This is a genomic window from Pseudonocardia alaniniphila (genome assembly GCF_022524485.1).
Taxonomy (GTDB): domain Bacteria; phylum Actinomycetota; class Actinomycetes; order Mycobacteriales; family Pseudonocardiaceae; genus Pseudonocardia; species Pseudonocardia alaniniphila.
Window position 1 is genome coordinate 169,007 of record NZ_JAKXMK010000015.1, and the last position, 90,277, is coordinate 259,283.

General features: G+C 70.9%; 74 protein-coding genes and 2 pseudogenes (1 of these 76 only partly in view). 35 read left to right on the forward strand and 41 right to left on the reverse strand.

Going from position 1 to position 90,277, the window contains the following annotated elements:
• A protein-coding gene (locus tag MMF94_RS18540; protein ID WP_241038170.1) for a DUF6925 family protein crosses the window boundary here: on the forward strand, nt 1-637 show its 3' portion. The gene continues 374 nt to the left of window position 1, outside the view; the window shows 637 of its 1,011 coding nt (coding positions 375-1,011); its start codon lies off the left edge, out of view; it ends in the stop codon at nt 635-637.
• 34 nt (nt 638-671) lie between these two features.
• Here the strand turns inward: MMF94_RS18540 and MMF94_RS43395 are convergent, their stop codons facing one another.
• Together MMF94_RS43395 and MMF94_RS18545 are read right to left on the reverse strand one after the other, a co-directional pair.
• A complete protein-coding gene (locus tag MMF94_RS43395) occupies nt 672-794 on the reverse strand; it encodes a hypothetical protein (RefSeq protein WP_277398760.1) in 123 nt (40 codons plus the stop codon).
• A 33-nt stretch (nt 795-827) separates the two neighbouring features.
• Complete coding sequence (locus MMF94_RS18545; protein ID WP_241038171.1) at nt 828-2,021, reverse strand: Dyp-type peroxidase; 1,194 nt, start codon at nt 2,019-2,021, stop codon at nt 828-830.
• Between the two features lie 793 nt (nt 2,022-2,814).
• Between MMF94_RS18545 and MMF94_RS18550 the strand changes: the two genes are divergently transcribed.
• From MMF94_RS18550 to MMF94_RS18565, 5 genes and pseudogenes are all read left to right on the forward strand, one after another.
• Complete coding sequence (locus tag MMF94_RS18550) at nt 2,815-2,991, forward strand: hypothetical protein (RefSeq protein ID WP_241038172.1); 177 nt, start codon at nt 2,815-2,817, stop codon at nt 2,989-2,991.
• Nucleotides 2,966-3,178: pseudogene (locus MMF94_RS43765) on the forward strand (ATP-binding cassette domain-containing protein); the annotation flags it as partial. The gene MMF94_RS18550 and the pseudogene MMF94_RS43765, both read left to right, overlap by 26 nt.
• 747 nt (nt 3,179-3,925) lie before the next feature.
• Complete coding sequence (locus tag MMF94_RS18555; protein WP_241038174.1) at nt 3,926-4,780, forward strand: enoyl-CoA hydratase/isomerase family protein; 855 nt, start codon at nt 3,926-3,928, stop codon at nt 4,778-4,780.
• A gap of 13 nt (nt 4,781-4,793) precedes the next feature.
• Nucleotides 4,794-6,416: a class I adenylate-forming enzyme family protein gene (locus MMF94_RS18560; protein ID WP_241038175.1), complete on the forward strand. Its 1,623-nt coding sequence runs from the start codon at nt 4,794-4,796 to the stop codon at nt 6,414-6,416.
• Between the two features lie 24 nt (nt 6,417-6,440).
• The gene (locus MMF94_RS18565) at nt 6,441-7,634 is read left to right on the forward strand and encodes a tyrosine-type recombinase/integrase (RefSeq protein ID WP_241038176.1); all 1,194 of its coding nucleotides are present in this window, start codon (nt 6,441-6,443) and stop codon (nt 7,632-7,634) included.
• A gap of 22 nt (nt 7,635-7,656) precedes the next feature.
• On the opposite strand, the gene MMF94_RS18570 is transcribed toward MMF94_RS18565, so the two are convergent.
• On the reverse strand, nt 7,657-8,232 hold the full coding sequence (locus tag MMF94_RS18570) for a TetR/AcrR family transcriptional regulator (RefSeq protein WP_241038177.1): 576 nt from the start codon (nt 8,230-8,232) through the stop codon (nt 7,657-7,659).
• 94 nt (nt 8,233-8,326) lie between these two features.
• Here MMF94_RS18570 and MMF94_RS18575 point away from each other — a divergent pair, with 94 nt between their 5' ends.
• Genes MMF94_RS18575 through MMF94_RS18590 form a run of 4 tightly spaced genes read left to right on the forward strand, consistent with a single transcriptional unit; the run spans nt 8,327 to nt 10,680 of the window.
• The gene (locus tag MMF94_RS18575) at nt 8,327-8,926 is read left to right on the forward strand and encodes a dihydrofolate reductase family protein (protein ID WP_241038178.1); all 600 of its coding nucleotides are present in this window, start codon (nt 8,327-8,329) and stop codon (nt 8,924-8,926) included.
• Nucleotides 8,927-8,983: 57 nt separating this feature from the next.
• Nucleotides 8,984-9,340: an ArsR/SmtB family transcription factor gene (locus MMF94_RS18580; RefSeq protein ID WP_241038179.1), complete on the forward strand. Its 357-nt coding sequence runs from the start codon at nt 8,984-8,986 to the stop codon at nt 9,338-9,340.
• Entirely contained in the window at nt 9,337-9,978 is a 642-nt protein-coding gene (locus MMF94_RS18585) for an SRPBCC family protein (RefSeq protein ID WP_241038180.1), read from the forward strand. Before MMF94_RS18580 ends, MMF94_RS18585 begins: the two co-directional genes overlap by 4 nt.
• A gap of 60 nt (nt 9,979-10,038) precedes the next feature.
• On the forward strand, nt 10,039-10,680 hold the full coding sequence (locus tag MMF94_RS18590; protein WP_241038181.1) for an SRPBCC family protein: 642 nt from the start codon (nt 10,039-10,041) through the stop codon (nt 10,678-10,680).
• A 69-nt stretch (nt 10,681-10,749) separates the two neighbouring features.
• On the opposite strand, the gene MMF94_RS18595 is transcribed toward MMF94_RS18590, so the two are convergent.
• From MMF94_RS18595 to MMF94_RS18630, 8 genes are all read right to left on the reverse strand, one after another.
• Nucleotides 10,750-11,796 (reverse strand): ferrochelatase, encoded by a 1,047-nt coding sequence (locus MMF94_RS18595; RefSeq protein WP_241038182.1) that lies wholly within the window; start codon nt 11,794-11,796, stop codon nt 10,750-10,752.
• A gap of 7 nt (nt 11,797-11,803) precedes the next feature.
• Entirely contained in the window at nt 11,804-12,595 is a 792-nt protein-coding gene (fabI, locus tag MMF94_RS18600) for an enoyl-ACP reductase FabI (RefSeq protein ID WP_241038183.1), read from the reverse strand.
• Between the two features lie 32 nt (nt 12,596-12,627).
• Nucleotides 12,628-13,338, reverse strand: a complete 711-nt coding sequence (gene fabG / locus MMF94_RS18605) for a 3-oxoacyl-ACP reductase FabG (RefSeq protein WP_241038185.1) — start codon at nt 13,336-13,338, stop codon at nt 12,628-12,630.
• A 117-nt stretch (nt 13,339-13,455) separates the two neighbouring features.
• Nucleotides 13,456-14,442 carry a VWA domain-containing protein gene (locus tag MMF94_RS18610; protein WP_241038187.1) on the reverse strand — a complete coding sequence of 329 codons (987 nt, stop codon included), beginning with the start codon at nt 14,440-14,442 and terminating at the stop codon, nt 13,456-13,458.
• Entirely contained in the window at nt 14,443-15,399 is a 957-nt protein-coding gene (locus tag MMF94_RS18615; RefSeq protein ID WP_379660591.1) for a DUF58 domain-containing protein, read from the reverse strand.
• Nucleotides 15,396-16,448 carry an AAA family ATPase gene (locus MMF94_RS18620; RefSeq protein ID WP_241038189.1) on the reverse strand — a complete coding sequence of 351 codons (1,053 nt, stop codon included), beginning with the start codon at nt 16,446-16,448 and terminating at the stop codon, nt 15,396-15,398. Before MMF94_RS18620 ends, MMF94_RS18615 begins: the two co-directional genes overlap by 4 nt.
• Nucleotides 16,449-16,741: 293 nt before the next feature.
• Complete coding sequence (locus MMF94_RS18625; RefSeq protein ID WP_241038191.1) at nt 16,742-17,089, reverse strand: putative quinol monooxygenase; 348 nt, start codon at nt 17,087-17,089, stop codon at nt 16,742-16,744.
• Nucleotides 17,090-17,106: 17 nt separating this feature from the next.
• Complete coding sequence (locus tag MMF94_RS18630; RefSeq protein WP_241038193.1) at nt 17,107-18,513, reverse strand: C40 family peptidase; 1,407 nt, start codon at nt 18,511-18,513, stop codon at nt 17,107-17,109.
• Nucleotides 18,514-18,798: 285 nt separating this feature from the next.
• On the opposite strand from MMF94_RS18630, the gene MMF94_RS18635 reads away from it, so the two are divergent.
• Nucleotides 18,799-21,618, forward strand: coding sequence for an aconitate hydratase (locus MMF94_RS18635; protein WP_241038194.1), 2,820 nt, complete (start codon nt 18,799-18,801; stop codon nt 21,616-21,618).
• A gap of 281 nt (nt 21,619-21,899) precedes the next feature.
• Here MMF94_RS18635 and MMF94_RS18640 read toward each other — a convergent pair whose 3' ends face one another.
• From MMF94_RS18640 to egtA, 5 genes are all read right to left on the reverse strand, one after another.
• Nucleotides 21,900-22,379 carry a cupin domain-containing protein gene (locus tag MMF94_RS18640; protein WP_241038195.1) on the reverse strand — a complete coding sequence of 160 codons (480 nt, stop codon included), beginning with the start codon at nt 22,377-22,379 and terminating at the stop codon, nt 21,900-21,902.
• Between the two features lie 133 nt (nt 22,380-22,512).
• Nucleotides 22,513-23,484 carry an L-histidine N(alpha)-methyltransferase gene (egtD, locus tag MMF94_RS18645; protein WP_241038196.1) on the reverse strand — a complete coding sequence of 324 codons (972 nt, stop codon included), beginning with the start codon at nt 23,482-23,484 and terminating at the stop codon, nt 22,513-22,515.
• On the reverse strand, nt 23,481-24,239 hold the full coding sequence (egtC, locus tag MMF94_RS18650) for an ergothioneine biosynthesis protein EgtC (RefSeq protein WP_241038198.1): 759 nt from the start codon (nt 24,237-24,239) through the stop codon (nt 23,481-23,483). The genes egtD and egtC overlap by 4 nt, the downstream gene beginning before the upstream one ends.
• A 6-nt stretch (nt 24,240-24,245) precedes the next feature.
• Entirely contained in the window at nt 24,246-25,583 is a 1,338-nt protein-coding gene (egtB, locus tag MMF94_RS18655; protein WP_241038200.1) for an ergothioneine biosynthesis protein EgtB, read from the reverse strand.
• Entirely contained in the window at nt 25,580-26,848 is a 1,269-nt protein-coding gene (egtA, locus tag MMF94_RS18660) for an ergothioneine biosynthesis glutamate--cysteine ligase EgtA (RefSeq protein WP_241038202.1), read from the reverse strand. The genes egtB and egtA overlap by 4 nt, the downstream gene beginning before the upstream one ends.
• Before the next feature lie 226 nt (nt 26,849-27,074).
• Here egtA and MMF94_RS18665 point away from each other — a divergent pair, with 226 nt between their 5' ends.
• Nucleotides 27,075-27,644, forward strand: a complete 570-nt coding sequence (locus MMF94_RS18665; protein WP_241038204.1) for a TetR/AcrR family transcriptional regulator — start codon at nt 27,075-27,077, stop codon at nt 27,642-27,644.
• A gap of 1,592 nt (nt 27,645-29,236) precedes the next feature.
• Here MMF94_RS18665 and MMF94_RS18670 read toward each other — a convergent pair.
• The 5 genes from MMF94_RS18670 to MMF94_RS18690 all read right to left on the reverse strand — a co-directional run bounded on the left by MMF94_RS18670 (nt 29,237) and on the right by MMF94_RS18690 (nt 34,660).
• Nucleotides 29,237-29,464, reverse strand: coding sequence for a hypothetical protein (locus MMF94_RS18670; RefSeq protein WP_241038205.1), 228 nt, complete (start codon nt 29,462-29,464; stop codon nt 29,237-29,239).
• Nucleotides 29,465-29,613: 149 nt separating this feature from the next.
• Entirely contained in the window at nt 29,614-31,578 is a 1,965-nt protein-coding gene (locus MMF94_RS18675) for an ABC transporter ATP-binding protein (protein ID WP_379660589.1), read from the reverse strand.
• 86 nt (nt 31,579-31,664) lie between these two features.
• On the reverse strand, nt 31,665-32,468 hold the full coding sequence (locus tag MMF94_RS18680) for an enoyl-CoA hydratase/isomerase family protein (protein WP_241038206.1): 804 nt from the start codon (nt 32,466-32,468) through the stop codon (nt 31,665-31,667).
• A 25-nt stretch (nt 32,469-32,493) separates the two neighbouring features.
• The gene (locus MMF94_RS18685; protein WP_075942968.1) at nt 32,494-32,703 is read right to left on the reverse strand and encodes a helix-turn-helix domain-containing protein; all 210 of its coding nucleotides are present in this window, start codon (nt 32,701-32,703) and stop codon (nt 32,494-32,496) included.
• A 325-nt stretch (nt 32,704-33,028) separates the two neighbouring features.
• Nucleotides 33,029-34,660 (reverse strand): ABC-F family ATP-binding cassette domain-containing protein, encoded by a 1,632-nt coding sequence (locus MMF94_RS18690; RefSeq protein ID WP_241038207.1) that lies wholly within the window; start codon nt 34,658-34,660, stop codon nt 33,029-33,031.
• A 130-nt stretch (nt 34,661-34,790) separates the two neighbouring features.
• Here MMF94_RS18690 and MMF94_RS18695 point away from each other — a divergent pair, with 130 nt between their 5' ends.
• Nucleotides 34,791-35,579 carry an SDR family oxidoreductase gene (locus MMF94_RS18695; protein ID WP_241038208.1) on the forward strand — a complete coding sequence of 263 codons (789 nt, stop codon included), beginning with the start codon at nt 34,791-34,793 and terminating at the stop codon, nt 35,577-35,579.
• A 22-nt stretch (nt 35,580-35,601) separates the two neighbouring features.
• Here MMF94_RS18695 and MMF94_RS18700 read toward each other — a convergent pair whose 3' ends face one another.
• On the reverse strand, nt 35,602-37,149 hold the full coding sequence (locus MMF94_RS18700) for a deoxyguanosinetriphosphate triphosphohydrolase family protein (RefSeq protein WP_241038209.1): 1,548 nt from the start codon (nt 37,147-37,149) through the stop codon (nt 35,602-35,604).
• An 81-nt stretch (nt 37,150-37,230) separates the two neighbouring features.
• Between MMF94_RS18700 and MMF94_RS18705 the strand changes: the two genes are divergently transcribed.
• From MMF94_RS18705 to MMF94_RS18735, 7 genes are all read left to right on the forward strand, one after another.
• Nucleotides 37,231-38,442: a lycopene cyclase family protein gene (locus MMF94_RS18705; protein ID WP_241038210.1), complete on the forward strand. Its 1,212-nt coding sequence runs from the start codon at nt 37,231-37,233 to the stop codon at nt 38,440-38,442.
• A 75-nt stretch (nt 38,443-38,517) separates the two neighbouring features.
• On the forward strand, nt 38,518-38,967 hold the full coding sequence (locus MMF94_RS18710; protein WP_241038212.1) for a universal stress protein: 450 nt from the start codon (nt 38,518-38,520) through the stop codon (nt 38,965-38,967).
• A gap of 1 nt (nt 38,968) precedes the next feature.
• Nucleotides 38,969-39,949, forward strand: coding sequence for an adenylate/guanylate cyclase domain-containing protein (locus MMF94_RS18715; RefSeq protein WP_241038214.1), 981 nt, complete (start codon nt 38,969-38,971; stop codon nt 39,947-39,949).
• Between the two features lie 34 nt (nt 39,950-39,983).
• Nucleotides 39,984-40,811, forward strand: coding sequence for an arylamine N-acetyltransferase family protein (locus MMF94_RS18720; protein WP_241038216.1), 828 nt, complete (start codon nt 39,984-39,986; stop codon nt 40,809-40,811).
• A 156-nt stretch (nt 40,812-40,967) separates the two neighbouring features.
• Nucleotides 40,968-42,716 (forward strand): eCIS core domain-containing protein, encoded by a 1,749-nt coding sequence (locus tag MMF94_RS18725; protein WP_241038218.1) that lies wholly within the window; start codon nt 40,968-40,970, stop codon nt 42,714-42,716.
• A gap of 220 nt (nt 42,717-42,936) precedes the next feature.
• The gene (locus MMF94_RS18730) at nt 42,937-43,527 is read left to right on the forward strand and encodes a DoxX family protein (RefSeq protein ID WP_241038220.1); all 591 of its coding nucleotides are present in this window, start codon (nt 42,937-42,939) and stop codon (nt 43,525-43,527) included.
• Nucleotides 43,528-43,854: 327 nt separating this feature from the next.
• On the forward strand, nt 43,855-45,378 hold the full coding sequence (locus MMF94_RS18735) for a catalase (RefSeq protein WP_241038222.1): 1,524 nt from the start codon (nt 43,855-43,857) through the stop codon (nt 45,376-45,378).
• Between the two features lie 120 nt (nt 45,379-45,498).
• Here MMF94_RS18735 and MMF94_RS18740 read toward each other — a convergent pair whose 3' ends face one another.
• From MMF94_RS18740 to MMF94_RS18790, 11 genes are all read right to left on the reverse strand, one after another.
• Nucleotides 45,499-46,125, reverse strand: a complete 627-nt coding sequence (locus MMF94_RS18740; RefSeq protein ID WP_241038224.1) for a hypothetical protein — start codon at nt 46,123-46,125, stop codon at nt 45,499-45,501.
• On the reverse strand, nt 46,122-47,981 hold the full coding sequence (locus tag MMF94_RS18745) for an ABC transporter ATP-binding protein (protein ID WP_241038225.1): 1,860 nt from the start codon (nt 47,979-47,981) through the stop codon (nt 46,122-46,124). The genes MMF94_RS18740 and MMF94_RS18745 overlap by 4 nt, the downstream gene beginning before the upstream one ends.
• Before the next feature lie 333 nt (nt 47,982-48,314).
• Nucleotides 48,315-48,905 (reverse strand): hypothetical protein, encoded by a 591-nt coding sequence (locus MMF94_RS18750; protein WP_241038227.1) that lies wholly within the window; start codon nt 48,903-48,905, stop codon nt 48,315-48,317.
• A complete protein-coding gene (locus tag MMF94_RS18755) occupies nt 48,902-50,746 on the reverse strand; it encodes an ABC transporter ATP-binding protein (protein ID WP_241038229.1) in 1,845 nt (614 codons plus the stop codon). The genes MMF94_RS18750 and MMF94_RS18755 overlap by 4 nt, the downstream gene beginning before the upstream one ends.
• A gap of 739 nt (nt 50,747-51,485) precedes the next feature.
• Complete coding sequence (locus MMF94_RS18760; RefSeq protein WP_241038231.1) at nt 51,486-51,872, reverse strand: metal-sulfur cluster assembly factor; 387 nt, start codon at nt 51,870-51,872, stop codon at nt 51,486-51,488.
• Nucleotides 51,869-52,357 (reverse strand): Fe-S cluster assembly sulfur transfer protein SufU, encoded by a 489-nt coding sequence (gene sufU, locus MMF94_RS18765; RefSeq protein ID WP_241038232.1) that lies wholly within the window; start codon nt 52,355-52,357, stop codon nt 51,869-51,871. Before sufU ends, MMF94_RS18760 begins: the two co-directional genes overlap by 4 nt.
• 5 nt (nt 52,358-52,362) lie before the next feature.
• Nucleotides 52,363-53,640: a cysteine desulfurase gene (locus MMF94_RS18770; RefSeq protein WP_241038233.1), complete on the reverse strand. Its 1,278-nt coding sequence runs from the start codon at nt 53,638-53,640 to the stop codon at nt 52,363-52,365.
• The gene (sufC, locus tag MMF94_RS18775; RefSeq protein WP_241038234.1) at nt 53,640-54,425 is read right to left on the reverse strand and encodes a Fe-S cluster assembly ATPase SufC; all 786 of its coding nucleotides are present in this window, start codon (nt 54,423-54,425) and stop codon (nt 53,640-53,642) included. Before sufC ends, MMF94_RS18770 begins: the two co-directional genes overlap by 1 nt.
• 30 nt (nt 54,426-54,455) lie before the next feature.
• Nucleotides 54,456-55,655, reverse strand: coding sequence for a SufB/SufD family protein (locus tag MMF94_RS18780; protein ID WP_241038235.1), 1,200 nt, complete (start codon nt 55,653-55,655; stop codon nt 54,456-54,458).
• 40 nt (nt 55,656-55,695) lie between these two features.
• Nucleotides 55,696-57,123, reverse strand: a complete 1,428-nt coding sequence (sufB, locus tag MMF94_RS18785; protein WP_241038236.1) for a Fe-S cluster assembly protein SufB — start codon at nt 57,121-57,123, stop codon at nt 55,696-55,698.
• Complete coding sequence (locus MMF94_RS18790) at nt 57,120-57,890, reverse strand: helix-turn-helix transcriptional regulator (RefSeq protein WP_379660588.1); 771 nt, start codon at nt 57,888-57,890, stop codon at nt 57,120-57,122. Before MMF94_RS18790 ends, sufB begins: the two co-directional genes overlap by 4 nt.
• 214 nt (nt 57,891-58,104) lie before the next feature.
• Here MMF94_RS18790 and mptB point away from each other — a divergent pair, with 214 nt between their 5' ends.
• The 3 genes from mptB to MMF94_RS18805 are packed head-to-tail and all read left to right on the forward strand — an operon-like array spanning nt 58,105 to nt 61,405.
• Nucleotides 58,105-59,691, forward strand: coding sequence for a polyprenol phosphomannose-dependent alpha 1,6 mannosyltransferase MptB (gene mptB / locus MMF94_RS18795; RefSeq protein ID WP_241038237.1), 1,587 nt, complete (start codon nt 58,105-58,107; stop codon nt 59,689-59,691).
• Nucleotides 59,692-59,702: 11 nt separating this feature from the next.
• The gene (locus MMF94_RS18800) at nt 59,703-60,632 is read left to right on the forward strand and encodes an ABC transporter ATP-binding protein (protein WP_241038238.1); all 930 of its coding nucleotides are present in this window, start codon (nt 59,703-59,705) and stop codon (nt 60,630-60,632) included.
• A 56-nt stretch (nt 60,633-60,688) separates the two neighbouring features.
• Complete coding sequence (locus tag MMF94_RS18805) at nt 60,689-61,405, forward strand: ABC transporter permease (protein ID WP_241038292.1); 717 nt, start codon at nt 60,689-60,691, stop codon at nt 61,403-61,405.
• 16 nt (nt 61,406-61,421) lie between these two features.
• Here MMF94_RS18805 and MMF94_RS18810 read toward each other — a convergent pair whose 3' ends face one another.
• Both MMF94_RS18810 and MMF94_RS18815 read right to left on the reverse strand, forming a co-directional pair.
• Nucleotides 61,422-62,564, reverse strand: a complete 1,143-nt coding sequence (locus MMF94_RS18810; protein WP_241038239.1) for a DUF2332 domain-containing protein — start codon at nt 62,562-62,564, stop codon at nt 61,422-61,424.
• Complete coding sequence (locus MMF94_RS18815; protein ID WP_241038241.1) at nt 62,561-63,733, reverse strand: serine hydrolase domain-containing protein; 1,173 nt, start codon at nt 63,731-63,733, stop codon at nt 62,561-62,563. The genes MMF94_RS18810 and MMF94_RS18815 overlap by 4 nt, the downstream gene beginning before the upstream one ends.
• 311 nt (nt 63,734-64,044) lie before the next feature.
• On the opposite strand from MMF94_RS18815, the gene MMF94_RS18820 reads away from it, so the two are divergent.
• Nucleotides 64,045-64,734, forward strand: a complete 690-nt coding sequence (locus tag MMF94_RS18820) for a hypothetical protein (protein WP_241038243.1) — start codon at nt 64,045-64,047, stop codon at nt 64,732-64,734.
• Here MMF94_RS18820 and gad read toward each other — a convergent pair.
• Nucleotides 64,709-66,151, reverse strand: a complete 1,443-nt coding sequence (gad, locus tag MMF94_RS18825; protein WP_241038245.1) for a glutamate decarboxylase — start codon at nt 66,149-66,151, stop codon at nt 64,709-64,711. The genes MMF94_RS18820 and gad overlap by 26 nt on opposite strands.
• A 136-nt stretch (nt 66,152-66,287) precedes the next feature.
• Between gad and MMF94_RS18830 the strand changes: the two genes are divergently transcribed.
• Nucleotides 66,288-67,580, forward strand: coding sequence for a M23 family metallopeptidase (locus MMF94_RS18830; protein ID WP_241038247.1), 1,293 nt, complete (start codon nt 66,288-66,290; stop codon nt 67,578-67,580).
• 6 nt (nt 67,581-67,586) lie between these two features.
• Here the strand turns inward: MMF94_RS18830 and ctaD are convergent, their stop codons facing one another.
• Nucleotides 67,587-69,344: an aa3-type cytochrome oxidase subunit I gene (gene ctaD, locus MMF94_RS18835; protein ID WP_241038249.1), complete on the reverse strand. Its 1,758-nt coding sequence runs from the start codon at nt 69,342-69,344 to the stop codon at nt 67,587-67,589.
• 379 nt (nt 69,345-69,723) lie between these two features.
• Here ctaD and gnd point away from each other — a divergent pair, with 379 nt between their 5' ends.
• The 5 genes from gnd to lysS all read left to right on the forward strand — a co-directional run bounded on the left by gnd (nt 69,724) and on the right by lysS (nt 79,764).
• On the forward strand, nt 69,724-70,746 hold the full coding sequence (gene gnd, locus MMF94_RS18840; protein WP_241038251.1) for a phosphogluconate dehydrogenase (NAD(+)-dependent, decarboxylating): 1,023 nt from the start codon (nt 69,724-69,726) through the stop codon (nt 70,744-70,746).
• A complete protein-coding gene (gene zwf / locus MMF94_RS18845) occupies nt 70,743-72,134 on the forward strand; it encodes a glucose-6-phosphate dehydrogenase (protein WP_241038252.1) in 1,392 nt (463 codons plus the stop codon). The genes gnd and zwf overlap by 4 nt, the downstream gene beginning before the upstream one ends.
• Nucleotides 72,135-72,180: 46 nt before the next feature.
• Nucleotides 72,181-74,472 carry an FUSC family protein gene (locus MMF94_RS18850; protein ID WP_241038253.1) on the forward strand — a complete coding sequence of 764 codons (2,292 nt, stop codon included), beginning with the start codon at nt 72,181-72,183 and terminating at the stop codon, nt 74,470-74,472.
• A gap of 113 nt (nt 74,473-74,585) precedes the next feature.
• On the forward strand, nt 74,586-76,256 hold the full coding sequence (locus tag MMF94_RS18855) for an FAD-dependent monooxygenase (RefSeq protein WP_241038254.1): 1,671 nt from the start codon (nt 74,586-74,588) through the stop codon (nt 76,254-76,256).
• Nucleotides 76,257-76,350: 94 nt separating this feature from the next.
• Nucleotides 76,351-79,764, forward strand: coding sequence for a lysine--tRNA ligase (gene lysS / locus MMF94_RS18860; RefSeq protein ID WP_241038255.1), 3,414 nt, complete (start codon nt 76,351-76,353; stop codon nt 79,762-79,764).
• 105 nt (nt 79,765-79,869) lie between these two features.
• Here the strand turns inward: lysS and MMF94_RS18865 are convergent, their stop codons facing one another.
• Nucleotides 79,870-80,742, reverse strand: a complete 873-nt coding sequence (locus tag MMF94_RS18865) for a DMT family transporter (protein ID WP_241038256.1) — start codon at nt 80,740-80,742, stop codon at nt 79,870-79,872.
• Between the two features lie 148 nt (nt 80,743-80,890).
• Between MMF94_RS18865 and MMF94_RS18870 the strand changes: the two genes are divergently transcribed.
• Together MMF94_RS18870 and MMF94_RS18875 are read left to right on the forward strand one after the other, a co-directional pair.
• Nucleotides 80,891-81,868 (forward strand): COX15/CtaA family protein, encoded by a 978-nt coding sequence (locus MMF94_RS18870; protein ID WP_241038257.1) that lies wholly within the window; start codon nt 80,891-80,893, stop codon nt 81,866-81,868.
• Between the two features lie 58 nt (nt 81,869-81,926).
• Complete coding sequence (locus MMF94_RS18875; protein ID WP_241038258.1) at nt 81,927-82,898, forward strand: quinone oxidoreductase family protein; 972 nt, start codon at nt 81,927-81,929, stop codon at nt 82,896-82,898.
• Nucleotides 82,899-82,916: 18 nt separating this feature from the next.
• Here MMF94_RS18875 and MMF94_RS18880 read toward each other — a convergent pair whose 3' ends face one another.
• Nucleotides 82,917-83,975, reverse strand: a complete 1,059-nt coding sequence (locus MMF94_RS18880; protein ID WP_241038260.1) for an iron ABC transporter substrate-binding protein — start codon at nt 83,973-83,975, stop codon at nt 82,917-82,919.
• A 77-nt stretch (nt 83,976-84,052) separates the two neighbouring features.
• On the opposite strand from MMF94_RS18880, the gene MMF94_RS18885 reads away from it, so the two are divergent.
• Nucleotides 84,053-86,101: a S9 family peptidase gene (locus tag MMF94_RS18885; protein ID WP_241038261.1), complete on the forward strand. Its 2,049-nt coding sequence runs from the start codon at nt 84,053-84,055 to the stop codon at nt 86,099-86,101.
• 114 nt (nt 86,102-86,215) lie between these two features.
• Nucleotides 86,216-87,433, forward strand: a complete 1,218-nt coding sequence (fdhA, locus tag MMF94_RS18890; RefSeq protein WP_241038264.1) for a formaldehyde dehydrogenase, glutathione-independent — start codon at nt 86,216-86,218, stop codon at nt 87,431-87,433.
• Between the two features lie 92 nt (nt 87,434-87,525).
• Here the strand turns inward: fdhA and MMF94_RS18895 are convergent, their stop codons facing one another.
• Nucleotides 87,526-88,455: a hypothetical protein gene (locus tag MMF94_RS18895; RefSeq protein WP_241038266.1), complete on the reverse strand. Its 930-nt coding sequence runs from the start codon at nt 88,453-88,455 to the stop codon at nt 87,526-87,528.
• 176 nt (nt 88,456-88,631) lie between these two features.
• Nucleotides 88,632-89,555 carry a heme o synthase gene (locus MMF94_RS18900; protein ID WP_241038293.1) on the reverse strand — a complete coding sequence of 308 codons (924 nt, stop codon included), beginning with the start codon at nt 89,553-89,555 and terminating at the stop codon, nt 88,632-88,634.
• Between the two features lie 258 nt (nt 89,556-89,813).
• Between MMF94_RS18900 and MMF94_RS18905 the strand changes: the two are divergent.
• Nucleotides 89,814-90,277 (forward strand): annotated as a pseudogene (locus MMF94_RS18905) (transketolase); the annotation flags it as partial.

A 90,277-nucleotide genomic window follows, 5' to 3' on the forward strand; every position in this document is an offset into this window, starting at 1 on the left:
CGGAACGCCGACCGTGGACGCCTGCGTCCGCACGGCCGATCCCGAACTACTCGAGATCCTGCGCGCCGGCTGCGGCCGGCCGCTGTTCGAGCCCGGCTCGCCGCTCGCGGCCGCGCTGGTCGTGGCGGCGCCGCACCGCGTGTTCGACACCGCCCTCGGGAGGGTCGAGGTGTACGCCGCGATCCCGCCACCGGACGGCCGCTCGCCCGATGGCCCACACACCCACCTGCTGCCTGCGCTGATGCGGGCCGGACGAACGCACGGCGCGACGGTCCCGGTCCCGGACGGGTGGGTGCCGTGCGCGCACCTCTACCCGCCGCACCCGCTCACCGACCGCGCCGGGCTGCCACGGCCGTTCGACCCGGCGCGGCTCACCTCCTTCGAGGAGCTGCTGGCCCGCTACGGCGACCCCGCCCAGGCGGAGATCGCCACGGCGGTGCGGGCCGCCGTCCGGGGTGGTCACGGGCCCGCGGCCGGTCCACGCCCCACCGATCCGCCCGGCCGTGCCGCGCTCGCGGTGGCGCTGCGCAAACTCGCGCACACGGGCGCCCCTGAGGGCGTGCTCGCCGGGTGGCGTCGGTCCACGCCTGCACCGACCGACCTCCTCGACCCGGACGGGGACCCCAACTCGGGATGACGGGTATGCGGGTCGGACATCGGACATCGAGTTCTCAGATGGTGCCCGCGAACTTCTCCAGGCCGCAGGCAACGCCAGTCAATTGCACGCCCTCGACGAGCCGCATGCCGACCAGAGGTTCTTCGGCGATTCCTGAACGCCCGGCTGTCACCGACATCCCAGCCGTGTACACGAAGAGCGCTTCCGCACGTCACGTCTCGAACAGCCCACTGCCCCAGTAGTCCTCCCCGTGCTCTGTCAGTCCGCCAGGGCAGGCGAACAACCCCGAGGTGGTGTGTTGGATGAACGTGTCCAGCGCGTCGTGGGAGCCGAGCTTGCGCTGCAGCGTGACGAACGCCTCCGGGTCGGACTGGAAGGCGATGAAGAACAGCCCCGCCTCCTGGCCTTCGTGAAACGAGTAACTGCGGCGCAAGATCCGCAGACCGTTGTTGGCATCGGGACCGGCGAGCCGAATGTGGCAGTCGGCCGGGATCACCAGACTGCCGTCGGAGTTCGTCGCGGCGAAGTCGGGCCTGTCGAACTCGCCAGTACCGGTCAGCGGGGCGCCGGACGCCTTCTTGCGACCGAAGACCGCCTCCTGCTCGGGAACGGGTGCGCGATCCCACTGCTCGAGGCGCATTCGGATCCGCCTGGCCACGAGATAGGCCCCGCCGCGCATCCACGGCTGGTCCGCTCCATTCCCGACCCAGACGAACTGGTTGAGGGCGGAGGCGTCGTTGTTGCGGATGTTGTTGGTTCCGTCCTTGAACCCCATCAGGTTGCGCGGGGTGACCTGGTTCGAGCCGGTCGACGAGTCGCGGCCGAACCCGAACTGGGTCCAGCGACTGGCGACGACGCCGTTGCCGATCCGGGTCAGGTCGCGAATCGCGCCGAACGCAACGTTCGGGTCGTCGGCGCAGGCCTGCACCGCGATGTCCCCGTTGCTCCTACCGGAGATCAGCTGGTCGCCCGGCAAGGCAGGCAACGGCTTCAGAGCCGCGGGCCGCCGGGCGGCGAGCCCGAACCTGTCGTCGAACAGCGACGGGCCGAACCCAACCGTCAGAGTCAGTCGGGCCGGCGACCGCGGGGTGGTGTCGGCCGGGGTGTCACCGGGCACCGGTGCGCCCTGCGTCATGGCCTCGGCCGCAGCGGTCAATCTCTTGAGCATCGAGACCAGGGTTGCGCGATCGGTGGTCGTGACGTCGTAGGCGGCGAACGCCAGATTGCTCTGGACGTCCGTGACGATCCCGGCCTGGTGTTGACCTCGGAAGGCCACCGCGGACTCAGTCGCAGCGGACGCCGGTGCCGCGTCCAGGACCGAGGTGCTGCCGATGACGAGACCGGCGCCGGCCACGCCCGCTCCGGCCAGACGGCCGAGGAAGCGACGTCGGTTGAGCTCGGCCATGTGCCTCACACCACCCGACTCGCCACCGGCACCAGCGCGGCGGTGTCGGAGACGGCGTCGTGGTGTTGACACGTCGCAAGCGCGGCACCCGGCGTGCCTGGGCGATACATGGTCATGGAGCAGCCCTTCTTCGACGACGAGATAGGACAGGGGTGAGCAAGCGGCTTCCGCATGAAGATCAGCTGCGGCGCGGCAGCGGGGTCAGCGCGGCGCGGCCGGCGCCGTCAGGCCGGTCCGCGCCGCCGTGAACCCACACGCACCAGCAGCGAAACGACGTAGACGAGCCAGGCCACCCGACTAACGACGATGCCGACCAGCACCCCGAGGCAAGGCGCCACCACCCGCCTCCACCGGGAAAGTTGTCGCGAACTGCAAGAACAGCGCCTGAAAATCTCCAAGCTGAATTTACAAAGGCGTCGAACACGACACCAGCCCACTTCCGGGAGCATGGGTCGAGAAACCCTTGCAGGACTCACCCGCTGGGTCAAGTTAAGTTGCCCCAAGCCGAATGTCAATTGTCAATAGATTATCGGACTATTCACCATGAAGAAGAATCACATCGCTGTAGGGATGAATCGGATCGATTGCCCCGGTACTGGGCAGCGCGGGCGCGACGGGACCTGCGATCGGGCCCCCCGCGACGACGACCAGGACGGAACCGACGTCGTTGTTGGATCCCCGGCCGCGCGTCCCTCCTCGTCGAGCCGGTCCGCGTCGGTGTTGCCGGGTTCGTCGGGCTCGTCGGCCCACATATCGCGCGTCGCCTGATCGGCTACGACCACCGTCGAGCCCGGTGAGCGTATTGATCTCTGCCTGCACGCTACTGGTGGCCCACCTGCTGGCACAGATGGTGGCGCTCGCGCTGCCCGGAAGGCCGAGTGCGCTGCCGGTCGGCGCCGTGACCGCGTTGTTCGGTGCTCCCTATTTCCCGTTCCTCATTCGAGGTGGCCGGCAATCGAGGGAGGCCTGAGAAGTGCATATCCACGTGGACGACCTGTCGGTGTCGTACGCGTCGCACATCGTGCTCGGCGGACTTCCACCTACCGAACGGCAAGATCACCGTTCTGGTGGGATCCAACGGATCAGGGAAGTCGACGCTGCTCAAGGCCATCGCCCGGATCGTGCAGCCACCCGGGGGGGGCGATCGTGCCGGTGTGCCTGCCCTACGACCTTTCCGGGGAGGCGGGGGGATGACTTCTGAACCTGGATCGACACCTGGATCGACGAGAAGCAGGGTAAGCCGGCAGGTGAGCGGGACTCGTGCAGACCGGACCCTCCGTTCGCCGACATTCAAGGAGTTCTACGTGTCCATTGATTCACATTTTCGAATCCAGGTCACCGTCACGGGGATGACGTGTGACCATTGCGTGAAGTCCGTCGTGGAGAGCAGATCAGCGAGCTCGATGGCGTCGAGGCCGTCGAGGTCGGCCTCGACACCGGCTGCGTCACGCTGCTGGCCGCGCGCAAGATTCCCCCGCCGTCTCCCGATCAACCACCGCACCGCACTACGTCTCGGCAGAACGCGGATGGTCGTGCCGTTGGATCCGACGCCGGGCAGGGTCGACCCCGACGTGCCGCAGGTGGTGTTGATCGCCGAGGGCCCCGAGGACATTCCGACGCGGCGACGGGATGACCGTGCCCGTCGATCTCTGCACGACCGTGCTGCCCGCCCACTCCGTCGACGTGCCCTGCAGGCTCGGCCACACCGGCGGCACGGCCACCACGTCCAGCGGCTCCCCGGGTTGATGATCCGCGAAAGCCGCGCACCGGGTATTTGCGTTTTTGCGTCACAATTGGCCCGTCGACGGTGTGCCATTCCCCACCGGGCGCTGCCGACCTGGCCGGAATGCGGTTAGCGTCCGCGCTGTGGCCACCACGTTCTGCGCCTTGCGTCGGGCGATCACGTGACGTCAGGTAACGGCCACCGTGGATCACAGGTCCCGCAGTCGCCCTTCTCCGTCACCCCTGAGCAGTTCGAGCGGGTCAGCATGCACACCGGCGGCACCGCCGGGATCTGCTGGATCACGCTGGACCGGCCCGAGCGGCTCAACGCGTTCGACTGGCGCATGCTGGTGGAGCTCCGGGCTGCGCTGTGGCAGGCGACGTTCGATGACGAGGTACGGGTGGTCGTCATCACCGGGGCGGGACGGGGATTCTGCGCCGGGCGAGACATCAACGACCTGCGGTGGCAGCGGGGTCTGCCGGGCAACAGCTACCGCTCCTACGTGCGGACCAACCACGCCACGTTCGACGACGTCGAGAACATCGAGAAGCCCGTGATCGCGGCGATCAACGGGCCGTGCGCCGGCGGGGGCGTGGAGCTCGCGGTGTCGTGTGATTTCCGAATCGCCGCACAGAACGCGACGTTCGTACTTCCCGAAATCAGGATCGGGGTCATTCCGGCATCGGGGGCGTGTTCCCGCATGAGCCGCCTCATCGGTGTCGAACGGCTCAAGGAGATGGTCATGACCGGGCGGGAGTACACGGCCGAGCAGGCCGGGGCGATGGGCCTGGTCTCGCGGGTGGTGCCCGCCGACGCGCTCGTCGGCGAGGCGGAGTCGCTCGCGGTCGACCTCATGAAGGGTGCGCCGAGGGCGATCGGGCTCGCGAAACACGTGATCAACATGTGTGAGGGCACCGACCCCCACACCGGACGGGACGTCGAGCGGCTCGGCCAGTCCTGGCTGGCCCAGAGCGACGACTCCTGGGAGGGCCTGTCGGCGTTCCTGGAGAAGCGACCGCCCGACTTCCACGGCTAGCGGGGAGGAACGAGTGGCCATCCTGACGGACCCGTACCAGCAGGCGCTCCGCGTGGGCGACGTCCCGCGGCTGCACGCGACCAACCCGAGAACCCGGGATCGGGTCGCCGTGGTCGAGGGGGAACGCAGCCTCACCTGGAGCGAGCTCGACGATCGCACCACAGGACTGGCCGCCGGGCTGGCGAGCTACGGCCTGCGCAGCGGAGACCCGGTGGCGCTGTATGCGAGCAACCGGATCCAGTACATCGAGCTGATGTACGGGCTGGGCAAGGCGGGTTGCCCGATCGTGCCGATCAGCCCACGGTTCGTTCCCTGGGAGGTGGCGCGGGCCGTGCGGGTGACCGGGGCGAAGGCGATCGTCACCGACGTCCTCGACGCACTCGGCCCGGCAGGAGCCGGCGTACCGTCCGGCGAGCTGGCGGTGGCTCGACTGCGCGACGAGCCCGACCTTCCGATGGACGCGCTCGCCGGGGACGTCCGGCTCTATGAGGACGTCGTGGTCGACCCGGCAGGTGCGGCACTGCCCGATGTGGACGAGAGCGCACCGTTCCGGCTCGCACTCACCAGCGGCACCACCGGGTCGCCGAAGATCTGCGTCATCCCTCACCGCGCCACGGTGCAGGGCTGGGCGGACATGAGTGTCGAGTTCGGCATCGGCCCCGACGACGTCGAGCTGGTGGTCGGGCCGCTCTATCACGGCCTCGGGTTCACCTTCGCGCTCCAGCAGCTCTACGTCGGCGGCACGCTGAACGTCCATCGCCGGTTCGACCCGCGCCGGACGCTCGAATCGATCAGCCGCGACCGGCCCACCGTGCTCCCCGGCGCACCCGTGATCTTCGACCGGCTCGCCGACGCGCTGGAGAGCGCAGATGGCGGCGTCGACACCAGCTCCCTGCGCCTGGTGCTCACCTCCGGCGCTCGTGCCGGCGGCACCCTCAAGCGACGCCTCGCCACGGCGTTCCCCCGGGCTCGCGTGGGCGAGTTCCTGGCAGGCACCGAGATGGCCTGCGTCACCGTCAACATGCAGGACCCGTCCGGGCCGAAGGCGGAGTCCTGTGGCCGCGCGTTCTTCCGGGCCGAGGTAGCCATCCTGGACCCGGACGGCGGGTTCCGGCCGCAGGGCGAGGTAGGGGAGATCGCCAAGCGCGGACTCCTGAGCGGACCGGTCTACCTCGGTGACCCGATGCGCACCGAAGAAGCCCTCCGCGACGGCTGGTTCCGCACCGGCGACCTGGGCTACCAGGACGAGGACGGCTACGTGTACATCGTGGGGCGGCTGAAGGACGTGATCGTCAGCGGCGGGATCAACGTCTATCCCGCCGAGATCGAGGAGGCGATCCGCGGGCTCGCCGGTGTGCGGGAGGTCGCCGTCGTCGGCGTGCCCGACGACGAGTGGGGCGAGAGCGTCAAGGCCGTCGTGGTGCCCGAGGACGGTGCGCGCCTCACACCGGAGAGCATCGAGCAACAGTGCCGGGCGGCGCTCGCCGGCTACAAGGCGCCACGAGTGATCGCCTTCGTCGACGCGCTCCCCCGCACCCCCTCCGGGAAGGTGCTCAGCCGCGAGCTCACCGACACGGCCCACGGGTTCCGGCGTACCGGCCACGGCTGGCTGGCGATCACTGTCGAACCGGCCTGACGGTCGCGCCGCTACTCTCCACCGGTGACAGCGTCCGAGCCGTTGGTCGTCCTGGAAGCACTCGCCGGCCATCGCTTCGCCCCGGCGCTCGTCACACCGAATGCCACCGACTGGCCCGGCGTCGCCGATCCCGAGGTGCTGCGCGCCCAGCTCGTCGACTGGCTCGCGCAGTACGCGAACGCCGGCACCCGCCGGACCTACGCTTACGCGCTCGGGCTGCCCATCGCCTGGGTGGACGCGATCGGCGGCGCACCGGCCCGCGAGGCGCGCCGCGCCGCGCCCCCTCCGGCGCAGGCAGGACCGCTCCACGACCTGGCCTGGTTCCGCTGGTGCGCCCGGCAGGCCCTCGACCCCCGCGACGCCACGGCCCGGCACGTCAAGGCCTGGCTCCACGCGCTCGACGCCGCGGGCGCGCAGCGGCGTACCCGGCAGCGGATGCTCTCCACGCTGTCGGCGCTCTACGGGCACCTGGCCGAGACGGGCACCGTCGCGGCGAATCCGGCAGCGCTCAACCGCGCCCGGCTGGGGCTCTCGTCGACCGCCCGGGACGCCTCACCGACCGTGCGGCTCACGGCCGGGCAGCTCAAGGCACTGCTCGTCACGGCCGCCCGCCTCCCGTACTCGCGCAGCCCGCGGCTCGCTCGTCTTTACGCCCTGCGGGCCGTGGCCATGGTGGCGTTGCTGACGCTCGGACTCCGGATCTCCGAGGTGGTCGGGCTCGACCGGGGCGATCTCTACCGCAGCGGCGGGGACGACGTGCTCCGGGTGCTCGGCAAGGGCGGCCTGCACCGAGAGGTCTACGTCACCGACCTCGTACGTGACGCGCTGACGGCCTACCTGACGGAGCGCGACCGCGTCCGCGACGCCGCCGTGCCCGCCCGGCGTGGCCGCACCGGAGCCGGTGACGCGCCGATGCTCGCTACGCGCCAGGAAGGCCGCTGCTCGCGCGTCGACCTCTACACGCTGCTGCGCCGCATCGCGGCCGAGGCCGGCCCGGCGCTCGACGGTGTCGCCGACCGCGTGCACCCGCACGCGCTGCGGCACGCCTACGTGACGATCGCGCTGGAGCAGGACGCCCGCATCCAGCACGTCCAGGCCGACGTCGGACACGCCACGATCGCCACCACCCAGCACTACGACCGCGGCAGACGCACCCGGGCGAGCACGGCTGCCGACCTGGTGGCCGACGCGATCGCGGCCGCGCCCGCCCCCTCCTGAGGCACGGCCCGCCCCGAGACGGTCAGCTCTCCGGGAGCAGGCGCGTCGCCATCGCGTCGATCAGGGCGTCGAGACCGTGGGGCGTGAGAAGGTCGGGGACGGTGAGGTCGTCGACGATCAGCCCGAGCATGGCCAGATAGAGCAGCACCACTCCGGTGCGGTCGCCGGGCAGGCCGTTGCCGAGATGGAAGCCGATGTTCGCGTCGAGCTCGGCGACGGAGAAATCGGTCAGCTCCTCCTGCAGTTCGGGGCGTCGGGTGGCTTCGAGGCGCAGTTCCATCATGGCCAGGTGGGTGTTGCGTTCCCGGCGCATGCGCTCCACGAGCTGGCACAACAACGTCTTCACGAGCTCTTGCGACGGCGGGATCTTCATGGTGTCCGCCAGCTCCGACGGGTCGGGAGTCAAGCGCTCCCGCGTGCGCCTCAGTACCTGACCGAGCAGCTCGGCGCGGTTGGCGAAGTAGTTGGAGGCCGTTCCGGTCGGGACACCGGCCTCTTTGTCGACGGCCCGCAAGGTCAGCCCGCGCGACCCCTCGCGAGCCAGGACCTCGATCGAGGCGTCGAGCAGGGCAACCCGGCGAGCGGGGTTCTGGCGCATGAGGGTCTCCAGGACGGCCGATTGACACCACTTCAAGTGCAGTACTAACCTCAAACCACTGCAAGCAGAGTACATCAATCGTAGTGGGAGAACATTGCGCCAGCTCGTGTACTGCATCGCGTCCACCATCGACGGATTCATCGCCGGACCGGACGGAAGCGACCCCACCGGTCCCGACGGCTTCTGGCCGGTCGCCCAGGACTACATCCAGCACCTCGCCACCGAACTCCCGGAGATCCTCCCCGGGCCGGCGCGCACGGCGCTGTCCATCACCGCCGAGGGCACGCATTTCGACACCGTCCTCGAAGGGCGCCGGACATACGAGATCGGACTGAAGGCCGGGATCAACGACGCGTACCCGCACCTGCGCCACCTGGTGTTCTCCCGGACGCTCGCCGCGAGCCCCGACCCCGACGTCGAGGTGGTCGCCACCGATCCGGTGGCGAAGGTGCGGGAACTCAAGCAGGAGAACGGCAAGGACATCTGGCTGATCGGCGGGAGCGAGCTCGCCGGGGTGCTGTACCCGGAGATCGACCAGTTGATCATCAAGCTGGGGCCGCTGACCATCGGAACGGGAATCCCGCTCTTCTCGCGGGACACGGCGTTCGATCCCCGCCACTGGCAGCTCGCGAGCCACACCGTCGTGGCGAGCGGATCCGCCTTCCTCACCTACGTCAGCACACCGTCGGCGTAGCACCGCGCCGTTCTATCGGCCGTTGCTTATATAAGCAAGTGCTGCTATCTTTCCGGCGTGCACGCGTTCGACGTCCTCGGCGACCCGGTTCGCCGGCGAATCCTGGAGCTGCTCGCCGGGGGGGAGATGACCTCCGGAGCGGTGTGCGCCGCGATCCAGGAGGAGTTCGGAATCTCCCAGCCCGCCGTCTCACAACACCTGCGGGTACTACGAGACAACGGGTTCGCCTCGGTCCGTCCCGAAGGGACACGCAGGCTCTACCGTGTGCGGCCCGAGCCGCTGCGTGACGTCGACAACTGGCTCGACCACTTCCGGCGCTTCTGGACTCCCCACCTGGACGCGCTCGCCACCGAACTGGCCCGCGGACGGCGCGAGCGCCGCATCCGCGAGGCCGACGAGAGGACCGACCCATGATCGATGTCACCCACCAGATCAACGCCGTGACGCGCACGGTCGGCACGCGCACGCTCGAGGCGGGCGAGGCCCGCGTCGTCGCCATCAGCCAGACCTACAACACCGACCTCGACGATCTCTGGGATGCCTGCACCAACGCCGAGCGCATCCCCCGCTGGTTCCTACCGGTCACCGGCGACCTGCGCCTGGGCGGGCGCTACCAGTTGCAGGGCAACGCAGGCGGCACCGTGGAGCGCTGCGATCCCCCGCACGGTTTCGCGGCCACCTGGGAGTTCGCCGGGGAGGTGAGCTGGATCGAGGTCCGGCTCACCGAGGTGTCCGACGGCCGCACCAGGTTCGAGCTCGAACACGTCGCCCACGTCGACGACGAACGCTGGGCCGAGTTCGGCCCGGGCGCGGTCGGCATCGGCTGGGACGGGGCCGCCATGGGGCTCGCGCTGCATCTGGCGTCGGGCGAGCAGGTGGACGCTGCGGAGTTCGAGGCCTGGTCCGCCACGGAGGAGGGCAGGCGGTTCTTCACATCGACCAGCGACGCCTGGTGCGCGGCGAGCACGGCAGCGGGCACCGACGCCACAGCTGCCCGCGCCGCCGCCGACCGCGCCACCGCCTTCTACACCGGGGTGCCCGACCAGGCCTGATCCGTTGTCCCGCGGGCGGCGCACGCGTCGCATGCGCGAACCCGACAGAGAGGACCAACGATGATCGACGTCACCCGGCAGATCAACGCCGCGGATCGCACGGTCAGCGCGCGGATGCTCGACAAGGGCGAGGGCCGCACGGTCACCATCAGCCAGACCTACGCCACCGACCTCGACGACCTGTGGGACGCCTGCACCAACGCGGAGCGACTGCCGCGGTGGTTCCTCCCGGTGTCCGGCGAGCTGCGCCTGGGCGGGCGCTACCAGCTGGAGGGAAACGCAGGCGGCACCGTCGAGCGCTGCGACCCGCCCCACGGATTCCCCGCCACCTGGGAGTACGAGGGGTCCGTGAGCTGGATCGAGGTCCGGCTCACGGCGGTGTCCGAGGCATCCACACGGTTCGCGCTCGAACACGTCTTCTACATCGGCAACGACCACTGGACCGAGTTCGGCCCGGGCGCCGCCGGCATCGGCTGGGACATGTCGTTCCTGGGGCTCTTCCTGTACCTCTCGTCGGGCGGCACCGCCGACCCCGCACAGGTCGAGGCATGGTTCGCCACGGACGACGGCAGACGGTTCCTGACCTCGTCCGCCGACGCCTGGTGCGCTGCCGACATCACAGGTGGCGCCGACCCCGACGTGGCCAGAGGAATGGCCGACCGCTCGGGCGCCGCCTACGCCGCCGTGCCCGAGCAGGCCTGAGGCTCCCCCGCACGAGCGGCACGTTCGTCCCGACCTATCGGCCGAGCGGGCCTCTCGTACGCGGCCCGTTCACTCCGGGCGCGCCGGCCGCCGGGCCGGAACACAGCAGTCGACCGCGCACGGGGCCCCGTTGACCGTGCACCCACCCCCTGGCACCTCGCCCAGGCGCCGCGGAGCGGCCTCGTGCAGACACTCGGCCATCAGCTCCACCACCATGTCGGCGAACCGTGGGTCCGGCCCGGCCGTCGCCGCGCGAGCGAACGCCATACCCAGCTCGGTGGCGCGTTCCTTCGCCTCCGTGTCCAGATCCCACACCACCTCGACGTGGTCGGACACGAACCCGACCGGGGACACGATCACCGCGGGCACGCCACGAGCGTGCAACGCCTCGATGTGGTCGACGATGTCCGGCTCCAACCACGGCACCTGCGGCGGGCCGGACCGCGACTGCCACACCACGTCGAACTCCTCGACCCCCAGCTCCGCCGCGACCAACCGGGCGGCCTCACCGACCTGCCGCGAGTACCGGTGCCCGCCCTCCTCCGGCGGCCCGGCCGCGACGTCGGCGGCGACCGGCACGGAGTGGGCGGTGAAGACGAGCCGAGCGTCCTCACGGACGTCGGCGGGCAGCGTCGCGGCCGCCGCACGCACGGCGCTGGCGTTGGCGGCGATGAAGTCGGGGTGGTCGAAGAAGTGCCGCAGCTTCACCATGTCCGGCGCGCCCTCCCCCACCGCCTTACGTGCCCGCTCGATGTCCTCTTGGTACTGCCGGCACGCCGAGTACCCGCCGTAGGCGCTGGTGGCGAACACGAGCGCACGACGAACCCCCGCACGCGCCATCTCCGCGACCGTGTCCTCGACCAGCGGGTGCCAGTTGCGATTGCCGAAGTAGACCGGCAGGTCCGTGCGCTGCCGGAGCGCCGCGATGATCTCGCGGTTGCGCGCATTGAGCGGGCTCACGCCCCCGAAGTGCCGGTAGTGCTCCTCGACCGCGTCGAGCCGCTCGGGCGGGACACCACGGCCACGCACCACGTTCTCCAGGAAAGGCCGCACCTCGTCGAGGCCCTCGGGCCCGCCGAAGCTCAGGACCAGCAGCGCGTCCGCTTGTTCTCGCACGACCCGATTAGACACCGATGGCGTGGAACCCGCCGTCCGCCCACACCATCGACCCGGTGGTGACCGGCAGCCAGTCCGACAGCACGGCGCAGACGGTCTTCGCGACGGGAACCGGGTCGTTGACGTCCCAGCCCAGCGGCGCACGGCCGTCCCAGGCGTCCTCGAACGCAGAGAAGCCGGGGATGGACTTCGCGGCCATGGTGCGCACCGGCCCGGCGGCCACGAGGTTGACGCGGATGCCCTTCGGCCCGAGGTCACGCGCCAGGTACCGGGTGACCGACTCGAGGGTGGACTTGGCCACGCCCATCCAGTCGTAAGCGGGCCACGCCTGCCGGTTGTCGAAGTCCATTCCGACGATCGAACTGCCCGGCCCCAGCAGCGGCAGCACGGCGGTGGACAGCGACTTGAACGAGTAGGCGCTCACCTGGATCGTCGCGGCCACGTCCTCCCACGGCGCGTTCATGAACGCGCCCTCCCCCAGGCACGAGGCCGGCGCGAAGCCGATCGAGTGGAGCACGCCGTCGAGCTTCGGGCCGTCCACTTCGGACGACTCACCGAGGTACGGCGACACCCGCTCGACAAGGCTGTCGAGCTGGGACTGGTCCGACACGTCGAGCTCGACCACGGGCGCAGGCTTCGGCAGCCGCTGCGCGATCCGCTCCACCAGCCGCATCCGTCCGAAGCCGGTGAGCACAACTTCTGCGCCTTGTTCCTGGGCGATCTTCGCGGCGTGGAACGCCAGCGACGCATCGGTGATCACGCCGGTGATCAGCAGGCGCTTGCCCTCGAGCAGTCCCATGGCAGCCTTTCCGTGTTCAGGGAGCGGGTGGGCTAGTGGCCCATTCCGAGGCCGCCGTCGACCGGGATCACAGCGCCGGTGATGTATCCGGCGTTCTCCGAGCCCAGCCACGTGACGGTGGCGGCCACCTCGTCAGTGCTGGCGTAACGCCCGAGGGGAATCTGGCCGAGGATCTCGGCGCGCCGCGCGTCGGACAGGGCGCGGGTCATGTCGGTGTCGACGAACCCCGGCGCCACCACGTTGGCCGTGATGCCGCGGGAACCGAGTTCACGTGCGACGGAGCGGGCCAGCCCGACGAGACCGGCCTTGGACGCGGCGTAGTTGACCTGCCCGGCGCCGCCGGAGAGGCCGACGACGCTGGAGACGAAGACCATGCGGCCGCTCTTCGCCTTGAGCATGCCGCGGGAGGCGCGCTTGGCGACGCGGTAGGCGGCGGTGAGGTTGGCGTCGACGACCCGCGTGAACGACTCCTCGCTCATCCGCATGAGCAGCCCGTCGTCGGTGATCCCGGCGTTCGAGACGAGCACCTGCACGGGGCCGTGCTTGTCCTCGATCTCGGCGAACGCCGCGTCCACCGCAGCCGCGTCGGTGACGTCGCACTGAACGGGGAGCAGTTCCCCCGGCAACCCCTCGACGGGGCTGCGGTGCGTCACCGCCACCTGGTCGCCCTGCGCCGCGAACGCCTTCGCGATCGCGAGTCCGATACCGCGGTTGCCTCCGGTCACCAGCACGCTGCGTCCCACGGATGGTCACCCTATGGGCAGTGCCCCGACCCGCGGAAACCGGGCGACTCGCGTCGCGAACCGGGCGGCTGGCGGAGGGTTCCGCGAGCCGCCCGGTTCACAGGTCGCAGTCGAGATCTACGGGAACCGCCGGCCCAGGGCCAGGCCGCTGCCCACACCGGCGAACAACAGCAACGCGCCTCCGGCGAGCCACGGCCTGCTCGTGTCGACCCGCCGCACCTCGTAACCGATCTGCTCGCCGAGCTCGGCGTACACCTGCCGTAGCTCGTCCTCGGTGGCCGCCGTGAAGAACTGCCCACCGGACAGCTCGGCGATCTTCCGCATCGACGCGTCATCCACTGCCACCGGTGTGCGCTCACCCGGGTTGATCTCGATCGAGCCGTAGTCGGTGCCGAAGGAGATCGTGGAGACCGGGATCCCGGCCTCCGAGGCCGCGCGCGCCGCCGTGAACGAGCCGCGCGGCTCCTCCTCCGGCATCACGCCACCCGGCACCGTCTGTTTGCCGTCACTCATCAGCACGATCCGCGCAGGCGGCGGACCATCCGCCGCCGCACCGGCGATGGCCTGCGAGAACGTCTCCACCGACTGCAGCGCGGCGAAGATCGCCTCGCCGGTGGCGGTCGACTCCGACAGCTTCAACCCGTCGACGGCACGCTTGACCGGCTCCCGGTCAACCGTCGGCGAGACGAGCACCGCGGCCGTGCCCGCGAACGACACCAGCCCCAGGTTGATCCCGGGCGTCAGCTGATCGGCGAACGCCTTCGCGGCCGCCTGCGCCGCGGCGAGCCTGCTCGGTTCGACGTCCGTGGCCTGCATCGACAGCGAGACGTCGATCACCAGCACCACCGTGGCCCGGTTGCGGGGCACCCGCGCCTCGGCCTGGGGCCCCGCAAGCGCGATGGTGAGAACCGCCAGCGCCAGGATCATCGCCGCAGCCGGGACGTGCCGGTACCAGCCCGGGCGTTTCGGGGCCACCCGGTCGAGCAGTTCCAGGTTGGTGAACCGGACGGTGTCACGCCGGCGCCTGCGCAGCAGCAGGACGTAACCGGCGGCAAGCGCGCCCACCACGATGAGCAGCAGCAGCCACCAGGGGTGGGTGAACATCTACCGCCCACCCCCCGACCAGGCACGTTTGCGGGCCAGGACGAACCGCACGATGTCCGCGATCCAATCCGAGTCGGTGCGCAGCGTGAGATGCGCGGCGCCGCAACGGCGCAGCGCAGCCGCCACCCGTTCCCGGTGCTCGGCCGCCGCGGCCGCGAACTCCCGGCACAGCAGCGGACTGGTCACGACCTCGCGCTGGCGTCCCGTCTCGGGGTCGGCGAGCACCACCGTGCCGACGTCGGGCAGTTCCAGCTCACGCGGATCCAGCACCTCGACGGCCAGCAGGTCGTGCCGGTTCGAGAGCGCACGCAGCGACCGTTCCCAGTCGGGTTCGCCGAGGAAGTCGGAGATGACGACGGCCAGGCCACGGCGTCGCGGCGGGCGGCGCAACTGCTCGATCGCAGCCGCCAGATCGCCACGGGTGCCCTCAGGGGCTCGTTCGGTGCGGGCGACGCGGCGCAGCATCGCACGGGCGTGGCCGAGACCGCCTCGAGCGGGGATGCGGACCGTCTGCTCCCCCGTGCTGACGAGCACACCGATCCGGTTGCCCCCACCCCGGGTGAGGTGGGTGACGGCGGCGAGCGCCGCGATCGCGAGGTCGCGCTTCTCGCACGCCGCCGTGCCGAAGTCGAGGCTCGGCGACAGATCGAGCACGACCCAGGTCTCCAGCTCTCGATCGGCCACCGTCTCGCGGACGTGCGGCACCGTGGTGCGGGCGGTGACGGCCCAGTCCATGCGCCGGACATCGTCGCCGGGCTGGTAGCTACGTGCCTCTCCCGGCTCGCTGCCCGGTCCGGGGACCAGACCGAGGTGGTTGCCCTGCAGCAGCCCGTCGAGCCGCCCCCGTACGGCCAGCTCCAGCGTCCGCAGCGCCGCCTCGATCCGCCCGTCCCTGAACGACGGCGGCGCGATCGGCGGCCGCCGCGTCGGCTCGGCGGTGGGCTGCGCAGCTGTCACGTCGAGCTGCCGGCCGGGCTGTACGGCGCAGAGGGCGCACCCGGATCGTGCTGCGGCCGGGCGGTGACCTGCGGCAACGGAACGGTGGCGAGCACCCGGGAGATGATGTGGTCCATCGGAACACCGTCGGCGACGGCGTCGTAGGACAGCACCAGCCGGTGGCGCAGCACGTCGGGAGCGACGTCCAGGATGTCCTGCGGGAGGACGTAGTCGCGGCCGCGCACCAGCGCGAGCGCACGTGCCCCGGCCACGATGCCCAGGGTGGCGCGCGGCGAAGCACCGTAGGACACCCAGCCTGCGATGTCGGTGAGGCCGTGCTCGGCGGGGATCCGGGTGGCCACCACGAGCCGCACGACGTAGTCAACGAGCGCGTGGTGCACGAACACCCGCGAGGCCACCTTCTGCAGCCGCTGGAGCTCCGCGGGATCGATCACCTGGTGCGCGACGGGCGGCTCAGCACCCATCCGGTAGACGATCTCGCGCTCCTCCTCGACGCCCGGGTACTCGACGATGATCTTGAAGAGGAACCGGTCGCGCTGCGCCTCCGGAAGCGGGTAGACGCCCTCGTTCTCGATCGGGTTCTGCGTGGCCAGCACGAGGAACGGATCGGGCATCGGGAACGTCCTGCCGCCGATCGAGAGATGCCGCTCCGCCATCACCTCGAGCATCGCCGACTGCACCTTCGCCGGCGCGCGGTTGATCTCGTCGGCGAGCACGAAGTTGGCCACGACGGGCCCGAGTTCGACGTCGAACTCCTCGCGGCCCTGCCGGTAGATGCGTGTGCCGAGGATGTCGGCGGGCACGAGGTCGGGGGTGAACTGCAACCGGGCGAAGGTGCCGCCGACGACTTTCGCGACGGTCTCGACCGCGAGCGTCTTCGCGACGCCGGGCACACCCTCGAGCAGCAGATGGCCCTTGGCCAGCAAGCCGACGAGCATCCGCTCGACGAGCCGGTCCTGGCCGACGATCACGCGCTTGATCTCGAAGACGACGCGTTCGAGCCGCTCACCTTCGTGGGCGGGGCTGGGGACGGACTCCTGCACACTCACCACGCCATCCCACTCCGGCGTGCGTGAGACGACGGTGAACCCGGACGTCCGGCGCGCACCGCCCTACGTGTCCGAGAGCTTGCGGCGAGGCTCCCCGGTCGCCCGGTAGGCCGATCGATCCTGCCACGCGGTCCTCCCCCACGACAGTCCATGACCCGACGCCGGCCGGCGTCGGCGTTTTCGGTCCTGAGCTGGGCTTTTCGGGTGGTCAATGAAAGGAGGACGATTTGTAGGCGTCAATGTTTCATTGACATAGATGGTCAGCGCGCTGCTCTCATGGGCTGTCGTGAGCCCTACGGCACCAGCCGCAGTGGGCGATGGACGTGCGCGAAAGAGCGCTCCATCGCCCACTTCTCGAGATCCGGCCCCACCTCGCCGTGGAGATGGACAGCGGTCATGTCCGCGAGCTCCGCGATCCCCTGCAGCAGCATCGCGCAGTGCTGGTTGTGCACCACCGCCGCGTCTGCGTCCGTGTACTCCTCGATGACCACGAACTCGTGCGGGTCCGCACAGCCGTACCAGTCGTAGCGGAGGGTCTCGCCCTCCTCCCCCGCCGCGACGGCCAGCGCCGCCGCCGCCCTGACGAACTCCTCACGCTTTCCCGAACGGATACGTAGCTCCGCGCGAACAACGATCGTCATCGCCGTCTCCCCGCCGCTCAGAAGATTCGCGTGGCCTGCGGCAGCAGGCCTCTGGTGCGCAGTGGCACCACCCGGACGCTCGCCCCCGTGTAGGGGGCCTCGATCATCTTCCCGTTTCCGATGTACAGGGCCACATGGTGAATCGGGGCGCCCGGGTTCTGGAAGAAGACCATGTCGCCGGGTCGCAGGTCGGAGATCGGCACCTTCCGGCCCGCGTTGAACTGGTTGCGGCTCACTCGCGGCAACGACACCCCCGCGCCGTTGAACGCGTAGAGCATCAGGCCCGAGCAGTCGAACCCGACCCGGTCGAGCGGTGAGCCCAGACCGTCGGGAATCCCCCTGCTGGGGCCGCGCCCGTTGCCACCGCCCCAGACGTACTGCACGCCGATCTGCGACATCGCGCGGTCGATCACGCGCCGCACCGCGGCGCTGCCCCCGACGGCCGGGCCGGCGCCGTCCCGGCCCCCGAGCCTGGCCGCAGCGGCGTTGCGCTCGGCCCGTTCCCGCGCGGTCTGCTCCTGCGCCAGCCTGCGCTGCCACTCGTCGAACCGGGCACGTTGCTGACGCAGTCCGGCATCGGCCGACTCGGCGGCATCGAGCCTGTGCTGCACCTCGGCGCGCTCCGCTGCCACCGCCGCGAGCTGCGCCGCCTGTTCGCGCGCAGCCGCCGCCGCAGCAGCGAAGGCTGCATCGGCGGCGGCCTTCGCCGTCTGCGCCTCGGCCTCACGGGCGCGCGCCTCATCGAGCGCGGCCCGCGCAGCGGAGTCCGCATTAGCCTTCGCGACGCGTGCGCGTTCCAGTCCGTCCCGCGCCGCGAGCTGCGACCGGGCGATGAGGTCGTTGAACTCCGCCCGTGCGACGAGGTCCTCGGGGCTCGTGGAGTCGGTGAGCAGGCCGAGCGGTCCGACGTCGAGGCCCTGCTGGTACGTGGCGGTGACGAACTCGTCGAGCCGGGCGCGCGCCTCGTCGATCGCGGAGGACGCCGCCTGGGTCTCGATCCGCGCCGCGGCAGCGCGCCGCGCCGCAGCCGCCGCCGCGTCCTGCGCGGTCTGCAGGACGACGAGCGCGGCCTCGGCGGTCTCGCGCTGGGCGGCCAGCGCGGCCTGGAGGTCGTCGGTACGGCTGTCGAGCTCCGCGAGCTGGGCGGTCAGCCGGCCGACCTCGCCTGCCCGCTGGGCGACCGAGCTCCGGCTGCGCTGCAGCTCGTCGTCGCTCGGGTTCGGCGGTGGCGGCGGGGTGGGCTGGGCCAACGCGGTGGACGCGCCACCGCCGACCAGGGCCAGCAACACGACGAGGACGACGGCACGGTCCCGCCACCGCAACGGCCGGCCGTCCTCGTCCCGCCCCGGGCGCAGACGCGGCAGACCTCGGTACCGCACGGCAGCCGCCTCCGTTCCGTCGTCGTGCTCCAGAAGCGAGCGCACTGTGCCACCCGGACGGCCCAGAAACGGGTAGCCACACGCGCATCGCCACGAACAACGACCACACGGAGGAACAGGACGGAGCGCTCAGAGAGCGACGAGCCCGGAAACTCACCCGGTCGAGCGACGAACCCCGCGACTCGACCGGCTAGCAGGACAAGCGTACTGTTTACGGCGAGCGGGGCCGCTGCGCCGAGGACCTGTCGGTGCGCGAGACTCCGGGAACCTGAGGCACAGCGATATCCAGCGCGAGATCCCAAGCGCCCACCACCGCAGGAGGACAACGACGTGGCCAGCACGAACAGCTTCGGAGCGAAAGGGACGATTCAGGCAGGCGGGTCGGATCACGAGATCTTCCGGCTCGCAGCGGTGGAGGGCGCCGACCGCCTCCCGTTCAGCCTCAAGGTTCTGCTGGAGAACCTGCTGCGGACCGAGGACGGCGCCAACGTCACCGCCGAGCACGTGCGGGCGCTGGCGAACTGGGATCCCACCGCCGAGCCGGACACCGAGATCCAGTTCACCCCCGCCCGGGTGGTGATGCAGGACTTCACCGGCGTCCCCTGCGTCGTCGACCTGGCCACCATGCGCGAAGCCGTCACCGAGCTGGGCGGCGACCCCGCCAAGGTCAACCCGCTGGCTCCGGCCGAGCTGGTGATCGACCACTCGGTGATCATCGACATCTTCGGCCGCCCGGACGCCTTCGAACGCAACGTCGACTTCGAGTACCAGCGCAACAAGGAGCGCTACCAGTTCCTGCGCTGGGGCCAGGGCGCGTTCGACGAGTTCAAGGTCGTCCCGCCGGGCACGGGCATCGTGCACCAGGTCAACATCGAGCACCTCGCCCGCGTGGTCATGACCAGGGGCGGCCAGGCCTACCCCGACACCCTCGTCGGCACCGACTCCCACACCACGATGGTCAACGGCCTGGGCGTGCTGGGCTGGGGCGTCGGCGGCATCGAGGCCGAGGCGGCCATGCTCGGCCAGCCCGTCTCGATGCTCATCCCCCGCGTGGTCGGCTTCAAGCTCACCGGTGAGATCCCTGCCGGCGCCACCGCCACCGACGTCGTGCTGACGATCACCGAGATGCTGCGCCGCCACGGCGTGGTGGGCAAGTTCGTCGAGTTCTACGGCGAGGGCGTGGGTGCGGTGCCACTGGCCAACCGCGCGACCATCGGCAACATGAGCCCGGAGTTCGGCTCCACCGCGGCGATCTTCCCGATCGACGAGGAGACCGTCCGCTACCTCAAGCTCACCGGCCGTTCCGACGAGCAGATCGACCTCGTCGAGACCTACGCCAAGGAGCAGGGCCTCTGGCACGACCCGTCCCGGGAGCCGGTCTACTCCGAGACCCTCGAGCTCGACCTGTCCACGGTCGTCCCGTCCATCGCCGGGCCGAAGCGCCCGCAGGACCGCATCGAGCTGACCGACGCGAAGTCCTCGTTCCGCAAGTCGGTGCACGACTACACCGACGACGCGGAGCCGCAGCCCCTCGCGCACAACCATGTGGACGAGGCCGGCCGGGAGTCCTTCCCGGCGAGCGACGCCCCCGCGCTCGCCTTCTCCGACGACGATGACGACGACGACCAGCCGGTGGTGCACTCGGCCGCGAACGGCGGCGACGGCCGTCCGTCCCGCCCGACCACGGTCAAGACCTCCGACCGCGGCGAGTTCGTGCTCGACCACGGCGCCGTCGTGATCGCCTCGATCACCTCGTGCACCAACACCTCGAACCCGTCGGTGATGCTGGGCGCCGCGCTCCTGGCGAAGAACGCCGTCGACAAGGGCCTGGCTGTCAAGCCGTGGGTGAAGACGTCGATGGCGCCGGGCTCGAAGGTCGTCACCGACTACTACGAGAAGGCGGGCCTCTGGCCGTATCTCGAGAAGCTCGGCTACCACCTGGTCGGCTACGGCTGTACCACGTGCATCGGCAACTCGGGACCGCTGGCCGAGGAGATCTCCGCCGCGGTCAACGAGGCCGACCTCTCTGTCGTCTCGGTGCTCTCGGGCAACCGCAACTTCGAGGGCCGGATCAACCCCGACGTCAAGATGAACTACCTGGCGTCCCCGCCGCTGGTGATCGCCTACGCGCTCGCCGGCACGATGGACTTCGACTTCGAGGCCCAGCCCCTCGGCCAGGACCCCCAGGGCAACGACGTGTTCCTGCGCGACATCTGGCCCTCGGCCCAGGACGTGCAGACGACGATCGACGGCGCGATCAGCCAGGAGATGTTCACCAAGGACTACGCCGACGTCTTCGCAGGCGACGAGCGCTGGCGCTCGCTCCCGACACCCGAGGGCAGCACCTTCGCCTGGGACCCGGAGTCCACCTACGTCCGCAAGCCCCCGTACTTCGAGGGCATGGAGCCCGACCCGTCACCGGTGCAGGACATCTCCGGGGCGCGCGTCCTCGCGTTGCTCGGCGACTCCGTGACCACCGACCACATCTCCCCCGCCGGCTCCATCAAGGAGGACACCCCCGCCGGGCAGTACCTGCGTGAGCACGGCGTGGAGAAGAAGGACTTCAACTCCTACGGATCCCGCCGCGGCAACCACGAGGTGATGATCCGCGGCACCTTCGCCAACATCCGGCTGCGCAACCAACTCCTCGACGGCGTGTCCGGCGGCTACACCCGCGACTTCACCCAGGAGGGCAGCCCGCAGGCGTTCATCTACGACGCCTCGCAGAACTACGCCGCCGCGGGCACACCGCTGGTGGTGCTGGGTGGAAAGGAGTACGGCTCCGGCTCGTCGCGAGACTGGGCGGCCAAGGGCACCGCGCTGCTCGGCGTCAAGGCCGTGATCGTGGAGAGCTACGAGCGGATCCACCGCTCCAACCTGATCGGCATGGGCGTCCTGCCGCTGCAGTTCCCGCAGGGCGAGTCGGCGGCCTCGCTCAAGCTGGACGGCACCGAGACGTTCGACATCTCTGGCGTCACCGCCCTGAACGAGGGATCGACGCCGCGGACCGTGCACGTGAGTGCCACCAAGGACAACGGCGAGAAGGTCGAGTTCGACGCCACCGTCCGGATCGACACCCCCGGCGAGGCGGACTACTACCGCAACGGCGGGATCATGCAGTACGTCCTGCGCGGCATGCTGCGCAGCTGACCTCCACTCCCCCTCGACGGCGGGCGACCCGGTTCTCCGGGTCGCCCGCCGTCGTCGTTGTGGCGTGCGAGGTGTCGCCGACAGATTGACGAAACGCTGGCGTCAATGTTTCATTGACATAAGAGCTACCGCGCGGACGCCGGCTGTGATCGGCTCCCCGAGGAGAACCGGCGCCGGTGTGGCCGCTCGGACCTGAGTTCGCCGGAGGCCGAGCGGGGCGACACCGGACAGGCGGCCGGTGCGTCGAGACGAGGGGGATGCCCCGACGCCCGGCCGACCCGTCATCCGCTGGGAGCAGGATGGGCCGGGTCGACCCACGGCACGTGCTCGGGCTCCGCCACGCCCTCGATGTCCAGGTTCACCACGATCGGCTCCTGACCGCTGCGCGTCAGCACGCACTCCAGCGGCTCGTCGTCGAGCGCGTTGATCTCCTGGTGCGGCACGAACGGCGGCACGAAGATGAAGCCACCCGGGCCGGCCTCCGCCGTGAACTCGAGATGCTCACCCCACCGCATCCTCGCCCGGCCGCGCACCACGTAGATCACGCTCTCCAGCTCGCCGTGGTGATGGGCACCGGTGCGGGCACCGGGATGGATCGTCACGGTGCCGGCCCACAGCTTCGCCGCCCCCACCCGCGCGTGCGTGACAGCCGCGGCGCGATGCATGCCCGGCGTCTGCGGTGTGTTGCTGTCGAGCGCCTCCCCGGGGATGACCCGAACCCCGTCAGTCCGCCACGAACGACCCGCCCGATCGCTGCTCATGCCAGCAGGCTAACCCGATGTCCGGAGGGCCGGCCCGGCACCGAACCGCTTGCCCGGCACGCAGCACCACCGCTTCCTGCGCGCCGGGATCGTGCGGTTCGGCCTCCGGAAACGGGCCTGCGGAGGTGTCGGGTCAGGTGGCGGTTGCCAGCGTCAGCGCGAAGCGGTCGTCGGGGTCGGTCCAGGTGCGGGTGACGGTGAAGCCCGCCTCTTCGAGCATCGCGCGAACGCCGGGGGCCCTGAACTTGGCCGAGACCTCCGTCCGCATCTCCTCCCCCGCAGCGAAACGCACCTCCAGGCCCAGCTCGGCCAGAGTGACGGTGATCGCACGCTGCGCGACCAACCGCATCTCGATCCACTCGTTCTCCGCGTCCCACAGCGCGCGGTGGGTGAACTCCTCCACCGGGAAGTCGGCTCGCAGCTCGCGGTTGAGCACCCGGAGCACGTTGCGGTTGAACTCGGCCGTGACGCCTGCCGAGTCGTCATACGCGCGGACGAGCGTCTCCTCGTCGATCACGAGGCCCGTGCCGAGCAGCAGCTGCTCGCCCGGCTGCAGCACCGCACGAAGACGATCGAGGAACTCGGCGCGCTCAGCAGGCAGCAGGTTGCCGATGGTGCCGCCGAGGAACGCCACCATCCGGTGCTTGCCCCGCGGCAACCGGTGCAGATGGCTCGTGAAGTCGCCGACCACGCCGTGCAGCTCGAGGTCGGGGTACTCGACCGACAGTGCGTCCATGGCCGAGCGGAGGGCGGCCTCGCTCACGTCCTGTGGCACGTACCGGCGCAGCGACCCGGCGCGACCGAACGCGTCGAGCAGCAGCCGCGTCTTGGCCGACGACCCCGAACCGAGCTCGACGATCGTGTCGGCCCCCGACGTGATCGCGATCGCGTCGGCGCTGCGCTCCAGCAAGGCCCGCTCGGTGCGGGTGGGGTAGTACTCCGGCAGCTCCGTGATCAGCTCGAACAGTTCGCTGCCCCGTGCGTCGTAGAACCACTTGGGGGGCAACTGTTTAGGGATCGTCGTGAGGCCTGCACGCACGTCGGCGCGCAGGGCGGCATCGGCGTCGCCGTCGGTGAGGTGGATGTCCAGCAGCGCGGGGCTCATGGGACTCCTGTCATCGTGAGTTCGTCGACCCGGTAATGGCCCGGTCGGGCCACGACGAGATGCCGGTCGGGCACCGGGTTCCAGGTGGAAAGGCTGTCGATCGGCTCGGACGCGACCAGAACGGAGTCGGGGGTGGTGCGCACCGACAACGCGTGATCCCACGCCGTGGCCCAGATCCCACGGCCGTCCGTGAGCAGCAGGTTGAGCCGCGACCCGGGTGCCGCCGTGGCCACCGCGGCGACGACACCCGCCAGGACGCCGGCTGGATCCCCGCCATCGGACAGCCGGTGGCGCACCAGCGCCCAGAGCAGCGCCGAGTCTGTGGGTGCGTCCAGCATGATGAGGTCGGCCACCGGCAGACCGCCGGCGAGCTCGGCGACCGAGTGCGGCCACCCTCGCACCACGCCGTTGTGGCTGAACAGCCACCGCCCGTGGGCGAACGGTGCCGCAGCCGTCTCCGTGACGGGCATGCCGACCGTGGCCGACCGGACCGCCGCCAGCACGGCGGACGAGCGGGTGGCTCCCGCCATGGCGGCGAAGGAGGCGTCGGACCACAGCGGTGCGGCGCTGCGGTACCGCACCGCGTCGGCCTCGGGCGCCGGGTACCAGCCGGCGCCGAAGCCGTCGGCGTTGATCGTGCCGCCGGCGCGCATGTCCAGCGGCGCGTAGGACTGGCGCAGCAGCCCATGGGGCGCCTCGAGGACCAGCGACGACAGCGTCACTGGTGGCCCCAGGTAGGCCAGGTGGCGACACACCCGGGGCTACGCCGTCTCCGCCGGGGACACATCCCGGGCGCAGCGGAAGCCCGAGAAGATCTGCCGGCGAATCGGGTGGTCCCAGTTGCGGAACGTGCCGCGGATTGCAGCCGGGTCGGTGCCGAAGGAACCGCCGCGCAGCACCCGGTAGTCGCCGCCGAAGAAGACCTGGGAGTACTCGGGGTAGGGGAACACCTCGAACCCCGGATAGGGGTGCCAGCCCGAGCTGGTCCACTCCCACACGTCGCCGACGAGCTGCTGAACACCGAGCGGCGATGCCCCGAGGGGGAACGCCCCGGCAGCCGCGGGCTGCAGGTGGCGCTGCCCGAGGTTGGCGTGCTCGGCGGTAGGCGCATCGTCGCCCCACGGGAACCGCCGGGAGCGTCCGGTGGTGGGGTCGTACCGGGCGGCCTTCTCCCACTCCGCCTCCGTGGGCAGCCGCTTGCCTGCCCAGCGGGCGTACGCCTCGGCCTCGTGGAAGCAGACGTGGACGACCGGCTCGTCGGCGGGCACCCGCTCGACCACGCCGAACCGCCGCCGGTGCCACTCGCCCGAGCCGTCGCGCTCCCAGAACTCGGGTGCGGTGAGCCCGGCGGATACGCGGTGCGCCCAGCCCGCGTCGCTCCACCAGCGCTGGTCGTCGTAACCGCCGGCCGCGATGAACTCGGCGTACTCGCCGTTGGTGACGGCGGCCGTGTCGATGACGAACGCCGGGACCTCCACGACGTGCGCGGGACGCTCGTTGTCGAGCGCCCACGGCTCGGTGGACGTGCCCATCGTGAACGGGCCACCGGGGACGAGCACCTCGCGGGCGGCGAGCGCCCGCCCGGCGGGCGGGGCATCCGCGTGCAGTACCGGAGCGCCGGCACGCAACTGGTGGGTGGCGAGCATCGTCTCGTCGTGCTGCTGCTCGTGCTGCACGATCATGCCGAACGCGAAGCCGTGCTCCACGAGCCGGCGACCCGTGAGCGGGGTGCGCTCGAGGGTGTCGAGGGCCTTGTCGCGCACCTCGGCCACGTAGGCGCGAGCCTCTGCCGGGCCGAGCAACGGCAGATCGACGCGGCTCGCGCGCGAGTGCTGGAACGCGTCGTAGAGCCCGTCGATCTCCGGGCGCAGCGGCTCGCGACCACCGACGTCACGCACCAGCCAGAGCTCCTCCTGGCTGCCGATGTGCGCGAGGTCCCAGACCAGCGGTGACATCAACGGTGAGTGCTGGGCCACGAGATCGGCCTCGTCAACGGCGTCGGTGAGGGCGGTGCTGCGAGCACGGGACGCGGTGAGCAGCTCGGCGACGCGGGCGCGTAGCTCCTCGCCGCCCAGCGCGATCTGGTCGCTGACGGTCATGACGTCTCTCCCTCCGGGGGTGCCGGCTGGCGGGTGGAGTTCTCGGCAAGGTCGGGTGCGAGGTCTCCGACGAGGCGGTCGGCGGAGACATCGACGGCGGTGTCGGCAGGGCACAGGCCGCGCAGGACCTGTCGCTCCGTCATGTCCGCGAGGTCGTCGGCCACCCAGCGGGGAGCGCCGAGGGCGGTCAACCGGTCGCAGGCCAGCTCGAACAAGGTGGCCGCGGCTTGGGCGAGTGGCTGGTCGGCGAGCCCGAGCTGGGCGGCCTCGGTCCAGCGACCCTCTGCGGGCTCGCAGGCCTCGCGCGCCTTGCCCGTGACGACGGTGTCGGAGAGCAACGCGGCGATCACCGCGACGGGCAGCGCCCACCGGCGCCCCGGCTGGGCGTCGACGTAGCGCACCTCGAGATGCCCGTGCGGTCGGACCGGCGGGAACAGGGTGGATACGTGGTAGTCGAGGTCGGCGGTGGTGGGAGGCACCGGGAGGGCGCCGTTGACCCAGTCGGCGAACGTGACGCCGCTGGGCACCTCCCACGCCCCTTCCCTGCGCACGAGCAGCAACGGGCTGCTCAGCACACGGCGCGCCCACGCCGTGGCGGGGTCTTCCGTTTCGACCTCGGAGATCCGCGGGGGAACCGTGCGGGACGGGTCGGCCCGCTGCCAGCACGCCCATCTCGAGGACTTCCACCCCGTGGGCCTGCCGTGCAGCAGCGGTGAGTTGGCGAACGCTGCCAACAGCACCGGGCCGAACGCATGGACCGCGGCCCAGCGCTCAGCGACGTCGCCGTTCTCCCCCGCGTCGACGCACACCTGCACGGCTGCGGTGGAGCACATCGCGCTGCGGCCGTGCGGGCCCAACCGGTCGAACGCCTGCTCCATGGCTCGGTAGCGAGGAACGTCGAGGATGCGGACCGCAGGACGCACCGGGTCGGTGGCGCGGAGTTGGGGTTGAAGTCCCTGATCGGCGAGCAGGTGGTGCAGTGCGTCGGCATCGGCGCGGACGGTCTGCAGCAACCCTCCGAGATCCGGAAGGGGCGGGCTCGCGAGTTCGATCTGGCCACCCGGTTCGACGGTGACGGCCGAACCGGCGGGGAGCGGCAGTGCGGACGAGGACGGGTCGAGCGTGGTGGGGGTGTGCGGCCCGAGCGCCGTGACCAGCACGGCGGGATCAGGTGGCACCTCGGGAGCCGACGGCTGATGCAGCAGCCACTCGAGCTCTACCCCGACGAGTCGGGGAGGGCCGATCTTGAAACAGACGGACGCCACATATGCCTCAGCATCGGCACAGTCGCGTAGAACCGAAGGGCCCGCATCCGGCGGATCGGCAGCGGGAGCACCCACTGCCGTAGCCGTTGCGATGCCCACATCTCTCGCCACTCGCATGACGCTACCCGCGGGCTACGACGATTTCAGGGGCTCGACGGCCGTCACTGGTACGGAAGGGCAATTCTCAAGACGTACGTACGTCTCGCTTTCCGGTTATCCTGGTCTGATGCCCCGTGTCAGCGCCGACCAGCTCGCCGCGAGGCGTGAGCAGATCCTCGACGGGGCTCGCGCGTGCTTCGCCCGCCACGGCTACGAGGGAGCCACGGTGCGCAGGCTGGAGCAGTCCACCGGCCTGTCACGCGGGGCCATCTTCCACCACTTCCGGGACAAGGACGCCCTGTTCTTCGCCCTCGCCGAGCGGGACGCCGAACGGATGACCGAGATCGTGGCCGAGCAGGGCCTCGTACAGGTGATGCGGGAGCTCCTGACATCACCCGAACGCATCGACGCCGGCTGGACGGGCACGTTCCTCGAAATCGCGCGCCGGGGGCGTACCGACCCGGGCTTCCGTGACCGCTGGCGCCAGCACGCCGAGGCCCTCACCGCGGCCACCCAGGCACGGCTCGAACGGCAGGCGCGGGCCGGCACGCTGCGCGACGACGTACCCATCCCGGTGCTGGCGCGCTATCTGGAGCTGGTGCTGGAAGGGCTGGTCTCCCACCTGTCCATGGAACTGCCCGCAGAGCACCTCACCGGCGTGCTCGACCTCGTGGAGGGCGCCGTCCGCCGCCGCTGACGGCCGCGACGACCGCGAGCCCCGAGCGGGTCCGATCCCGCGACCTGACGGGGCCGCTCGTGCTGAACGCCACCCGGGATCCCGGGGTCCGGATCCGGTGATCAACGCCGGGCCACGCCTACCGGTCGGACCATGATCACCACTTGGGTACCGCCAGCCGCACCACACCCCGTTGCGGGCCCCGAAACGATGATCAACCTCGGGGTCGGGCGAGCTGACCGCTCCGGTTCGCCCTTGCCGGCATCGCGGCCACCCACATGAAACTCGACCGCGCCACGGCGGGAACCGAGCGCCTGAGCCAGGCCGTGTGGGCATGATCACCATTCTGGGACCGCCGACCGCACCGCACGCAGCTCCACGGCCCGAAGCGACGATCAACACCCACCGACGGCCGGCGCCGACCCGCTCGCTCCCGGCCGCGCGGACATGATCACCGATCCGGCACCAGCAACCGCGCCATACACGGCTCCAGCGCCCGAACCAACGATCAAGCCCACCGACAGCCTGGGCCTCAGCCCAATCCCCTTCAAGATCGCCAAACCGGGAGCAGCAACCCCGCCACGCACAGCTCCCGGACCCGAACCGACGATCAACCTCCGGGCGGGTCAATCCGGCCGATCCAGACCGCTCGGCAGGCCCTCGCGGCCCCACATCACGCGCGCCACCGCGCTACCGCGCGGACCCAGCGCCTGAAAGCCAGGCCGTGGGGGTGATCACCATCTTGGGACCGGCGACCGCGCCACACGCGGCTCCACGGCCCCAACCGACGATCAACACCTACCCGCGGCGGCACCGAACGGCACCCCAGTGCTGGCCGATCAAGATCCCCGAACCGGGAGCGGCAACCACACCAAGCACGGTTCCCAGGCCCGAACCGATGATCAAGCTCCGGGCAGGTCGAGCCGACGGCCGCCCCGCACCACCGCGCAGGCCCGCCCCGCTGCCGCCCACGACGCGCTCGACGCGACGCCACGTGTGCCCCAAGCACCCACGGGCGGTTGATCACCACTCTGGGACCCGCCACCGCACCACACACGGCTCCGAGGTCCGAACTGACGATCAAGGTCTACCAACAGACCGCACCGACCCGCCGCCGGCGATCATGATCACCATTCCGGGACCGGTGACCGCGCCGCACACGGCTCCGAGGCCCCAACTAACGATCAAGGTCTACCAGCGGACCGCACCGACCCGCCGCCCGCGGTCATGATCACCATTCCGGGACCGGTGACCGCGCCGCACACGGCTCCGAGGCCCCAACTAACGATCAAGGTCTATCGGCGGACCGCACGGCCCACGGCCCGTGGCCCGTGGCCCGTGGCCCGTGGCCCGTGGCCCGTGGCCATGATCGCCATTTCGGGACCGGCGACCGCGCCACACACAGCTCCACGGCCCCAACCGACGATCAACACCCACCGACGGCCAGCGCCGACCGGCACGCTCCCCGCCGCGCGGACATGATCACCGAACCGGGACCGGAGACCGCGCCACACGCGACCGCACGTCCCCAACCGATGATCAACGCCTCCGGCCCGGTCCCCGTGCTACTGCCGCTGCCGGGTTGTGATCAACCGGGGGCACGCCCGCGTCGGTCAGGCCCGCCCGCCGCCGATGCCCCGGGCGGGGTTCCACTCGCCGGTGTCGGGGCCCTCCTTGCCGGAGAGAACCGTTGCGCCGCAGGTCGCGGCGCCGGCGGGGTGGGTGTAGGAGTACCACCACGTCATGCTGCCGTCGGGAAGGGCCTCCGCGATGTGGGCCAGCCGGACAACTTCCTCGCCGTCGCTGATGCGGCCGTAGCAGCGCTCGCAGATCATGATCATGGTTGTGCTCCAGCGCGGCTGATCGCCGCCGACCGTTGAACCGTCAGGGATGGGCGCTGTGGTCGGCGTCGACTCTCCGGTCACCCGACTTCCATGCTCCTCCGTCGCCACGACGAGCGGACGTGGCGTCGCCCACGCATTTCGGCCGGTCAGCCGACCAGGTGCGCCTCTTGATGGCGCACCGTGCACCCCGGGATGCCGCACGCGATCCCGTTCGGCAGGGGTTCGACGGCCGGGTCGCCGAGGGTGTCGCCGTCGGCGAACTGGGTGCGGTAGAGCGCGGCGTAGCGGCCGGCCTCGGCGAGCAACTCGTCGTGGGTGCCGCGCTCCACGATCCGGCCCTGTTCGACCACCGCGATCTCGTCGGCGGCCCGGATCGTGGAGAGCCGGTGGGCGATGACGATCGCGGTACGGCCCACGAGCGCCTCGGCCAGGGCGGCCTGGACGGCGGCCTCGGACTCGGAGTCCAGGTGCGCGGTGGCTTCGTCGAGGATCACCACGCGCGGCCGGGCCAGCAGCAGCCGGGCGATCGTCAGTCGCTGCCGCTCCCCTCCGGAGAGCCGGTACCCGCGCTCCCCCACCACCGTGTCGAGGCCGTCGGGAAGTGCGTCGAGCAGGTCGCCGAGGCGGGCCCGGCGCAGGGAGTCCATGATCTCGCCGTCGCTCGCCTCGGGCGCGGCGTAGCGCATGTTGGCCCGGATGGTGTCGTGGAACAGGTGCCCGTCCTGGGTCACCACACCCACGGCGCCGCGCACCGCAGCGAAGGTCAGGTCCCGCACGTCGATGCCGGACAGCTCGACCGCGCCCTCGTCCACGTCGTAGAGCCGCGGCACCAAGGAGGCGAGCGTCGACTTGCCTGCTCCCGACGAACCGACGAGCGCGAGCAACCGGCCCGCGCCCACGTCGAGGTCGATGCCGTGCAGCACCTCCTCGTTGACGCGGTTGTCCAGCACGGCCACCTCCTCCAGGGAGGCGAGCGAGACCCGGTCCGCGTTCGGGTAGCCGAACCGCACATCGCGCAGCCGCACGCTGACGGGTCCGTCGGGCAGCTCCACGGCGTCCGGCTTCTCCGTGATCATCGGCTTCAGGTCGAGCACCTCGAAGACGCGCTCGAACGACACGAGCGCCGTCATCACGTCGACGCGGGCGTTGGCGAGCGCGGTCATCGGTGTGTAGAGCCTGGTCAGCAGGAGCGCGAGAGTGACGACCGTGCCGGGCTCGATCTGACCGGTCACCGCCAGGTAGCCGCCGAGGCCGTAGACGAGCGCCTGGGCCAGCGCCGACACGAGCGACAGCGCGGTGACGAACACGCGCGACACCATCGCGGTGCGCACCCCGATGTCACGCACCCGCTCCGCGCGCTCCCCGAACTCGCGCGCCTCCTCCTCGGGACGGCCGAAGAGCTTGACGAGCGTGGCGCCCGGCGCGGAGAACCGCTCGGTCATCTGCGTGCTCATGCTCGCGTTGAGATCGGCCGACTCACGGCGCAGATCGGCGATCGTGCGGCCCATCCGGCGGGCGGGCAGCACGAAGATCGGCAGCAGCAGAAGCGCCAGCAGCGTCACCTGCCAGGCCAGGCTGATCATCACGCCCAGGGCGAGCGCCAGCTGGACGGAGTTGCTCAGCACGGTGGCCAGCGTCGATGTGATCGCCGACTGCGCGCCCATCACGTCGTTGTTGAGTCTGCTCACGAGGGCGCCCGTGCGCGTACGCGTGAAGAAGGCGATCGGCATCCGCTGCACGTGCTCGAAGACAGCGCGCCGCAGGTCGACGATCAACCCCTCCCCGATGCGGGAGGAGAACCACCGCGACACCAGGCCGACCACGGCCTCGAGCACCGCGAGGGCAGCGATACCACCAGCGAGGCCGAGCACCGTGGCCGCGACCACGGACACGTCGCCGCGCGCGACGATCGCGTTCACCACGCGCCCGGCGAGTATCGGCGTCAGCACACCGATGGTGGCTGAGACGACCGTCAGGAGCAGGAAGGTCAGCAGCCAGCCGCGGTAGGGCTGGGCGAAGGCCCAGATCCGCGTGATCGTGCCCTTCTTCACCGACTTCGGGGCGTCTGCCGCGCGGACGACGCCCCGCATCATTCCCCAGGTCCGATCCACCGCGGCTCCTTACTTACACCGTTGCAACAGCTCTTCGGAGCGCTGCAACGCCGCCGCGGCGTCCTTTTACTCCCTGATCCCCACGATCATCCCTCACCTGCGGCGAGGCTCCGCAGACGGCGAAGCTGCGCAGCGCGTTCCGCCGCTAGGGCGGCGGCGGGGTCCAGGCCGTCCGCTACTCGCGCGAGCAATGCGTGGGTCTCAGCGCCGGCACCGGGCGGCGGGGCCAGGAGGGCGGAGACGAGGGCATCGACCTCGGCGTCCAGTTCCGCAACGGGAACCGCACGCAGTGCGAGGCCGCATGCCACCGCCTCCTCCGCTCCGACCCGCCGCCCGGTGAGGCATATCTCCACGGCGCGGGCGTAGCCCACGGCGTGGACCAGTGGGTGGGTGCCGCCGAGGTCCGGGACGATCCCCAAGGTGGCCTCCGCCATGCAGAACTGCACGTCGTCGGCAACAACCCGCAGGTCACAGGCCAGCGCGAGCTGGAATCCAGCTCCGATCGCGTGGCCCTGTACCGCCGCAACGGTGACCCGTGCGGGGTGACGCAGCCACGAGAAGCCGGCCTGGAAACCGGCGATGACGGCATCGGCGTCTCCGTCGGGCAGCTCCGCGATGCCGGCGATGCCGGGCATCCCATCGACTTCGCGTGCCCAGAAGAAGCGCCTGTCGAGACCGGCTGAGAAAGCCCGTCCTTCACCCCGCACGACTACTGCCCGAACCTCATCGGAAAGGGCTTCGCCGATCGTGCGCAACGCTTCCCACGTTGCCGGCGTCTGTGCGTTCAGCGCCTCAGGGCGCGAAAGCCAGATCGTTGCCCGGGGGCCGTCCACGTCGAGCGCCACTCCGCCGCGCTCGAGAAGGCCGGGGTCCACCGCCGCTGTCGTCATGCGGGCAGGCTAGCCCGCGGCAGTCTTACTTCTTCTTGGTGCGCGTCGCCCCGCCACGACCCCGCAAGGACACACCCGTCTCGCTGAGGACCCGGTGAACGAATCCGTAGGACCGCCCGGTCTGCTCAGCGAGCGCTCGGATGCTGGCGCCCTTCTCGTACTTCTTCTTGAGATCGGTGGCGAGTTTGTCACGCTGGGTGCCGGTGATACGTGCACCCTTCTTCAGGTCGGCCACGGCCGTTTCCTCCTCTGTCCGCCGCAGTACTTCCGCGCGCGGCTCGTTACCGGCCCCCCGGTGCGCGCAATGATCGCTTACCGAAAGACCTGTAACCAGGAGATCCACTCGATGATCGGTGAACGGTTGCGCCGAACGGACCACGCGGACGGGTGATCATTGACGCACCCCTGTGACCTCCCGGCCACTCCCTCGCCACCTGATTGTCGCCGAGGGTGAGCCCACTCAGGTTCATTTCCGACCCATGGATTACAGTCGGTGAACACGAGGTGCCGAATAACTTTGTCCGATCGGGTGGTCGCCCGAAGAGTGGCAAATCGCCCGATCAGGCCAACTGAACGAGTTCGAGATAGTCGGCCGACCAGAGGTCCTCGGTGCCGTCGGGCAGCACGATGACCTTGTCGGGGTGCAGCGCCTCGACCGCGCCGGGGTCGTGGGTGACCAGAACGACGGCCCCCGCGAAGCGCCGGAGCGCGTCGAGAACCTGTTCGCGGCTCGCCGGGTCGAGGTTGTTGGTCGGCTCGTCGAGCAGAAGGACGTTGGCGGCGCTCGAGACGAGCCCGGCCAGTGCGAGGCGCGTCTTCTCCCCGCCCGAGAGCGTGCCGGCGGGCTGCGAGAGCTGGTCGCCGGAGAACATGAACGACCCGAGCAACGTCCGCAGCTGCTGTTCCGGGGTGTCCGGCGAGGCGTGCCGGACGTTCTCCCAGACCGTGGCGTCGAGATCGAGAGTGTCGTGCTCCTGCGCGTAGTAGCCGGTGCGCAGCCCGTGGCCGGGCACGACCCGGCCTGCGTCGGGCATCTCGGTGCCGGCGAGCAGCCTCAGCAGCGTGGTCTTCCCGGCGCCGTTGAGCCCCAGCACCACGACCTTCGTGCCGCGGTCCACGGCGAGGTCGACGCCGGTGAACACCTCCAGCGAGCCGAACGCCTTGCTCAGCCCCTCCGCGGTGAGCGGGGTGCGCCCGCACGGCGACGGGTCGGGGAAGCGGATCTTCGCGACGCGGTCGGCGCGGCGCTCGGGTTCGAGGCCTGCGAGCAGCTGGTCGGCCCGGCGCGCCATGTTCTTCGCGGCGACGGCCTTCGTGGCCTTCGCGCCCATCTTCGCCGCCTGCGTGTGCAGCACGGCAGCCTTCTTCTCCGCGTTGGCGCGCTCGCGGCGGCGGCGCTTCTCGTCGGTGGAGCGCGCCTCCTGGTAGCGGCGCCAGTCCATGTTGTAGACGTCGACCTCGCTGCGCGTGGCGTCGAGGAACCACACCTTGTTGACCACCGCGGCCAGCAGTTCGGTGTCGTGGCTGATCACGACGAGACCACCGTCGTGGGCGGAGAGGAAGGAGCGCAGCCAGGTGATCGAGTCGGCGTCGAGGTGGTTGGTGGGCTCGTCGAGCAGCAGCGTGGTGGCGCTGGGCGCTCCGCCGCCGCCACCGTCGGAGGCGGCGAAGAGGATGCGGGCCAGCTCGACCCGGCGGCGCTGACCGCCGGAGAGGGTGGCCACCTGCTGGTGCAGCACGCGGTCAGGCAGGCCCAGGTGGGCGCAGATCCGGGCGGCCTCGCTCTCGGCGGCGTACCCGCCGAGGGCCGAGAAGCGCTCCTCGATACGGCCGTACTCGCGTACCGCCCGCTCGTTCTGGGCGCCGTCGACCAGCTCGGCCATCGCCGTCTGGGCCTTCTCCATCTCGCGCAGCATCTCGTCGAGCCCGCGCGCGGACAGCACGCGATCCTTCGCCGTGATGGTCAGGTCGCCCTCGCGAGGGTCCTGGGGCAGGTAGCCGACGGGGCTGTTGGAACCGACGCTGCCGGCGTACGGCTCGCCCTCGCCTGCCAGCACCCGCATCGAGGTGGTCTTGCCGGCGCCGTTGCGCCCGACGAGCCCGATGCGGTCGCCCGGCTGCACGCGCAGGGTGGCCCCGGACAGCAGGATCCGGGACCCGGCACGCAGTTCCAGGTCAGTGGCGGTGATCACGAGAAGAAACTCCAGAAGGTTCCGGCAGTACAGACGAGTGCCCGGGGAGCTGCTCGCCGCTACACGGTCCGGATCACGGCATCCAGACTACCGACCCGGGCTAGCGGATTCTGGAAGTAGGGTGCCGCACATGACCGATCTCACCGACCTGTCCGGCCGAGCAGCCCTCATCACCGGCGCGAGCCGCGGCATCGGGTTCGCCATCGCCGGCGAGCTGCTCTCCCGCGGTGCGTCCGTGACGATCACGGCCCGCAAGCCCGACGAGCTCGCCGCCGCGGGCGAGAAGCTGGTCGCCGACTTCGCAGGTGGCGACGCGTCGCGCGTGCTGACGGTGGCGGGCAACGCCGGCTCGGCGGAGGCCCGCGAGGAGGCCGTCACCCGCACCATCGAGACGTTCGGCAGCCTCGGGATCCTCGTCAACAACACCGGCATCAACCCGATCTACGGCTTCCTCATGGACGCCGACCTCGACGCCGTCCGCAAGATCTTCGACACCAACGTCGTCGCGGCGCTGGCGTTCGTGCAGCTGGCCTACAAGGCGTGGATGGGCGAGCACGGTGGTGCCGTGGTCAACCTCGCGTCCACCGCCGGGCTGCGCTCCACGGGTGTGATCCCGGTCTACGGCGCGTCCAAGGCGGCGCTGATCCGTCTCACCGAGGAGCTCGCCTGGCAGCTCGGGCCCGGTATCCGCGTCAACGCCGTGGCGCCATCGGTGGTGAAGACGAAGTTCGCCAGCATGCTGTACGCCGAGGGCGAGGAGAAGGCCAGCGAGCCGTTCCCGATGAAGCGGCTCGGCGAGCCCGCGGACGTGGCCTCGCTCGTCGCCTTCCTGGTGTCCGACGCGGCGTCCTGGATCACCGGCGAGACCGTGCGGATCGACGGCGGGATCCTCGCCACCGGCTCACGAGGCCCGGCCTGATCGCACTCGTGGTCCGCCACCGCTAGAGCACGGCCGCGTCGGTCCAGAGCCGGGCCGAGCGCCCGGTCAGCACGTCGAGCAACGCCGTGGCCTGTCCGTCGGTGAGCGAGGCGACGTAGTCCACCACCGCGCGGCCACGCGCCAGCCGCTCCACGTCGGCGGCAGGCGCGAACGCGGCGAACTCACCGCGGGCCAGCTCGACCAGGTCGCGCAGGCGCGGCGGCTTGCGGGTCTCGCTGTCGTCCTCGGCGAGCCAGTCGTGCAGCGCTCCGACGAGACCTGCCAGCACTGTGGCCTGCCCGCGCTGGTGCGAGGCGAGATCGGCGCGTTGCAGCACGAACCGGTGGTGCACGAACTTGAGCACCGCCACCTCGTGCCACTGCTCGGTGGCCAGCGCGACGTGCGCGGAACGGACCGGCGGATCGGTGAGCACCCGCACCCCGCCCACGAGCCGTGCGGTCCACCGCGCGGAGAACTCGGCGACGGCCCGTTCCGCGGCCATCGACCCGTCGAACGAGGAGGCCAGCAGCCCGTCCGCGAGCTCCGTACGGACGCGCTCGACGGCCGCGGCGAACGCCTCCGCGTCGTAGGCCCAGCCGTCCTTGTTCTCGAGCCTGCGCCGGAGCCGCTCCAGAGCGGCCCCGGGACGGTCGCCTCCGACCGCCGAGCCCGCCTGCTGCCAGCCGCGCAGCTCAGCAGCCACCCCGGCCTGCTGGAGCACGCCGACACGGTGGAAGTCCTCGAGGTCGTGAATCGCGTAGGCGATGTCGTCGGCGAGGTCCATCACGGCCGCTTCCACGGTCTGCTGCCACGGCCCGATCGCCCCGAACGCGCCGCGGCCGGCTCGCAGGTCGTCCAACTCGGTGGAGTAGGCCGAGAACTTCGCCGATCCGGCATCCGGAGCGCCCGGCAGCGGACCCCCACCCCGCGGTGGGAGCGCCGCCGCGCTCGGATGCGGATCGGGATGGCCCCGCCTCGCCCACGGGTACTTCAGAACTGCGGCCCGGACGGCGGCGGTGAGGTCCAGGCCCGTGCCGCCGGGGCCGTGCAGGTCGATCGTGGTGACGATCCGGAAGCTCTGTGCGTTGCCCTCGAACCCGTCGGGCAGCCCGAGCTGGTCACGTCCGAGCCGGTCGAGCACCTGCTCCCCGAGATGCCCGAACGGAGGGTGGCCCAGGTCGTGGGCGAGTGCCGCGGCCTCGACGACGTCCGCGTCGAGGCCGCCCAGCCGGTCGAGCACGGCGGCCGTGGTGGCGTCGGCGGTCAGTCGCTCGGCGATCGCGCGCCCCACCTGGGCCACCTGCAGGCTGTGGGTGAGCCGGTTGTGCACGAGCAACCCCGACCCCGTGGGGCTCACCACCTGGGTCACCCCGGCCAGCCTGGCGAAGAACGGCGAGGCCACGATCCGATCCCGGTCCACGCGGAAGGGGCTACGGGCAAGGGCTGCACCCGTCTCGGGCACCAGCGAGCGCCGGGCCGCCCGCGCGGCGTGATCCGGCCCGGCCCCGTCCGGCTCGTGACCTGTTGTCGGCCCCACTACCAGGTCGCCTGCCACCCCCAGATCGGTCATCTCAGCAGGCTAATCGCCGCGTGCGGCACGACTTGCGGACGGCAACGGGCGACTCGCCGGGTGGGGCGGTAGAACGAGTCCGTGCTCAGAGCGGACGTTCTCGTGGTCGGCGGCGGCCCCGCGGGCCGGTCCCTGGCCGCCGAGACCGCCGAGCGCGGGCTGCGCACCCTGCTGGTCGACCCGACTCCGGACGCCCCGTGGCGGGTCACCTACGGCTGCTGGGTCCGCGAGCTGCCCGCGGCGCTGCCCCCGTCGGCGGTGGCCGCCGTGGTGCGCGGTCGCGCCATCGCGCTCTCGCCGCACGATCTGGGCTGGGACTACGCCGTTCTGGACGTCGCAGGGCTGCGCGCACACTTGGACTCCCGCCTCGGGCGCTCCGGAGCCACCGTGCTGGCTGGACGCGCTGTCGATGTGGTGGTCCCCGGGACGGTCGCGCTGGCGGACGGCTCCCGGATCGAGGCCGGGATCGTCGTGGACGCCGGTGGCCGGCGCCAGCCGCTGCGCTCGGAATCCACTCACCGGCGTCCCGCCGCGGAACAGACGGCGTACGGCGTGGTGGTCGACGAGTCGCAGGCGGCCGGCCTCGTCGCCACAGGCACCGCGTTGTTCATGGACTGGCGCCGCGACCACGGCGAGGACGGCTGGCCGACGTTCCTCTACGCCGTGCCGCTCGGCCGCGGCTCGGTGCTGCTCGAGGAGACCTCGCTGGCACGTCGTCCCGGGCTTCCGCTGCCGGTGCTGCAGCGCAGGCTCCTCGCGCGGTTGGCCCGCCACGGGATCACACCTCAGTCCACCGCACCGATCGAGCGGGTGGTCTTCCCCGTCGACTCCCCGCTGCACCGGACACCCGGCGTGCTCGGCTTCGGGGCGGCGGCCCCGCTCGTGCATCCGGCGAGCGGGTTCAACCTCGCCGCGACACTCGGCCTCGCACCTGCGGTGGCCGACGCGGTGGCCACTCACCTCCCGGCGGGTCCCCACGCCGCGCTGGCCGCTGCCGACGCGACCATCTGGCCCGCGGCGGCACGCGCGGTGCACCGCCTGCGCCGCGTCGGGCTCGAGGCGCTGCTGCGCATGCCGCCCGACGAGGTGCCGGCCTTCTTCGAGGTGTTCCTCGGCCTGCCCGAGCGCCACCGTTGGGCCTACCTCACCGGGCGTCAGGACCTGCGCGGGATGGCGGCCACGATGAACGCGCTCTTCGCTCGTGCCGGCTGGCGGCTGCGACGGCGGCTCGTCGGGCCCGCGCTGCGCCCGCCCGCACCCCCCGTGATCGACGAGGTGACCACGATCGGGTGATCCCACCGCGTGCCGGGGCCACCCGCTACCGCCGGTAACCTCCGGGGCCGACGTTCCCCCGAGCCGGAGGCCTCCATGTCCGCCTACCGCACCATCGTCGTCGGCACCGACGGATCCGCCACCTCCTTCGCGGCCGTGGACCGCGCCGCCGCCGTCGCGGGCGACACCGGCGCCGAGCTCGTGATCGTGTGCGCCTACACCCCGACCGGACGGGACGACACCGCCGAGGCCGAGGACGTCCTCAAGGACGAGGCCTTCCTGGTCCGCGGTTGGACCCCGGCCGAGGAGACGCTGCGCTCCGCCGAGGACCGGGCACTCGCCGCAGGCGCCGGCCGGGTCCGCACGGTGGCCGCCGACGGCCCGCCCGTGGAGGTGCTCCGCAAGGCCGTCGCCGACGCGAACGCCGACCTGCTCGTCGTCGGCAACCGCGGACTCAACACGTTGAGCGGGCGGCTGCTCGGCTCCGTCCCGTCCGACGCCGCGCGCCGCGCGGGAGTGGACGTGCTGATCGTCCACACGACCTGACGTGGGCACGGCCGACCGCCCGCTCGACGAGGCGATCGAGGAGATCGTGCTGGGAGCACCGCGGCGCTACACGCGGCTGCGGATGAGTGAGGTGGCCGGCCTCGACCTCGACGAGGGACGCAGGCTGTGGCGGTCGCTGGGGTTCGCCGAGGTGGCGGACGACGCCGTGCTGTTCACCGAGCACGACATCGAGGCCGTTCGCCTGATGACCGGCCTCACCGAGGCCGGTGTGCTCGAACTCGACGTGCGCGAAGCGGTCGCCCGGGCCGTGGCACAGCAGATGTCGCGCCTCGCGGAGTGGCAGGTCGGCCTGGTGAAACGGCTCATCGAGAGCCGATCGGACGACGTCACGGCGCAGCAGGCGCTCGAGACCACCGCCGCGGTGCTGCCCGCTCTGGAGTCACTGCAGACCTACGTGTGGCGCCGGCACCTTGCGGCCACCGTCCACCGCGTGCTGGCCACCTCGGGCGCTCAGGAGGAGGCACCCGACACCTGGCCTCTGGTCGTCGGCTTCGCCGACATGGTGGGCTTCACCCGCACGACACGGCGCCGCAGCAGCGCGGAGCTCGGCGAGATGATCGAACGCTTCGGCTCCACCACCACCGAGGTGATCGCCGACGGACACGGCCGGATCGTCAAGACGGTCGGGGACGAGGTTCTGTTCGTCGCCGACGAGATCGCCGACGGGGCGGCGATAGCCCTGGGCCTGCGCGACCGCGCGCGCGGCGAGCCCCTGCTCCCCCGGCTGCGGATCGGGCTGGCAGCCGGTCCCGTCCTCGTGCGGTACGGGGACGTCTACGGCGAGGTCGTCAACATCGCGTCCCGGCTCACCACGCACGCCGACCCGGACTCCGTGCTCGTCGACCGGACGGTCGCCCAGAATCTCGCGGACGACCCCCGGTTCACGCTGCGCCCGCTGCGGCCCCTCACCGTTCGCGGGTACCGGCACCTGCATCCATGGATGATCGATAACTCCTCTTGACCCTGGGTTGGGTGCAGCGTCCAGGATGGCTGCCATGGCCACCACCGGCTCGGCGACGTCGGCGCTGACCTCGTACCTCGACAGGATCGGTGAGCCCGGCGCTCGCGATGCCGACCTCCCTGCCCTGCGGCGCATCGTCGCCGCGCACGCGGAGTCGATCGCGTTCGAGAACCTCGACCCGTTCACGCGCCGGGACGTGCGGCTCGACCAAGAGAGCCTCGCAGCGAAGCTCGTCCACGGCGGACGGGGTGGTTGGTGCTTCGAGCAGAACCTCCTCCTGCGCGGCGCCCTCGACGCGCTGGGTTACCGCACCACGGGCCTCGCGGCGCGGGTGCTGTGGGGACGCCCGGCCGATGCGCCCGCGACGCCGCGGAGCCACATGCTGCTGCACATCGACCTGCCGGAGGGGCCGCACGTGGTCGACGTCGGCTTCGGAGGTCTGACGCTCACCGGTGTGCTGGCGCTCGAGCCCGAGGTCGAGCAGGCCACCCCGCACGAGTCGTTCCGCCTGCGGCCCGACGGCGCCGGGTTCGTGATGCAAGCGCTGGTCGCGGGCGAGTGGCGCCCCCTCTATCGGTTCGATCTCACCGAGCAGTGCCTCGCCGACTACGAGGTGACGAACTGGTACCTCGGGCACCACCCGGCGTCGCACCTGCGTGCCACGCCGATCGCGGCGCGCCCCGGCACCGACCGGCGCTACGCCCTGAACGGCACCACCCTCACCGTGCACCACCTCGGCGGCCCGAGCGAACGCCGTACCCTGCAGACCCCGGCCGAGGTATGCGCCGTGCTGGAGGAGCACTTCCGGATCGACCTGTCCGGGTTGCCCGACCTCGACGAAGCGCTCGCCCGGCTCTTCTGAGCAACCCCGCCGATCGCGCGGGCAGCCACCGTCCGGATGGCCATTCGGGCAACGTGATTACCCGCCGAGATGCCCGGATGATTCCTGCCCGCCCGGCAGCCTGGCCCTAGTGTCACCGAGACGAGGGTGTTGATCACTCCTCGCGAAGGAGGCCCCGTGCGCCGTTACGAGTCGACAGCGGGGCGCGACATCGACCAGGCCGGGACGTCCCACCCCGCTCGTCCGTTCGCCCCAGCCCGGCCCAGCGGGGTCCCGGCCGCATTCCTGACCTTGCAGCGCAGCGCGGGGAACGCAGCCGTCGTCGCCTTCCTCCAGACGAGCCGGGCAGAGGAACCTGTCGAGGAACCGACGGTGCAGCGCTCGGGCGTCCTCGACGTACTGCCCTCCCCGGGACGGCCGCTCGACACCCCGGTGAGGCGCGACATGGAAGCCCGCCTCGGCGCGGACTTCCGCTCCGTCCGCATCCACACTGGACCCGCTGCCGGCCGATCCGCCGCCGCGATCGGCGCACAGGCCTACACCTCCGGCGAGCACGTCGTTCTGGGCCCCGGCGCCGGCGACCGCCACACGCTCGCCCACGAACTGACCCACGTCATCCAGCAACGACGAGGACCGGTCGCAGGAACCGTCCGCGGTGACGGGTTGAGGATCAGCGACCCGAGCGACCACGACGAACGAGCTGCCGAGGCGAACGCCCACCGCGCGCTGCGGCACCCACCCACCGAGCTCGGACAGAACGCACCCGAGCCCCCGCACGCCCGATCCGGGCCGGCACCGGGCCGGCTCACGGTGCAGCGCAAGGTCGGAATCGAGATCGAGACCGGATGGTACGTCGACACGGCGGACAAGCCGCTGATCGGCAAGACCAAGCCTGGCAAGCCACTGAAGAAGTACGACGTCGTCGGGGATCCGTTCGACGGCTTCAAGGTCACCGCCGACACCGCGCCCAACAAGCGGTCCGAGATCGAGTTCGTGGTCGACCCGCCGGTGGAGGAGGGCGACGAGGGCAAGCAACGCCTCGACACCGTGATGAAGAACCTCACCGACGTCGGCAAAGGCATGGAGCAGGCCGCACAGGGGACGGAGCACTTCACGCAGGACAAGGCCACGAACCGGAAGCCGGACAAGAACTTCGTGATCACCCCGCGAGGGCGGCTCGACGGGAGCCCGCAGGTCACCCTCGGTCTGGCGCTCGGCGCGATCACCCGGATGGCACCGCCCCCGCCGCCCGCACCCGCGGCCGGACAGCAGCCTGCGCCTCAACCGCCCCAGGACAGACCCGCACCCACCCCGATGCAGCCGGGTACGTCGTACCTCGCAGGGCAGGCCCGCCGCGTGACGGGCAAGGGTGCCATTCCGACACCCAGCGACGACCTCAGAGGCCTGATCGCCGTGATCTCGAGCTACATCATCAAGGGCTCGGTCACCGCCCAGCAGCTCGCCTACCCGAAGCAGATCGCCAACGTCCTCATGGCGCGCACCGACTTCGCCAAGCTGTTCCAGCTCCTGCCGGCAGCCGAACGGACGATCCTCGAGGCCGACAAGCAACTGTGGGTCGATCTGGTCGTCGATGCCGCAACAGCGGGCAAGTTCAGCGGCGGCGCCATCGACCCGGACAAGAACGTCATCGAGGCGGGCACCAAACGCACGGGCGTCCGCGACCTGACGATCAAGGACTGGCTGACGGCCATCGCCGAGAACGACGACAAGCTGAACAGCGTTTTCGCCCCCACCAACATGGGGGCGTTGAAGGACAGGACCGAGCAGGTCGGGCCGGACAACGCACGCCAGGAGGCCGGGATCTTCGAGTTCCGCGCCTCCCAGATGACGAAGCTTCCGCTCGACAAGTGGAAGGAGTTCGCCCTCATGGCGCACGACTACATCACTCGTCTGCACGGAGGCTGACCGCGCCGGGAGCTGCGGACCGGGGCAGCCCGACGCCCGCTATGTGAGTTCCTTGGTCACGATGCGGCGCCACCTCGGGGGTGCGGCGTTTAGCATGGCCGTCGTGCGGCTGGTCGACGCGGAGGTCGACCACCCCTGATCCGGCGTGGCGATGCCGACCCGTTCCAGAGGTCGACACTTCGCCGCCGTCCTCCGACCATCTGCACTGCGAGGTCCACACGTGAACCACGGCAACCAGGGCACGACGTCGCTCGCGGGCGGCACGACGGATCCTGTGACCGTCGAGACGCCCGCCGTCCGTGCCCCCGACGACCGCTACGGCGGCACGGGGTTCGACGTCGCGCTCCTGCTCCTGCGCCTGATCCTGGCCACGACGATCGGCGCGCACGGGCTCATCAAGGTGTTCGGCTTTCTCGGCGGGCCCGGGCTCAGCAGCTTCGCCCACGTCCTCCACGGCTACGGCTTCACCCGCGGGATCACCCTGTTGTCCTGGGTCACCGGGCTGACCGAGGTCGGCGCGAGCGTGATGCTCGTGCTGGGCCTGGTCACCCCGCTGGCGGCCGCCGGGGTGCTCGGGGTCCAGCTGAGCGTGGTCTGGGCCAAGCACGGCGGCGGCTTCTTCGAGGGCGCTGGAACGGGTTTCGAGTTCGAGCTCACCCTCGCCGTGATCGCACTGGTGCTGCTGCTCGCCGGCTCCGGCCGCCTGTCCCTGGACGCGAGAACCCCGTGGGGCAGGAGGCCGCTGTCCTTCGGGCTGGCGGGGCTGCTCGTCGCGATACTCGCCTCGATCGTGATCAACGTGGCGTTCTGACGGCCCCGGCAGGCCCTGCGACTGCTGGACTTGTACCCGTTACGCACGATCTGCCCGCGAAATCCACCCGGCGACGACGAGCCCGCAGGTTTTGGACGCGCGGCGACCGGGCAAGCGCTGGTGATGGTTTCGTCAGCGCCTGAGGCATGACTGCCGACACAGCGGTGTACCGCGGCCCGCACGGCTTCCGCGGCGGGCACCGCTGGCCGGCCACGCTCGAACGTGTCCACCCGCCGCTCCCCACGCTCGGGCGACGCCAGGACGAGGCCCCTCTGCTGAACGTGCACCCGAACTGCACGAGCCCCACCATCACGAGGAGGAACACTGGTGAGCGATCCCACTTCGAGGTTCACGACAACCGATGCCGGCATCCCGGCCGAGAGCGACGAACACTCACTCACCGTCGGACCGGGTGGTCCGATCCTGCTGCAGGACAGCTACCTGATCGAGCAGATGGCGCAGTTCAACCGCGAGCGGATACCTGAGCGGCAGCCTCACGCGAAGGGCAGCGGCGCGTTCGGCCGGTTCGAGGTCACGAACGACGTCAGCGCCTACACCAAAGCAGCGCTGTTCCAGCCGGGACAGAAGACCGAGATGGCCGCGCGGTTCTCGACCGTGGCCGGAGAGCGCGGCAGCCCCGACACCTGGCGCGACCCCCGCGGCTTCGCGCTGAAGTTCTACACGGCCGAGGGCAACTACGACATGGTCGGCAACAACACGCCGGTCTTCTTCGTCAAGGACCCGATGAAGTTCCAGCACTTCATCCGCTCCCAGAAGCGCCGTGCCGACAACAACCTCCGCGACCACGACATGCAGTGGGACTTCTGGACCCTTTCGCCGGAGTCCGCGCACCAGGTGACCTGGCTGATGGGTGACCGGGGGATCCCGCGCACGTGGCGGCACATGAACGGCTACACCTCGCACACCTACATGTGGATCAACGAGGCCGGCGAGGAGTTCTGGGTCAAGTACACGTTCAAGACCGATCAGGGCGTGGAGTTCTTCACCCAGGACGAGGCCGACCAGATGGCGGCTGCCGACACCGACTACCACACACGGGACCTGTTCGAGCACATCCGGGACGGGGAGCACCCGAGCTGGACGCTGTACGTGCAGATCATGCCCTACGGCGACGCGCCGGGTTACCGCTTCAACCCCTTCGACCTCACCAAGGTCTGGCCGCACGGCGACTACCCGCTGATCGAGGTCGGCCGGATGACGCTGGACCGCAACCCGACCGACAACCACACCGAGATCGAGCAGCTCGCGTTCCAGCCGAACAACCTCGTACCCGGCATCGGGCCGAGCCCGGACCGGATGCTCCTGGCCCGGTTGTTCTCCTACGCCGACGCCCACCGGCACCGCCTCGGCGCCAACTACCAGCAGATCCCGGTGAACGCGCCGACCTCACCGGTGCACTCGTACAGCAAGGACGGTGCGATGCGCATGGTGAAGGTCGCGGATCCGGTGTACGCGCCGAACTCGAAGGGCGGCCCGGCGGCCGACATGTCGAGGGTCGGGAAGATCCCGAGTTGGCACACCGACGGGGACATCACCCGCGCCGCCTACGTCGACCACGCGGAGGACGACGACTGGGGGCAGGCCGGCACGCTCGTGCGCGAGGTGTTGGACGACGCCGCGCGTGAGCGCCTCGTCGACAACGTCGTGGGGCATCTGCTCAACGGCGTCACCGAGCCCGTACTGGAGCGGGCGTTCGACTACTGGCGCAACGTCGACAAGGGCATCGGCGAGCGGATCGAGGCCGGGGTGTGCGCCAAGGCCGACGAGACGGACCCGAAAGCCGAAAAGCAGGGAAACCCTGCTCGTAGCTCGATGCAGGCCAAGGCATAGAACGGCCCGCAGGCCGGCTCGTCCCGATGCACGTACGGGCCGAGAACCCCTCCGTTCCACAGCCGGCGGGGCGGACGACGCAGTGATCGCGTCGCCCGCCCCGCCGGTGCGCTCAGGTCGTCAGGCGCTGATCCGGTCGTCGACCGGGTCCGGGTCGGCGATCGGATACGGCAGGTCACCGGGCAGCAGGAACTGCGGGACCTGCGCGAACCGCCAGCCGGTGCCGTGGCGGGTGAAGGTCCACACGACATCGAAGCGGTCGCTGGGCCAGTGCTCGGGCGGAGCCGGGCTCACCTCGCCGAGGTTCTCGATGATCTTGTGGAGGGATTCGTGCTTCCACGACACCAGGGCGGCACCGGGACGGGCCCGAAGCTCGCCGGCGAGTGCCGCCTCGTCACCGACGGCGTAGCGCTGGACCACGTCCAGGCCGAGCCGGGCGGCGAGCGGCGTCACCGTCTGCGCCGATCGTTTGCTGTGGCCCTCCCGGTGCGCCGGGCCGTAGACCGTGTCCGGCCGGTACAACCCCGACGGCGGTTCTCCCCGGGCGGGGGCGAACAGCCCGACCAACGCCCCTGCCCGGAGCCACCCGTTCACGGTGAGGGAGTGCTTGTCGAACTCCCCCTCCGGTGAGACGCCCTTCGGACTGCCCGAACGGCCGGGCTTCTCCGCGTGGCGAATGATCATGATCACCTGCTCGGCCTCGACAGGCTCGTCCAGCAGCCACATGTTGCTCGTAGCAGACATCATCCGAGCACCCCCGAAACCGCCTCTGCCACTTCCGGAGCCGGACGCGACGGGGCCTCGTCGAGCACGCCACCCCGGCGCAGGTGAACCGTGCGGGTGGCCAGCCTGGTCAGCGCCGGCTGGTGAGTGGTCATCATGACCGTCCGGCCCTCGACCAGCCGGGTCAGTGCCTGCACCACGACCTCCTCAGCCACCACGTCCAGTCCCGCCGTGGGTTCGTCCAGCAGCACCACCGGTGAGTCGACCAGCAGCGCGCGGGCGATGCCGACACGCTGGCGCTGCCCACCGGACAGCCCGACCCCACCTGCGGAGATCACGGTGTTCAGCCCGTCGGGGAGCCGGTCGGCGAACTCGGTGACCAGCGCGGCCTCGGCCACCCGGGCCACTTCCTCGTCCGTGGCGTCCGGCCGGCCGTAGCGCAGGTTGTCGGCCAGCGTTCCGGAGAACAGGAAGGTGTCCTGCAGGACCATCGCCACCTGCTGGTGCAGCCAGTGCTCGGGCACGTTCGGCACCGACAGGCCGTCGAGCAGCACCTTGCCCTCGGTGGGCCGGTACAGCCCGCCGATCAGCGACAGCACGGTGGACTTGCCGGCCCCGTTGTCCCCCAGCAGCGCCACCCGCTGACCCGCCTCGATCTTCAGATCCAGGCCGCACAGCACCGGACCGCGTCCGTAGTCCAGACCCACGCCGCGCAACTCGATCTCGCCGGTGACACGGGTGGGCAGCCCCTGGGCCGACCCCACGTGCGCACGAGGCTCGTCGAGGATCGCGCCGATCCGCTCGGCCGACGCGGCGGCCTGGGTGAAGCTCGGCATCAGCTTGGCCAGCGACTTCATCGGCTTGAGGATGTTCTGCAGGTAGCTCGTGACCACCACCAGCAGACCGACCGACCACCAGTTCTGCAAGGCGCCGTACCCGCCCACGAACAGCAGTACCGCGGTGCCGATCGCCGCCACCGACTCCAGCGCCGGGGTGAACCGGGCGCTCAGGTCCACGCCGCGCAGCCCGATGCTGAGCACCTTGTCGTTGGTCGAACCGAAACGCCGATCCTCCACCGCCTGGCTGCCGAACGCGTGCACCGTGCGAATACCCTGCAGCGACTCGGTGACAAAACCGGTCAAATCACCCACAGCTGCACGACGCTGACGCGAGTTCACCCGGGTCAGGCGCGCGTAACGAACCGCGGTGAGAAACACCAGCGGGGCCGCGCACAACGTGATCAGGCCGAGCCGCCAATCAACCGAAACCAGCACCACAGCGGTTCCCAGAAGCGCGAGGATTCCAGGCACCAGCGTGGAGAACAGGTCCGTCAGGCTGCCCTCGATACGCTCGGTATCGGTCACGACCCGACTGGTCAGCTCGCCGATCGAATTGCGATCATGGTAATCCTGTGGCAGCCGCTCCACGTAACCGAACACGTCCGAACGGATGCGCGAACTGATCCGCTCGCCCGCCCCGTTCATGAACAGGTCACCCAGATAATCGAACACGCCGGACGCCACCGTGATCAGCAGAACGGCGACCGCTGCCACTCCGAGCATGGCAATCGCCGACCCACCGAACCACTGGGCCACGTTGTGCAACGGCCCGCCGTGGTTCTCCCCCCTGAGCAGATCGTCGATGACCAGGGCCAACGGCCACGGCGTGGCCAGGTCGGCAGCCAGTTCCAGCCCCCGCATCCCCACACCGGTCAACAACCACCGCAGTTCCGGCTTCCCGTAGCTGCGGAACCTCCACAGCTGACGCAACGTCCCGATACTCTCCGGCGACCGCTTGTCCACAGTGCGCACCCAGCCGGGAATCGATTCGCCCTGCCCGCGATCCGGCAACTCTCCGGCTGCCGCCGCCTCCACGCTCATTGATTCACCACCAAGATCCGGCAATGGCGCCGCGCCATCTCCCCCATTTCGGACACAGCCGTCACTGCCACTCCCCTCATCGGCCTAGTCACATGTCGCTAGTCGGACCTCAAGCACATGGCTCGACTGATCAAGAACAGCAACATTAACGTTTGCTGAACGCCAGATAGGCGCACGCTAATTCATCATCCGCGAAGTCTGTGACATACCCCATACAGGGGTTGAATCCGCGCAAGATCTCAATCCGGCCGCAGATCCGAACAATCACGGTCGTCGATCTTCGCAGAGCCGCGGCAGATGGGGGCCGAATGCCGAGCTGCCACGGGCTCGATCTCAGGTCTTCCGAGTGTGGTCCGGATCGACGATCGGATAGGGCAGATCACCGGGCAGGAGCAACTGCGGCACCTGCGCGAACCGCCATCCGCTGCCGGCGCGGGCGAAGACCCAGACGACGTCGAATCGGTCGCCCGGCCAGTTCGCCGGTGGGGCCGGAGTGACCTCACCCAGGTGGCCCGCGATGTCGGGGATGGCCTCGTGGTGCCAGGACACCACCGTGGCGCCGGGGCGGGCGGCCAACTCCTTGGTCAGCCGCGCCTCCTCGCCCTCGGCGTATCGGTTGACCACGTCGAGCCCGAGCCGGGCTGCCAGCGGAGTGACCGTCTGGACGGATCGTTTGCTCTGGCCGCGCCCGAAGCCCGAGCCGTAGATCGTGTCCGGGCGGAGCAGGCCGGCAGGCGGTTCCCCTCGGGACGGAGCGAACAGGCCGACCAGCGCACCGGCGCGAATCCATCCGTCCACGGTGAGAGAGTGCTTGTCGACTTCCCCGTCCGGGGTGATGCCGCGCGGGCCATCGCCATGGCCCGGCTTCTCCGCATGCCGGATGACCATGATCACGTGCTCGTCGGGGGAACTGCCGCTCGTCATGCCGGCGTCCCTGTCACGAGTGCGTCGAGCGGCCGCGCGGGCCGCTCGTCGAGGACGCCGCCTCGGCGCAGGTACACGGTGCGGGTGGCCAGCCTCGTCAATGCCGGCTGGTGGGTCGTCATGATGACCGTACGGCCCTCAGCCAGGCGCGTCAGTGCCTGCACCACCAGCTCCTCGGCGTTGACGTCCAGTCCCACGGTGGGTTCGTCGAGCAGCACCACCGGTGAGTCGACGAGCAGCGCCCGAGCGATACCGACACGCTGGCGCTGCCCACCCGACAAGCCGATCCCGCCCGCGGAGATCACCGTGTTCAGCCCGTCGGGCAGCCGGTCGACGAACTCGCTGACCAGCGCGGCTTCGGCCACTCGGGCCACCTCCTCGTCGTCGGCATCGGGCCGGCCGTAGCGCAGGTTGTCGGCCAGGGTCCCGGAGAACAGGAACGTGTCTTGCAGGACCATCGCCACCTGCTGATGCAACCAGTGCTCCGGTACGTCGGGCACCGACAGTCCGTCGAGGAGGACCTGCCCCGCCGTGGGCCGGTACAGCCCACCGATCAGCGACAGCGTGGTCGACTTCCCGGCGCCGTTGTCGCCCAGCAACGCGATCCGCTCGCCCGCGCGGATCCGCAGATCCAGCCCGGTCAGCACCGGGCCGCGTCCGTAGTCCAGCCCCACCCCGCACAGTTCGATCTCACCGTTCACCCGGCGAGGCAGCCCGCGGGCGGGTCCGAGGTGCTCGCGGGGCTGGTCCAGGATCGCCCCGATCCGCTCGGCCGACGCGGCCGCCTGAGTGAAGCTCGGCAGCAGCTTGGCCAGGGACTTCATCGGCTTGAGGATGTTCTGCAAGTAGTTGGTGACCACCACCAGCAGACCGACCGACCACCAGTTCTGCAGCACGCCGTAGCCACCCACGAACAACAGCACAGCGGTGCCGATCGCCGCCACCGACTCCAGCGAAGGTGTGAACCGGGCGCTCAGATCCACCCCGCGCAGCCCGATGCTCAGCACGCGGCTGTTGGTCGACCCGAAGCGGTGGTCCTCCAGATCCTGGCTGCCGAACGCGTGCACGGTACGGATGCCTTGGAGAGACTCGGTGACGAAACCGGTCAGCTCACCCACCGCCGCACGTCGTTTGCGCGAGTTCACCCTGGTCAGGCGGGCGTAGCGCACGGCGGTCATGAAGACCAGCGGTGCCGCGCACAACGTGATCAGCCCGAGCCGCCAGTCCACCGACACCAGGACCACGGCGGTGCCCAGCAGCGCGAGGATCCCCGGCACGAGCGTGGAGAACAGGTCCGTCAGGCTGCCCTCGATCCGGTCCGTGTCGGTGACCACGCGGCTCGTCAGCTCGCCGATGGCGTGCTGGTCGTGGTAGCTCTGCGGCAGTCGCTCCACGTAACCGAACACGTCCGAGCGGATGCGCGAGCTGATCCGCTGCCCCGCCCCGTTCATGATCCGGTCGCCGAGGTAGTCGAACAGGCCGGACGCCACGGTGATCAGCAGAACGGCAACCGCGGCCACGCCGAGCACGGCCGGTGCCGACCCACCGAACCAGTCCGCCACCCGGTGAAGCGCGCCGCTCTTCTGCTCACCCCGCAGCAGGTCGTCGATCACGAGCGCCAACGGCCAGGGGGCGGCGAGATCGGCGACCAGCTCACAGCCGCGCATCACCACCCCGACCAGCAACGACCGCAACTCGGCCTGCCCGTAGGCACGGAACCGCCACAGCTGACGCAGCGTCCCGGCGTTCGACGGCACATGATCGGCGACGGCCACCGCTTCGGCCGCCGTGTATCCGGCCGACGCGTCCGCGGGCCCGGACGCCTGAGCCTGCGCGCTCATCCGCCCACCGCCGCGTGCCGGCAATGGCGCCGCGCCTTGTCACTGTCGTCGGGCATGGCGTCGCTCCTCTATCCGTCCAGCAGAGTCGGTGAATACGCGCTCAGCGCAGGCCCGCCCGATTCGGCGAGCCAGTAATTTCTGGGAAGCAGTTTCGGAAAAAATGCCCCGGCGGCTACGAAATGGACACCGGATGCTTCAGCCGACATCGTGTGCGATGTGTCAGATCAGCACGATCGACCGATCTCGAGGGAGCGAGGGAGCGTCCGTGGCGCAGGAGCGGTCGAGCCGGGGCGGCAGAGGGCCTGCACCCGCCCCGTCACACAGCGAAGCCGACGGACCGCACTGACCAGCACATCCAGCACGGCGGCAGGCTCAGGCGGCCGTAGGAGGACGGTCCGGCCGGGCCGGCAGAGAGCATCATCAGGGCCCGGGAAGCGGCACCCGGCAGCCGGCGGCCGATCATGGTGATCACCGTCGAATGGATTCCCGGCACGAACCGATGCCGGCTACCGCGCTTGTCGAGAGCGATCCCTCCACTCATCGACCTCCCCCTTGTTCACGATTGCATGGCAGTTACACGAGTCTTACTGAAGGAATCCTCAGCTTAGAAGATTCATTCACGACACAACTGTGATCTACCCCACGCAGAAAGATCACCACAAACAACGAACGGCACTTTCGTCCGGACCTACCGGACGAAAGTGCCGTTCGTTGTGTGCTGCGGTGGCAGTGCTCGGGCTCAGACGCGGAAGCCCAGTGCCCTGAGCTGCTCGCGGCCGTCCTCGGTGATCTTGTCGGGGCCCCACGGCGGCATCCAGACCCAGTTGATCTTGATGTCGTCGACCAAGCCGGCGGTGCCGGTGAGCGCAGCCCTGGCCTGCTCCTCGATGACGTCGGTCAGCGGGCAGGCCGCGGACGTGAGCGTCATGTCGATGGTGGCGACGCCGCCCGCGCTCTGGATGCCGTAGACCAGACCGAGATCGACGACGTTGATGCCCAACTCGGGGTCGACGACGTCGCGCATCGCCTCCTCGAGGTCCTCGATCGAGGGCTCCTCGGCGCGCTGAGCCGGCGGCTCGGGCATGCCTGCCGCGCCTCGCACTACGTCGTCGGCGGTCTCACTCATGACTGTGCCTCCTCCGTCTTGCGGGCATCATCGCGCGTTTTGCTCCGGCCGTCATGCGCGGTGCGGACGACGGCGTCCTTGAACGCCATCCATCCGAGCAACGCGCACTTCACGCGGGCCGGGTAGCGGGCCACACCCGCGAAGGCCACACCGTCGCCGAGCACGTCCTCGTCGGGCTCCACCTGCCCACGGCCCTGCGCCATCTCCTGGAACGCCGTGAGCACCTTCATCGAGTCCTCGACCGAGCGGCCGACGACGAGGTCGGTGAGCACCGACGCCGACGCCTGGCTGATCGAGCAGCCGAGCGTCTCGTAGGAGACGTCCGCGACCGTGTCGCCGTCGAGCTTCACGCGCAGCGTGATCTCGTCGCCGCAGGTGGGGTTGATCTGGAACGACTCGGCGTCGAACGGTTCGCGCAGGCCGGCGCCGTGCGGCGACCGGTAGTGATCCAGGATGATCTCCTGGTACATCTGTTCCAGCTGCATATGTGTCAGCTCACTCCGAAGAAGTCACGCGCGGCCCGCACGCCCTCGACCAGAGCGGTGACCTCGTCCGGTGTGTTGTACACGTGGAACGAGGCGCGCACGGTGGCGGCCACCCCGAAGCGACGGTGCAGCGGCCACGCGCAGTGGTGGCCCACCCGCACGGCGACGCCCCGGTCGTCGAGCACCTGGCCGACGTCGTGCGCGTGCACGCCCTCGACGACGAACGCGACGGCACCGCCGCGGTCGGTGAGATCGGTGGGCCCGACGATCCGGACACCGGGCACCTGCGACAAGCCGTCGATGGTCTGCTGCACCAGCGTCATCTCGTGGGCGTGGATCACGTCCATGCCGATCGCGTTCACGTAGTCGACGGCCGCCCCGAGGCCCACGGCCTGCGACGTCATCGGTACGCCGGCCTCGAACCGCTGCGGCGGCGGGGCGTAGGTGGTGTGCTCCATCCGCACGAGCTCGATCATCGACCCGCCCGTGAGGAACGGCGGCATCGCGTCGAGCAGCTCCGCACGCCCGTAGAGCACGCCGATGCCGGACGGCCCGAGCATCTTGTGACCCGAGAAGACCGCGAAGTCGACGCCGAGCTCGCCGAGGTTCACCGGCATGTGCGGCACCGACTGGCAGGCGTCGAGCAGCACCAGTGCGCCCACCTCGCGGGCGCGGCGCACCAGCTCCGCCACCGGCAGCACTGTGCCCAGCACGTTGGACTGGTGCGCGAACGCCACGACCTTCGTGCGCTCGGTGAGCTCGATCGAGTCGAGATCCACGCGCCCGGTGTCGGTGATCGAATACCACCGCAGCGTGGCGCCGGTGCGCCGGCACAGCTCCTGCCAGGGCACCAGGTTGGCGTGGTGCTCCAGCTCGGTGATCACGATCTCGTCGCCCGGCCCGAGTGCGAAGCGCTCCGACTCCGGCCCGAGGCCGGTGCGGATGCTCGAGTTGCTCATCGCGTACGCCACGAGGTTGATGCCCTCGGTGGCGTTCTTGGTGAACACGAGCTCGCCCGCCGTGGCGCCGATGAGCGCGGCGATCCGCGCCCGCGCCGACTCGTAGGCGTCGGTGGCCTCCTCGGCGAGCTGGTGCGCGCCGCGGTGCACGGCGGCGTTGTGCTGCTCGAGGAACGCCCGCTCGGCATCGAGCACCTGGCGCGGGCGCTGCGACGTGGCGCCCGAGTCCAGGTAGACCAGCGGGCGGCCGTCGCGGACGGTGCGGGCGAGTATCGGGAAGTCCGCCCGCAGCTTCTGGACGTCGACGCCCTCGACCGTGGTCATCAGACTGTGGCCTCAGCCACCGCCGTGTCGGCGGCCGACCCGGTGAACCGCACGTATCCGGTCTTCTCCAGCTCCTCGGCGAGCTCGGGGCCACCGGACTCGACGATGCGCCCGCCTGCGAAGACGTGCACCACGTCGGGCGTGATGTGCTGCAGGATCCGCGTGTAGTGCGTGATCAGCAGTACGCCGGTGTCGCCACCCGCCCGGTAGCGGTTGACCCCCTCGGACACGACGCGCAGTGCGTCGACGTCCAGGCCGGAGTCGGTCTCGTCGAGCACCGCGAACTTCGGCTTGAGCAGCGCGAGCTGCAGCACCTCGTGGCGCTTCTTCTCGCCGCCGGAGAAGCCCTCGTTGACGTTGCGCTCGGCGAAGTCCGGGTCGATGTCGAGGTCGCTCATCGCGCTCTTGACCTCCTTGACCCAGGTGCGCAGCTTCGGGGACTCACCGCGGATGGCGGTGGCTGCCGCGCGCAGGAAGTTGGCCGTCGAGACGCCGGGGACCTCGACCGGGTACTGCATGGCGAGGAACAGGCCCGCTCGGGCGCGCTCGTCGACGGTCATCCCGAGGACGTCCTGGCCGTCGAGGAGGACCTCACCGGAGGTGACCTCATACTTCGGGTGCCCCGCGATCGCGTAGGCGAGCGTCGACTTGCCGGAGCCGTTGGGGCCCATGATGGCGTGCGTCTCGCCGGCGCGGATCGTGAGGTCGACGCCCTTCAGGATCTCCTTGGGGCCGTCCTCGGTTGCAACCGAGACGTGCAGGTCCTTGATCTCCAAGGTGGACATTGGTGTCAGTGCTCCGTGTGGTTGGGTGCGTCAGGCGCCGGTGACGGCCAGCTCGGCCTCGATCGCCGCTTCCAGGCGCTCGCGCAGCTCGGGAAGGGTGATCCGGCTCAGGATCTCGCCGAAGAAGCCGCGGACGACGAGCCGCCGGGCGACGTCCTCCGGGATACCGCGGCTCTGCAGGTAGAACAGCTGCTCGTCGTCGAACCGGCCGGTGGCGCTCGCGTGGCCGGCACCGGCGATCTCGCCGGTCTCGATCTCCAGGTTCGGTACCGAGTCGGCCCGCGCGTGCTCGGTGAGCACCAGGTTGCGGTTGAACTCGAACGTGCGCGTGTTCTCGGCAGCCGCGCGGATCAGCACGTCGCCGATCCACACGGTGTGGGCGGTGAGGCCCTTCGCGCTCTGCAGCGCGTTCTTGTAGAGCACGTTGGAGGTGCAGTTCGCCACGGAGTGGTCGACCAGCAGCCGCTGCTCCAGGTGCTGGCCCGCATCGGCGAATCCCAGCCCGGCCAGCTCGGCGTCGCCGCCCGGGCCGCGGTACTTCACGGTGGGGCTGATCCGCACCAGGTCGCCGCTCAGCGACACCGACGTGGCCCGCAGGACCGCGTCGCGCCCGATCGACATGTGCTGCGCGCCGACGTGCACGGCGTCGTCGGCCCACTCACCCGTGACGACCAGCATGAGCCGTGACCCCTCAGCCAGTACGACCTCGAGGTTGTCGGCCACTGCGCCGGACCCGCGGTACTCCACCACCGCGGTGGCCTCGGTGTTGGGCGTGGTGCGCAGCTGCAGGTGGCCTGCGGCGGTGACGCCCACTCCCGGGCCGGTGACCGTGACGGTGACCGGTGCCGGGGTGCCGGACAGCGTGACGACCGTGGCCTCACGGAACGCGGACCAGGCCGCCGCGGCGACACGGTCGGCGGGGATGCCGCCCTCGCCGATCCGTGCGTCGTCGCGGTCGACGGTCTCGACCGTGACGCCCTCGGCGGCGGAGGCCTCGATCTTCACGATGCCGTCAAGCGCCGCGGTGCCGTCGTGCAGGCCGTGCAGCCGCCGCGTCGGCGTGAAGCGCCAGTTCTCCTCACGACCGCCGGGGACCTCGAAGGCCTCGACGTCGTAGGAGGTGAAGCGCTCACTCGCCGACGAGAGAGGCGACTCGCCCTGCCCCTTCTTCGCGCCTTCCAGCTCGGGGGCGAGGCCGGCGACCTCGGGTGCGGTCTCCGGAACGGTCATGATTCGTGATTCCTTCTCTGCAGGTGGGAAAGGCGTGCGGTCATCCGACCGAGCCCTCCATCTGCAGCTCGATGAGCCGGTTCAGCTCCAGCGCGTACTCCATGGGCAGCTCGCGCGCGATGGGCTCGACGAACCCGCGCACGACCATCGCCATGGCCTCGTCCTCGGTCAGCCCGCGGCTCATCAGGTAGAAGAGCTGGTCGCCGCTGACCTTCGAGACCGTGGCCTCGTGGCCCATCGAGACCTCGTCGTTGCGAACGTCGACGTAGGGATAGGTGTCGGACCGGCTGATGGTGTCGACCAGGAGCGCGTCGCACTTCACCGTGGAGCGGCTGTGGTGCGCCCGCGGGTTGACCTGCACGAGACCCCGGTACGAGGTGCGCCCACCGCCACGCGCCACCGACTTCGAGATGATCGTCGAGGACGTGTGGGGCGCCAGGTGCACCATCTTCGCCCCGGCGTCCTGGTGCTGGCCCTCGCCCGCGAAGGCGATGGACAGGACCTCGCCCTTGGCGTGCTCACCCATCAGCCAGACGGCCGGGTACTTCATGGTGACCTTGGAGCCGAGGTTGCCGTCGACCCACTCCATGGTGGCGCCCTCTTCGGCCTTGGCCCGCTTGGTGACCAGGTTGTAGACGTTGTTCGACCAGTTCTGGATCGTCGTGTAGCGGCAGCGGCCGCCCTTCTTCACGACGATCTCGACCACGGCCGAGTGCAGCGAGTCGGACTTGTAGATCGGCGCGGTGCAGCCCTCGACGTAGTGCACGTAGGCACCCTCGTCGACGATGATCAGCGTGCGCTCGAACTGGCCCATGTTCTCGGTGTTGATCCGGAAGTAGGCCTGCAGCGGGATGTCCACCTTGACGCCCTTGGGGACGTAGATGAACGACCCGCCCGACCACACCGCCGAGTTGAGCGCGGAGAACTTGTTGTCGCCGCTCGGGATGACCGAGCCGAAGTACTCCTTGAACAGCTCCGGGTGCTCACGCAGGCCCGTGTCGGTGTCGAGGAAGATGACGCCCTGCGCCTCCAGGTCCTCGCGGATCTGGTGGTAGACGACCTCGGACTCGTACTGCGCAGCGACACCGGCGACGAGGCGGGCCTTCTCGGCCTCCGGGATGCCCAGCTTGTCGTAGGTGTTCTTGATGTCGGGGGGCAGGTCCTCCCAGCTGGCGGCCTGCTTCTCCGTGGAACGCACGAAGTACTTGATGTTGTCGAAGTCGATGCCCGACAGGTCCGCGCCCCAACGAGGCATCGGCTTGCGTTCGAACAGGTCGAGTGCCTTGAGCCGGAAGTCGAGCATCCACTGGGGCTCGTTCTTCAGTGCGGAGATGTCGGCGACGACGTCGGCGGAGAGACCGCGACGTGCGGTAGCGCCGGCGGCGTCCGGATCGGCCCAGCCGAAGTCGTAGCGGCCGAGCGTCGCGAGCGTCTCCTCCTGGGTGAGTGCCTCAGGAGTGGTCGTCATTCGGACTGCCTCCCTCTCAGGGACGTACCTGTGGGGATCCCTGTCGAGATCGTGGTGGTAGTGGTGCAACCCCGCTGGATTTCGGGAGCTTCCAGCGGAACGTGGGTGGTGCACGCGGTGTCGCCGCGCGCGATGGTGGCCAGCCGCTGCACATGCGTGCCGAGCAGCTCGGCGAACGCCTGGGTCTCAGCCTCGCACAGCTCCGGGAACTCGGCCGCGACGTGGGCGACCGGGCAGTGGTGCTGGCACAGCTGCACACCCGACCCGGCTTCCCGGGCCTGTGCGGCGTAGCCGCGGGACGTGAGCACCTCGGCGAGCGCTCCCGCGCGTGCGTCGCGCCCGTCGGTGGCCGCGACCTGCTCGGCTTCCGAACCGAGCAGGTTCTCGACCCGGCTGCGCGCGAAGTCGCGCACCGCCGCCTCTCCCCCGTGCTCGGCGAGGTAGCGCAGCGCGGCCACGGCGAGGTCGTCGTAGCCGTGACCGAACCGGGCCCGCCCGGCGTCGCTGAGCAGGTAGAGCCGAGCCGGGCGCCCCCGGCCCCGCGGACCGCGGCGCGGCGCCTGCCGCACCTCGGCCTCACCGTCGGCGAGCAGGGCGTCGAGATGACGCCGTACCGCGGGAGCCGACAGCGAGAGCTCGGCGGCGACCGCCGTGGCCGTGATCGGCCCCTGCTCCATGAGCAGGCGGGCGACGCTCGCCCGGGTGCGGCCGTCACCGCTCGACTGCCCCTCATGGGCGTCGACCGACGGCTGTCCCCCGCTTTTCACAACACCAGTGTTGCGTATATCGGCGACTGGGGCAAAGGCGACGTGCGAGGGGTGACGACGCTCACGTGGGGGGAGACTCGCCGATGTCGCGGAAACGGGGTTCCTGGCCCGCATCCGGCGTCCAGGCGGATGGATCGCAAGGCGCCGCGAGGCGCCGCCCAGGGCGCCGGAGGCGGGTAGGACGACCTCGTTTCCCCGGCACTAGGCTGCACGCATGGTCGCAGGGGAGCTGGACGGCGCACGCGCTCCGGTTCCGGTAGAGGCACCCCCGCGCGACCCGAGCCGCGCCGCCCGCCGGCTGGGGCTGACCGGGACACTGCTGATGGGAGTGGGCGCTCTCGGCTCGGGCGCGCTCCCCGTCCCCAACCCGTTGTTCGGCCTGCGGCTGCTCGGCCTGCCCAGCCGCAACGCCACCATCGCCATCGCCATCACCTACGCCGGCATCGGACTGCTGGTGGTCGCCTGGCTGTGGATCGGGAAGATGCTGCGGTCGAACGGGGCTGTGGCGCCCGCTCCCAACCGGGCACAACTCGCCCGAACGGCCGTGCTGTGGGCCATCCCGCTGGCCGTGGCGCCGCCACTGTTCTCCCGCGACGTCTACAGCTACCTGGCGCAGAGCGCGATCCTCGCCCGGGGGCTCGACCCCTACGTGCTCGGGCCGGCGCAGGCCCTGGGCGTCGACGATCCGCTGACCCGCAGCATCCCCACCATCTGGCGCGACACCCCGGCGCCCTACGGGCCGTTCTTCCTCTGGCTCGGCCGCGGCATCACCGCGCTCACCGGCAACGACGTCGTCCTCGGCCTGTTCGCCCACCGCGTGCTGGCCCTCATGGGCGTCGGTCTGATCGTCTGGGCGATACCCAAGCTCGCCCGGCGCTGCGGGCTCGACACCGGGCTCGCGCTGTGGCTCGGCGCCGCCAACCCGCTGGTGCTGTTCCACCTGGTCAGCGGCATCCACAACGAGTCACTGATGATCGGGATGATGCTCGCCGGCATGGAGATCGGCCTTCGAGCAGGCCCACGGGTGCTCGACGCGCGGTTCTTGTGCGGCGCCCTGCTCATCGTGGGCGCCTCCGCGGTCAAGATTCCCGCGCTGCTGGCCCTCGGCTTCCTCGGCACGGAATGGGCCAGGCGCCGTGGCGGCCGGGTGCGCGACGTCGCCGTGTCGGCGGGGGTGCTCGGCGGGGTCACGGTCGTCGGCTACGGCGTGCTGGCACTCGTCACCGGTCTCGGGCTCGGGTGGGTCACCACGCTGGACACACCGAGCCTCATCCGCAGTTGGATGTCGGTGTCCACCGACCTCGGGCTCATCGGGGGCCAGGTCGGCATCGTGGGCGGCCTCGGTGACCACACCGACACCGTGCTCGTGCTCACCCGCGGCCTGGGTGGGCTCGCCGGGGGCGTCGTGGTCCTGATACTGCTGCTCGCCTCGCTGCGCGGGCGGCTCGACCCCGTCACCGGGATGGGCGTCGGCCTGGGCGCTGTCGTGCTGCTCGGACCGATCGTGCATCCGTGGTACCTGCTCTGGGCCGCGATCCCGCTCGCCGCCACCCAGGGCCTTCCCCGCTACCGGCGCGCCGCGCTGGCCGCCTCCGCCATCCTCGCCCTGCTCGTCCCGCCCACCGGGGCCGACTTCAACTTCCGCGCCTATCAGCTGCCCATGGCGATCGTGGCCGGGCTCGTCATGCTCGTGCTCCTGCTGCTCGTGCAGCGGCGTCAGCTCGCCGGGCAGCAGGGCGTGGACGTCGACGCGTGGCCGGGCCGCGTGCCGACTCCGGGTCCGGATCCCGCACCTCATTAGACTGCTCTGCTGTGAAGACTCCGCCGCCCCCTGTCGCGGTCCGGGGGCTGGTGAAGCGCTATGGCCGCACCACCGCGGTCGACGGGCTCGACCTCGATCTGGCCGCCGGATCGGTGCTGGCCCTGCTCGGCCCCAACGGTGCGGGCAAGACCACCACCGTCGAGGTCTGCGAGGGTTTTCTCCACGCCGACGCCGGCGAGGTGCGTGTGCTCGGTCTCGATCCGGCCACCGCCCCCGACAGCCTCCGCGCCCGCATCGGTGTGATGCCCCAGGGCGGGGGTGCCTATCCCGCCGTGCACGCCACGGAGATGCTGCGGCTCGTCGCCGCGTGCTCGGCGCACCCGCTCGACGTCGGGTGGCTCACCGGCGTGCTCGGTCTCGACGGCTGCGCCCGCACGCCCTACAAGCGCCTGTCGGGAGGCCAGCAGCAGCGGCTCGCGCTCGCCTGCGCCGTCGTCGGGCGCCCCGAGCTGGTGTTCCTCGACGAGCCGACCGCCGGCATGGACCCTCAGGGCCGCCGGGTGGTGTGGGACCTGGTCGAGGCGCTGCGCCGCGACGGGGTGGCCGTGCTGCTCACCACCCACCTCATGGAGGAGGCCGAGGCGCTCGCCGACGAGGTGGTGATCGTCGACCACGGGCGCGTGGTCGCGCAGGGCTCCCCCGCGGCGCTCACGGCCAACACCGACCAGCAGGAGCTGCGGTTCCGCGCCCGATCCGGCATGGACGTCGACGACCTCGTGGCGGCGCTGCCCGCCGGGTACGGGGCGGCCGAGCCGATCGCCGGGCGCTACGTCGTGCAGGGCCGGATCGACCCCACGGTGCTGTCGATCATCACGGCGTGGTGCGCGAGGCAGGGAGCGCTCGCCGACGACGTGCAGGTGGCCAAGCGCAGCCTCGAGGACGTGTTCCTCGAGCTGACCGGACGGGAGCTGCGCTCGTGACCCTCTTCCCGCCCGGCACCTTCACGCCCCGCCCCGGCGCCGGTTCGCCGCTGCGGATGCTCGCGGTGCAGTCGGCCACCGAACTGCGCCTCGCCATGCGCAACGGCGAGCAGGTGCTGCTCACCCTCCTCATCCCGATCGTGCTGCTGGTCGGCCTGAGCACCCTCGATCTGGTGCCGCTGCCGCAACCGCGGATCGCGGCGGTGCTCCCCGGCGTGCTCGCGCTGGCGGTGATGTCCAGCGCCTTCACCGGCCAGGCCATCGCGCTGGGCTTCGATCGGCGCTACGGCGTGGTCCGGCGCCTCGCCGCCACCGCGTTGCCACGCTGGCTGCTGGTCGCGGGCCGGCTGGTGGCGGTGCTGGGCGTCGTCGCGATCCAGGTGGTGCTGCTCTGCGGCCTCGCCGCCGCACTGGGCTGGCGGCCGGCGGCGGCCGGCGTGGGTTGGGCAGTGTTGCTCCTGGTGCTCGGCACCGCCGCGTTCGGATCGTTGGGGATCCTCCTCGGCGGGTCGGTGCGTGCCGAGATCACCCTCGCGGTGGCCAACCTCGTGTGGTTCGTGTTGCTGCTGGCCGGAGGGATCATCGTTCCGCTCGGGCTGCTACCGGGGCCGCTCGCGGCCATCGGCGCCGCGCTGCCGTCCGGGGCACTGGCCGAGGGTCTGCGCGCAGCCCTGTCGGCCGGGCACGCGCCGAGTGCCACACAGGTGCTCGTGCTCCTGCTCTGGACGGCTGCCGCATCCCTGCTGGCGGTGCGCACGGTCAAGCTGCGCTGATCGCGGGCGAGGTCCGCTAGCGCCATTCCAGCCAGCTGCCGCCGGGGTGGGCCCGGCCGAGCACCGATCCGGTGCGCAGGCCCCCGCGGATGCTGACCCGGCCGATCACGCCGAAGACGCCGCCGCGACGGACGTCCCGCACCCATCCCGCGGGCACGTCGAGGCCCTGAACGCTCTCTCGGGCCTCCGGGCCGAGTGGCACGAGCGGATCGACCGAGATCCATTCCAGGTCGCGCTCCCGCCCGAGCTCGCCGAGGATCCGGTCGAACCGCCGAAGCTCGGCGGGCGGCAGGAAGACGTGCACGTACGCGTCGACGAGGCACACAAGCGCGTCGGGCGGGGTGGACGCGACGACGTCGCCCAGAACGTCGAGCAGGTTTCCGCGCACCGAGCGCGCAGGGTCGGCACGTGCGACACCGGCCGCGGCCGCGAACCGCGTGACGGCACCGGCCTCCGACGGCACGCACGCCGCAAGCCAGTCGTAGGTGTGCGGATCGGCGACGTCGAGCGGCTCGACGTCGATCCCGACCCGGTCGGCGAGCACCGGGGGTTCGCGGGGCACCGGAGGCGCTCCCCCGGGCCGGACCTCGCAGGTCAGCTGCACCGCGGACGAGCGCTCCCCCACCGTCCGGTCCGGGCGGCCCTCGCTGCGGTAGGTGTAGTGGTAGCGGTCCAGGTGCAGGCCCAGGCCGGCACCGGTGCCGAGATCCACCAGCGCGAGCGGCCGCCCGTCCTCCTCCCCGATCGCGGCGAGGACGGGAAGCACATCGGCGCAGCGGGCCACCTCGTTCATCTGGTAGCGGTGGGTGGCGCACAGCTGTGCGAGAGCGTCCCGTTCCGTCCGCGCGAACTCCACGAGCTCGGCGCGGAAGCCGTCGTCACGCGGCGGCTGCCGGCCACCCGGTTCCGGGTAGAAGCGCGCCAGCGCGGGTCGGCGCCGCTGCACCAGGAACCCCACGGCCGCTCCGAGCAGGAGCGGTGGCAGGCGGTCGGGCGGGATCGCGGCGGCCAGATCGAGAAGCACGTCCTCCTCCGCGATCGCCGTCAGCGTCTCGGCCGTGAGCCACCAGCTCTCGGGGGCGTCCTCCGACGACCAGGCGGCGGCGACGGCGCGGGCCTGCCCGGCCACGACCTCCCGCGGGGTCATCGGCGCCGTCACGCCGCGAACCGTTCCGGGTACAGCAGCTTCGCGATCTGCAGGAACGTCTCCAGGCCGACCCCGTCGACGTTCGACGCCTTGTTGGCGACCACGACGATGGTGGCGCCGGTCTCCGGCAACTGGAACATCGCGGTGGTGAATCCGTAGATCGCGCCGTTGTGGCCGACGAAGCCGTTGATATCGATCACGCCCGCGCCGTACCCGATCTGCAGTGGCGGTGAGAGGCGCGTGTTCACGACGGCCATCTGTTCGGCGTGGGCGGCGGGGCTGAGCAGCGTGCCCGCGGCCAGCGCGCCTGCCCAGGCGCGCAGCCCCGCGACCGTGGAGATCATCGCGCCCGCGGTGCCCGCCACCGCCGGGTCGAGCGCGGTGACGTCGCGCTCCGGCGCCCCCGGCGGGACGATCATGTAGCCGCGCGACGCGGGCGGGGGTATCTCCGGTGACGTCGGGTAGCTCGTGCCCGGCAGGCCGAGCGCGTCGACGATCTCGCGCTGGATGAAGGTGCCGGCCGGCTCGCCCGTCACGTTCTCGATGATCTGCCCGAGCAGGATGTAGTTGGAGTCGCTGTACTGCCACGCCCCGGGCCGGCCCGGCGTGAACGCGGCCGGGCGGCTCCGCAGGATCGCGAGTATCTGGTCGACAGGGAACGGCGCGAGCGGGTCGACGTCGAAGGACGCCTTGAACTCCGGGGACCGGGTGTAGTCGTAGACGCCTGCCGTCATGTTCAGCAACTGCCGGACCGTGATGTCACGGCCGTTCGGGATCCCGGGAACGAACGACTGCAGCCGGTCGTCGAGAGCGAGCTTGCCCTGGTCGACGAGCATGAGCGTGGCGGTGGCGGTGAACGTCTTGGTGATGCTCGCGATCCGCACATGGTCGGTGAGGGCGAAGGCCGACCCGGTCGCGACATCGGACACGCCGTACCCCTGCACCAGACGGCCCCGCCCGGGGACCCAGACCCCGACGGCCATCCCCGGCACGGCGCCGGCCCGCATCTGGTCGTGCACGATCCGCTCGATCTCCGCAGCGGTGGCGGGCGCGAAGGGGCTGCCGGCGTCCACCGGTTCCAGGGGCACGAGCCCAGAGCCGCCGCCGGGCGACGTCGTGCAGGCGCCGACGAGCGCCAGAAGAGCCACCAGCACGGCGAACGACCTGCACGACCGACCCACGAGCCCCTCCTGCCTGCGCCGACGCAGCGCCGACATGCGCGCTCTCGGCAACCGTCCCACCCCCGTTAGCGGGGACCCGGGCTCGTCACCCAGGCGGAAGCCGGGCGGTGCACGCGGCGGCAACCCGGCCATCTCGGTGACTCCGATCCTGGTCAGCGGTGTTTCGTGCCAGGATCGAGCCACCGCTCCGGCGGATACCCGCTGGGCACGACACACGTCGGGGACCGTGGAGGCCCGGCTCGTCCCCGACAGGAGGTGCGCCCCTGTCCGGTTTCGACCTCATCTTCTCGGCCGAGCTGACGCGCCGCCACATGCTCGTCGGCTGGATACTCGCGGCTTTCCTGATCACGTTCCTCGTCACCCGAGCCGTCACGAAAGCCATCCGGCGTGGCAAGGGCCCGTTCAAGAACACGAGTGTGGGTGGGGTGCACGTCCACCACCAGGTCTATGGCATCTTCCTGCTGCTCGTGGTCGGGACGATCGAGTTCACCTACCGCCCCGACGGGCCCTGGGTGGACATCCTGGCGGTGCTCTTCGGCGCAGGGGCGGCCCTCACCCTCGACGAGTTCGCGCTGTGGCTGCACCTCGACGACGTGTACTGGGCACGGGAGGGCCGCAGCTCGGTGGACGCCGTGCTCGTCGCGTCCCTGATCTTCGCACTGCTGCTCGTCGGCGCCGATCCGTTCGACCCCGATACGGGCGACGGGGCCCCAGGCATCGCCGTGACCGTGCTGTTCAACTTCGGGTTCGCGTTCATCGCGATCCTCAAGGGCCGCACGCTGCTCGGCGTGATCGGCGTGTTCGTCCCGCTGCTGTCGCTCTACGCCGCTTTCCGCCTCGCCCGGCCCACGTCCGCGTGGGCCCGGCGCCGCTACGACGAGCACCGGATGGCCAGGGCGCGCGCCCGCTTCCCGGCCGGGCGGCGCAACCGCTGGGACCGGCTCGTCGACGTGTTCGCCTCGGCCCCGCCGCCGGTCAGCGACCTACACCGGACCCCGTAGACGCGGCGGAGGTGGAGGCCTTCACGCCGTGGGCGAAGGAGGCCGACTCCGGGCCGCGCTGCGGCGCCTTCTGCGACTCGAGCCGCTCCACGACCCGCCGCAGGTCGTCCATCAGCAGGTCGGCGAGGTCGTGCGACATCCCGTTGCGCACGACGATCCGCAGCACGGCGAGGTCGGTGACGTCGGCGGGGAACGTGTAGGCCGGGACGAGCCAGCCCTGCTCCCGCAGGCTCGCGGAGACGTCGAAGACCGAGTAGTTGGCGACGTCGTCGGCCAGGGTGAACGCGAAGACCGGGAGCTCGCTGCCGTCGGTGATCAGCCGGAACGGGCCGAGCTCGCCGATCCGCGAGGCCAGTGAGACGGCGACGTCGCGGCAGGTCTGCTGCACCCGCCGGAAGCCGTCCATGCCCAGGCGCAGGAACATGTAGTACTGCGCGATCACCTGCCCGCCAGGGCGCGAGAAGTTCAGCGCGAAGCTCGGCATGTCGCCGCCGAGGTAGTTCACCCGGAACACGAGGTCCTCGGGCAACGCCTCCGCATCCCGCCAGACAACCCAGCCGACGCCAGGGGGGACCAGGCCGAACTTGTGTCCCGACGTGTTGATCGAGGCCACCCGGGGCAGCCGGAAGTCCCACTCCAGGTCCGGGTCGCAGAACGGCGCGATCATCGCGCCGGAGGCGCCGTCCACGTGCACGGGGACGTCGAGGCCGGTGCGCTCCGCCACCGCGTCGAGGGCGGCGCAGATCTCGGCGACGGGCTCATAGCTGCCGTCGAAGGTGGAGCCGAGCACCGCGACCACGCCGATGGTGTTCTCGTCGCAGCGCGCCACCACCTCGTCCGCAGTCAGGTGGTAGCGGCCGGGGGCCATCGGCACCAGCCGCGGTTCGACGTCGAAGTAGTTGGCGAACTTGTCCCAGCACACCTGCACGTTGATGCCCATCACGATGTTGGGCCGATCCGTCGGCAGACCGGCAGCCCGGCGGGCGTGCTGCCAGCGCCGCTTGAGCGCCAACCCGCCGAGCATGCAGGCCTCGCTCGAGCCGGTGGTCGAGCAGCCCGGCGCCGTCGTCGGATCGGCGGCGTTCCACAGGCGCGACAGCATCCGCACGCAACGCAGTTCGAGGTCGGCCGTGCGCGGGTACTCGTCCTTGTCGACGATGTTCTTGTCCAGGGTCTCGGTCATCAACCGGCGCGCACCCGGCTCCACCCAGGTGGTGACGAACGTGGCCAGGTTGAGCCGGGCGTTGCCGTCGAGCATCAGCTCGTCGTGCACGACCTGGTAGGCGATCTGGGAGTCGATCCCCTCCTCGGGGAGCGCGTTGCGCGGCACGACCAGTGGCTCGGCCGCGAACACCGGGTTCACCGGGAGGGCACGGGAGCCCCCGTTGGTCTCGGACGGCGGATGCGCGAGCGGCATGCCGGCCAGCGTATGCGTCTGGAGTGACGCAATGACATCACCGTGGCGTAGTAACGCTATCGAGTCATGGTGATCCTTCTGCGACCCAGCAATACTCGTGAGTTCGGAGTGACTGTCGAGATTCCCGGGAGGAGCGATGACGACAGCAGCCCGCGCGTGCGTCGCCGTGCTGCTCGCGGGCGTCCTCACTGCGTGCGCGCCGACCGGCACGCCCCCCGCCCCCGCCCCGACCAGCACCGCGGCACCGCCGACCACCCGCGTGCCGACGCTCGAACCCGGCACCGGAGCAACGGTGCTCACCCCGATCGCGGTGTCCCCGGTCGCCGAGATCGCCCCGGTTCTGGGCGCCGACGACCGCGTGCACCTGGCCTACGAGCTCGCCGTCACGAATCCGAGCAGTGAGGAGGTTCATCTACGCAGCGTGACCGTCCTCGAGGGCACGCACGGCGACTCCACGCTGTCCACGCTCGACGCCGACGCACTGGGCAGGCTCTTCCGTCCTGCCGGTGACTCGCCAGGGCCGAGCCTGCGGCCGGGTGAGTCCGGCTACCTCTTCGTGGACGCCACCCTGGCGCCCGACGCGCCGTTGCCCCACCTCGTCCGCCACCAGTTCGCGGTGGCGACACAGCCCGCACAGGCCCCGGAGGACGTGGGCCCGCGCGACGCCGACCCCGCGCCCCCGCCGATGCGCGACCTCGAGTTCACCGGCGTGCCCGTCGCGGTCACCGGGCAGCCGGCGGTGACCCTCGCACCCCCGCTGCGCGGATCCGGGTGGGTCGTCGGCAACGGCTGCTGCGACACGATCACCTCGCACCGCGGGGCCGTCCTCCCCATCAACGGCACGGTGCACGCCGCGGAGCGCTTCGCGGTCGACCTCGTCCAGCTCGACGCCCAGCGCCGGCTCTACAGCGGTCCGCCCACCGACGTCACCTCCTACCGGTACTTCGGCGCCGACGTCCTGTCGGCTGCCGACGGCATGGTGGTGGCGGCCGAGGACGGGATGCCCGAGCAGACGCCCGGGAAGCGCCCCGACGGCGTCACCGTGCAGACGGCGGCCGGCAACCACGTCGTGGTCGACCTCGGCGGGGGCCGCTTCGCCCTCTACGCACATCTGCAGCCGGGATCGTTGCGGGTGCGGCCGGGCCAGCAGGTGCGCACCGGCGACGTCATCGGACGGCTGGGCAACAGCGGCAACACCGATGCACCCCACCTGCACTTCCACGTCATGGACGGGCCGTCGCCGCTCGAGTCGAACGGGCTGCCGTTCGTGCTGTCCCGGTTCACCGGCGAAGGCGTCGTGTCCGGCGAGGAGGCCCTGGAGGAGACGACACCGGGCGTGGCCCCGGTCATCCCGGTCGACGCCGGCAGGCTCGCCGGCCCGCACCGCGACCAGCTACCGCTCAACCTGCAGATGGTCGGCTTCGGCTGAACGGCGTCACCGCGAGCGCGGGTCGTCGGAGTCCGGCTGCTGCTCTTCGGCGACCTCATGGGTCAGCTGCTCCGACACGGCCGGCCGGTGCCCGACGTGCGCCTCCTCACGGAAGCGCTCCACCAGGTGCGGGTAGTGCAACTCGAACGCCGGACGCTCCGAACGGATCCGCGGCAGCTCCGTGAAGTTGTGCCGCGGCGGCGGGCAGCTCGTCGCCCACTCCAGCGAGTTGCCGAAGCCCCACGGGTCGTCCACCGTGACCACACGCCCGTAGCGATAGCTGCGGAAGACGTTCCAGATGAACGGAAGCACCGAGAGCCCCAGCACGAACGCCCCGACCGACGAGATCATGTTCAGCGTGGTGAACCCATCGGTGGGCAGGTAGTCGACGTAGCGGCGCGGCATGCCCTCGTTGCCCAGCCAGTGCTGTACGAGGAAGGTCAGGTGGAACCCGATGAAGGTCAGCCAGAAGTGGATCTTCCCCAGGGTTTCGTCCAGCATCCGGCCGGTCATCTTCGGGAACCAGAAGTAGATGCCGGAGTAGGTGGCGAACACGATCGTGCCGAACAGCACGTAGTGGAAGTGCGCCACCACGAAGTAGGTGTCCGAGACGTGGAAGTCCAGCGGCGGGGACGCCAGCACGATGCCCGTGAGGCCGCCGAGCAGGAACGTGACCAGGAAGCCCAGCGCGAACAGCATGGCCGACTCGAACGTCAGACTTCCCTTCCACAGCGTGCCGATCCAGTTCACGAACTTGATCCCGGTCGGGATCGCGATCAGGAACGTGGTCAAGGAGAAGAAGGCGAGCAGGACGGCCCCGGTCGCGAACATGTGGTGCGCCCACACCGCCGCCGACAGCACGCCGATCGAGAGGGTCGCGTAGACCAGGCCCTTGTAACCGAAGATCGGCTTTCGGCTGAACACCGGGAAGACCTCGGTGACGATGCCGAAGAACGGCAACGCCACGATGTAGACCTCGGGATGGCCGAAGAACCAGAACAGGTGCTGCCACAGGATCGCCCCGCCGTTCTCGGGGTCGAACGCGTGCGTGCCGAGCTGCCGGTCGGCCAGCATGGCGAACAGCCCGGCCGTGAGAATCGGGAACGCCACGAGGATCAGGATCGCGGTGACGAAGATGTTCCAGGTGAAGATCGGCATCCGGAACATCGTCATGCCGGGCGCGCGCATGCAGATGATCGTGGTGATGAAGTTGACGGCACCGAGAATCGTGCCGAGGCCGGCGACGATCAGGCCGGCGGTCCACAGGCTCCCGCCTGCGCCGGGCGAGAATGTCGAGCTGTGCAGGGGCGCATAGGCGAACCAGCCGAAGTCCGCCGCCCCGCCCGGGGTGATGAACCCGCTCAGCACGATCAGCCCGCCGAACAGGAACAACCAGTACGAGAAGGCGTTCAGCCGCGGGAAGGCGACATCCGGTGCACCGATCTGCAACGGCACGATGTAGTTGGCGAAGCCGAACAGGATCGGCGTCGCGTACAGCAGCAACATGATCGTGCCGTGCATCGTGAACAGCTGGTTGTACTGCTCGTTGGACAGGAACTGCTCCCCCGGCACCGCCAGCTCACCGCGCATCAGCAACGCCATCAGGCCACCGGCGAGGAAGAACCCGAACGACGTCACCAGGTAGAGGATGGCGATGTCCTTGGGATCGGTCGTGTGGAGCATTCTGACCAGCGTCGACCCCTTGACCGATCGGCGCGCCGGGTAGGGGCGTGCGACGACCGGCTTCGGTGAGACAGCGGTCATGAGCGGGCCTCCTGTGCATGCAGCTGCGATCGGCCGACATCCGCGTGCGTGGACCGTATGAGCTGCAGTACCGGAATGTCGACACCCGTTCGTTGGCACTCCGGTCTTTGTTGCGACTTATCGGGGTTCTCGATGGCCCTGACGCGGTAGTTTCGCGCCAGGCCCGCGCCGCGAGACCGCGGCCGAGGCCGGCGTCCGACGTGGGGCGCGACGGCCGCGACGGCCTGCCCGGTGACCCTGCCGGCCGGCGCCGGGCCGATGGGGGACCGCCCAGTGCGGCGGTGGCCGACGCCCTGAGCGACGGGGCGAAACGTGTCCGCTGCAGCCACACCGCACATCAGCACCAGGGCAGAACAGTCTCGCAGCAGAGGAGCCGAGCATGAGGATCGCGATGGTGGGCCTGGGCCGGATGGGCGCGAACATGGTGCGCCGCCTGCTCCGCGACGGCCACGAGTGCGTCGTCCACGACCTCTCCACGGAGGCCGTGCAGCAGATGGTCGCCCAAGGCGCAGAGGGCGCAGGCAGCCTGAAGGAGCTCGTCGACGCACTCGCGCCACCCCGCACGGTGTGGCTCATGCTCCCCGCGGCCGTCACCGGCAACACAGTGACCGACCTGCTCGACCTGCTCGAGCCCGGTGACGCGATCGTCGACGGGGGGAACTCCTCCTACCGCGACGACATCGACCGGGCCGAGGTGGCCGCCGTCCACAACATCGACTACGTCGACTGCGGCACCAGCGGCGGGGTCTGGGGGCTGGAGCGCGGCTACTGCCTGATGATCGGCGGCCCCGACCGGGCGGTGGACCGGCTCGACCCCATCTTCGCGTCGCTCGCTCCCGGCGTCGGCGCGGCCGCCCGCACCCCGGGCCGCACCGGCGAGGTGTCCCGCTCCGAGCAGGGTTACCTGCACTGCGGCCCGTCCGGTGCCGGGCATTTCGTGAAGATGGTGCACAACGGCATCGAGTACGCGATCATGGCCGCCTACGCCGAGGGGCTGAACGTCATCCGCGGCGCCGGTGTCGGCAAGCACCAGGAGAAGGCCGACGCCGAGACGGCACCGCTACGCGAGCCCCGCTACTACCCCTACGACGGCATCGACCTCGGGGAGGTCACCGAGGTCTGGCGCCGCGGCAGCGTCATCGGCTCGTGGCTGCTGGACCTCACGGCGGAGGCGATGGCGGCCGACCCGCAGCTGGAGCAGTTCTCCGGCCGTGTCTCCGACTCCGGCGAGGGGCGCTGGACGTCGATCGCGGCGATCGAGGAGGGCGTCTCGGCGCCGCTGCTCACCGCCGCGCTCTACAGCCGGTTCGCCTCGCGCGGGAGCGAGCTGTTCGCCAGCAAGGTCGAGTCGGCGCAGCGCAAGGAGTTCGGCGGCCACGACGAGAAGCCGGCCGCGTCATGACTGCTCCTTCGACCGGGCCCACGACAGGATCGATCACAGGCCCGGGTCCGGCCGCCGACGCGCTGGTGCTGTTCGGCGTCACCGGCGACCTGGCACGCAAGATGATCCTGCCCGCCCTGTACCGGCTCACCGAACGGGGTGAGCTGACGGTGCCGGTCATCGGGGTCGCACGGTCGGACTGGAGCTCCGACGAGCTGCGCAAGCACGCCGGGGACGCGGTGGGGGCCGTGGTGCCCGACGTCGACGGCGCGGTGCTCGAACGGCTCCAACGCAGCATGCACATGGTGGCGGGCGACTACAACGACCCCGCGACGTTCGAGCAGCTCGCTGCTGCCGTCCGCGAGCAGGCCGGGCAGGACGCCTTCGTCGTGCACTACCTGGCAGTGCCGCCCTCGCTGTTCGGCACGGTGGCCGACGCGCTCGCCGCCGTCGGGCTCACCGACCGGTGCCGGCTGGTGGTGGAGAAGCCGTTCGGCCACGACCTCGCCTCGGCACGGGAGCTGAACGCCCAGCTGCGCCGGCACGTGCCGGAGGAGCGGCTGTTCCGCGTCGACCACTACCTCGGCAAGGAGCCCGTCGAGGACCTCCTCGTGCTGCGCTTCGCCAACACCCTGATCGAACCGCTGTGGGACCGCACCTGGATCGACAGCATCGAGATCACGATGGCCGAGGACTTCGACGTGGCCGACCGCGGCTCGTTCTACGATGCCGTGGGCACCGTCCGCGACGTGGTGCAGAACCACCTGTTGCAGGTGCTCGCCCTGCTCATGATGGAGAGCCCGCAGCACGACACCGCCGACGACCAGCGCGACGCGAAGTACACCCTCCTGTCTTCCGTGCGGGCGGTGGATCCGTCCGAGGTGGTGCGCGGGCAGTACACCGGCTATCGCGACGTGCGCGGGGTCGCCCCCGACTCGACGACCGAGACGTACGTGGCCCTCACCCTGCACGTCGACTCCTGGCGCTGGGCCGGCGTGCCCGTGCACATCCGGGCGGGCAAGGCGCTGGCCGAGACCCTGCTGGACATCGTCGTCACGTTCCGGCCGCCGCCGCGCCGGCTGTTCCACGGCGAAGGGGGATCGACGCTCGCGCCCAACCGGATCCGGTTGTGTCTGCAGCCCGACGCCGGAGTGACGTTCTTCCTGCTCGCGAAGCAACCCGGCGGCGGCGACATCGCGACCGAGCTGCCGATGGGCGTCGACTTCCGGCAGGCGCTCGGCCCGGTGCACGAGGCGTACGAGCGGATCTTCGCCGACGCCCTCGCCGGGGACCCCACGCATTTCGCGCGGATGGACTCCCTGGAGGAGGCCTGGCGAATCGTGGAACCGATCCTCGACCCGGGCACTGCGCCACTGCCCTATGCCCCCGGCACGTGGGGCCCGACATGAGCGGCGACGGAGCCGGAGGCCGCCGGGGACGGCGGTGGCAGGAGACGTGACCGACGAACGCCGCCGGCCGCGGCTGTTGGGGCGGCCGGCGGCGTTCCTGCACGAGCGCGACCCCGGGTTCCTCATCGTCCACCGCGCGTTGCGCGTCACCATTGCCGCCAGCTCGGGCTTCTTCGTGTGCCTCTACCTGGTCGGCGACGTGAACGCCGGTGTCTACGCGCTGTTCGCGACGGTCGCGCTGGGTGCGTTGTCGGAGGTCAACGGAACACCGGCCCAGCGCACCCGCACCTACCTCTGTGCTCTCGTGGTCGGTCTGGCACTCGCGTCGCTCGGCACGGTTCTCGCCGTCAACACCTGGGCCGCCGTGGCCGGAATGCTGGTGGTCGGGTTCCTGGTGTCCTTCGCCGCCGTCGGCGGCCCCCGGGTCGCCGCCGTCGCCAGCGGCCTGCAGCTGTTCTACGTGCTCCCGTGCTTCCCGCCCTACACGCCCGATCTGCTCGGCGAACGCCTCATCGGCCTGACGGTCGGGGTCCTGCTGCTCGTGCTCGCCGACCGGTTGCTGTGGCCCGCACCGTCACCCCCTGACCTCGTGCCGCGCGTCGCCTACGCGGCGGATGCCGCGGCGGCTCTCGCCGACGGGCTGCGCACCTGGTTCGTCGCCGGTGCTCCCGACGGGGACGTCCGGATCGCCGCCCTCCGCGCCGAGGCATCCCGCGCCGGCGCTCAGCTGAGGGCGAGCACGCTCCCACCGGCCGCACGTCCCACCGGGCCCAGCCGCCACGACCGGAGCCTCACCCACGCCTCCCTCGCGGTCCGGGTGGTCATCGGGCGGCTCGGGCTGGCCGCCGACCGGCTGGCCGAGCAGCGCACCGCAGCTACCTCCACCGAGCAGGCCACGGCGCCGGTATCCGCCGGGGCTCACGCGTCTCCGCGGGAACCGGGCACGGCACCCGAGACCGCGGATCTGCTCGACACGGACGCGAAAGCGCTGGCAGCCGTGCGCGACGCACTGCTCGGCGAGGGAGCGCCACCGCCCAGGGACGTCATCGACCAGGCGCTCTCGGGCTACGTCGAGCGTGAGACGTTCCGGCTCGCCGGTGCGGTCGACCCCGCCCCGTGGCTGCGCGGTGAGCTCGCGGTCTCCGCGGTCACGGAGTCCGTCCGGACGCTGGTGCTCGCGACCCGGGCCACGCTGGGCGCGCCCCCTCCGCCCCCGGCCGACACGCCCGTCGACTTCTGGTTCCTGCACGCCTCCCCCGTCACGCTCTGGTGGCGGCGACTGCGGGCCCACATGACACCCCGCTCGGTCTACCTGCAGAACGCCATCCGGCTCGCTGTCGGCCTCGCCGTCGCGCGGATCATCGCGGGCGTGCTCGCGCTGACCCACGGTTTCTGGGTGCTGCTCGCCACCCTGAGCCTGATGCGCACCTCGGCCGTCGCCAGCCGTGCGGTACTCCTGCAGGCGTTCACCGGCACGATCATCGGGGCGATCATCGCGGCCGTCCTGCTGACGCTGGTCGGCCCGGAAACCCACGTCTACGCCTGGCTCACCCCGCTGCTGATGCTCGCGGCGTTCGCGGCGGGTCCACTGCTCGGGCTGGGAGCGGCGCAGGCGGGCTTCACGCTGGTCGTCTCGGTCGTCTTCGCCCAGGTGGCACCGGCGAACTGGGAGCTCGCGGAGGACCGGGTGTTCGCCGTGATCATCGGCGGCCTGGTGGGGGCGCTGATCGGGGCGGCGGTGTGGCCGCGCGGCGGTGCCGGCGAGGTGCGCCGGGTGGCCGCCGACTGCATGCGCGCCGGAGCCGACGAGATCGTCGCGTCCGCGGCGTACCTGACCGGCACGGGACCTCCCCCGTCCACGGAACCGCTCACCCGGCTCTCGACGCTGTTCGAGTACACCTACGCCCAGTACCGCTCCGAGCCGGCCAAACCGGGCCCCGAGCCCGAATGGCTGGTCGTGCTGGCGGTCGCGAACCGCATCGCGGAGTACTCGCGGACCTTGTGCGTGCGCTACCCGGCAACCGATCCGCTGCCCTGGCCGGACTTCGGTGTCCTCCTGCGCGCGGACGCCCAGGAGGTCGCCGACGCCTACCGCGAGGCCGCGGCGGCCGTCGCGGCAGGCAAAGCGCCATCGGGGTACGCGTCGGCGGTGCGCGCGCAGGTCGCCGCCCAGCACCTGGCCGTGCGCTTCGCCGAGGCGCCTGCCGCGGCGCTCCGGGCGTTCGACGGCTGGGGCTGGATCCACCGCCTCGTGGACGAGCTGGAGCGGGTGGAACAGGCCCTGACCCCGGCCCCGCCGTCGGGTCCGGAGCCCGTCCGGACGGCCTCACTCAGCTGAGTACAGGGTGTGGCGAGCCTCCCACCAGCAGTAACGCCGACCATGCGCACCGCGAGTCCCGTTACCGGAACGAAACCTGAGGAGACGCCCTGAGCAACGACCACGGAGGATGCATGGCTGAGAACGTGCTGATCGTGGGGGCGGGCCCGGTCGGGCTCACTGCCGGCGTCGAACTGCGGCGCCGCGGGGTGGAGTGCCGGATCATCGACCGGCTCCTCGCGCCGATCCCGTACGCCAAGGCGGTGGGGGTCCAGCCCCGCACCCTCGAGTTGTGGGAGTCGGCAGGGGTGCTCGCACGCGCCCTCGACGCCTCGACGCCGATGCGCGGACAACTCGTGTACGTCAACGGCGAGCAGGTGGCGAGGGTGGACTTCGAGCTGCCACCGGAGGTTCCGTACGGCTTCGCCGCGCTCCCCCAGTACGAGACGGAGCGCCTGCTCGAGCAGCGCTACAACGAGCTCGGTGGCCACGTCGAACGCGGTGTCGAGCTCGTGCGCTTCGAACAGGACGCCGAGGGCGTCTCGGTCAAGCTCCGCGGGCCGGACGGGGAGTCGCAGCTGCGGGCCGGGTACCTCATCGGCGCCGACGGCGCCCACAGCACGGTCCGGAAGGGCCTGGGCCTCAAGTTCGAGGGCGACGCCTTCCCCGAGCAGTACATGCTCGGGGACGTGGAGGTGGACTGGCACCAGCCCTCCGGCTACGCCGTCCGCGCCCAGCACATCGCCGACGGCGGCAATGTCGACGACCTGCTAGTCGCCATCCCGCTTCCGGGACGGCGCCGGTACCGGGTGTCGATGCTGGTGCCCGAGGAGCTGTCCGCTCAGGACAACGGGTCCACGCTCAGTCATGACGGCGACGGCGCCGAGAAGTCCGTCGAACACGGGATGAGCGCCGGCCCCAGGCCGGAGCTGCGGCACATCCAGGCCGTGCTGGACCGGCTCGCCCCCGAGCCGACGCATGCCTCCCACCTGCGCTGGTCGTCGGTGTTCCGGATCAGCCACCGCATCGTCGACTCCTATGGCAGCGACCGCGTGTTCGTCGCCGGGGACGCGGCGCACATCCACCCGCCCACCGGGGCGCAGGGCATGAACACGGGGATCCAGGACGCCGTCGCCCTGGCATGGCGGATTGCGCTCGCGGTGCAGGGCGACGCGGCCGACGGGCTCCTGGCCAGCTACGACGCCGAACGACGGCCGGTCGGCGAGGAAGTGGTGGGCCGCACCGTGCGACACGCCCGCAGCGGCTACCAGAACGACGACCCGGCCACCATCATGCTGCGCGAGGCCCAGCTGCTCGTGAGCTATCCCGACAGCCCCATCGTCAGCGGCGACAACGGGGCCGGGGAGCTCAAGGGCGGACCGGCGCCGGGCGAGCGCGCTCCGGACTGCCGCGGCCTGCGTCGCGCATCCGTGGCGTTCCCCCTGCGGCTGTACGAAGTGCTCGACGGATGCCGGCACACACTGCTCGTCTACGTCGACCAGGCGGAGCAGATCGCCGAGCTCGCCGCCGCGGGAGCAGCCATCGCGCGGCCGCGGGAACGCGACCACCTCGACGCCCGGATCGTCCTCGCCGACGGAGTGGACATCCCGGACAACGTGGCCGACGGGCTGCTCGGCGGCACACCGGTGCCCGTGCTGCGCGACGCCGCCGGGGAGTTCCGCGGCGCGTACAGCGCGGTCGGCGGATGTTGCTACCTCGTGCGTCCGGACGGCCACGTCGGGTACCGGGCCGCCCGGCTGCGCGGCGACGACCTGGCGGCCCACCTCGCACTGGTCTTCGCGTGAGCTCCGCACGGGCGGCGCCTCACCTATCGAAAACCCCGATCGGGGGTATCGAAGACTGTGGGCCCGAGGGGCCGGCGACCCTATCGTTGCCATGATGACGTCCGGTACAGATGGCCGGCACGACGCAGACCAGCGGGAACACCGCTTGCGCAAGCTCGAGGCCGCACGATCCGGACACGGGCTGCCTTACCGCTACCCCACCGACCACACCACCGCGGAGATCCGGGCGTCCCACCACACGCTGGGGCCTGACATCCACACCGCGGAGCACGTGCGCCTCGCGGGCCGTCTCGAGCTCCTCCGGCACCAGGGCGGCCTGAGCTTCGCAGTCCTGCGCGACCGCACCGGCACGATCCAGCTGTTCGTCGACACGGCCGTGCTGGGGCCCGATCGCCACCACGAGTTCGACGAGCTCGACCGCGGCGACTGGGTGGGTGTCGAGGGCACGGTGATGACCACGCGGCGCGGCGAGCTCTCGGTCTGCGTCCAGGACTTCGCCCTGCTGGGCAAGTCGCTGCTCGAAGCACCCGACAAGCACCACGGCCTCAGCGACGTGGAGACCCGCTACCGGCAGCGCTACGTCGACCTCGCTGCCAACGAGCGCACCCGCGAGATCTTCCGGATCCGGCACACCGCGATCCGAGCGATCCGCCGGTATCTGGAGGACCACGACTTCACCGAGGTCGAGGGCCCGGTGCTGCAGACGATCCAGGGCGGGGCATCGGCGCGCCCGTTCGTCACCCACCACAACGCGCTCGATCTCGACATGTACCTGCGCATCGCGCTGGAACTGCACCTCAAGCGGCTGATCGTCGGCGGGCTGGAGCGAGTGTTCGAGATCGGCAGGGTGTTTCGCAACGAGGGCATCGACACCCGGCACAACCCCGAGTTCACGATGCTCGAGGCCTACCAGGCCTTCGCCGACTACCACGACATGATGGACCTGGTCGAGGGCATGATCACGACCGCGGCGCGGGCAGCCCTCGGCGGCTCCGGCGGCTCGCTGGTCGTGCACTACGGCGGCCACGCCATCGACCTCGGCGCCACACCGTGGCCGCGGGTCCGCTTCGCCGACATGATCGCCGAGAAGACCGGCGCCACCATGCACCCCGGCATGCCGATCGACGAGGCCAGGGCCGTGCTGGACCGGCTGCGCATCCCCTACGAACGCGGCTGGGGCGCGGGCCGGCTCATGAAGGAGGTCTACGACGAGAAGGTGCAGCACGACGTCGTCGGGCCGGTGTTCTGCATCGACTACCCCCGCGAGGTCTCCCCGTTGGCGAGGGCGCATCGGGACGACCCCGCGTACGTCGAGCGTTTCGAGCTGATCGTCGCCGGGTTCGAGCTCTGCAACGCCTACTCGGAGCAGAACGACCCGGTCGAGCAGCTCGCGGCGTTCGAGGCGGAGGCCCGCGCCAAGGCAGGCGGCGACCCGGAGGCCGGCGACATCGACCTCGACTACATCCGCGCTCTGGAGCACGGGATGCCGTGCACCGGTGGCCTCGGTGTCGGCATCGACCGCCTGGTGATGCTGCTGGCCAGCGTCGACTCGATCCGCGAGGTGATCCTCTTCCCGACGCTGCGGCCCGAGTTCGCCGCACCCGAAGGCGCCGGACCGGCGGGGGCCGTGCGTCCCGTGCTGCCTCCCACCCCCGTGGCAGGAACCCCGGCAGGCGACGGGTCCGTGCCAGCCTCCATGACGGACACCGTGACAGCTCTGCCCGAGCTCGCCGCGGCCGCACACCCGATCCCGGCGCCGCAGCGGCAACCCGAACGCGGCAGGCGCGCCGTGACGATCATCGCGGTGCTCACGGCGCTCGGCGGGGTTCTGCAGTTGCTCGCCCAGATCCCGATCGTGCACGCCCGGCTGGACGGTCGCGAGGACGCGATCGACCAGCTCTGGCTCCCGGTGGCCGGGCACGTCGTCTCGGTGATCGTCGGGCTGCTCCTGATCCTGCTGGCCGACCAGCTGGCGAAGCGCAAACGCCTGGCCTGGCGGGTGGCCGTCGCGCTCTTCATCGTGGGCGGCATCGCGCACATGTCGAAGGGCCCGCACCCCGTGGCGGTCACGATCTGCGTCGCGATGCTGCTGGCGCTGATCTGGTACCGCGACGAGTTCCGCGCTCCGGCCGACCCTCCGTCGTTGCTGCGGCTGGTCCGGTTCGTGCCGCTCTACCTCGCCGGTGTGTTCGCGTTCGGGCTCGTCGCGCTCTGGGTGGAAAGCGACCGCATCGAACCCGGGGTCACCCTGGACGGCGCGCTCGCCACCGTCGCGGGCGGGCTGGTGGGGGTGGACGGCCCCTACACCTACCGCTCCCGGTTCTTCGCCGACTTCTTCCCCACGGCGCTGCTGGCGCTCGGCATCGCCGGGCTGGTCGTCTTCGCGATCCTGCTGTTCCGGCCGCTGGTCGGGCGCCACCCCCACACCGAGAGCGACTGGGAGCACGCCAACCGCCTCGTCCGCACCTACGGGTGGGACACCCTCGCCTACTTCTCCCTGCGCGACGACAAGAGCTTCTTCTTCTCCTCCGACGGCGAGGCGGTGCTCGCCTACACCTACCTCGGCGGCTACGCACTGGTCTCGGCCGATCCGATCGGGGCACCGGAGTCGGTGGTGCGGGCGCTCGACGAGTTCCTCGACATGTGCGACGAGCGCGCGTGGAACCCCGCGTTCCTCGCCGTGCGCGAGGCCAGCATGCCGCTGTATGCCTCCCGCGGCTTCACGAGCTTCTACCTGGGAGACGAGGCCATCCTCGACTGCGCGCGGTTCACCCTCGACGGCCCGGGGCGCAAGAGTCTGCGGGCCGCGGTCCGCCGCGTCGGGCGGACGCACCGCTTCCAGCTCATCGCCGAGTCCAACGCTCCGCCACGCCTGGTGGAGCAGCTCAACGCGATCAGTGCGAAGTGGCGCGGCAAGGCACCCGAGCGCGGCTTCACGATGTCGCTGTCACAGGACGTCACCGGCGCAGGCGCGAACCAGGAGTTCCTGCTCTGCGTCGCCCTGGACGAGAACGGCGTGCCGGGCGGGTTCCTGCGCGTGGTGCCGGCCTACGGTCCGTCGTTCGGCTACACGCTCGACCTCATGCGCCACGACCCGGACGCCCCCAACGGCATGACGGAGTTCCTCATCGCCGGCGCCGCCGCGGCACTGGGTCAGCGCGGCGTGCGGCGCCTCTCGATGAACTTCGCCATGTGGGGCCGCCTCTTCGCCGACGACATCCCGTTCAGCCCCGCCCAGCGTGCGGCCCGCTGGGCGGTCGGCGTGCTCAACCCGTTCTTCCAGATCAAGTCGTTGCACGACTTCAACGCCAAGTTCGACCCCCAGTGGCTACCTCGGGTGCTCGCCTATCGCCACCACATCGACCTGCCGCGCGTCGGGCTGCTCTACGCCGGCGCCGAGGGCTTCCTCGCCCTGCCTGTGATCGGGGAGCTGCTGGTGCCCAAGGCCGTCGGGGGCGTGACCGCGCCGTCGGCCCCCCACGGCAGTGCCGGCACGCCGGCAGCCTGAGCCCTCCCGGGACGCACCTCGCAGCACGTGTGGTGACCGCGCAACGCGCCGGCGTGCTGCGACGATGCACGACGGGCTGCGACGACGGATGCAGCGCGCCGCACGTCAGGCGGGTGCCGCCCGGGGCACCGCCGTCGTCCGCGCGGACGAGCGGGCCAGCGCCGTGGTGGCCGCCACCATCACGACGACGAGCAGCACGATGAGCGCCCACTCGGCACCGTCCGCCCGCAGCTCCTCCTGCAGCACCACCGCCCCGAGCACCACGGCCACCACCGGCTCGCCCACGATCATCGTGGGCAGCGACGCCCCGAGCTCACCCGCTTGGAAGGCCGACTGCTGCAGCACCGTGCCGGCGATCGAGACGGCGACGAGCACGTAGACCTCCCAGCTCGCGAGGAACGCGACGAGACCCTCGTCGAGCTGCCCGACGACACCTTTGGTCAGTGCGGCCGCCACTCCGTACGCCAGCGCGGTGGCCGCGGCGAGCAGCACCGCCCGCGTCACGCCACTGGTGCGGGCCGCGGCCACGACGCAGACCAGGAACAACCCGGCGAGGACGGCGCCCGCCGGCAGCCAGTCACGTACGGGCGCGCGGTCGACCCCGTCGGTCGGATTGCCCGAGACGACGAACACCGCCAGCGACACCGCGAGGAGCGCGGCCCAGACCCAGTCCGTCCGGGTGAGTGTCCGGCCCGCCCACGCAGCACCGAGCGGCAGCGCGAAGAGCAGCGTGGTGACCAGCAACGGCTGGACGAGCAGCAGCGACCCGAACCCGAGCGCGGCAGCCTGCACCAGGTAGCCACCGCCGTCGCCGATCACACCCGCCCACCACCGGGGACGGCCGACGAGCACGCGGATCAACCCGAGGCCGCGTGCACGCTCGTCCGGGACGGTGGCCGCGGAGCGCTGCTGCGCCACCGTCGAGACCGCGAAGAGACCGGCCGCGAGCAGCGCCAACCCGGCCGCCAGAACCGTCACCCGCACATCATGCAGCCGCCCGCCCCCGCGGGCAGGGACGCGACATGGACACGTATCGCTGATCCGTAGCCGGGCGAACAGCGATGCGTGACCATGTCGCGGGCGGCCTCGACACCGACGCCTGCAGGCACCCACCTACCATCAGGGTGTGGCCCGACCTGCACTCCTGCACCGCCTGCCCTCGACCCCGCCCGCCCTGATGCGCCGGCTCGCCGCGGCCGCCGTCATCGCGCAGGGCGGCATCGCGGTCACCGGCTCCGTGGTGCGCGTGACGGGATCCGGGCTCGGCTGCCCCACATGGCCGGAGTGCTTCCCGGGCAGTCTCGTGCCCGCCCCGCACCCCGAGGTCGCCGGACTCCATCAGTGGATCGAGTTCGGCAACCGCCTGCTGACGATCGCCGTGGTGCTCGTCGCCGGCGCCTGCCTGATCGCGGCATTCGCCACGCGCCCGCGCCGGGCGCGGCTCACGAGGCTCGCGCTGGTCCAGCCGCTCGGTGTGGTCGCCCAGGCGGTGATCGGCGGGTTCACGGTGCTCACCGGCCTGGTCTGGTGGAGCGTTTCGGTCCACTTCCTCGTCTCGATGGTGCTGGTCTGGCTCGGGATGCAGCTCGTCGACGCCGCCTCCGACGGCGACGGGCCACCGCGCCGCACGGTGCCGGGCGCCGTTCGCGGGCTCATCGCCACGAGCACGGTCGTGTTCGCTGCCCTGCTCGCGGCCGGCACCCTCGTCACCGCGGCCGGACCGCACGCAGGCGACGCGAACACCCCCCGCCTCGGCATCGGTGTGCCGGCGGCGGCGCAGTTGCACGCCGACCTGCTCTTCGCCTACCTCGGGATGCTCGTGGCGCTCGGGTTCACCCTGGCGGCCGTGCACGCGCCGGCGCGGCTGCGGCGCCGGTACGTCGCGCTCATCGTCGCCGTGGTGGCCCAGGGTGCCCTCGGTGGCATCCAGTACGCACTCGGTGTGCCCGAGGTGCTCGTGTCGCTGCACGTCCTCGGCGCCGCACTCGTCACGGTGGCCGCCGCGGCCCTGTGGTCCGCCACCACGCAGCGCCCGCAGGCCGCCGTGTCCGCCGCCGCGCCGGTCGCGGCCGAGCCGCAGCCCGCGCTCGCCGACCTGAACTGACCTCTCCCCCGACGGCACGGGTGCACGACCGGCCGGGTGCGGGGTGCAGGATCGGCAGATGCGCGCCATCCAGATCATCAACGCAGGCGGGCCCGAGGTGCTGAACCCGGCCGAGCTGCCCGATCCCGAGCCCGGCCCGGGCGAGCTCCTCGTCGGCGTCGCCGCAGCAGGGGTCAACTACATCGACGTCTACCAGCGCAACGGCACGTACCCCATGGCGATGCCGTACGTCCCCGGGCTGGAGGGTGCCGGTCGCGTGCTCGCTCTCGGTCCGGACGTCACCGACTTCGCCGTGGGCGACCGTGTCGCGTGGGTCGAGGCGCTGGGCAGCTACGCCGAGCGTGTGACGGTGGTGGCGGACAAGGCGGTGCCGGTGCCGCCTGGGGTCTCCGACGAGGTCGCGGCGGGCCTCCTGCTGCAAGGGATGACCGCGCACTTCCTCGTCAACGACACCCACCCCGTGCAGCACGGCGAGGACGTCCTGGTGCATGCCGCGGCAGGCGGAGTCGGCCTGCTGCTCACCCAGCTCGCGGCCGCCCGTGGAGCCCGGGTGATCGCCACGGTGTCCACCGCCGAGAAGGAGGAGCTCGCCCGCGCCGCCGGAGCGGCCGACGTGATCCGTTATGGCGAAGTCGCCGATCTCGCCGACGCGGTCAGGAACCTCACCGGTGGTGCGGGGGTCCACGCGGCGTACGACAGCGTCGGGCGCTCGACCTTCGACGCGAGCCTCGCGAGCCTGCGCCGCCGGGGCATGCTGGTGCTCTTCGGCGGGTCGAGCGGGCCCGTGCCGCCCGTCGATCCCATGCGGCTCAACGCCGGCGGCTCGCTCTTCCTCACCCGCCCCAAGCTCTTCGACTACATCTCCACGCCGGAGGAGCTGCGGACCCGGGCCACCGACGTGTTCGCCGAGGTCGTCGACGGCACGCTCGACGTGCGGATCGGCCACCGCTACGCGCTCGCGGACGCTGCCACCGCCCACGAGGACCTGCAGGGCAGGCGCACGACGGGGAAGCTGCTCCTGCTGCCCTGACCGCCGCGCATCCGCAGGTCAGAGGAGCCCGACCTCCTGCAGCATGATCTCGGAGCGCTCCAGTGAGCCGAGGTCGGCCAGGTCCAGCTCCGGTGGCGACAGCGACTCCAGGGGCCCGAGCTCGAAGGGCCTGCTCGGCGTCACGCCGGCCAGCACGGGGTACTCCCCCGTCTCGTCCACGACGTGCTGCTGGGCCGGGCGCGACAGCAGGAACCCGACGACTCGGCGCGCGGCGTCCTGGTCGTCGCTCGAGGCCAGCACGCCCGCACCCGCCACGTTGACCAGGCCGAGCGGGTCGTCGGGCACGTAGTGGTTGCGCACGGGATAGGTGGCCGGGTCGAGCCGCTCGGTCTTCCGGTACAGGTAGTAGTGGTTCACCAGGCCCGCATCGATGCTGCCCTCGGCCACCGCTTCCACGATCTCGCCGTTGCCGTGGAAGCGCCGAGGTTGCTGCGCCGCGAAGGCGGTGAGCCACTGCCGGGCGCCCTCCTCGCCGCGGACGAGTCGCAAGCCGGTGACGAACGAGAGCCAGGAGGCGTTGGTCGGGGCGAAGCCGAGCCGTCCCGACCACCGCGGTGCGAGCAGGTCGTCCAGGCCCGAGGGCAGCTCGGTCGCCGCCACCCGGCCGGGGTTGTAGGCCACCACCCTGGCGCGGGCGGAGGTGGCCACCCAGGTGAGGTCGGGCGCCCGGTAGCGCTCCGGGACCGGGGCCACCACCTCGGCGGGGAGCGGGGCAAGCAGCCCCGCCCGGCTCAGCGTGCCGAGCGCACCGCCGTCCTGGCCGAGGAAGACGTCCGCCGGGGAGTCCGGTCCCTCCTGCGTGAGCTGCGTCTCGAGAGCGTCGGTGCTGCCGTAGCGAATCTCGACATCACGTCCGACCGCGCTCTCCAGCTGCGGGATCAGCGGCGCAACGAGCTCCTCGCTGCGACCCGAGTAGATCGTCAAGGTGGGAGCGGATCCCGCGCCGCCGGACGGACCGGCCTGCTCCGGACCGGCACAGCCGGCCAGCAGGGCGATCACAGCTGCTCCTGCGGCGCCGATGCTGCTCCCCCGCGCGAGCAGGGGTCGTCGATCCATTGTGTCCTCTCCCTCGTGCGCAGCACGAGACTATCCAGCGCCGAGATGATCACCCGAAACCGTGCTAGACATCGGACGTGACGGAGACCCCGCAGACCTCCCCGACCCCCTTCCACGACCTGCAGGACTACGTGGCGCTGCCCCGCCTGAGCGGGCTCGTGCTGTCCCCGGACGGCAGCCGGCTGGTCACCACCGTGGCGGCGCTCACCCCGGAGAAGAACCGCTACCGCACCGCACTCTGGGAGATCGACCCGGCCGGCAGGCGATCCGCCCGCAGGCTCACCAGCGGCCCGACCGGCGAGTCCTCCCCCGCCTTCACCCCCGACGGCGCTCTGCTGTTCACCTCGGCCCGCCCCGACCCCGAGGCGAAGGACCAGCCCGAGGACGCTCCCCAGGCCCTGTGGCGGCTTCCGGAGAGCGGCGAGGCGCGCCTCGTCGGCAGCCGGCCAGGCGGACTGAGCGCGCCCGTGGTCGCTCGCGTGGCGGGCACCGTCCTCGCCACCTCGATGACGTTCCCGGCCGCCGTCTCCGCCGAGGACGACGAGAAGCGCCGCAAGGAGCGCCGCGAGAAGAAGGTCGCCGCGATCCTGCACGCCGGCTACCCCGTGCGGTTCTGGGACCACGACCTCGGCCCGGACGAGCCGCGGCTGATGGCCGGCACGGTGGGGGTGTCCGACTCCGACGGCCCGGTCGAGTGGCGCGATCTCACCCCCACCCCGGGCACGGCCCTCGTCGAGACCGACCACGACATCTCGCCGGACGGCGCCACGGTCGTCACCTCGTGGCAGCTCGCCGAGTCCGGCGGGTCCACCCGCAGCGTGCTCGTGGCGATCGACGTGGCCACCGGGGACCGGCGAGTGCTCGCCGACGACCCGGGCCACGAGTTCGGCGGCCCCGTCATCAGCCCCGACGGCGAGCAGGTGGCGTTCTGGCAGCAGCTGATCACCACACCGACCACTGCCCCCGACACCCGGCTCCTGGTGGTGCCACTCGCCGGCGGAACAGCACGGGAGGTGGCACCCGGCTGGGACCGCTGGCCCGGCGACGTCCGGTGGACCCCCGACTCGACCGCGCTGATCGTCACCGCCGACGACGGCGGCCGCTCCCCCGTCTTCCGCATCGAGCTGGCCGAATCCACGGTCACGCGCCTGACCGGCGACGACGGCGCCTACAGCGACCTGCAGGTGGCACCGGACGGCACGCACGTCTACGCCCTGCGCAGCGCGGTCGACCACCCGCCCGTCCCCGTCCGGCTCGATGCGACCAGCGCGGACCAGCAGCCCGTGCCGCTGCCCGCTCCGGCACCGTCGCCCGCCCTGCCCGGCTCGCTCACCGAGGTGCACGCCACGGCCGAGGACGGCAGCCCGCTGCGGGCCTGGCTCGTGCTGCCCGCCGCCGCATCGGAGACGACACCGGCACCGTTGCTGCTGTGGGTGCACGGTGGCCCGCTGGGCAGCTGGAACGCCTGGCAGTGGCGCTGGAACCCGTGGCTGATGGCCGCCCGCGGCTACGCGGTGCTGCTGCCCGACCCGGCCCTGTCCACCGGGTACGGGCTCGACTTCATCCAGCGCGGGTGGGGCGCATGGGGCGCGGCGCCCTACACGGATCTGATGGCCATCACCGACGCGGCCGAGGCCCGGACCGACATCGACGCCGAGCACACCGCGGCGATGGGTGGCTCCTTCGGCGGGTACATGGCCAACTGGATCGCCGGGCACACCGACCGCTTCCGGGCGATCGTCACCCACGCGAGCCTCTGGGCGCTCGACCAGTTCGGCACCACCACCGATGCTCCCCACTACTGGTTGCGGGAGATGACCGAGGAGATGGCCGAGCACAACAGCCCGCACCGGCACGTCGACGCCATCAGCACGCCCATGCTCGTGATCCACGGAGACAAGGACTATCGCGTCCCGATCGGCGAGGCGCTGCGCCTGTGGTGGGACCTCGTCTCCCGGCACGAGGGCGACCCCGCCACCCTTCCACATCGGTTCCTCTATTTCCCCGACGAGAATCACTGGGTGCTTTCACCTCAGCACGCTGCGCTCTGGTACGAGACGGTCACCGCATTTCTCGATCACCATGTGCACGGCAAGCACTGGCAAACCCCGGAAATTCTGCGCTAACGGGCCCTTGCGCAAATGCGCGGGCCGAGAAGACTCGGGTTTGCGCACACCTCTCGGCGGCTTATGGCTCATGTCCCGTGGGCACGCCAACGTCGGCACAGTCTGGAGGAGCACATGGGTGGTAACAAGATCGTCGTCTACAAGGAGCCCGGGGTCGTCTCGGTGGAGGACCACGACCCTCCGAAGCTCGAGGTACCTACCGATGTGGCGAAGGCCAAGGGGCTGACCCAGAAGGCCGTCCATGGGGTGATCCTGCGAAACATCGCCACCAACATCTGCGGTTCCGACCAGCACATGGTGCGCGGTCGCACCACCGCCCCGCCCGGACAGACACTCGGCCACGAGATCATGGGTGAGATCGTCGAGAAGGGCGAGGACGTCCAGTTCCTGGACATCGGCGACATCTGTTCCGTGCCGTTCAACATCGCCTGCGGGCGGTGTCGCAACTGCAAGGAGGGCCAGACCGGCGTCTGCCTCAACGTCAACCCCGCACGCGCCGGGTCGGCCTACGGATACGTCGACATGGGCGGCTGGGAAGGCGGCCAGGCACAGTACGTCATGGTGCCGTTCGCCGACTTCAACCTGCTGAAGATTCCCAGCAGGGAGCAGGCGCTGGAGAAGGTGCTCGACCTCACGATGCTGTCGGACATCTTCCCCACCGGCTACCACGGTGCCTACACCGCTGGTGTGACCACCGGGTCCACTGTGTACGTCGCCGGTGCCGGACCCGTGGGGCTGGCGGCGGCGTACTCGTCGATGTTGCTCGGTGCTGCCGTGGTCATCGTCGGGGACCGCAACGCCGACCGGCTGGCGCAGGCGCGCTCGTTCGGTTGCGAGACGGTGGACATCACGCAGGACGCCTCGTTGGAGGACCAGATCGCCGAGATCCTCGGCGTACCCGAGGTGGACAGCGCCGTCGACGCCGTGGGCTTCGAGGCCAGCGCACCCGGGAAGGGCATGCACGAGGCCCCGGCCACCGTGCTCAACTCGATCATGACCGTCACCCGGGCGGGTGGCAGGCTCGGCATCCCTGGCCTCTACGTCACCGGCGACCCCGGTGCCGCGGACGAGGACGCCAAGGTGGGCACGCTCAAGGTGCGGCTGGGGCTCGGCTGGGCGAAGAGCCACTCCTTCACCACCGGCCAGTGCCCCGTCATGAAGTACAACCGCCAGTTGATGATGGCCATCCTGCACGACAAGGCCCACATCGCCGACGCGGTCAACGCCACCGTGATTCCTCTCGATGACGCACCGCGTGGCTACCAGGAGTTCGACCAGGGCGCGGCACGCAAGTACGTGCTCGACCCCAACGGGTTGATCCCGGCCGCGTAACGCAGACCCGGCGCCCCCTGACGGCCACGGCCGTCAGGGGGCGTCGTCGCAGCCCGTCGTGCATCGTCGCAGCACGCCGGCGCGCTGCGAGGTCACCCCACGTGCTGCGAGGTGCGTTCCGAGGCCCCGAACGCACGCCGGAGCCGCTCGGCCACGGGATCGAAGTGGTCCAGCTCGCCCCACGTCCAGCGGACCACGCGGAGGCTCTCGTCGCGCAGAGCGTCCTCGCGCCGCTTCTCCTCGAACACGGCGTCGCCCGGAGTCTGTCCCGGCTTCAGCAACCTGCCGTACTTGATCTTCCCGTCGAACTCCCCGACCGTCCGCAGCTCCGGCCAGCCGAAGTCGGTGCGCGCGAGCCAGAGCCCGGACCGCCCGTGCACCTCCCACTGCAGCACGGGCGGCGGCAGGCCTGCGTTGTGGAGCGCCACGCGGCTGCGGGACTCACCAGGACTCTCGCTGCGCTCGTCAGCGAACGCAACGACACGACGGGCCGCGGGACTTCCCGGCCGGCGTGCGGCGCGCTCGACGGCCTCGGCCAGCCCTTCCCGCGTGACGAGCTGCAGGCGGAGCGCTCCATCCGCGGCCACGACCGCTTGCTCGAACGGCAACCACCGCGCGAGGTCGACGACCGTGCGCGCGGGCGAGGTGAGCCGCAGCCCGTCGACCTCGACGATCTCATCCGGCTGAAGCGGCGCGGCGTGAACGTGCGCGCCGCTGCTGCGCCGCGCGCCCGACCTGCGGCACCGGGTGACGTGCACATGTCCGAGCGGCACGTTCCACAGCGGCAACCCGAGCAGCACGGCAGCGGAGGCGTGACTCACCACGGCGTCCGCGGCGAGGTCGGGGAGAGCGGCTCGCACCAGGATGACGTGACGCAGCTCAGGGTCGGGCGGGAGAGCACCCGTCAGGTAGGCGCCGCGGCGTATGGACACCAGCGCTCCCACCCGTACCCGCTGCCGGAGCTCACCAGCCGCGAACCCGGCGGCGATCAGTTCCCGCCGCCACATGACCCGAGCCGGCACGTGATCCATACGACATGCCTGCATGGCCACGCAGGCGCGGACCGGGCGATCAGAAGAACCTGTGGACAACCGCGTCGTCGCAGCCCGTCGTGCATCGTCGCAGCACGCCGGCGCGCTGCGAGGTCACCCCATGTGCTGCGAGGTGCGAGCGTCGAGGCCCGCGGCCCGCAGGCGGGTCAGAACCGCAGGACCGGGAGGCCGACCGCTGCATCCACCGCGATCGCGGCGAAGAGGATGCAGAGGTACATGTTCGACAGGTGGAAGAGCTTCATCGGGGTGACGTCACGCCCTGCGGCGACACCGGCGTGAAGCCGATGGGCCTGGAACACGAACCAGGCTCCCCCGAGCAGCGCCACGCCCGTGTAGATCCAGGAGGTGGCCGGTACCAGCAGGAGCGTCCACGCGGCCATCACCCACGAGTAGGCGACGATGCGGCGCGAGACCTGTGCAGGCGTGGCCACCACGGGGAGCATCGGCACGCCGGCGGCGGCGTAGTCCTCGCGGTAACGCATCGCAAGCGCCCAGAAGTGCGGCGGGGTCCAGAAGAAGATCACACCGAACATCACCAGCGCCGGCCACTGCACCGTGCCGGTCACTGCGGCCCATCCGATCACCACCGGCATGCAGCCTGCCGCGCCGCCCCACACGATGTTCTGCGACGTCCGCCGCTTGAGCAGCAGCGTGTACACCAGCACGTAGAACGCGATGGCGGCCACCGACAGACCCGCTGCCAGCCAGTTCGTGGTGAGGCCCAGCCATACCGCGCTGAGCGCCCCGAGCACGAGCCCGAAGATCAGGGCGTGGCGGGGAGGCACCTGGCCCTTCGCGAGCGGGCGTCGTGCCGTGCGCTTCATCACGGCGTCGATGTCGGCGTCGACCACGCAGTTGAGGGCGTGCGCACTCGCCGCCGCGGCCGCGCCACCCAGAAGTGTGGCGCCGATCAGCCACACGGACGGGATCCCGCGCTGGGCGAGGAACATCGCCGGAACGGTGACGACCAGTAGCTGCTCGATGATGCGCGTCTTCGTGAGGCCGAGATACGCCCGGAAGGTGTCCTGCGCCCGCTGCAGCCCGGCACGGAAGCCCGGGGCAGGCGGCACCTGCGACGCCCCCTGCTGCGACACGGGCACACTCACCGGCAACCTCAATCCAACGTGTGGGGGAATCGAACTTCCCGAGTTCTACGGCTTGTCGATGGTAACCGGGGGCATGCCGGGGCATGCTCGCGGGTAGACCGGCGGGTGACCGTTCCGCCAGTGATCACACCTGCCTGCGTCACCTCGGTAGGCTGACCCGCAAGCCGGATGCGTCGAGGCGTCCCGCGCCTGCGCCTCCACAAGACCCCCTAGGGAAGTGCCGTGGCCGACACCGACATCGAGACCCTGACCCGCGCCAACGTGCCCAGCGACTGGACCGATCTCGACCGGAAAGCGGTCGACACGATCAGAGTGCTCGCCGCCGACGCCGTGCAGAAGGTCGGCAACGGCCACCCCGGCACCGCGATGAGCCTGGCCCCACTGGCCTACACCCTGTTCCAACGCGTCATGCGCCACGACCCCACCGACCCCGACTGGATCGGGCGCGACCGCTTCGTCCTCTCCGCCGGACACTCCAGCCTCACCCTCTACATCCAGCTCTACCTGTCGGGCTACGGCCTGCAACTCGCCGACCTGGAAGCCCTGCGCACCTGGGGCTCGAAAACCCCCGGCCACCCCGAACATCGCCACACCCCCGGCGTCGAGATCACCACCGGCCCCCTGGGCCAAGGCCTGGCCTCCGCCGTGGGCATGGCCATGGCCGCCCGCCGCGAACGCGGCCTGTT

Coding starts and splice junctions, on each gene's coding strand:
- MMF94_RS43395 (WP_277398760.1), bottom strand. CDS start 794: ATGTCGGTGACAGCCGGGCGTTCAGGAATCGCCGAAGAACCTCTGGTC.
- MMF94_RS18545 (WP_241038171.1), bottom strand. CDS start 2,021: ATGGCCGAGCTCAACCGACGTCGCTTCCTCGGCCGTCTGGCCGGAGCG.
- MMF94_RS18570 (WP_241038177.1), bottom strand. CDS start 8,232: ATGCGCCAGAACCCCGCTCGCCGGGTTGCCCTGCTCGACGCCTCGATC.
- MMF94_RS18585 (WP_241038180.1), top strand. CDS start 9,337: ATGATCGATGTCACCCACCAGATCAACGCCGTGACGCGCACGGTCGGC.
- MMF94_RS18590 (WP_241038181.1), top strand. CDS start 10,039: ATGATCGACGTCACCCGGCAGATCAACGCCGCGGATCGCACGGTCAGC.
- fabI (WP_241038183.1), bottom strand. CDS start 12,595: ATGGGACTGCTCGAGGGCAAGCGCCTGCTGATCACCGGCGTGATCACC.
- MMF94_RS18610 (WP_241038187.1), bottom strand. CDS start 14,442: ATGTTCACCCACCCCTGGTGGCTGCTGCTGCTCATCGTGGTGGGCGCG.
- MMF94_RS18625 (WP_241038191.1), bottom strand. CDS start 17,089: ATGACGATCGTTGTTCGCGCGGAGCTACGTATCCGTTCGGGAAAGCGT.
- MMF94_RS18640 (WP_241038195.1), bottom strand. CDS start 22,379: ATGAGCAGCGATCGGGCGGGTCGTTCGTGGCGGACTGACGGGGTTCGG.
- egtD (WP_241038196.1), bottom strand. CDS start 23,484: ATGAGCCCCGCGCTGCTGGACATCCACCTCACCGACGGCGACGCCGAT.
- egtB (WP_241038200.1), bottom strand. CDS start 25,583: ATGACCGTCAGCGACCAGATCGCGCTGGGCGGCGAGGAGCTACGCGCC.
- MMF94_RS18665 (WP_241038204.1), top strand. CDS start 27,075: ATGCCCCGTGTCAGCGCCGACCAGCTCGCCGCGAGGCGTGAGCAGATC.
- MMF94_RS18670 (WP_241038205.1), bottom strand. CDS start 29,464: ATGATCATGATCTGCGAGCGCTGCTACGGCCGCATCAGCGACGGCGAG.
- MMF94_RS18680 (WP_241038206.1), bottom strand. CDS start 32,468: ATGACGACAGCGGCGGTGGACCCCGGCCTTCTCGAGCGCGGCGGAGTG.
- MMF94_RS18695 (WP_241038208.1), top strand. CDS start 34,791: ATGACCGATCTCACCGACCTGTCCGGCCGAGCAGCCCTCATCACCGGC.
- MMF94_RS18700 (WP_241038209.1), bottom strand. CDS start 37,149: ATGACCGATCTGGGGGTGGCAGGCGACCTGGTAGTGGGGCCGACAACA.
- MMF94_RS18710 (WP_241038212.1), top strand. CDS start 38,518: ATGTCCGCCTACCGCACCATCGTCGTCGGCACCGACGGATCCGCCACC.
- MMF94_RS18720 (WP_241038216.1), top strand. CDS start 39,984: ATGGCCACCACCGGCTCGGCGACGTCGGCGCTGACCTCGTACCTCGAC.
- MMF94_RS18740 (WP_241038224.1), bottom strand. CDS start 46,125: ATGATGTCTGCTACGAGCAACATGTGGCTGCTGGACGAGCCTGTCGAG.
- MMF94_RS18745 (WP_241038225.1), bottom strand. CDS start 47,981: ATGAGCGTGGAGGCGGCGGCAGCCGGAGAGTTGCCGGATCGCGGGCAG.
- MMF94_RS18750 (WP_241038227.1), bottom strand. CDS start 48,905: ATGACGAGCGGCAGTTCCCCCGACGAGCACGTGATCATGGTCATCCGG.
- MMF94_RS18755 (WP_241038229.1), bottom strand. CDS start 50,746: ATGAGCGCGCAGGCTCAGGCGTCCGGGCCCGCGGACGCGTCGGCCGGA.
- MMF94_RS18760 (WP_241038231.1), bottom strand. CDS start 51,872: ATGAGTGAGACCGCCGACGACGTAGTGCGAGGCGCGGCAGGCATGCCC.
- sufU (WP_241038232.1), bottom strand. CDS start 52,357: ATGCAGCTGGAACAGATGTACCAGGAGATCATCCTGGATCACTACCGG.
- MMF94_RS18770 (WP_241038233.1), bottom strand. CDS start 53,640: ATGACCACGGTCGAGGGCGTCGACGTCCAGAAGCTGCGGGCGGACTTC.
- sufC (WP_241038234.1), bottom strand. CDS start 54,425: ATGTCCACCTTGGAGATCAAGGACCTGCACGTCTCGGTTGCAACCGAG.
- MMF94_RS18780 (WP_241038235.1), bottom strand. CDS start 55,655: ATGACCGTTCCGGAGACCGCACCCGAGGTCGCCGGCCTCGCCCCCGAG.
- sufB (WP_241038236.1), bottom strand. CDS start 57,123: ATGACGACCACTCCTGAGGCACTCACCCAGGAGGAGACGCTCGCGACG.
- mptB (WP_241038237.1), top strand. CDS start 58,105: ATGGTCGCAGGGGAGCTGGACGGCGCACGCGCTCCGGTTCCGGTAGAG.
- MMF94_RS18805 (WP_241038292.1), top strand. CDS start 60,689: ATGCTCGCGGTGCAGTCGGCCACCGAACTGCGCCTCGCCATGCGCAAC.
- MMF94_RS18820 (WP_241038243.1), top strand. CDS start 64,045: ATGCTCGTCGGCTGGATACTCGCGGCTTTCCTGATCACGTTCCTCGTC.
- gad (WP_241038245.1), bottom strand. CDS start 66,151: ATGCCGCTCGCGCATCCGCCGTCCGAGACCAACGGGGGCTCCCGTGCC.
- MMF94_RS18830 (WP_241038247.1), top strand. CDS start 66,288: ATGACGACAGCAGCCCGCGCGTGCGTCGCCGTGCTGCTCGCGGGCGTC.
- ctaD (WP_241038249.1), bottom strand. CDS start 69,344: ATGACCGCTGTCTCACCGAAGCCGGTCGTCGCACGCCCCTACCCGGCG.
- gnd (WP_241038251.1), top strand. CDS start 69,724: ATGAGGATCGCGATGGTGGGCCTGGGCCGGATGGGCGCGAACATGGTG.
- zwf (WP_241038252.1), top strand. CDS start 70,743: ATGACTGCTCCTTCGACCGGGCCCACGACAGGATCGATCACAGGCCCG.
- MMF94_RS18855 (WP_241038254.1), top strand. CDS start 74,586: ATGGCTGAGAACGTGCTGATCGTGGGGGCGGGCCCGGTCGGGCTCACT.
- lysS (WP_241038255.1), top strand. CDS start 76,351: ATGACGTCCGGTACAGATGGCCGGCACGACGCAGACCAGCGGGAACAC.
- MMF94_RS18875 (WP_241038258.1), top strand. CDS start 81,927: ATGCGCGCCATCCAGATCATCAACGCAGGCGGGCCCGAGGTGCTGAAC.
- MMF94_RS18880 (WP_241038260.1), bottom strand. CDS start 83,975: ATGGATCGACGACCCCTGCTCGCGCGGGGGAGCAGCATCGGCGCCGCA.
- fdhA (WP_241038264.1), top strand. CDS start 86,216: ATGGGTGGTAACAAGATCGTCGTCTACAAGGAGCCCGGGGTCGTCTCG.